This window comes from Tenacibaculum dicentrarchi (assembly GCF_964036635.1).
Taxonomy (GTDB): domain Bacteria; phylum Bacteroidota; class Bacteroidia; order Flavobacteriales; family Flavobacteriaceae; genus Polaribacter; species Polaribacter dicentrarchi.
In genome coordinates this window covers 1,169,557-1,284,899 of the sequence record NZ_OZ038524.1, presented here as the reverse complement: position 1 = coordinate 1,284,899, position 115,343 = coordinate 1,169,557, and the positions used below count along the sequence as shown (strand labels likewise).

At 31.3% G+C, this 115,343-nt stretch carries 98 protein-coding genes, 4 tRNA genes, 3 rRNA genes and 1 other RNA gene (1 of these 106 running past the window's edge); 60 read left to right on the top strand and 46 right to left on the bottom strand.

The window, feature by feature from the left end:
- On the bottom strand, positions 1 to 479 hold the start of the coding sequence (locus ABNT14_RS05695; protein ID WP_101903746.1) for a class I SAM-dependent methyltransferase. It extends 703 nt beyond the left edge of the window; only the first 479 of its 1,182 coding nucleotides appear in the window; the start codon lies at positions 477 to 479; its stop codon lies off the left edge, out of view.
- 132 nt (positions 480 to 611) lie between these two features.
- Here ABNT14_RS05695 and ABNT14_RS05690 point away from each other — a divergent pair, with 132 nt between their 5' ends.
- On the top strand, positions 612 to 1,502 hold the full coding sequence (locus tag ABNT14_RS05690) for an outer membrane beta-barrel protein (protein WP_101903745.1): 891 nt from the start codon (positions 612 to 614) through the stop codon (positions 1,500 to 1,502).
- Between the two features lie 243 nt (positions 1,503 to 1,745).
- Here ABNT14_RS05690 and prmC read toward each other — a convergent pair whose 3' ends face one another.
- A complete protein-coding gene (gene prmC, locus ABNT14_RS05685) occupies positions 1,746 to 2,648 on the bottom strand; it encodes a peptide chain release factor N(5)-glutamine methyltransferase (protein ID WP_101903744.1) in 903 nt (300 codons plus the stop codon).
- Positions 2,649 to 2,835: 187 nt separating this feature from the next.
- Here prmC and ABNT14_RS05680 point away from each other — a divergent pair, with 187 nt between their 5' ends.
- The 12 genes from ABNT14_RS05680 to ABNT14_RS05625 all read left to right on the top strand — a co-directional run bounded on the left by ABNT14_RS05680 (position 2,836) and on the right by ABNT14_RS05625 (position 15,469).
- Complete coding sequence (locus ABNT14_RS05680) at positions 2,836 to 3,309, top strand: LEA type 2 family protein (protein WP_101903743.1); 474 nt, start codon at positions 2,836 to 2,838, stop codon at positions 3,307 to 3,309.
- A 56-nt stretch (positions 3,310 to 3,365) separates the two neighbouring features.
- A complete protein-coding gene (ribD, locus tag ABNT14_RS05675) occupies positions 3,366 to 4,508 on the top strand; it encodes a bifunctional diaminohydroxyphosphoribosylaminopyrimidine deaminase/5-amino-6-(5-phosphoribosylamino)uracil reductase RibD (RefSeq protein WP_101903785.1) in 1,143 nt (380 codons plus the stop codon).
- Between the two features lie 24 nt (positions 4,509 to 4,532).
- Positions 4,533 to 5,159 (top strand): HAD-IA family hydrolase, encoded by a 627-nt coding sequence (locus tag ABNT14_RS05670; RefSeq protein ID WP_101903742.1) that lies wholly within the window; start codon positions 4,533 to 4,535, stop codon positions 5,157 to 5,159.
- A gap of 49 nt (positions 5,160 to 5,208) precedes the next feature.
- Positions 5,209 to 6,126, top strand: a complete 918-nt coding sequence (locus ABNT14_RS05665) for an EamA family transporter (protein ID WP_101903741.1) — start codon at positions 5,209 to 5,211, stop codon at positions 6,124 to 6,126.
- 52 nt (positions 6,127 to 6,178) lie between these two features.
- Entirely contained in the window at positions 6,179 to 6,829 is a 651-nt protein-coding gene (locus tag ABNT14_RS05660) for an IMPACT family protein (RefSeq protein WP_234985015.1), read from the top strand.
- A 36-nt stretch (positions 6,830 to 6,865) separates the two neighbouring features.
- Positions 6,866 to 7,411, top strand: coding sequence for a hypothetical protein (locus tag ABNT14_RS05655; RefSeq protein ID WP_101903740.1), 546 nt, complete (start codon positions 6,866 to 6,868; stop codon positions 7,409 to 7,411).
- A gap of 468 nt (positions 7,412 to 7,879) precedes the next feature.
- Positions 7,880 to 9,655 carry a 30S ribosomal protein S1 gene (gene rpsA, locus ABNT14_RS05650; protein WP_101903739.1) on the top strand — a complete coding sequence of 592 codons (1,776 nt, stop codon included), beginning with the start codon at positions 7,880 to 7,882 and terminating at the stop codon, positions 9,653 to 9,655.
- Between the two features lie 207 nt (positions 9,656 to 9,862).
- Positions 9,863 to 11,254, top strand: a complete 1,392-nt coding sequence (glmM, locus tag ABNT14_RS05645; protein ID WP_101903738.1) for a phosphoglucosamine mutase — start codon at positions 9,863 to 9,865, stop codon at positions 11,252 to 11,254.
- 53 nt (positions 11,255 to 11,307) lie between these two features.
- Entirely contained in the window at positions 11,308 to 12,186 is an 879-nt protein-coding gene (locus tag ABNT14_RS05640) for a hypothetical protein (protein ID WP_234985014.1), read from the top strand.
- 206 nt (positions 12,187 to 12,392) lie between these two features.
- Positions 12,393 to 13,859 carry an aminotransferase class V-fold PLP-dependent enzyme gene (locus ABNT14_RS05635; protein ID WP_101903737.1) on the top strand — a complete coding sequence of 489 codons (1,467 nt, stop codon included), beginning with the start codon at positions 12,393 to 12,395 and terminating at the stop codon, positions 13,857 to 13,859.
- Between the two features lie 42 nt (positions 13,860 to 13,901).
- Entirely contained in the window at positions 13,902 to 14,951 is a 1,050-nt protein-coding gene (locus ABNT14_RS05630) for a M14 family zinc carboxypeptidase (protein ID WP_101903736.1), read from the top strand.
- Between the two features lie 38 nt (positions 14,952 to 14,989).
- Positions 14,990 to 15,469 carry an Lrp/AsnC family transcriptional regulator gene (locus ABNT14_RS05625; RefSeq protein WP_058885032.1) on the top strand — a complete coding sequence of 160 codons (480 nt, stop codon included), beginning with the start codon at positions 14,990 to 14,992 and terminating at the stop codon, positions 15,467 to 15,469.
- A gap of 74 nt (positions 15,470 to 15,543) precedes the next feature.
- Here the strand turns inward: ABNT14_RS05625 and ABNT14_RS05620 are convergent, their stop codons facing one another.
- Positions 15,544 to 16,245, bottom strand: coding sequence for a pseudouridine synthase (locus ABNT14_RS05620; RefSeq protein WP_101903782.1), 702 nt, complete (start codon positions 16,243 to 16,245; stop codon positions 15,544 to 15,546).
- A 955-nt stretch (positions 16,246 to 17,200) separates the two neighbouring features.
- On the opposite strand from ABNT14_RS05620, the gene ABNT14_RS05615 reads away from it, so the two are divergent.
- The gene (locus ABNT14_RS05615; protein WP_058885030.1) at positions 17,201 to 17,812 is read left to right on the top strand and encodes a DEAD/DEAH box helicase; all 612 of its coding nucleotides are present in this window, start codon (positions 17,201 to 17,203) and stop codon (positions 17,810 to 17,812) included.
- 82 nt (positions 17,813 to 17,894) lie between these two features.
- On the opposite strand, the gene ABNT14_RS05610 is transcribed toward ABNT14_RS05615, so the two are convergent.
- Positions 17,895 to 18,824, bottom strand: coding sequence for an NAD-dependent epimerase/dehydratase family protein (locus ABNT14_RS05610; protein WP_101903735.1), 930 nt, complete (start codon positions 18,822 to 18,824; stop codon positions 17,895 to 17,897).
- 219 nt (positions 18,825 to 19,043) lie between these two features.
- Between ABNT14_RS05610 and ABNT14_RS05605 the strand changes: the two genes are divergently transcribed.
- Positions 19,044 to 19,505 carry an Lrp/AsnC family transcriptional regulator gene (locus tag ABNT14_RS05605; protein WP_101903734.1) on the top strand — a complete coding sequence of 154 codons (462 nt, stop codon included), beginning with the start codon at positions 19,044 to 19,046 and terminating at the stop codon, positions 19,503 to 19,505.
- A gap of 54 nt (positions 19,506 to 19,559) precedes the next feature.
- Here the strand turns inward: ABNT14_RS05605 and ABNT14_RS05600 are convergent, their stop codons facing one another.
- Positions 19,560 to 19,751 carry a cold-shock protein gene (locus ABNT14_RS05600; RefSeq protein WP_101903733.1) on the bottom strand — a complete coding sequence of 64 codons (192 nt, stop codon included), beginning with the start codon at positions 19,749 to 19,751 and terminating at the stop codon, positions 19,560 to 19,562.
- Between the two features lie 160 nt (positions 19,752 to 19,911).
- Here ABNT14_RS05600 and ABNT14_RS05595 point away from each other — a divergent pair, with 160 nt between their 5' ends.
- From ABNT14_RS05595 to ABNT14_RS05580, 4 genes are all read left to right on the top strand, one after another.
- The gene (locus ABNT14_RS05595; RefSeq protein ID WP_101903732.1) at positions 19,912 to 20,505 is read left to right on the top strand and encodes a TetR/AcrR family transcriptional regulator; all 594 of its coding nucleotides are present in this window, start codon (positions 19,912 to 19,914) and stop codon (positions 20,503 to 20,505) included.
- A gap of 71 nt (positions 20,506 to 20,576) precedes the next feature.
- Positions 20,577 to 21,209 carry an NAD(P)H-dependent oxidoreductase gene (locus ABNT14_RS05590; RefSeq protein WP_101903731.1) on the top strand — a complete coding sequence of 211 codons (633 nt, stop codon included), beginning with the start codon at positions 20,577 to 20,579 and terminating at the stop codon, positions 21,207 to 21,209.
- 39 nt (positions 21,210 to 21,248) lie between these two features.
- Positions 21,249 to 22,409 (top strand): iron-containing alcohol dehydrogenase, encoded by a 1,161-nt coding sequence (locus ABNT14_RS05585; RefSeq protein WP_101903730.1) that lies wholly within the window; start codon positions 21,249 to 21,251, stop codon positions 22,407 to 22,409.
- A gap of 82 nt (positions 22,410 to 22,491) precedes the next feature.
- The gene (locus ABNT14_RS05580) at positions 22,492 to 23,226 is read left to right on the top strand and encodes a type 1 glutamine amidotransferase domain-containing protein (RefSeq protein WP_234985017.1); all 735 of its coding nucleotides are present in this window, start codon (positions 22,492 to 22,494) and stop codon (positions 23,224 to 23,226) included.
- A gap of 115 nt (positions 23,227 to 23,341) precedes the next feature.
- On the opposite strand, the gene ABNT14_RS05575 is transcribed toward ABNT14_RS05580, so the two are convergent.
- From ABNT14_RS05575 to ABNT14_RS05560, 4 genes are all read right to left on the bottom strand, one after another.
- Positions 23,342 to 23,806: a cold-shock protein gene (locus ABNT14_RS05575; protein ID WP_101903729.1), complete on the bottom strand. Its 465-nt coding sequence runs from the start codon at positions 23,804 to 23,806 to the stop codon at positions 23,342 to 23,344.
- 143 nt (positions 23,807 to 23,949) lie between these two features.
- On the bottom strand, positions 23,950 to 25,272 hold the full coding sequence (locus tag ABNT14_RS05570) for a DEAD/DEAH box helicase (RefSeq protein WP_101903728.1): 1,323 nt from the start codon (positions 25,270 to 25,272) through the stop codon (positions 23,950 to 23,952).
- Positions 25,273 to 25,353: 81 nt separating this feature from the next.
- On the bottom strand, positions 25,354 to 25,905 hold the full coding sequence (locus tag ABNT14_RS05565; protein ID WP_101903727.1) for a 1-acyl-sn-glycerol-3-phosphate acyltransferase: 552 nt from the start codon (positions 25,903 to 25,905) through the stop codon (positions 25,354 to 25,356).
- 260 nt (positions 25,906 to 26,165) lie between these two features.
- A complete protein-coding gene (locus ABNT14_RS05560) occupies positions 26,166 to 26,855 on the bottom strand; it encodes a hypothetical protein (protein ID WP_101903726.1) in 690 nt (229 codons plus the stop codon).
- A gap of 469 nt (positions 26,856 to 27,324) precedes the next feature.
- On the opposite strand from ABNT14_RS05560, the gene ABNT14_RS05555 reads away from it, so the two are divergent.
- Complete coding sequence (locus ABNT14_RS05555) at positions 27,325 to 28,824, top strand: reverse transcriptase domain-containing protein (protein WP_101903725.1); 1,500 nt, start codon at positions 27,325 to 27,327, stop codon at positions 28,822 to 28,824.
- Between the two features lie 68 nt (positions 28,825 to 28,892).
- Here ABNT14_RS05555 and ABNT14_RS05550 read toward each other — a convergent pair whose 3' ends face one another.
- Both ABNT14_RS05550 and glyA read right to left on the bottom strand, forming a co-directional pair.
- On the bottom strand, positions 28,893 to 30,134 hold the full coding sequence (locus tag ABNT14_RS05550) for a cation:proton antiporter (RefSeq protein ID WP_101903724.1): 1,242 nt from the start codon (positions 30,132 to 30,134) through the stop codon (positions 28,893 to 28,895).
- Between the two features lie 130 nt (positions 30,135 to 30,264).
- Positions 30,265 to 31,539: a serine hydroxymethyltransferase gene (gene glyA, locus ABNT14_RS05545; RefSeq protein ID WP_101903723.1), complete on the bottom strand. Its 1,275-nt coding sequence runs from the start codon at positions 31,537 to 31,539 to the stop codon at positions 30,265 to 30,267.
- A 235-nt stretch (positions 31,540 to 31,774) separates the two neighbouring features.
- Here glyA and fahA point away from each other — a divergent pair, with 235 nt between their 5' ends.
- Complete coding sequence (gene fahA, locus ABNT14_RS05540) at positions 31,775 to 33,058, top strand: fumarylacetoacetase (protein WP_101903722.1); 1,284 nt, start codon at positions 31,775 to 31,777, stop codon at positions 33,056 to 33,058.
- Positions 33,059 to 33,169: 111 nt separating this feature from the next.
- Here fahA and ABNT14_RS05535 read toward each other — a convergent pair whose 3' ends face one another.
- Entirely contained in the window at positions 33,170 to 34,750 is a 1,581-nt protein-coding gene (locus ABNT14_RS05535) for a DEAD/DEAH box helicase (RefSeq protein ID WP_101903721.1), read from the bottom strand.
- A gap of 80 nt (positions 34,751 to 34,830) precedes the next feature.
- A complete protein-coding gene (gene ytxJ, locus ABNT14_RS05530) occupies positions 34,831 to 35,226 on the bottom strand; it encodes a bacillithiol system redox-active protein YtxJ (RefSeq protein WP_101903720.1) in 396 nt (131 codons plus the stop codon).
- A 243-nt stretch (positions 35,227 to 35,469) separates the two neighbouring features.
- On the opposite strand from ytxJ, the gene clpB reads away from it, so the two are divergent.
- Positions 35,470 to 38,088 carry an ATP-dependent chaperone ClpB gene (gene clpB / locus ABNT14_RS05525; protein ID WP_101903719.1) on the top strand — a complete coding sequence of 873 codons (2,619 nt, stop codon included), beginning with the start codon at positions 35,470 to 35,472 and terminating at the stop codon, positions 38,086 to 38,088.
- Between the two features lie 201 nt (positions 38,089 to 38,289).
- Here the strand turns inward: clpB and ABNT14_RS05520 are convergent, their stop codons facing one another.
- Positions 38,290 to 38,955 carry an OmpW/AlkL family protein gene (locus ABNT14_RS05520; protein WP_101903718.1) on the bottom strand — a complete coding sequence of 222 codons (666 nt, stop codon included), beginning with the start codon at positions 38,953 to 38,955 and terminating at the stop codon, positions 38,290 to 38,292.
- 179 nt (positions 38,956 to 39,134) lie between these two features.
- Here ABNT14_RS05520 and smpB point away from each other — a divergent pair, with 179 nt between their 5' ends.
- The 5 genes from smpB to ABNT14_RS05495 all read left to right on the top strand — a co-directional run bounded on the left by smpB (position 39,135) and on the right by ABNT14_RS05495 (position 42,867).
- On the top strand, positions 39,135 to 39,593 hold the full coding sequence (gene smpB, locus ABNT14_RS05515) for an SsrA-binding protein SmpB (RefSeq protein ID WP_180947692.1): 459 nt from the start codon (positions 39,135 to 39,137) through the stop codon (positions 39,591 to 39,593).
- A 19-nt stretch (positions 39,594 to 39,612) separates the two neighbouring features.
- Positions 39,613 to 40,509, top strand: a complete 897-nt coding sequence (locus ABNT14_RS05510; RefSeq protein WP_145993595.1) for a hypothetical protein — start codon at positions 39,613 to 39,615, stop codon at positions 40,507 to 40,509.
- 3 nt (positions 40,510 to 40,512) lie between these two features.
- On the top strand, positions 40,513 to 41,094 hold the full coding sequence (locus ABNT14_RS05505) for a Maf-like protein (RefSeq protein WP_101903716.1): 582 nt from the start codon (positions 40,513 to 40,515) through the stop codon (positions 41,092 to 41,094).
- Between the two features lie 70 nt (positions 41,095 to 41,164).
- A complete protein-coding gene (locus tag ABNT14_RS05500) occupies positions 41,165 to 42,115 on the top strand; it encodes a transketolase family protein (RefSeq protein WP_101903715.1) in 951 nt (316 codons plus the stop codon).
- A gap of 125 nt (positions 42,116 to 42,240) precedes the next feature.
- On the top strand, positions 42,241 to 42,867 hold the full coding sequence (locus ABNT14_RS05495; RefSeq protein ID WP_101903714.1) for a porin family protein: 627 nt from the start codon (positions 42,241 to 42,243) through the stop codon (positions 42,865 to 42,867).
- A gap of 69 nt (positions 42,868 to 42,936) precedes the next feature.
- Here the strand turns inward: ABNT14_RS05495 and ABNT14_RS05490 are convergent, their stop codons facing one another.
- Positions 42,937 to 43,800, bottom strand: a complete 864-nt coding sequence (locus tag ABNT14_RS05490; protein WP_101903713.1) for a peptidylprolyl isomerase — start codon at positions 43,798 to 43,800, stop codon at positions 42,937 to 42,939.
- A gap of 79 nt (positions 43,801 to 43,879) precedes the next feature.
- On the opposite strand from ABNT14_RS05490, the gene ABNT14_RS05485 reads away from it, so the two are divergent.
- Positions 43,880 to 44,296, top strand: a complete 417-nt coding sequence (locus ABNT14_RS05485) for an RNA-binding S4 domain-containing protein (RefSeq protein ID WP_101903712.1) — start codon at positions 43,880 to 43,882, stop codon at positions 44,294 to 44,296.
- A gap of 65 nt (positions 44,297 to 44,361) precedes the next feature.
- The gene (locus ABNT14_RS05480) at positions 44,362 to 44,865 is read left to right on the top strand and encodes a phosphoribosyltransferase domain-containing protein (protein ID WP_101903711.1); all 504 of its coding nucleotides are present in this window, start codon (positions 44,362 to 44,364) and stop codon (positions 44,863 to 44,865) included.
- A gap of 12 nt (positions 44,866 to 44,877) precedes the next feature.
- On the opposite strand, the gene ABNT14_RS05475 is transcribed toward ABNT14_RS05480, so the two are convergent.
- A complete protein-coding gene (locus ABNT14_RS05475; RefSeq protein ID WP_101903710.1) occupies positions 44,878 to 45,396 on the bottom strand; it encodes a shikimate kinase in 519 nt (172 codons plus the stop codon).
- Between the two features lie 121 nt (positions 45,397 to 45,517).
- On the opposite strand from ABNT14_RS05475, the gene ABNT14_RS05470 reads away from it, so the two are divergent.
- From ABNT14_RS05470 to ABNT14_RS05450, 5 genes are all read left to right on the top strand, one after another.
- A tRNA-Lys gene (locus tag ABNT14_RS05470) sits at positions 45,518 to 45,590 on the top strand.
- Between the two features lie 42 nt (positions 45,591 to 45,632).
- Positions 45,633 to 45,716: transfer RNA gene (locus ABNT14_RS05465), tRNA-Leu, on the top strand.
- A 136-nt stretch (positions 45,717 to 45,852) separates the two neighbouring features.
- On the top strand, positions 45,853 to 46,635 hold the full coding sequence (locus ABNT14_RS05460; protein ID WP_101903709.1) for a carboxypeptidase-like regulatory domain-containing protein: 783 nt from the start codon (positions 45,853 to 45,855) through the stop codon (positions 46,633 to 46,635).
- 147 nt (positions 46,636 to 46,782) lie between these two features.
- Positions 46,783 to 50,496, top strand: a complete 3,714-nt coding sequence (purL, locus tag ABNT14_RS05455; RefSeq protein WP_101903708.1) for a phosphoribosylformylglycinamidine synthase — start codon at positions 46,783 to 46,785, stop codon at positions 50,494 to 50,496.
- 1,633 nt (positions 50,497 to 52,129) lie between these two features.
- Positions 52,130 to 52,534 (top strand): helix-turn-helix domain-containing protein, encoded by a 405-nt coding sequence (locus ABNT14_RS05450; protein WP_101903707.1) that lies wholly within the window; start codon positions 52,130 to 52,132, stop codon positions 52,532 to 52,534.
- Positions 52,535 to 52,582: 48 nt separating this feature from the next.
- Here ABNT14_RS05450 and fabG read toward each other — a convergent pair whose 3' ends face one another.
- From fabG to ABNT14_RS05405, 9 genes are all read right to left on the bottom strand, one after another.
- On the bottom strand, positions 52,583 to 53,329 hold the full coding sequence (fabG, locus tag ABNT14_RS05445) for a 3-oxoacyl-[acyl-carrier-protein] reductase (RefSeq protein WP_101903706.1): 747 nt from the start codon (positions 53,327 to 53,329) through the stop codon (positions 52,583 to 52,585).
- Between the two features lie 455 nt (positions 53,330 to 53,784).
- Positions 53,785 to 54,231: a hypothetical protein gene (locus tag ABNT14_RS05440; protein ID WP_101903705.1), complete on the bottom strand. Its 447-nt coding sequence runs from the start codon at positions 54,229 to 54,231 to the stop codon at positions 53,785 to 53,787.
- A gap of 235 nt (positions 54,232 to 54,466) precedes the next feature.
- A complete protein-coding gene (locus ABNT14_RS05435; RefSeq protein WP_101903704.1) occupies positions 54,467 to 57,244 on the bottom strand; it encodes a bifunctional aconitate hydratase 2/2-methylisocitrate dehydratase in 2,778 nt (925 codons plus the stop codon).
- 339 nt (positions 57,245 to 57,583) lie between these two features.
- An RNA gene (gene rnpB, locus ABNT14_RS05430) (RNase P RNA component class A) lies at positions 57,584 to 57,894 on the bottom strand.
- Between the two features lie 462 nt (positions 57,895 to 58,356).
- Positions 58,357 to 59,490, bottom strand: a complete 1,134-nt coding sequence (gene dnaJ, locus ABNT14_RS05425; RefSeq protein ID WP_058884993.1) for a molecular chaperone DnaJ — start codon at positions 59,488 to 59,490, stop codon at positions 58,357 to 58,359.
- 95 nt (positions 59,491 to 59,585) lie between these two features.
- On the bottom strand, positions 59,586 to 60,197 hold the full coding sequence (locus ABNT14_RS05420) for a nucleotide exchange factor GrpE (RefSeq protein ID WP_058884992.1): 612 nt from the start codon (positions 60,195 to 60,197) through the stop codon (positions 59,586 to 59,588).
- A 110-nt stretch (positions 60,198 to 60,307) separates the two neighbouring features.
- Positions 60,308 to 61,621 carry a UDP-N-acetylglucosamine 1-carboxyvinyltransferase gene (gene murA, locus ABNT14_RS05415; protein ID WP_058884991.1) on the bottom strand — a complete coding sequence of 438 codons (1,314 nt, stop codon included), beginning with the start codon at positions 61,619 to 61,621 and terminating at the stop codon, positions 60,308 to 60,310.
- A gap of 1 nt (position 61,622) precedes the next feature.
- Positions 61,623 to 62,276 carry a DUF4290 domain-containing protein gene (locus ABNT14_RS05410; RefSeq protein WP_101903702.1) on the bottom strand — a complete coding sequence of 218 codons (654 nt, stop codon included), beginning with the start codon at positions 62,274 to 62,276 and terminating at the stop codon, positions 61,623 to 61,625.
- Positions 62,277 to 62,337: 61 nt separating this feature from the next.
- Positions 62,338 to 64,674: an ATP-dependent helicase gene (locus ABNT14_RS05405; protein ID WP_101903701.1), complete on the bottom strand. Its 2,337-nt coding sequence runs from the start codon at positions 64,672 to 64,674 to the stop codon at positions 62,338 to 62,340.
- Positions 64,675 to 64,841: 167 nt separating this feature from the next.
- Here ABNT14_RS05405 and ABNT14_RS05400 point away from each other — a divergent pair, with 167 nt between their 5' ends.
- On the top strand, positions 64,842 to 65,354 hold the full coding sequence (locus ABNT14_RS05400) for a hypothetical protein (RefSeq protein ID WP_101903700.1): 513 nt from the start codon (positions 64,842 to 64,844) through the stop codon (positions 65,352 to 65,354).
- Between the two features lie 680 nt (positions 65,355 to 66,034).
- Here the strand turns inward: ABNT14_RS05400 and rrf are convergent.
- The 6 genes from rrf to pbpC form a co-directional block, all read right to left on the bottom strand.
- Positions 66,035 to 66,143: ribosomal RNA gene (rrf, locus tag ABNT14_RS05395) — 5S ribosomal RNA — on the bottom strand.
- Between the two features lie 105 nt (positions 66,144 to 66,248).
- A 23S ribosomal RNA gene (locus ABNT14_RS05390) occupies positions 66,249 to 69,124 on the bottom strand.
- Positions 69,125 to 69,326: 202 nt separating this feature from the next.
- Positions 69,327 to 69,400 (bottom strand) — tRNA-Ala (locus ABNT14_RS05385).
- Between the two features lie 86 nt (positions 69,401 to 69,486).
- A tRNA-Ile gene (locus ABNT14_RS05380) sits at positions 69,487 to 69,560 on the bottom strand.
- Positions 69,561 to 69,641: 81 nt separating this feature from the next.
- Positions 69,642 to 71,159, bottom strand: a 16S ribosomal RNA gene (locus ABNT14_RS05375).
- Together the 16S, 23S and 5S rRNA genes with 2 tRNA genes alongside form the textbook arrangement of a ribosomal RNA operon.
- Before the next feature lie 612 nt (positions 71,160 to 71,771).
- Complete coding sequence (gene pbpC, locus ABNT14_RS05370; RefSeq protein ID WP_101902066.1) at positions 71,772 to 74,114, bottom strand: penicillin-binding protein 1C; 2,343 nt, start codon at positions 74,112 to 74,114, stop codon at positions 71,772 to 71,774.
- Between the two features lie 91 nt (positions 74,115 to 74,205).
- Here pbpC and ABNT14_RS05365 point away from each other — a divergent pair, with 91 nt between their 5' ends.
- A complete protein-coding gene (locus tag ABNT14_RS05365) occupies positions 74,206 to 75,153 on the top strand; it encodes a tRNA dihydrouridine synthase (protein WP_101902065.1) in 948 nt (315 codons plus the stop codon).
- 72 nt (positions 75,154 to 75,225) lie between these two features.
- On the opposite strand, the gene ABNT14_RS05360 is transcribed toward ABNT14_RS05365, so the two are convergent.
- The gene (locus ABNT14_RS05360; protein WP_101902064.1) at positions 75,226 to 76,539 is read right to left on the bottom strand and encodes a DEAD/DEAH box helicase; all 1,314 of its coding nucleotides are present in this window, start codon (positions 76,537 to 76,539) and stop codon (positions 75,226 to 75,228) included.
- Between the two features lie 199 nt (positions 76,540 to 76,738).
- Between ABNT14_RS05360 and ABNT14_RS05355 the strand changes: the two genes are divergently transcribed.
- Entirely contained in the window at positions 76,739 to 77,521 is a 783-nt protein-coding gene (locus tag ABNT14_RS05355; protein WP_101902063.1) for an alpha/beta fold hydrolase, read from the top strand.
- Between the two features lie 414 nt (positions 77,522 to 77,935).
- Here ABNT14_RS05355 and ABNT14_RS05350 read toward each other — a convergent pair whose 3' ends face one another.
- The 4 genes from ABNT14_RS05350 to ABNT14_RS05335 all read right to left on the bottom strand — a co-directional run bounded on the left by ABNT14_RS05350 (position 77,936) and on the right by ABNT14_RS05335 (position 82,214).
- Positions 77,936 to 78,370, bottom strand: coding sequence for a hypothetical protein (locus ABNT14_RS05350; RefSeq protein WP_058884983.1), 435 nt, complete (start codon positions 78,368 to 78,370; stop codon positions 77,936 to 77,938).
- A gap of 102 nt (positions 78,371 to 78,472) precedes the next feature.
- Positions 78,473 to 78,871 (bottom strand): GlcG/HbpS family heme-binding protein, encoded by a 399-nt coding sequence (locus ABNT14_RS05345; protein WP_101902062.1) that lies wholly within the window; start codon positions 78,869 to 78,871, stop codon positions 78,473 to 78,475.
- A 39-nt stretch (positions 78,872 to 78,910) separates the two neighbouring features.
- Positions 78,911 to 79,930: a PLP-dependent cysteine synthase family protein gene (locus tag ABNT14_RS05340; protein ID WP_101902061.1), complete on the bottom strand. Its 1,020-nt coding sequence runs from the start codon at positions 79,928 to 79,930 to the stop codon at positions 78,911 to 78,913.
- 97 nt (positions 79,931 to 80,027) lie between these two features.
- Positions 80,028 to 82,214 carry a S9 family peptidase gene (locus ABNT14_RS05335; protein WP_431607942.1) on the bottom strand — a complete coding sequence of 729 codons (2,187 nt, stop codon included), beginning with the start codon at positions 82,212 to 82,214 and terminating at the stop codon, positions 80,028 to 80,030.
- A gap of 125 nt (positions 82,215 to 82,339) precedes the next feature.
- On the opposite strand from ABNT14_RS05335, the gene ABNT14_RS05330 reads away from it, so the two are divergent.
- From ABNT14_RS05330 to ABNT14_RS05320, 3 genes are read left to right on the top strand one after another with little or no spacing between them, the layout of a single operon-like run.
- Positions 82,340 to 82,663, top strand: coding sequence for a YbaB/EbfC family nucleoid-associated protein (locus tag ABNT14_RS05330; protein ID WP_058884980.1), 324 nt, complete (start codon positions 82,340 to 82,342; stop codon positions 82,661 to 82,663).
- Positions 82,664 to 82,665: 2 nt separating this feature from the next.
- On the top strand, positions 82,666 to 82,959 hold the full coding sequence (locus tag ABNT14_RS05325; RefSeq protein WP_232114227.1) for a DUF2752 domain-containing protein: 294 nt from the start codon (positions 82,666 to 82,668) through the stop codon (positions 82,957 to 82,959).
- A gap of 12 nt (positions 82,960 to 82,971) precedes the next feature.
- Entirely contained in the window at positions 82,972 to 83,313 is a 342-nt protein-coding gene (locus ABNT14_RS05320) for a CCC motif membrane protein (RefSeq protein WP_234984975.1), read from the top strand.
- Positions 83,314 to 83,394: 81 nt separating this feature from the next.
- Here the strand turns inward: ABNT14_RS05320 and ABNT14_RS05315 are convergent, their stop codons facing one another.
- From ABNT14_RS05315 to ABNT14_RS05305, 3 genes are all read right to left on the bottom strand, one after another.
- Entirely contained in the window at positions 83,395 to 84,183 is a 789-nt protein-coding gene (locus tag ABNT14_RS05315) for an EF-hand domain-containing protein (protein ID WP_101902060.1), read from the bottom strand.
- Positions 84,184 to 84,198: 15 nt separating this feature from the next.
- Positions 84,199 to 84,585 (bottom strand): hypothetical protein, encoded by a 387-nt coding sequence (locus ABNT14_RS05310; RefSeq protein WP_101902059.1) that lies wholly within the window; start codon positions 84,583 to 84,585, stop codon positions 84,199 to 84,201.
- Positions 84,586 to 84,821: 236 nt separating this feature from the next.
- On the bottom strand, positions 84,822 to 85,016 hold the full coding sequence (locus ABNT14_RS05305) for a hypothetical protein (protein ID WP_101902058.1): 195 nt from the start codon (positions 85,014 to 85,016) through the stop codon (positions 84,822 to 84,824).
- A 186-nt stretch (positions 85,017 to 85,202) separates the two neighbouring features.
- Here ABNT14_RS05305 and ABNT14_RS05300 point away from each other — a divergent pair, with 186 nt between their 5' ends.
- A complete protein-coding gene (locus ABNT14_RS05300) occupies positions 85,203 to 88,184 on the top strand; it encodes a DEAD/DEAH box helicase (protein ID WP_101902057.1) in 2,982 nt (993 codons plus the stop codon).
- A gap of 445 nt (positions 88,185 to 88,629) precedes the next feature.
- Here ABNT14_RS05300 and rocD read toward each other — a convergent pair whose 3' ends face one another.
- Positions 88,630 to 89,871 (bottom strand): ornithine--oxo-acid transaminase, encoded by a 1,242-nt coding sequence (rocD, locus tag ABNT14_RS05295; protein ID WP_101902056.1) that lies wholly within the window; start codon positions 89,869 to 89,871, stop codon positions 88,630 to 88,632.
- Positions 89,872 to 90,165: 294 nt separating this feature from the next.
- Between rocD and ABNT14_RS05290 the strand changes: the two genes are divergently transcribed.
- The 8 genes from ABNT14_RS05290 (at position 90,166) to ABNT14_RS05255 (ending at position 96,900) form a co-directional block, all read left to right on the top strand.
- Positions 90,166 to 91,329: a mechanosensitive ion channel gene (locus ABNT14_RS05290; RefSeq protein WP_101902055.1), complete on the top strand. Its 1,164-nt coding sequence runs from the start codon at positions 90,166 to 90,168 to the stop codon at positions 91,327 to 91,329.
- Between the two features lie 232 nt (positions 91,330 to 91,561).
- The gene (locus ABNT14_RS05285) at positions 91,562 to 92,059 is read left to right on the top strand and encodes a lipocalin family protein (protein WP_200809366.1); all 498 of its coding nucleotides are present in this window, start codon (positions 91,562 to 91,564) and stop codon (positions 92,057 to 92,059) included.
- 50 nt (positions 92,060 to 92,109) lie between these two features.
- Positions 92,110 to 92,805 carry an OmpA family protein gene (locus tag ABNT14_RS05280; protein WP_101902054.1) on the top strand — a complete coding sequence of 232 codons (696 nt, stop codon included), beginning with the start codon at positions 92,110 to 92,112 and terminating at the stop codon, positions 92,803 to 92,805.
- Positions 92,806 to 92,907: 102 nt separating this feature from the next.
- Entirely contained in the window at positions 92,908 to 94,359 is a 1,452-nt protein-coding gene (gene rlmD / locus ABNT14_RS05275; RefSeq protein WP_101902053.1) for a 23S rRNA (uracil(1939)-C(5))-methyltransferase RlmD, read from the top strand.
- Positions 94,360 to 94,382: 23 nt separating this feature from the next.
- Positions 94,383 to 94,859: a DUF6452 family protein gene (locus ABNT14_RS05270; protein ID WP_101902052.1), complete on the top strand. Its 477-nt coding sequence runs from the start codon at positions 94,383 to 94,385 to the stop codon at positions 94,857 to 94,859.
- Positions 94,840 to 95,538 (top strand): DUF6048 family protein, encoded by a 699-nt coding sequence (locus ABNT14_RS05265; protein ID WP_101902051.1) that lies wholly within the window; start codon positions 94,840 to 94,842, stop codon positions 95,536 to 95,538. Before ABNT14_RS05270 ends, ABNT14_RS05265 begins: the two co-directional genes overlap by 20 nt.
- 62 nt (positions 95,539 to 95,600) lie before the next feature.
- Positions 95,601 to 96,548 carry an isopenicillin N synthase family dioxygenase gene (locus ABNT14_RS05260; RefSeq protein ID WP_101902050.1) on the top strand — a complete coding sequence of 316 codons (948 nt, stop codon included), beginning with the start codon at positions 95,601 to 95,603 and terminating at the stop codon, positions 96,546 to 96,548.
- 28 nt (positions 96,549 to 96,576) lie between these two features.
- Complete coding sequence (locus tag ABNT14_RS05255; protein WP_058884968.1) at positions 96,577 to 96,900, top strand: translation initiation factor; 324 nt, start codon at positions 96,577 to 96,579, stop codon at positions 96,898 to 96,900.
- A 380-nt stretch (positions 96,901 to 97,280) separates the two neighbouring features.
- Here the strand turns inward: ABNT14_RS05255 and ABNT14_RS05250 are convergent, their stop codons facing one another.
- Positions 97,281 to 98,318, bottom strand: coding sequence for a cytochrome-c peroxidase (locus tag ABNT14_RS05250; RefSeq protein ID WP_101902049.1), 1,038 nt, complete (start codon positions 98,316 to 98,318; stop codon positions 97,281 to 97,283).
- Between the two features lie 69 nt (positions 98,319 to 98,387).
- Here ABNT14_RS05250 and ABNT14_RS05245 point away from each other — a divergent pair, with 69 nt between their 5' ends.
- The 5 genes from ABNT14_RS05245 to ABNT14_RS05225 all read left to right on the top strand — a co-directional run bounded on the left by ABNT14_RS05245 (position 98,388) and on the right by ABNT14_RS05225 (position 102,074).
- The gene (locus tag ABNT14_RS05245) at positions 98,388 to 99,086 is read left to right on the top strand and encodes an HmuY family protein (protein ID WP_101902048.1); all 699 of its coding nucleotides are present in this window, start codon (positions 98,388 to 98,390) and stop codon (positions 99,084 to 99,086) included.
- 21 nt (positions 99,087 to 99,107) lie between these two features.
- Positions 99,108 to 99,818 carry a hypothetical protein gene (locus ABNT14_RS05240; RefSeq protein ID WP_101902047.1) on the top strand — a complete coding sequence of 237 codons (711 nt, stop codon included), beginning with the start codon at positions 99,108 to 99,110 and terminating at the stop codon, positions 99,816 to 99,818.
- A gap of 331 nt (positions 99,819 to 100,149) precedes the next feature.
- Complete coding sequence (locus ABNT14_RS05235; RefSeq protein WP_101902046.1) at positions 100,150 to 101,019, top strand: nucleoside phosphorylase; 870 nt, start codon at positions 100,150 to 100,152, stop codon at positions 101,017 to 101,019.
- Positions 101,020 to 101,880, top strand: a complete 861-nt coding sequence (locus tag ABNT14_RS05230) for a substrate-binding domain-containing protein (protein ID WP_101902045.1) — start codon at positions 101,020 to 101,022, stop codon at positions 101,878 to 101,880. It begins immediately after the preceding gene.
- 29 nt (positions 101,881 to 101,909) lie between these two features.
- Positions 101,910 to 102,074 carry a hypothetical protein gene (locus ABNT14_RS05225; RefSeq protein ID WP_158508511.1) on the top strand — a complete coding sequence of 55 codons (165 nt, stop codon included), beginning with the start codon at positions 101,910 to 101,912 and terminating at the stop codon, positions 102,072 to 102,074.
- Between the two features lie 51 nt (positions 102,075 to 102,125).
- Here ABNT14_RS05225 and ABNT14_RS05220 read toward each other — a convergent pair whose 3' ends face one another.
- On the bottom strand, positions 102,126 to 102,767 hold the full coding sequence (locus ABNT14_RS05220) for a protein-L-isoaspartate(D-aspartate) O-methyltransferase (RefSeq protein WP_058884962.1): 642 nt from the start codon (positions 102,765 to 102,767) through the stop codon (positions 102,126 to 102,128).
- 316 nt (positions 102,768 to 103,083) lie between these two features.
- On the opposite strand from ABNT14_RS05220, the gene ABNT14_RS05215 reads away from it, so the two are divergent.
- Genes ABNT14_RS05215 through ABNT14_RS05205 form a run of 3 tightly spaced genes read left to right on the top strand, consistent with a single transcriptional unit; the run spans position 103,084 to position 106,852 of the window.
- On the top strand, positions 103,084 to 104,049 hold the full coding sequence (locus ABNT14_RS05215; protein WP_101902044.1) for a Gfo/Idh/MocA family protein: 966 nt from the start codon (positions 103,084 to 103,086) through the stop codon (positions 104,047 to 104,049).
- A gap of 49 nt (positions 104,050 to 104,098) precedes the next feature.
- Positions 104,099 to 105,925, top strand: coding sequence for a fibronectin type III domain-containing protein (locus tag ABNT14_RS05210; RefSeq protein ID WP_101902043.1), 1,827 nt, complete (start codon positions 104,099 to 104,101; stop codon positions 105,923 to 105,925).
- 39 nt (positions 105,926 to 105,964) lie between these two features.
- Positions 105,965 to 106,852 carry a 3-hydroxyacyl-CoA dehydrogenase family protein gene (locus tag ABNT14_RS05205; RefSeq protein WP_101902042.1) on the top strand — a complete coding sequence of 296 codons (888 nt, stop codon included), beginning with the start codon at positions 105,965 to 105,967 and terminating at the stop codon, positions 106,850 to 106,852.
- Between the two features lie 93 nt (positions 106,853 to 106,945).
- Here ABNT14_RS05205 and bshA read toward each other — a convergent pair whose 3' ends face one another.
- The 4 genes from bshA to dnaB all read right to left on the bottom strand — a co-directional run bounded on the left by bshA (position 106,946) and on the right by dnaB (position 112,128).
- Positions 106,946 to 108,073 carry an N-acetyl-alpha-D-glucosaminyl L-malate synthase BshA gene (gene bshA, locus ABNT14_RS05200; protein ID WP_101902041.1) on the bottom strand — a complete coding sequence of 376 codons (1,128 nt, stop codon included), beginning with the start codon at positions 108,071 to 108,073 and terminating at the stop codon, positions 106,946 to 106,948.
- A 119-nt stretch (positions 108,074 to 108,192) separates the two neighbouring features.
- Positions 108,193 to 109,038 (bottom strand): transketolase, encoded by an 846-nt coding sequence (locus ABNT14_RS05195; protein WP_101902040.1) that lies wholly within the window; start codon positions 109,036 to 109,038, stop codon positions 108,193 to 108,195.
- A gap of 76 nt (positions 109,039 to 109,114) precedes the next feature.
- Positions 109,115 to 110,299: an asparagine synthetase B gene (locus ABNT14_RS05190; RefSeq protein WP_101902039.1), complete on the bottom strand. Its 1,185-nt coding sequence runs from the start codon at positions 110,297 to 110,299 to the stop codon at positions 109,115 to 109,117.
- Between the two features lie 302 nt (positions 110,300 to 110,601).
- Positions 110,602 to 112,128, bottom strand: coding sequence for a replicative DNA helicase (gene dnaB / locus ABNT14_RS05185; protein ID WP_101902038.1), 1,527 nt, complete (start codon positions 112,126 to 112,128; stop codon positions 110,602 to 110,604).
- 139 nt (positions 112,129 to 112,267) lie between these two features.
- Here dnaB and ABNT14_RS05180 point away from each other — a divergent pair, with 139 nt between their 5' ends.
- Genes ABNT14_RS05180 through pepT form a run of 3 tightly spaced genes read left to right on the top strand, consistent with a single transcriptional unit; the run spans position 112,268 to position 115,198 of the window.
- A complete protein-coding gene (locus ABNT14_RS05180) occupies positions 112,268 to 113,338 on the top strand; it encodes a DUF3810 domain-containing protein (RefSeq protein ID WP_101902037.1) in 1,071 nt (356 codons plus the stop codon).
- A 16-nt stretch (positions 113,339 to 113,354) separates the two neighbouring features.
- Positions 113,355 to 113,915: a hypothetical protein gene (locus ABNT14_RS05175; protein ID WP_145993558.1), complete on the top strand. Its 561-nt coding sequence runs from the start codon at positions 113,355 to 113,357 to the stop codon at positions 113,913 to 113,915.
- Positions 113,916 to 113,959: 44 nt separating this feature from the next.
- Complete coding sequence (pepT, locus tag ABNT14_RS05170; RefSeq protein WP_101902035.1) at positions 113,960 to 115,198, top strand: peptidase T; 1,239 nt, start codon at positions 113,960 to 113,962, stop codon at positions 115,196 to 115,198.
- Positions 115,199 to 115,343 lie beyond the last annotated feature (145 nt).

Here is a 115,343-nt window from a genome sequence, read left to right as displayed (position 1 = left end):
TAAATACAATCGAATTTTTGTGTAGTTTCTTTTAAATAATCCAGGCCATTTTTAGCAATTGTTTGAATATTTTCTACCTCTAATTTCTGATAATTATACGCAACTATTTTCGAAAGCTCTTCGTTAATTTCAGTATGAATAACTCGCTTAAAGTATTTCGAAAAATAAAAAGTATCAACACCAAATCCACCAGTTATATCAATAAAGTTTTTACCTGAAACTAAGGTAGCTTTATAATTAGCTGTTTTTTCAGAAGAAGTTTGCTCAATACTAATTTTAGAAGGATAATAAATCTGATTTGTTAAAAACCAACTCGAAAGCTTGTTTTTTGATTTTTGTTTACTAATTATCTGATTTGATAATTCTTGTATTGTTATATTTTTAAACGGACTACCTTTTAAAATCAGTTTTGTAATATCTGATTGTAAGTTTTCGTTTATAAATTGCTGTACATTTTCATGTAAAATGTTATTATTCAATAAACTTTTAGGTTTTAATTTTTGTTTAAAAGATGCTAAAATAAAAAAAATAAGTATCTTTTTAATAAATATTGTTATTTATCCTTTTTATTTTTTATAGTTTTACCCTAACTAAATAAAAAACAAAAACACATGAAAAAAATTTTAGCAGCAGCAATTATAATGTTCGCTTCACTTTCAGCAAGTGCACAAGTTTACGTTTCAGCAAGTAGTGGATACTCTTTTAAGGCAGTTGAATCAAAAATGGGAACTAAAACAACTCTTAGCGGTGTAGAGAATACTTACGGAAGTTATGGAGAGGGAACACATACCCAGCTTAGAGCAGGTTATTTCTTTAATGACAAATGGGGAATTGAAGCAGCAGCAGGTTATTTACATGGCGCAGATCAAACAGCAATGCTTGTTGAGGTACCAGGACAACCTTATGTTGATGTAAAAGCTAGAGGTAGAGCTTTCGGTTTGTCTTTATCAACAGTATATAACATTACAGAGCATTTTTACGGACGTGCAGGAGTGTTAACTAAAATTGGTGGAAAAACAGAAGTTGTAGGAAATATTAAAACAGATATTAAAACAGCCTTATTAAACCCATTAGCTCCAGCAGGAGCAACAATTCCTTTAGAGATTGATTTTACTAGAGATTTTAAGGGTAGGTTTCCTTTAGGATTTATTGGTGCAATTGGTTATAAACATGAAATTCTTAAAAATTTATCAGTTTTTGCAGAAGCGGAATACTTAGGGATAAGCGTTACTAGAAATACGTCTGAAATAGGTGATTTTTCAGCAACTTTAAATGGTAACAATGTTTCTAGAGAGGAACTATTAAAAAAATTTGGAACAGGTTTAGGAGCATTATCGCCTTTAATTAATGATAAAATTTCTTACGAAGATTCATTAACTTTAGTTGAAAATGCACAAGCACAACAAAATCCTTTAGCGACAAAGCAATTATCACAAACGGTTCCTTATTCTTCTTGGGGATTTAACTTTGGATTTACTTATACTTTTAATAAAAGAAAATAAATAAGAATTTCTTAATTTTTTAAGCATATTAAAAAATTAATTTAAAATTTAAAACGAGTATCCTTAAAAAGATACTCGTTTTTTTATGTGATATCAAAGCTAAAAGCTAAATCTTATGGCAAATCAGGATGCGAAGCTGAAATAAATTTAGCTTGACAGAATTCGAGACGGAGATTCAGTCGATTTCGATTCAGTCAGACAGTTTTATTTAATTTAATGTTTTTGACAGACTCGAATTAAAAATTAAAAAAGACTTGCTTTTATCATTCTGTCGTTTCCTACAAAATCTTTTTTAAGTTCGATATTATTAAAACCTTTTTCAGTTAACATCGCTACAGTTTCTTTGGCTAAATATTGATTAATTTCAAAAAATAACAATCCATTTTTAGTTAAATGTAGTTTTGCTAAATCGGCAATTTTATTGTAGAAGATAAGAGGATTATCATCTGAAACAAACAACGCCAAATGCGGTTCGTTTTCTAACACATTATTTTTGATTTCTGCCTTTTCCAATTCTCGAACATAAGGCGGATTCGAAACAATAATATTAAAACAGATATCGCTTGAATTAGAAGAAGAAATGAAATTTAAATTTTCAGCTTTTAAAATATCTTGGGCGATAAAATTAATATCAACAGTATTTTGTTTTGCGTTTTCTTTGGCAATTTTTAAAGCTTCTTTAGAAACATCGATTGCCGAAATATCAAAATCAGTTAAATGCTTTTTTAAACTGATAGGAATGCAACCCGTTCCTGTGCCAATTTCTAAAATACTGCGGGGTTTTAAAACCTCATCGTGTTGTGAGTTTTTAATATCAGAAATTTCTTCTAAAATCCATTCGACTAATTCTTCAGTTTCTGGTCGAGGAATTAACGTGTTTTCATTCACTAAAAAAGGAAATCCATAAAATTCGGTATTTCCTAAAATATATTGAATCGGTTCTTGTTTTTTTAACCGTTGAATTGCGTTGTTAAATAAAACTTGTTTTGAATCGATAATTTCAAAATCAGCTTTCATCAATACATCTATTCGTTGAAAATCTAAATATTCTTCTATCAAGTAAAAGAAAAAAGTATCAATTTCCGTTTGCGGATAAATTTCAGCTAATTGCGTTATAAAATCAATTTTTAAATCGTGTAATTTCATTAAATTATTTTAAAGGATAAAAAGAGTAAAGAATCTTATTAAAAATGAAGATGCTTGGTTAGTTGGTTAGAGATAAACAAAGAGTAAAAAAAACCTCATCTTTATCAGAAACAAAATAAATTCTGCTTCGCAGATTCAATTAAAGCAAAGAAACTTATTTTTGTGAAATAATAAAAAGAAAATCAAAATGAATAAATTTATATTTTTCACGAGTATTGTAATAAGTAGTTTCTGTATTACAAGTTGTGCTATAAAAAAAAAGCCGCTGTTTTTAAAAATTGATGATATTAAAGTTCTTTCAGTTGCTTCGGATACTATTCGATTAAAAGCCAATGCTTTTTTTAAGAATCCAAATGATATTGGCGGAAAATTATCCACAGATAAAATTAAAGTATTGATAAACGAAACGCAATTAGCACATGTTTCATCAGAAGAATTTAAAGTACCAGCACGTAAAGAATTTGCAATTCCTTTAAAAGTAGCAATTTCAACGAAAGAAGTATTCCAAAACAATAAAAACGGAATTTTAGGCGGTTTATTAAATTCGCTATTGAATAAAAATGTAAAAGTGCAGTTTAAAGGTAATTTATGTTACAAGGTTTTAGGTTTTTCTCACATATATACTATCGATAAAACCGAAGAAATTAAAATCAACTTTTAACTTTTAAAACTTTTTATTAAATTTTGATACAGCAACAAAATAAAAACATCACAGAAATCACCGAAAACGAAAAATATATAAAACGCTGTTTACAGCTCGCTAAAAATGGTATTGGAACTGCACGCCCAAATCCGTCAGTTGGGGCAGTTATCGTTTATAAAAACGCTATTATAGGCGAGGGGTTTACAAGCGCCTATGGCGGAAATCATGCAGAGGTAAATGCTATAAATTCGGTAAAAGATAAAACGCTTTTAAAAGATGCGACTATTTATGTAACCCTAGAACCTTGTGCGCATTTTGGAAAAACACCGCCTTGCGCCGATTTAATTGTAAAACATCAAATTGCTAAGGTTGTTATCGGTTGTGTTGATACAAACAGTTTGGTTGCAGGAAAAGGCATCGAACGTTTGCAAAACGCAGGAATTAACGTAACCGTTGGCGTTTTAGAAGATGCCTGTAAAAAACATCATAAACGATTTTTTACGGTTCAGAATAAAAAACGACCTTATATTGTTTTGAAATGGGCAAAAACTGCCGATGGTTTTATCGCTCCGCTAAAAAGAAATGCACAGAAACCTGTTTGGATTTCTAATAGCTACTCACAACAATTGGTGCATAAAATACGAAGCCAAGAACAAGCAATTTTAGTAGGAACAAATACGGTTATTGCCGATAATCCGTCTTTAGATGTTCGCCATTGGGCTGGGAATAATCCTGTGCGAATTGTATTGGATAAAAATTTACGAATCCCGTTAAACGTAACTGTTTTTGATAAAAAAATAAAGACGCTTGTTTTAGTAGATAAAGCAACAAAAATAAATAAAGTAAAAGAGCAAGTTGAGGTTTTAGAAAAAACAACCTCATCAAAAGTCTTGTTAAAAGATAAAGAAGATAAGATTAAAGAAAAAATAGCATACGAATACGAGCAGATTGATTTTTCATCCCGCGTAGCGGAACAAATTTGTGAAGTCTTACAAAGACATCAAATTCAATCGGTTTTAATTGAAGGAGGAGCGCAAACGCTACAAACTTTTATTGATGCCAATTTATGGGATGAAGCACAGGTTTTTGTAGGCGAAACATCGTTTAAAAATGGGGTGGAAGCGCCTAGGTTATCCGCAGAAAAAATACTGCTAAAAAAACAAAACATCGCAAGCGATGTTTTGACGATTTTTGAAAATACACAAAAAACGCAATAAATACATTACATTATCATATAAAAAATGAATACCATAAAAAATATAATTTTCGATTTTGGTGATATTTTCATCAACCTAGACAAACAAGCAACACACAAAGAAATGGCGAAACTTGGGGTTACAAGTTTTTCTGAAGATATGATGCAAACATATTACCGTTATGAAATGGGATTAATTTCTACGGATGAGTTTATTGCTTTTTATCAAACGAAATTTCCACAGATAAGCCCTGCAGATTTGGTAAACGCTTGGAATGCTATTTTGTTAGATTTCCCGATTCGCAGATTGGCATTTTTAAAAGAATTAGCGGCATCAAAAAAATACCGCTTGTTTTTGTTAAGCAACACCAACGATTTGCATATTTCATGGATTCAAAATAATTGGGGTGCGGAATTGTATCAAGAGTTTAAAAACTGCTTTGAACAATTTTATTTATCGCATGAAATAAATTTTAGAAAACCAAACGCTAATATTTACGAGTTTGTGTTAAATGAAAATAATTTAATAGCTTCAGAAACGCTTTTTGTAGATGATTTAAAAGAAAATACCGATTCGGCTAAAAAATTAGGCATTAACGTTTGGAATTTAACGCCAGGTAAAGAAGATGTAGTTTCGTTATTAAGTTATCCTTTTGATGCGCCGCTCAAATAAATTCAGCATGACGTTAATCAGATTCTAATATATATTATCTAATAAAAAAATGATCTACCTTATTATCAGTATTTTAATTGCAAGTTCGTTATTTGTAATTTTCAAATTATTTTCAACTTTTAAAATAAACACCGCACAGGCAATTGTTGTCAATTATTTAATCGCATTTTTATTTGGGTTTTATAATTCAGAAACCAGCACAACTCTTTTGCAAATACCTCAGCAATCATGGTTTATTGGTGCGTTTATTTTAGGAATATTATTTATCGCAATATTTAATGTAATGGGAATTACCGCCCAAAAAAACGGCTTAGCCGTTGCCTCAGTAGCAGGGAAGATGTCTGTAACAATTCCGATTATTTTTGGCGTTTTTTTATACGATGAAAGTATTGGTTTTATCAAAATAATAGGTGTTTTATTAGCTTTAACATCAGTATATTTAGCATCGGCAAAAAGCGATACCGCTTCGGTGAATTTAAAAGACTTAAAATATCCGATTTTGTTGTTTTTAGGTTCAGGATGTATTGACACCTTGCTAAAGTATATGGAAATTTCCTATGTTTCTAAAAGTGCTATCCCGATGTTTTTAGCCACTATTTTTGGCTGTGCATTTATCTTCGGATGTTTTTTTATGGCTTTACAAGTTTTAAAAGCTTCAATTTTAGATAAAAAAATAAAAAGCATCCAAAGAAAACAAGAAACAGAACAAAAAGGGAAACAAATTATTAAAAATATTATTGGCGGAATTGTTTTAGGGATTCCGAATTATTATTCGATGGCATTTTTAATAAAAGCCTTAAAAACAGAAGGTTTAGAAAGTTCAACATTATTTACCATAAACAATGTATCGGTCGTTATTTTAACAACTATTTTCGCATTGCTATTCTTTAAAGAAAAACTCGTTAAAAAGAATTGGATAGGTATCGGATTGGCAGTTATTAGTATTTTAGTAGTCGCATCGGCATAATCTACAGACATTACAATACAAACAAAAAGAGAGTAAAGCAGCAGAAAATAATATGAGTGATATAAATAACACAGACCAAAATAAAATTAAAGATACCTATAAAACAATTGATGTTTTATCCGAAGAAACTCTTTTTAAAGATAGAAATAGTAAATTCTTCGGATATGCTTTTCCTGTGTCATCCGAAGAACAGGTTAAAGAAGCCATAGAGGGATTGCGAAAAAAACATCATACAGCACGTCATTTTTGTTACGCTTGGCAATTTGGAATTGAAGCCGAAAAAATGCGTTTTAGAGCAAACGATGACGGCGAGCCAAGTAATTCGGCAGGAATGCCAATTTATGGGCAGATTCAAGCTTTCGATGTAACAAACATATTAATTGTATCGGTGCGTTATTTTGGCGGAACAAAGCTAGGCGTAGGCGGATTAATAAACGCATACAGAACCTCAGCAAAAATTGCTTTAGAAGCTTCTGATATCAAAGAAAAAACAATCGATATTGATTATCAATTGAATTTCGGTTACGATATGATGAATAAAGTGCAACGTGTTGTTAAAGAACGAAATTTAAACATCACAGCGCAAAAACTAGAAATGGATTGTGAATATATAATATCGGTTCGTAAAAAAGACGCACAAATAGTTTTTGATATTTTTGATAATCTGTTTAAGGTTAATATTAAAAGAATGGATGAAGATTAAAAACTATATTAATAATTTAATAAATAAAAAACATATATGAAATTAAGAAAATCTTTAAGTTGCTTAGGATTAACATTACTATTAACCAGTTGTGGCGCTAATAAAACTAAAATCCATCATCTAACTCAAGCAGAAATAAAAACATACAGGAACGCTCAAAATTACACGGTAAAACTTCCCGAATCTTGGAAAGCAGTTCCCGATCATGATTTTGTAACATATACACCTAAAAATCTAGGCGCTATCTTTTATAAAAATACCGTTCGAATATTTAATATTACGCCTAAAAAAATAGGAAGCGAAAAAATAACACTTCAAAAAGTTACAGAAGATTATATTAATCATCATTTTACGCAAAAAGAAGTATCGCTCCAAGAAGTAACCAAACATCAAACTAGGTTTGGTACAACCTACGTACAGCACTATAAACACGATTGGAATTCGGTAGATTACGACACAATAAGATTCTTTTTTGAAGTAAAAGGAAGTTATTATACGTTTACGTATTCTTCCGAAGAAAAATATCAACAAAAATACCAAGCAGATGCCGATTTAATTTTCAAATCATTATCGTTTAAATAATAAAATAAACAACGGTATTACATTACGAGATTACATAAAAATTACGAAATTCGTAACTCACCTCGGAATGGTGTTTAAAAAATGATAATTAAAAGGTACTTAAAATAAGAATATCACAATAAACAAAAAGAAATAAAAACGTTTATTAATAGTTTCTTTCGATTTTTATTACTATCAGTCTTTAAACTGATAACTGTGTCTGTAGTTAATTAATGTAGAGTAGAAGGTAGAATAATGTAGAAATGATAAAAAACGTAACTTTTAGCTTCGTTTTTATGATAAATTAGCAAAACATTAAAGACATTAGCCCTTAATTATAGGTTTTTAAAATAAAACATCGTAAATTTGCACGCCTTTTTACGAGAACAGATTTAACAAAGGTAGCAAACAAATTTATATTTTAATTCTCTTTTATATTGGTATCGCTAAGAATCTGATCAATAGAAAGATACAAAAACTAGTTCAGACATGTCTGAAGAAAAAAACACAGCTGCTGAGGCAGTAACAGTAAACCCAGCAGAATTTTTAGCAACATTTAACTGGCATAAATACGAAGAAGGTATTGATGAAGTTGATGAATCTAAATTAAAAGAATTCGAAAAAGCGTTAGAAGGAACAGTAGGTTTCGTAAACGAACGTGATGTTATCGAAGGAACCGTTACAAGAATTACTGATAGAGATGCAATTATCGATATCAACTCTAAGTCAGAGGGAGTAATTTCTTTAAACGAATTCCGTTACAATCCAGGTTTAAAACTTGGTGACTCTGTTGAGGTATTAGTTGACAAAAGAGAAGATGCTTCTGGTCAATTAGTATTATCTCACAAAAAAGCACGTGTTATTAAAGCATGGGAACGTGTTAATAATGCACATGAAACTGGTGAAATCGTTAACGGTTTTGTTAAGTGTAGAACTCGTGGAGGTATGATCGTTGATGTATTTGGTATTGAAGCATTCTTACCAGGTTCTCAAATTGATGTGAAGCCTATTAGAGATTACGATCAGTATGTAGAGAAAACTATGGAATTCAAAGTTGTGAAAATCAACCACGAATTTAAAAACGTAGTAGTATCGCATAAAGCATTAATTGAAGCTGATTTAGAAGATCAGAAGAAAGAAATCATCGGTCAATTAGAAAAAGGACAAGTATTAGAAGGTGTTGTTAAAAACATTACTTCTTATGGTGTATTTGTTGATTTAGGTGGTGTTGATGGTTTAGTTCATATTACTGATTTATCTTGGTCTCGTATTAACCACCCGAATGAGGTTGTTGAATTAGATCAGAAATTAAATGTTGTAATTTTAGACTTTGATGATAACAAATCTAGAATTCAATTAGGATTAAAACAATTATCTTCTCACCCTTGGGAAGCTTTAAATACTGATTTAAAAGTTGGTGATAAAGTTAAAGGAAAAGTTGTTGTTTTAGCTGATTATGGTGCTTTTGTTGAGGTTGAAGAAGGTGTTGAAGGTTTAATTCACGTTTCTGAAATGTCTTGGTCTACTCACTTACGTTCTGCGCAAGATTTCGTAAAAGTTGGTGATGAGGTTGAAGCTCAAATTTTAACTTTAGACCGTGAAGACCGTAAAATGTCTCTTGGTATGAAGCAATTACATCCAGACCCTTGGACTGACATTACTACTAAGTACCCTGTAAACTCTAAGCATACTGGTACGGTACGTAACTATACTAACTTTGGTGTGTTTGTTGAATTAGAAGAAGGAATTGACGGATTAGTTTATATCTCTGATTTATCTTGGACTAAGAAAATTAAGCACCCATCTGATTTTGTTACTGTTGGTGATAAATTAGATGTTCAAGTATTAGAATTAGATGTTGAAAACCGTAAGTTAAACTTAGGTCATAAGCAAACTCAAGATAATCCTTGGGATGCTCATGAAGCTACGTATTCTATAGGTTCTACTCACGAAGGTTCTATCAAGGAAAAGAATGATAAAGGTGCAACTGTAGTATTTGCAGATGGTATTGAAGCATTCGCTCCAACTCGTTTCTTAGAAAAAGAAGACGGTTCTAAATTAGAAAAAGGTGATGCTGTAAAGTTCATCGTTACTGAATTTAGTAAAGAATACAGAAGAATTGTTGTTTCTCATACTTCTCTTTTCAAAGAAGAAGAAAAGAAAAACATCAAGGCTGCTGCTAAAAAAGCTGCTGATGTAGAAAAAACTACTTTAGGAGATATTGGTGGATTAGCTGAATTAAAAAGAAAAATGGAAGGGAAATAATATTTCTTTATCATTATAAATTTTTAAATCTTAAAACCGTTACGCAAGTAGCGGTTTTTTTTGTGCTTATATTTTTAAAATAAAAAGCAGACTAGACACCAAGACCTCACAGGTTTTTAAAACCTGTGAGGTCTAAATCATAGAAGGGTAAAAACATATTAATTTATGAAATTACCATTATATTTGTAATGAAATTAAAAAAGTACTATGACACTTATAAAATCAATATCAGGAATTAGAGGAACAATAGGAGGAAAGCCTAGCGAAAACCTTACCCCATTAGATGCTGTTAAATTTGCAGCAGCTTACGGTGCTTTTATCATCAAAAGAAATCCGACAGCTAAAAAAATTAAAGTTGTTATTGGTAGAGATGCGCGTATCTCTGGTAAAATGATTAGCAACTTAGTAGCAAACACGTTAGTTGGACTAGGAATTAATGTAATTGATTTAGGTTTATCTACAACACCAACTGTTGAAATTGCTGTTCCTTTAGAAAAAGCACACGGAGGAATTATCTTAACAGCTTCTCATAATCCGAAGCAATGGAATGCCTTAAAACTATTAAATGAAAAAGGAGAGTTTTTAAACGGCGCAGATGGAGAAGAAATTTTAGCTTTAGCAGATAGTGAAGATTTTACGTTCGCTGAGGTTGATGAATTAGGTACTTACAAAAAGAATAAGCGTTATTTAAAGAAACACATTAAAGAAGTATTAAACTTAGATTTAGTCGATGTAAAAGCCATTAAAAAAGCAAAATTCAAAGTTGTTGTTGATGGTGTTAATTCTACTGGAGGAATTTTTATTCCTGCTTTATTAAAAGAATTAGGTGTTAAATGTATTGAGTTATATTGTGAGCCAAATGGTAAATTCCCTCATAACCCTGAACCTTTAAAAGAGAACTTAACAGATATATCTAAATTAGTAGTTAAAAAGAAAGCCGATTTAGGAATTGTTGTTGACCCTGATGTTGATCGTTTAGCTTTAATATCAGAAGATGGTTCTATGTTTGGTGAAGAATATACGTTAGTTGCTTGTGCAGATTACGTTTTAGGTAAATTAAAAGGAGGGAACACGGTTTCTAATTTATCATCATCAAGAGCATTGCGTGATGTTACTGAAAAACATGGCGGAACTTACACAGCATCTGCCGTAGGTGAAGTAAATGTAGTTCAAATGATGAAAGATACCGATACAGTAATCGGTGGTGAAGGAAATGGTGGAATTATTTATCCTGCTTCGCATTATGGTAGAGATTCTTTAGTTGGTGTTGCTTTGTTTTTATCGCATTTAGCGAAAAAGAAAATATCTTGTTCAGCATTAAGAGATTCGTATCCAAGTTATTTTATGAGTAAAAACAAAATACAATTAACGCCACAAATTGATGTTGATGAGGTTTTATCAAAAATGACTTTAAAGTATCAAAATGAAGATGTAAATACTATTGACGGTGTAAAAATTGATTTTGAAAACGAATGGGTACATTTACGTAAATCGAATACAGAACCAATTATCCGAATTTACACAGAAAGTAATAGCCAAGAAAATGCGGATGTACTTGCTGAAAGATTCATTACAGAAATTCAAGAAATTATCAAATAATTTTAAGAATTTAAGAAATAAGAAAACAACACATATAAATATAAATAATCAAGTTGAAATTAAGAACAATTAGTTTAAGTTTATTAATGATGGCGGTAACCGCATCATCAGTAATAGGACAGGAGCAAAGTAAGCAAGAAAATAGAGAAGATGATAATTTTATCATTCAAAAAAAGAAAGTAACCAATAAAGGAAAGTTTTTCGCTTATTGGGGATGGAACTGGGCAAGTTACACCGATTCTGATATTCATTTTAAAGGCGATAATTATGACTTCACCTTATCAAACGTAAAAGCACAGGATAGGCAAACAAAATTCTCTTTTAACAAGTATTTTAATCCTGGTAACGTTACAATTCCGCAAACAAATTATAGAATCGGGTATTTCTTTAAAGAGAATTACACGGTTTCTATCGGAGTGGATCACATGAAATATGTGATGATTGATGATCAAAGTGTGAAAATCAATGGAAATATTAATGATGGAAACGCAAAATATGACGAAACCTACAATAATGAAACTATTAATTTAGCAGAAGATTTTCTACGTTTCGAACATACAGACGGTTTGAATTACGTAAACGTAGAATTAAAACGTTTCGACGATGTAAGTCATTGGTTTGGCTTGAATCTTGAAAACTTACAGATTAACCTAACAGAAGGTGTTGGAATGGGAATTTTATATCCAAAGACAAATTCAAAATTATTAGGGAAAGATAGAAATGATTCTTTTCATTTAGCAGGATACGGAGCTTCTGTTGTAGCAGGTGTAAATATCTCCTTCTTAAAACACTTTTATGTGCAAGCAGATTTAAAAGGAGGACATATTTATATGCCTGATGTTAAAACAACTTCAAATTCTTCTGATAGTGCTTCGCAAAATTTCTTTTTTTTACAGAAAACTATTTTAATAGGAGGAAAGTTTAGATTGTAAAAATTTGTAATGTAAAAAATGTAAACCACTGCTAAAAACAGTGGTTTTTTCTTTTATAAAATATATTATTTTTAACAAAAGTTAGAAAAAAGTTAATTCTATATAATTTTTAGGTTCTTTTGATGTAAAAAATTAAATTTATATTTTATAGGACTTTTTTTCACATGATAATATGTAAAAAAACACTATCTAATTTATGTAAATTTATGAGTTTAGAAAACTACTTCAGGCAATTTAAAAATAATATTGTAGGAATTAATCAAACCTACGAATCGCCTTACGGAATACAAAAAATGATTTATGCCGATTGGACAGCCAGTGGGCGTTTATATTATCCGATAGAAAAACAACTTTTAAATACTTTTGGTCCTTTTGTTGCCAATACACACACTGAAACTTCAACAGCAGGGGCTGCAATGACTTTAGCCTATAACGAAGCTCGAAATATTATTAAAAAACATGTAAATGCCTCTGAGGATGATGTTTTAATTACCGAAGGTTCAGGAATGACAGGAGTTGTCAATAAATTTCAACGAATTTTAGGTTTAAAGGTTTCTGAAAACTTAAAGGAACATACGCAAATTCCTGACCAAAAACGCCCTATTGTTTTTGTAAGTCATATGGAGCATCATTCAAATCAAACTTCTTGGATAGAAACTATTGCTGAGGTAGTTGTTGTTCCTTGTAATGATCAGGGACTTATTTGTCTAGATATTTTTGAAGAAACAATTAAAAAATATGCCGACAGACCCATTAAAATAGCTTCCATTATTGCGGGGTCAAACGTAACAGGAATTAAAACCGAATATCATAAAGTAGCTTCTTTAATTCATAAATACGGCGGTTTATGTTTTGTTGATTTCGCTTGTTCTGCGCCTTATGTTGATATAGATATGCATCCGAAGAAAGAAGATGAGTATTTAGATGCTATTTTCTTTTCGCCTCATAAATTTTTAGGAGGTCCTGGAACTTCTGGCGTATTGATTTTTAATAAGAAATTGTATAAAAATATGATTCCTGATAATCCTGGTGGCGGAACGGTAAGTTACACAAATCCTTGGGGTGGACATGATTATTTTGATGATGTGGAAACTCGGGAAGATGGCGGAACTCCTGCTTTTTTACAAACCATTAAAATCGCGCTAGCTATAAAAGTAAAAGATAAAATGACTACGGATAAAATAAAACAGCGTGAAGACGCTATAAATCCTGTTATTTTTGAGTGTTTAGAGAGTTTAGAGGGGGTAAAAATATTAGCACCAAATCATAAAGACAGATTGAGTATTTTTTCTTTTTATTACGAAAAATACCATTTCAACTTGGTGGTAAAATTGTTAAATGACCGTTTTGGTATTCAAACAAGAGGAGGTTGCTCATGTGCAGGAACTTACGGGCATTTCTTATTAAATGTAAATCAAAATACGTCTAATAAAATTAAAGATCAAATTTTAGAAGGTTGTAATACTGATAAGCCTGGCTGGGTTCGTTTATCTATACATCCTACGGTTACTGATGATGAGGTGCAGTTTATCTGTGATTCATTAATCAGCTTGACCAATAATATTGAAGTATGGGCAAAAGAGTATCAGTATGATAGTCTTAAAAATGATTACACGCATATTTCTGCAAAATCAATAGAAAAAGAATTAATTGCTGATTGGTTTACTTTGTAGACTGTGACAATAATCTTGTAATAAAAAAACTGGAGCTTGAAAATGAATTTATTAAATACTGATTTTTTAGAAGAAAATTATTTAGCAACAATAAAACAACGTAAAATATCGGGCAGATACATTACTTTAAATGATATTGAGCCACTTTATGACGATTTAGACACTGCTATTGCATCGAAAAAAATAGGCGAATCGGAGCAAGGCAGGGCTATTTATCAATTAAAATTAGGTTCAGGAAAAATAAAAATACTTATTTGGAGTCAAATGCACGGAAATGAAAGTACTGGAACAAAAGCAGTGTTTGATTTCTTAAAGTATATAAAAGCCTATAAAAACACTGAAATTGTAAATTCAATTTTAAATAATTGCGATATTACAATTATTCCAATGCTAAATCCTGATGGGGCTGAGGCATATACGCGTGTAAATGCAAATGATGTAGATTTAAACAGGGATGCGGTAGCTTTAGAAGCCAAAGAAAGTAAATTGTTGCGTGAAATTTTAGATACTGTAAAGCCTCAATTTTGCTTTAACCTGCACGACCAACGAACCATTTTTGGTGTAGAAGGAACTAAAAACCCCGCAACAATTTCATTTTTAGCACCATCCGAAGAAATTACTCGTAAACTAACAAAAGGACGGGAGCAGACCATGAATGTAATTGTAGCAATGAATGCTTTATTGCAAAAATTAATCCCAAATCATATTGGGCGCTATACCGATGAATTTTATCCAACAGCGACGGGGGATAATTTTCAAAAATTAGGGCACAACACTATATTGATTGAAGCAGGGCATTATCCTGACGATTATGAGCGTGAAACGGTGCGTAAATACAATTTTTACGCGCTTTTACAGGGGATTTATCATGTAGCTACAGAAAAAAACTTTACATCACATTTAGATTACTTTTCTATTCCAAACAATATCAAGAACTTCTATGATGTTATTTATCGATCAGAAAAAAATAAAAAAGATGTGGCTTTTCAGTATGTAGAGAAAGTAGAAAACGGTAAATTTGCACTATCTTTAATGAAAGAAAAAGAAGGAGATTTATCTTCAAATATCGCACACAAAGAAGAATTACTTTAAAAAACTGTATTTTAGTGATACTATCAGAAAAAAAAAGAATGAAAAAGTTTGTACTAGATGAAATTGATCATCAAATTTTAGACATTTTAATCGAAAATGCCCGAACACCTTTTACCGACATTGCAAAGAAATTATTAGTATCGGCTGGTACTATTCATGTACGTGTTAAAAAAATGGAAGACGAAGGCATTATTCAAGGTTCAACATTATCCTTGAATTACGATAAAATGGGATACACCTTCATAGCACATGTTGGAGTATATTTAGAGAAGTCGTCTATGACGCAACACGTTTTAGAAAATTTACGCTTAATACCGAACGTAACAGTTGCTTATGTAACTGCGGGTAAATACAATATTTTTTGTAAGGTAAGAGCTAAAAGTACGAATGATGCTAAAGATATTATCTACAGAATAGATGATATTAATGGTGTTAATCGTACAGAAACAATGATTTCTCTAGAAGAAAGTATTAATGACAAAAAACGTTTAATGCACGCTATTTTTCAAGACATTTAAATTATAAACTTTATAATTTAAAACAAAAAATGGCTACATATAAATGTAGCCATTTTTTGTTTTTATTCTCAAAATTAATAACTTAAAGCCCATTCAAATCGTTTAAAAACAGTATTCCAATCATTTGGGAAACTTGCTTTTATTACTAGTTTTTCTTTTGAAAAAGGATGTGTAAATTCAAGAGAGTAGGCGTGTAAAAATAGATTTTCGCAATTAAAATTATCAATAAACATCGTATTATGGTTTTTGTCACCGTATTTAGGATCGCCAATAAGCGGATGGCTAATTTTATTTGTATGAATACGTAATTGATGTAATCTGCCCGTTGTAGGTTTCATTTCAATTAAGCTATATCGTGAGCTATCATAAGGCTTTACAGGGATATCAACAACAACTGTAGCAACGGTTGTTAAATGTGTTTCAGCTTCTTTATAAACATCAGAATCACGTCCTTTAACTGGTGAATCAATGATTTTTTGCTCAGGAGAATGTCCTCTAACAATTCCATAATATGTTTTCTGAATTTCGTTATTGGTAAATAATTCTTGAAACTTAGATACGTGTTTCGTTTCTTTTGCAAGTAATATAATCCCTGAAGTTTTTCTATCTAAACGATGTATTGGGTAAAATTTAGCTCCAAATTGATTAAATAACAATTGCAATAATGATTCTTCTTCAGAAACATTTCTAGAGTGGTAGGCGTGATGAACAACAACGTTGTTCGGTTTAGATACACAGATTATGTAGTCATCTTCAAAAAGAACAGTAAGGCTCATGGGTATAGTTGTTTTATTTATTACTTGAATTAAAAAAAGTAAAATAATCATTTAAATAAGAAAAGCAAGCGCAAAAAAATAAAAGCTTTTGTTTTAATGATAGACAGGACAGGTAATAAAATGGAAAAAAAAAAAGGCAAAACCCTGAAATAATACATAATACGATTTCGAATTTTCTAATTTCTAATCATCACTTATAAAAACGAACGAAGAAGAAAAGAACAACAACAAAACAGTCCAGTGCAATGCAATAATAATAAGGAAAGGGAAAAGATGAAGATATATAGAGATAGTAACTATTGTCAATAAAAACTCTTTTCTATTTAACATAATATTAATTATAGGACACCTATATCTATCTATCTATTATATAGATTAGGATGATAGTTTATAGTTTTTTTTAATTTTAATTTAATTAAAAATTTAATTAATTTAATAAAAAAAAAATTTGTTCTGGACCTGATATTGTTCTGGCTGGACCTGCTGATGATATATTTTTTTTCTCAAAAAAATATATCATCAACATCATAATAACCAAACATATATATAAATATATATAAATGTTTTATCCAGAACGAATTCAGTTTCAGTTTTCAGTTCTTCTGTTATCATCACTATTATCGCGCAAAAAAATATAATAATATAATATAAAAAATCAGGCTTATAAAAAAAACTCCTTTGCTCCTAGTTTTATTTTTATTACTTAACAGACCTCACACTGTGAGGTCTGTTACTGTTAGTTATTACTTACTTTTAACGTTTGTACGTTTGTTTATCAACTCAACTCAATTTGTCAATATTCTCTTTATCATCAATAATTAATAAATAAATCAGCACAGCTAGTCTTTGTTTATTTTTAAACAGCCCCTAAGGCGATTAAAAATTTTAATTTAATTGTATATTTGTGGCTTATTATTCCTTTTATTCACGTTAAAACAGTTATTTCATTAACCTTATGCCTTTTAAAAAATTAAATTCAGAAATTAAAGAAAAATTAGAATCACTAGAAATAACGACTCCTACACCTTTACAAAAAAAGAGTATTCCTGCTATTAAAAGCGGTGCAAATGTTTATTGTATAGGCGATCAAGGTAGCGGAAAAACAACAACACTTGTACTTACAACCTTACATAAATTAAAATTCACTGATATTGGCACTAGCCCTAGAGCCTTTGTTCTTGTTGAAGATAACGAAAGAGCTTTAGAAGTATATAACGCCTTTTTACCATACACTAGGTATAAATCAATACGTGTTTATGTTGCCGATGAAGCGCTTCATGTAGATACACAGAAATCAGAAATTTTTGAAGGTGTTGATATTCTTATCTCTACACCTAAAAGAATGAATAAATTATTTCTATTAAACGGAATAAGCCCGTCTCAATTAATGATTTTTAGTATTGATGATGCGCAATTCTTAAAAAACAACACTGCTTATGCGGCTTTAATGGCAATTACACAGAGTGTTAATAAATGTCAGTTTGTTTTATATGCCGATAAAATGACACCTACTATAAAGCGTTTTGAAGATTATTTTATGCAGTATGCGAAAGTAATTAAGGCTTAAAAAATCATTATATTGATATAAAAAAAGACTATTTACATTGCGTAGATAGTCTTTTTTGTCTAGGGAAATTAAAAAGAAAGTATTATTGCTTCTTTAACTGAGTAATCATCTCTTTAGTCATTTCTTTTAAAGAGTAGTTTGGTTTCCAACCCCAATCTTCTCTCGCAGCGTCATCATTAATAGATTTAGGCCAAGAATCGGCAATTGCTTGTCTGAAATCAGGTTTATAACTTACTTTAAAATTAGGATACCACTCTTTTATTGAATCTGAAATTTCTCCAGGAGTAAAACTTACTCCTGCTAAATTATACGATGTTCTTATTTTTACGGCTTCTTTTGGTGCTTCCATTAGCTCTAAAGTAGCTCTAATAGCATCATCAATATAAATCATCGGTAAACAAGCTTCTTCGTTTAAATAACAAGTAAAAGATTCGTTTTTGATGGCTTTATGATAAATATCAACAGCATAATCGGTAGTTCCACCACCAGGTAAAGATTGATACCCAATAACACCAGGATATCTTATAGAACGTACGTCTAAACCATATCTTAAAAAATAATACTGCGCCCAGTTTTCACCAGCTGCCTTACTGATTCCATAAACAGTTGTAGGATCTAAATACGCATCTTGTTTTGTGTCTATTTTTGGTGCGCTAAGTCCGTAAACAGCTATTGAACTAGGGAAAAATACTTTATCTAATTTATGTTTTACAGAAACCTCTAAAACACTAAAAAGCGATTTTAAGTTGATATCCCAAGTTTGAATAGGATTCTTTTCGCCGTTAGCAGATAATATTGCTGCTAAATGATATATTTGAGTAACCTTATGTTTTACTACAATGTTAGCTAAATCAATTTCGCTAGTAGCATCTAATATTTCAAAAATTCCGCTATAATTTGCTATTGTACGAATATCTGAAGCTATTACCGCCTCTTTACCGTACTTCTCTTTTAAAGACTTTGTTAATACCGTACCTAATTGCCCTCCTGCTCCTGTAACTAATATTTTCATCTTATTTATACGATTTTTAATCTTTTAATTTCCTACAAAAATACATTGATTAGCACTTTAAAAGTAATAAACACTTTATTTTGATAAAAAATAAGTAATTTTAACTTTTTAAAATGTAATAAACCAATTTTATCACTCTTCAAAAGAGCTTTATATCTTTTAAAAAGTGATTTTAACGGTAAACACAAACCTCATCAATCAAAATTAATTTAATAAAACATGATAAAACTAGATGCTATCGATTTAAAAATATTGCGAATTTTACAAGAAGACTGTAAGAAAACCGCCAAAGAAATTTCTGAAAAATTAAATTTAACCATCTCTCCTATTTATGAACGAATTAAGCGCTTAGAAAAAACAGGTGTAATTAAAAATTATGTTGCTATTTTAGATAAAAAACGCATACAAATGCCAGTAACGGCTATTTGTATGGTATCGCTCCGATGTCATGACGAAGGTTTTATTGATAAATTTGAAGCGCAAGTAAAAGAATTAAAAGAAGTTCAGAAATGTTATCACATGGCAGGAAAAGTAGATTTTTTTCTACAGATAAACCTAAATGACCTAGAAGATTACCACGATTTTGTTCGCTTAAAACTATCGAAAATTGACAATATTGGTGTTTTAGAAAGTTATTTTGTCCTTAAAGAAATAATGGATAAAACGGAATATCATTTATAAATAAAAAAAACCTCATCATAAAATGATGAGGTTTTTTAAAAATATATGGACTACTTAGATCACTTTTACATTTACTGCGTTAGGACCTTTTTTACCTTCTTCTAAGTCAAATTCAACTTGGTCACCTTCTCTAATCTCATCGATTAAACCTGAGATGTGTACAAAGTGGTCTTTTTCAACACCTTCTTCTGTAATAAACCCAAATCCTTTAGTATCGTTGAAAAATTTTACTATTCCTGTATTCATTGTAATGTAAATTATAATTGTTACTATTATTAGTAATACTGCAAATATAGTTCCATTAATCTAAATTTATCTAAGTTAACAACATTAAAAATAAAAACCAACAAAAAAGAATGAACATTCATTTTTATTAGATATCTTTGTATCAGAATTAAAATAAATTATGGCAAAACTTCAAAAAAGCATTGATAAACGAAATGCACTTGTAAAAGCAACTATCGAATTGGTTAATAATAATGGTTTTCATGCAACACCGATGAGTAAAATTGCAAAAATGGCAAAAGTATCGCCAGCAACCATTTATTTATATTTTGAAAGTAAGCAAGATTTAGTAAATCAAACCTATATCGAAGTAAAATCAAAATATACCGATTACGCCTTTGCTACTTATAATAACAATCTTTCTGTTTCTGTGGAAGAAGGCTTTAAAATAATTTGGAAACGTATTGCCGAATTTAAACTAAAAGAGTGTGAAAACGCCATGTTTTTAGCACAATGCGACAATACTCCCGTAATTGATGAAGCAAGTCGTCAAGAAGGAATCAAGCATTTACAACCACTACTCGACCTTTGGAATCGTGGTAAAAAAGAAGGCGTTATCAAGCCAATGTCCGATTATATATTATATGCCTATGCAATTAATCCACTCTCTTTTTTAATGATTTCTCAAAAACGAGGTGTTTTTACCTTGGATGAAACTCATATTGAAGAAGCGTATCAATCTGCTTGGAATAGTATCAAGGTTTGCAAAAGATAAATTAAATACACCCCTGTTCAGCACTTACAGTTTCCCTTCCCTCAAACCAACAACATAAAAAAGCAAGTATTATGGAATTATTAGACAAATTAAAATGGAGATATGCCGCTAAAGCAATGAACGGTAAAAAAGTATCCGAAGAAAAAGTAACACGTATTTTAGAAGCAGCACGTTTAGCACCAACCTCAAGCGGATTACAACCTTTCGAAATTTTCGTGATTAAAAATCAGGAAATAAAAGAACAAATTAAACCAATCGCTTGGAATCAATCGGTAATTACTGACTGCTCTCACCTACTTGTTTTCGCTGCTTGGGATACCTATACCGAAGATAGAATTAATCATATGTTCGATTTAACAAACGAAATCCGTGGTTTTAAAAACGAAGGCTGGGAAAATTACCGTCAGATGTTATTAAGCTCTTATCCGCAGAAAGATGCCGAAGAGAATTTTAATCACGCAGCAAAACAAGCCTATATTGCATTTTCTCAAGCAATTACAGCCGCCGCTTACGAAAAAGTTGATGCGACACCTATCGAAGGTTTTGACCCTGCCGCAGTTGATAAAATTTTAAACTTACGTGAAAAAGGATTACGTAGTGCTGTTTTATTGCCTATCGGATACAGAGCCGAAGACAAAGATTGGTTAGTAAACTTAGTAAAAGTTAGAAAACCGATGAATGAATTAGTAACCGTAATCGAGTAACGAGTAAAAATATAAAATATTTCCCTAAAAAATTAAAAGATGAATAATTTTCAATTTAAAAATCCGACCAAAATTATCTTTGGAAAAGATACTATAAAAGAAATCACAACACAAATTCCTAAAAACGCCAAAGTTTTATTGCTTTTCGGTGGCGGAAGTATCAAAAAAAATGGTATTTACAATCAAGTAAAAGAAGCCTTAAAAACTATTGAAGTTATTGAATTTGGCGGGATTCCTGCAAATCCAGAATATGCCGTTTTAATGAATGCTTTAAAAATAATTAAAGAGGAAAAAATCACGTATTTATTAGCTGTTGGTGGTGGTTCTGTTATTGATGGAACCAAGTTTTTATCAGCGGCTGCATTATACGATGGTGAAACTCCTTGGGATATTTTAACTAATAACATCAGAACTGAAAAAGGAATGCCTTTTGGAACAGTTTTAACAATGCCCGCAACAGGTTCTGAAATGAATTCGGGTGCTGTAATCACTCGAAGAGAAACTAAAGAGAAGCTTGCTATGGGCGGTTCTGGATTATTTCCTGAATTTTCAGTCTTAGACCCGCAAGTAATTACCTCTATCCCACACCGTCAGTTAGCCAATGGTTTAGCCGATTCTTTTACACACGTTTTAGAACAATATATGACCTATCCAGTAGGTGGATTATTGCAAGATCGTTTTGCAGAAAGTATTTTACAAACCATTATTGAAGTTGCACCAAAAGTTTTAAAAAACCCTGCGGATTACAAAGCCGCTGCAAATTATATGTGGAGTTGTACCATGGCGTTAAATGGGCTAATTCAACAAGGAGTTCCTGGTGATTGGGCAGTACATGGAATCGGACATGAATTAACGGCTTTATTTGGCATTGACCACGCGCGTACTTTAGCAATAATTGCACCAAGCCATTACGCCTTTAATTTTGAAGCTAAAAAAGAAAAATTAGCACAATATGCCGAACGTGTTTGGAATATTACCACAGGTTCTGCGGATGAAAAAGCACAAGCTGGTATTGATAAAACAGTGACTTTTTTCCATGAATTGGGAATTGACACCAAATTATCAGATTATACAAAAGATTACGAAGGAACTGCTGAAAAAATCGCAAAACGCTTTACTGAACGTGGTTGGTTAGGTTTGGGAGAACATCAATCTTTATCGCCTAAAAATGTTGAAGAAATTGTAAAAATGGCGTATTAATTTATTTTTTTGATAGATGAAAATGAAAATACTACAAAAAGCAGTTATTATATTTCCAATGATTTCTGCAATAATATTTGGAATGATTTTAATATCAAGCTGTAAAACAGCAAACAATAATAATTCTGAAGCTAAAAAAATGAACATTTTATTTGTTTTAACATCACATGATAAATTAGGAAATACGGATAAAAAAACAGGGTTTTGGGTAGAAGAATTTGCTTCTCCATATTACGCTTTGTTAGATAAGGGTGCTACAATTACCATTGCAACACCAAAAGGAGGCGTTGCCCCTATTGACCCAAGTAGCGATTCGCCTGACACTGCTACAAAAGCAACCGAGCGTTTTAATAAAGACGTTGCTGTAAAAACGAAAATTGCAAATACAGAAGTATTATCAAGTATCAATGCTGATGATTTTGATGCTGTTTTTTATCCAGGCGGACACGGTCCTTTATGGGATTTAGCAGAAGATGTTGCTTCGATAGCGTTAATTGAAGATTTCAACAATCAAAATAAACCGATTGCTTTTGTATGTCACGCTCCTGCGGCTTTAAAAGAAGTTAAAAACGTCGACGGCACTCCTTTGGTAAATGGTAAAAAAGTTACAGGATTCACCAATTCTGAAGAACAAGCTGTTGGGCTTACCGATATTGTTCCTTTTTTAGTGGAAGATATGCTAACTAAAAATGGAGGTATTTATTCTAAAAAAGACAATTGGAATGCTTACGCAATACAAGATGGTAATTTAATTACAGGACAAAATCCAGCATCTTCTGAATTAGTAGCTGATAAATTAATAAATAGCTTAAAATAATTTAAATTATTTTAAGCTAGTAAAATGTAAAAGCAAAAATCTAATTATAGAAAAAAAAGAGATTGACGATGGGTCAATCTCTTTTTTATTTATTTTATCTATAAAAATTATAAAATTATTTAACTAAAGTTACTTTTACTGCATTCATCCCTTTCATCCCTTTTTCAAGTTCAAAACTTACTTTGTCATTTTCAGAGATTTGGTCAATAATACCACTTACGTGTGTAAAATATTTTTCTTGATCAGCCGAATCGATAATAAAGCCGAATCCTTTAGATGAATCAAAAAATGATACTGTTCCTTTTCTTACAGGGTCAAACGCTTCTTTATCGCCTTCTAAAGTTTTAGGAACGCTTACTTGAATATCTTCAGCGTTAATAACAAGTTTCTGTTGTTCTGGGTCTGGAGGAGTAGATGATAAATTCCCATAAGCATCTGTATATGCAAATTCAATTCCTGTTTTACCATTTTCTCTAATATCAGCCTTACGAGCTTCCATTTTTTTTCTTTTATCTTCACGTTTTTTTAAACGCTTTTTCTCTTTTTCATTCTTGTTAAATGATTGCTGAGATTTTGCCATAATATTTACTACTATTAATTTTTAGAATAATGTTGTAATTTTTTTTAATAAAAAGATAAGTAAAAAATAAATAAAGTTTTAAAAAAAATTTACAATCGCCCCAATATAGCTAAAATAAGCTAAAATATCTTTATTTTTTTAATTTATTTTGATTTATTTGGTGTTTTATTCGATTCATTAAGATGATTTGCTAAAATTTTATCAACTAATTCCTCTTTTGTTAAATGATGAAATATTGTTTTTATTTTTGATTTAAAATCTTCAGAAACATTTCTATTGGGTTTTGTTTTAAAGATTTTTTTCGCCCATAGTAAGCTATTATTTTCTTCGATACTTTGTGCATTTGCTTTTTTAAACGGTTTAAAAACAATTTCTAATTCCTTTTCGAAATCTGCAATATCTTTCACCTCATCTTCTTGTAAAATGGTTAAAGAAAGCCCCTTTGCTCCTGCTCTTGCCGTTCTTCCGCTTCGGTGTACGTAAGCATCATATGTATCTGGTAAATGATAATTAACCACATAAGAAACATCTTTTACGTCAATACCACGAGCCGCTAAATCGGTAGCGACTAAAATATCAATATAACCTTCTCTGAATTGTCCCATAATTCGGTCACGAATCCCTTGGGTTAAGCTACCGTGAATTGCTCCTGATGAAAATTTATTAATCGCTAAGTTCTTCGCTAATTTATTAACCGCCGCTTTGGTTTTACAGAAGATAATACCACGCTGTCCTTCTTTTGAATTTAAAAAATGAAGTAACACTTCTAGTTTTTCAATAGGCTTCACCACTACATATTGATGCTCGATTCCTTGATGCCCAACCGTTGCCATATCTGCTTGGATATTTACAACATTTTTAGCCATATAATTTTGAACCAATTGTTTTATAACCCCCGACATGGTTGCGGTAAATAGAAAAGTTCTTCTATTTTTAGAATTTGGAATTTCTTTAATAATGCTATCAACCTCCTCTTTTAAAGCGGTTATCATTTCATCGGCTTCATCTAAAACAAAATGCTTTATTTCTTTGATATTGATAGCACCACGCTTCACTAAATCGACCAAACGCCCTGGAGTTGCCACTACAATATGTGTGGTTTCTTTTAAACGCTCCATTTGAGGTTTTATAGGAATCCCTCCGCATACAGAAGCGATACTTATTTCAGGCATATTCGTAGCAAAAGACACTAAATTTGCATGAATCTGCTGTCCTAATTCTCTTGTAGGAGCTAATATTAAGGTTTGTATGTTGGTCTTATCTGTATTAATACGTTGTAATAGAGGCAATCCGAAGGAAGCGGTTTTTCCTGTTCCTGTTTTTGCTAAAACAACAACATCTTCTTTTTGATTTAGAATAACAGGGATTGTTTTTTTCTGTACATCTGTTGGAACAGTAATTTTTAAAGCAACTAAACCCTGTTGTAATTCTTTGTTAATTCCTAAATCTGAAAATTGTTTTGGCATAAAAATATATTTTTAATGCAAAGATAATCACACTTTATAGGAAATACACTTCTTTTTATGGTAGTTTTATTTTATCAGAAATTATATAAAAGATTTATTATTGAATAATTCAGGGTTTTCACCTTTGATATTTTTATAAAATTGATAAAAATGCTCAAAATCTGCTTTTATATCGCCTGTTGTGTAAAAGGGTTTAGATAATTTTACTTCTTTGTTCTCAAAATCGAAACCAAGCATAACAATCGGCACGTTTGCCCCTTGTGCGATATAATAAAAACCTGTTTTCCATTTCTCTACAAATTGCCTTGTTCCTTCTGGCGATATTGCCAATCTGAACTCCTCTTTTGTATTAAAAACATCAATAATAGCATCTACCACGTTGGCGCTTTTGCTTCTATCGATAGGAACTCCACCAAGAGCTTTAAAAAACAAGCCAAAAGGCGGTTTAAATAATGATTTTTTACCTGCGAAATTAAGTTTTGTACGGGTAATGTTTTTTGAAAATAACCCAACCATAAAATCTTTCCAACTTGTATGAGGTGCGCCGATTAACACGTATTTTTTAAGTTCTTTGGGAAATTCACCGTTAAATTTCCAACCAAAAATTTTAGTAAATATAAATTTTGATATCATGTTTTGTAAAATATAATAGTATAGATGCCAAAAATAGGGTTTTATTTTTCAAAACAGATAGGTTATCATCGTTTTGCTTTTACATGGGGTTGTTTGATATCCGCGCGTAGTGTACAGATGCGATTTATCGCGTCTCCCACAAGCATTCCATAATCCTTGCTTCCTATAATAGCATGATTATAATTACACTACACCTAAAAATTAATCGAAATTAACCGCATAAAAAAAGACGCGATAAATCGCGTCTCTACCAGATTATTTTATTGAATATCGGTAAAACATTCTTTTGGTAAATATATATCGCTAAATTTCATTTGATTCGCATTAAACCATTTTACTTTATATAGAATTTCAGAAACTATTTTTCTTTTATCGCCATTTGGATAAAAATCATTAGTGTTTTCATTTTTTTTGATACCACATAAAATAAAATCGGGCGAAGAATCATTTGCTATATATTGAACTGTGTCTGTGTTTTTTTGAATTTTAAGAGGGTCGCTCTTTTTAAATATTTCAAACTTTTTTGTTCTAAAAAATACATTTTTACCATAACTATATTCAGGAATAACGTATTTTCTTATTTCTTCAATTAATAATTTACACTTAACATCTTTCAATACCATTTCACCTTTTTTTACACCTTCTAATTTAGCAATATAAATTTTATCATATTTTTCTAACATAGATTCATATAAAATAGCTTCTTTAAATTCTGTTTTATTATCATCAAAAAAAACGCAAGTATATTTTATTCTTTCGGCTATCTGTTCCCCTAATTCCTCAGAATGTGTTTTCTTTTTTTTATCTTCTATGTAAATTTCTTTAATAACTAAAAATGGCGGAACTAACTTTCCGTCTCCTTTTATTTTAAAACCATAAAGTAAAGGATGCGTTTTTAAAGTTACAATATCACCAATAACAAATTTATTCTCTTGTACTATTTCTTGCATTTTTTTTCGTCTAAGATAATAAAAAACATATATTTACAATCAAAGTAAGGAAGTTCTTTAGTTATTATTAATAAACATTTATTGAGCCATTGTAAATTTTTAATTTCAATTAATTCAGACCTTTTTTAAAGGGATAATACATACGTGAATTAGTTAAAGTGTTATCTAATCCAATTATCCAAGAATATATCGATATAATCTTAAATAATTTAATTAGATAACTAGTTAAACTAGTTGTTTTGACTTCATTGATTGGGTACAATTTTATGTAAAAGATAATGACCATATAGATATATTATAAGTTGGTTAATCAGCATTATTGCCTCAAACAAATTTACGTTCAAGTTCATCGGGAATCGTGAATACGGTTAATAGCTCAATCATTTTAAAATGATGTTACGTTTATTAAATTTAAATACCGAGCGAGAACTTCCCTTACTTTTACTTCATTTTAATGCTATATTTCTATATGGATAAGAAAAAACAAAAAGATTGGTTTAAAGACAGAGGATATCCGCATTTTTCGAATAAAACGCCATTATCTGTTAGAAAGAAAGTTAAAAGCTATGTTTCTAATCCTAAAAAAGTAGCAAAACATTCTTTTTTGCCTTTGATTTTTAAGGAAATTAAACAACGTAGATATAAAGAATCTAATTTTGGTGTTGAAAATAATAACGAAATCAGGCGTTCTCACAAGAAGTTAAAAGACGGTAAGATTATTTCTAATACAAAAATTAGAGAAATTTTATACGCAACTCATATAGACGCTCATGTGTATTCGTATTATACTCAAAAAATAATTACGCCAAAATATGAAGCTTATTTAAGTAAAAACGAATTGCTTTCTAAGGCAATAACCGCTTACCGACGAATTGAAACCGACGATAAATTAAAATTTAAAAACAACGTTCATTTTGCCAAAGATGTTTTTGATGAAATTAAAAAGCGTCAAAATTGTGTTGCCTTGGTTTTAGATATTGAAAACTTCTTCCCTTCTTTAAATCATAAAAAATTAAAATTAATTTGGGCAAAAATACTCGGTTATAAAACCTTACCAAAAAATCATTATAATCTTTTTAAAGCAACCACACGGTTTTCTTACGTGAAATTAAACGATTTAAAAACAAAGAATAATCATTTTGATGAAAAGGAATTAGCAAAACATCGCAAAAGCGGAAAAAACACTTTTTTTGAGAATATACACGGACTTTTAGATTCTGATATTATTATTCATAAAAATCAAAAGAAGAATAAAAATAATAATGAATCCATTGGTATTCCGCAGGGTTTGCCGATAAGTGCCTTACTTGCTAATATGTATATGTTGCCTTTTGATGAAGCTATCATAAATGAATTAACGCTTAAACACGGTGTTTTTTACAGAAGATATTCTGATGATATTGTTGTTTTATGTGATGAAAACCTCATCGATTTTGTTCAAAAATTTATTATTGATGAGGTTCAAAAAATTGATTTGACAATTTCAGCTGAAAAAACAGAAATGACTTTGTTTAAAACGCACAATAACAGGCTTCAATCTTTTAAAATAAATCAAGATAATTTAAAAGAAAATGTTCCGTTAAACTATTTAGGTTTTGAGTTTTATGGCTATCAAACTTTACTTAAATCGAAGAATTTAGCACAATTTTACCGAGAAATGAAACAAACCGTAAAAAGAAAACATAAAAGAGTAGAATATCTTAAAGAAAAATTATTGTTAGATGAAGCGCCTTTATTTAAGCGAAAATTATATCGATTGTATAGTTTTAAAGGTGTGAAGTCTAGAGAAATTGGATTAAAAAGAAAGCGAAAATTTAGAGGGAATTATTTACGCTACGCATATAGAGCTTCGGATGATTTAAATGCTCCTGAAATAAAACGGCAACTACGTAATCATTGGAGGATATTACAAAAAAGTATTCATAAATACGATTTTTCAAATATTGATTATAAAAAAACCTCAACTTGAGAGCTGAGGTTTTTTTTTGAGTTTTATTAGTTTATTAGATAATAATACGTTTTAAATTTGAAATTTATTTATTCCTTTAATCTTTTTACTAATTTATCCACAGTTAAACCTTGTGCTATTATCGAAAAAACCACTACAATATAGGTAATCACCAAAAACAAGTCTCTTTCCATACTTACTGATAATCCTAAAGCTAAAGCAATTGATATTCCGCCTCGCAAACCTCCCCATGTCATAATTACATCGGTATTTTTTACGAAATCTAGTTTCTTTTCAAATATTTTTATCGGCAAAAATAACGACGCATAACGGCATATTAAACAAATAGGAATTGCTAATAAACCAGCCAATACAAACTTACCTTCTATTACTAACACTAACATTTCCATTCCTATCAATACAAATAAAACGGCGTTTAATAAGATGTCTAATAACTCCCAGAATTTATCAACATATCTCTCGGTAGTTTCCGACATTGAGTGCGCTCTTACCGTATCATTTCCTACAATTAAACCTGCGGTAACCATCGCTAATGGTGCTGATAAATGGAAATGATGACACAAAACAGTTCCGCCCATTACCGTTGCTAAAGTGATGATAACTTCAATATCAAAATCATCAATCGATTTTAACAATCGATAGGTTATCCAACCTAAAACAAGCCCAATTCCGATTCCTCCTATTACTTCTTGCCCAAAAAGTTTTAATACATCTATTGCACTTACATTTGCTGTTCCTGATTCGGCAATTTTAAAAATTGTTAAAAAAATAACCACACCTACACCATCATTAAATAATGATTCTCCTACTATTTTTGTTTCTAATTTCTTCGGAACTCCTGCTTTTTTTAATATCCCTAATACAGCAATTGGGTCGGTTGGCGAAATTAATGCTCCGAATAACAAACAATTGATAAAACTAACATCTAAATTAATAAGTTGCAATGCAAAAAACATGGCAATTCCTACTAAAAATGTTGAGGTTAAAACGCCTAATGTTGAAAACAATAAAATGGGACTTCGTTGTATTTTTAATTGGTCAAAATTGGTGTGTAACGCTCCTGCGAAAAGTAAGAAACTTAGCATTTCATCTAAAAGCAACGTTTTAAAATCAATATTTGAAATGATAGATTTTTCAAAATTTAATAATGTTGGGTCAAAATTACTTAATAATAATACGCCTAAAGTAAAAATGATAGTTAAAATCATTAATCCAATCGTATTGGGTAGTTTTAAAAATCGGACATTGATATATCCGAATATTGCGGATAAAAAAATTAGTACGGTGGCTATTACATAAATATCATTCATATAGGTATTTTTTTAATGTTATATGTTATTTTATTAGTTATCTGAAATTCAGAAAAACAAAATTAATGTAAAAAAGCACCTCATTAAGGTGCTTTTTATTTTATAGAATAAAATTATTTAGTGTGAATAATTACATGATAAATAATCTTCGGTGCTGCATTAAATCTTGAACTTGCTCAGCTATTTCCGTTAACTTTTCATCATTTGTTGCGTTTTTAATCGCATCATCAATTAAATTAACAACGGTTTGCATATCTTCTTCTTGCAATCCGCGGGTTGTAATTGCTGGTGTTCCAATACGTATTCCTGAAGTTACAAAAGGAGATTCTGTATCAAAAGGAACCATGTTTTTATTTACCGTAATATCTGCTTTCCCTAAAGCAATTTCAGCATCTTTTCCTGTGATGTTTTTATTACGTAAATCAATCAACATCATGTGATTGTCTGTTCCTCCAGAAATAATATCATATCCTTTCGCTACAAAAGCTGCTGCCATAGCTTTGGCATTTTCTTTTACTTGTAGTTGATATTCTAAAAATTCATCGGTTAAAGCTTCACCAAAAGCAACTGCTTTAGCTGCAATAACGTGCTCTAAAGGTCCTCCTTGATTTCCAGGGAAAACTGCAGAATTTATCAATGTTGACATTTTCTTTAACTTCCCTGATTTTAATTTCAATCCAAAAGGATTTTCAAAATCTTTACCAATCATAATAATTCCTCCGCGTGGTCCACGTAAGGTTTTATGTGTCGTTGAGGTAACAATATGACAGTGAGGTAACGGGTCAGATAAAATTCCTTTAGCAATTAAACCTGCAGGATGAGAAATATCAGCCATTAAAACAGCACCAACACTGTCTGCAATCTCTCTAAATTTTGCAAAATCCATATCACGAGAATATGCCGAAGCTCCTGCGATAATTAATTTTGGCTTATGCTCTTTTGCTTGTGCTTCTAAATGCTTGTAATCAATTTTACCTGTTTCTTTATCGACACCATAAAAAACAGGGTTATATAATTTACCAGAAAAATTTACTGGAGAACCGTGTGTTAAATGCCCTCCGTGCGATAAATCAAAACCTAAAATAGTATCTCCAGGCTTTAAACATGCAGCAAAAACAGCAGTGTTTGCTTGCGACCCTGAATGTGGCTGTACATTTACATATTCAGCACCAAATAATTCTTTAGCTCTATCAATAGCTATTTGCTCTATAATATCAACCACTTCACACCCGCCGTAGTAACGTTTACCTGGGTATCCTTCTGCGTATTTATTAGTTAAAATAGAACCTTGCGCTTCCATTACTTGTTCACTTACAAAGTTTTCAGAAGCAATCAGCTCTAAACCATTTAGTTGACGTTCTTTCTCTTCTTGAATTAAATCGAATATTTGATGATCTTTTTGCATCTTATTTTTTGTGGTATAATTTGTTATATAATAATCCAAATGTAATAATTTTATTATGGAAAATTTAGGCAATTGTTATCTTTTTTAAACAAGCTTATACATAATAAATTAACTAATACTATATTAACATAGTTTATGTTATTTTAACTTTATTTTAAAGTTTTTACGAACTGAATATTGGTTTTAACTGAAAAAATATGTAGGTTTGATGTAAAATAAACAGAACTATAATCCAATGAAAATAACAGCAAATAATCCGAATAGAAAATCTTGGTTACCTGTTGAGCAGGATTCAGATTTCCCTATACAAAACATTCCCTTTGGAGTCTTTATAACTAAAGATGATATTGTTACTATTGGTACTCGAATTGGTAATTTTGCCATTGATCTAGGGGCATTGCATCAATTAGGATATTTTGAAAATATCCCTTTAACAGATGATATATTCTTACAAGACACCTTAAACGATTTTATTGCCGATGGACGTAAAACTTGGCGTTTGGTTCGTAATAAAATTGCAGATATTTTTGACTTAAATAATGATGATTTATTTAAAAATGAGGAACATAAAGAGAGTATTATTTTTAAAATAGAAGATGTTGAAATGCAACTTCCTGTATCTGTTGGTGATTATACCGATTTTTATGCAAGTAAAGAACACGCAACTAATGTAGGGTCTTTATTTCGTGATCCTGAAAATGCCTTATTACCAAACTGGTTGCATATTCCTATTGGCTACCACGGTAGAAGTTCATCTATTATTCCTTCAGGAACTCCTGTGCGTCGCCCTGTTGGGCAACAAAAACCTAGCGAAGGGAGTACAACACCAAATTTCGGGGCTTCAAAACTGTTAGATTTTGAATTAGAAATGGCTTTTATTACTACAGTGGCAAATGATTTAGGTGATAGAATCCCTATTCAAGATGCCGATGAATATATTTTCGGATTAGTTTTATTTAACGATTGGTCAGCACGTGATATTCAAGCTTGGGAATATGTTCCTTTAGGTCCATTTTTAGGAAAGAGCTTTGCCTCTACTATTTCTCCTTGGATTGTTACTTTAGATGCCTTAGCGCCTTTTAGAGTAGATAACCCAAAGAAGGTACATGAACCGTTACCGTATTTGAAAAAAGAAGGTAAAGATAGTTTTGATATCAATTTACAGATGGCTATTCAACCTGAAGGAAAAGAAGAAACCGTAGTTTGTAACTCCAATTTTAAATATATGTATTGGACTATGGCTCAGCAATTAGCACATCATACCATAAACGGCTGCCCTATAAACGCAGGAGATATGATGGGTTCAGGAACTATTTCAGGACCTACCAAAGATAGCTTTGGCTCTATGTTAGAGTTAACTTGGCGAGGGCAAAATCCATTAAAAATGAATGATGGCTCACATCGTAAATTTATAAACGATCACGATACTGTTATTATGCGTGGATATTCTAAAAACGATGAGGTTCGCATTGGTTTTGGAGAATGTATAGGTAAGGTTTTACCAGCTATTGAATTTTAGAGATTTATCAAAATTTAATTTTATTATTTATCACATAAAAAAGCCATTTCGTATTGAAATGGCTTTTTTATATTTACTTAAAACTTGAATCGTTTTCTCTATTTTCTACTATTATTCTTCGTCCTCGTCGTCTTCCTCTTCTTCTTCAATTGGTGGATGACCAAAAATATCTTCATAAACGGTATCAAAATTAGCACGTAAATACGCATTTAATTTCTTTCGATAATCATCTCTAAGCCAATCGATAAAATTATGGGTAGATTTACAAATACATTTAGAATATCGGTGGATTCTATCATCAATTTCACCCCCTAATTTTTTAGCTAAAATTAAGGCATCAAAAACATCTTCACTATTTTCGATGCAAATTTTCGCATGATGTTCTATTGATTTTTCCAACACTTTTTTAGACGATTGTCCTGCTTGAATTGTTTCAATATATACCTTTTTTACATCAAAATAGACATCTTCAGTTTTTGAAAATTCCTCTCTAATATTTGTTGGTAATTCGTATCGAAATTCACTTTCTATTTCTTCATCAGATAATAAATTATCTAAATAGAAATTAGGCGCTCTAAACATTTTGTGCCAATCTAAATCAGCTCCCCAAGGACCAAAACGATGAAAGTTGTTTCCTAAATCAATCACATTAAATGTAGATTTCCCTTTAAAAATACGAGAACCCCTACCAATCATCTGATAATACAATGTTAATGATTTTGTAGCCCTATTTAAAATAATAGATTTTACCGAAGGCTCATCGAAACCAGTGGTTAAAATACTTACCGAAGTAATAATAGCATTTGGTGTTTCGTGAAACCATTTTAAAATACTATCACGTTCTTTTTTGGTGTTCGTATTGTCTAGGTGTGCAATCGGGTATCCTGCTTTTTTAAAGGTATCATATACATGTAGCGAAGTGTTAATTCCGTTATTAAAAATCAACGTTTTTGTACCTTTTGCACGCTCTTCATAAGCCTGTAAAAGCTTTGATAGCATATCGGTATTCGTATATAAATCTTCCGATGATTTTACAGTATAATCTCCGTTTGCTCCTATTTCTAAAGATGTTAAACCAACATTATAAGAAAAAACATTTGCTCTTGCTAAATATTCATTTTGAATTAAAGTTCCAATACTTTCACCGGCAATTAAATCATCATAATTGTCTTTCATTGGTAATTTGATATTCGAACTCAAAGGTGTTGCGGTAACTCCTAAAACAAACGATTTATCAAAAAACTTAAATAATTTGGTAAATGAATTATAATGTGCTTCATCAATAATAACCAAGCCTACATCAGAAATATCTAACATTTCGTCATTTAAACGATTGTTTAACGTTTCTACCATTGCAACGAAACAATCGTATTTATTCTGGTCATCTAAATCGGCCTTACTGTCGATAATTTTATTTTCTACCCCAAACTCTCCAAGCATTTTTGCAGTTTGCTTGCATAATTCGATTCGGTGCGTCATTATCAGTACTTTTTTCTGATAATGTTTTATAAACTGACGGGTAATTTCTGAAAATATTACTGTTTTACCCCCACCTGTTGGCAGTTGATATAATAAATGAAAATTTTCAGGAGCAGTTTCAAAACATTTGAATATTTTAAAGAGTGCTTCTTTTTGATAATCGTATAAGTTTTTTCCTTTGGTCTCTTGTGTAGGTGTGTTTTCGTTGCTCAATTTTATGCTTTTTTATACTTTTTTCGAATAGGCAAAAATACGACGTATTTAAGTAAGTTTTGATAAAACCACTATATTTTTTAGAATTTTGTCAAATCGATTTGAGCAATTTCATAATGAGAAGCATGGGCTACGACTGCTTTTTTTTGAATAATTAAGAGTTGAGGTGATTGATGTTCTACCTGAAATTGAATGGCTATTTCGTTCGAAATTTCTCTATAAGAAATTAAATCAAGGTAATAGACTTTAAAATCTTTTAAAGATTCATCAAAACTCTTTTCAAAACGACTTTTTGCAACACTACTTATACTACATCTTGTGGAATGTTTAAAAATAGCAATCGGTTCTTTTTGTGATTGTTTTTTTATGTCTTCTAGTTGCGATAATGCTATTAACGGAATCCAATCAATAAATGTTTTATCCTCTGAATTATTCGTATCTTTAGTACTGCCAAAGATTGTGTTAAGTATTCCCATGTGGTTTTTTGTGTTTTAAGGTAAATATACGATATAAAATAATTAACAGCGTCAAACAGCATTAAAAAGATGCCAAAAAGTCATCTAAAGATGATTTTTAAAGGTTTTTGAATGACAAAATGTCTTTAAACTAATTTTATGCTTTTTAAAAAGATTAAAAATTCTACTTGGTACTACTTTTGATTTTAGTCACTTCAATAAATAAAAAATGAAAAAGTTAATTAATTAAAATAATTTTAAATTATGAACTTGAATAATTATACAACAAAATCACAAGAAACCATACAAAAAGCCCAGCAGATAGCGCAAGAGTATGGACATCAGCAATTAGAAAACGAACATATTTTTAAAGCCTTATTTTCTGTCGATGAAAACGTATTGCCTTTTATTCTGAAGAAATTAAATATTAATATTACTCTTTTAAAGCAAATTTTAGATAAACAATTAGAAGGATTTCCTAAAGTTTCTGGAGGAGAATTAATGTTGTCGAAACAAGCGAATAAAGCGTTAAATGAAGCGTCAATTATTGCTAAAAAAATGAACGATGAATACGTTTCTATTGAACATTTAATTTTAGCAATTTTCAAATCTAAAAGTCAAATAGCACAGGTTTTAAAAGACCAAGGCGTTACTGAAAAAAGCTTGACGGCTACTATTGATGAATTGCGAAAAGGTGAACGAGTTACTTCTCAAAGTGCCGAAGAAACCTATAATTCTTTAAATAAATATGCCAATAATTTAAATAAATTAGCACAAGACGGAAAATTAGACCCTGTAATTGGTCGTGATGAAGAAATCCGCAGATTATTGCAAATTTTATCTCGAAGAACAAAAAACAATCCAATTTTAGTGGGAGAACCTGGAACAGGAAAAACCGCTATCGCCGAAGGTTTAGCACACAGAATTATCCGTGGTGATGTTCCTGAAAATTTAAAAGATAAAGTGATTTATTCACTGGATATGGGAGCCTTAATTGCAGGTGCAAAATATAAAGGAGAATTTGAAGAACGTTTAAAATCTGTCGTAAAAGAAGTTACAGCATCCGAAGGAGATATTGTTTTGTTTATTGATGAAATACACACCTTAGTTGGTGCGGGTGGCGGTGATGGTGCCATGGATGCCGCAAATATTTTAAAACCTGCCCTAGCTCGTGGCGAATTACGAGCAATCGGAGCTACTACGTTAGATGAATATCAAAAGTATTTTGAAAAAGATAAAGCCTTAGAGCGTCGTTTTCAAAAAGTAATTGTTGATGAACCTGATACCGAAAGTGCTATTTCTATCCTTCGAGGGATTAAAGAAAAATACGAAGCACATCATAAAGTACGTATTAAAGATGAAGCGATTATAGGTTCAGTTGAATTATCGCAACGTTATATTACCAATCGATTTTTACCAGATAAAGCCATCGATTTAATGGACGAATCGGCGGCTAAATTGCGTATGGAAATGAATTCTAAACCTGAAAATTTAGATATCCTTGACCGTAAAATAATGCAATTAGAAATTGAAATTGAAGCAATTAAACGTGAAAATGATGTTGTTAAATTAAAATTTTTAAATGAAGATGTTGCTAATTTAAAAGAAGAACGCAATGAAATAAACGCAAAATGGCAATCAGAAAAAGCCGTGGTAGATACGGTTCAACAATTAAAAACGGATATCGAAAATTATAATTTAGAAGCTGATAAAGCCGAGCGAAATGGCGATTACGGTAAAGTTGCCGAATTACGCTACGGAAAAATTAAAGAAGCTCAAAAATCACTAGAAGAACAGCAAGCTATTTTAGAAAATCAACGTGAAAATTCTTTAATTAAAGAAGAAGTTACTTACGAAGATATTGCCGAAGTTGTGGCAAAATGGACAGGCGTTCCTGTTACTAAAATGATTCAGTCGGAACGTGAAAAATTATTAAAACTAGAAGATGAATTACACAAACGTGTTGTAGGACAGCAAGAAGCAATTACAGCAGTTTCTGATGCGGTTCGTCGTTCAAGAGCAGGTTTGCAAAACCCGAACAAACCCTTAGGAAGTTTTTTATTTTTAGGAACTACAGGAGTCGGAAAAACAGAATTAGCAAAAGCCTTAGCCGATTATTTGTTTGATGATGAAAATGCCATGACTCGTATTGATATGAGTGAATATCAGGAGCGTCATTCGGTGAGCCGATTAGTCGGAGCACCTCCAGGATACGTTGGTTATGACGAAGGTGGACAATTAACAGAGGCAGTTCGTAGAAAGCCTTATTCTGTCGTCCTGTTAGATGAAATTGAAAAAGCACATCCTGATACGTTTAATGTTTTATTACAAGTTTTAGATGAAGGACGTTTAACGGATAACAAAGGGCGTGTTGCCGATTTTAAAAACACTATCATTATTATGACCTCTAACATGGGAAGTCATTTAATTCAAGAGAAATTTGAAGGTTTCGATGCTTTAAAAGATGATGTTGATGTCGCTATGGATTCAGCTAAAACCGATGTTTTAGGATTATTAAAACAAACCGTCCGCCCTGAGTTTATCAATAGAATTGATGATATTATCTTGTTTACGCCTTTATCAGAAAAAGATATTAAACAGATTGTACGCATACAATTAAACGGTGTTAAAAAGATGATAGCCGAACAACATATTACTTTAGATGCCACTGATGATGCCGTTGCATATCTGGCTAAAAAAGGATATCAACCAGAATTTGGTGCAAGACCTGTAAAGCGTGTGATTCAAAAAGAAGTATTAAATCAATTATCGAAAGAAATATTATCAGGAAATATTACCACTGATAGTGTGATTCTATTAGATGCCTTTGATGATAATTTGGTTTTTAGAAATCAAACTGTTACACTAGAAACTACTATTTAAATTTATTAATTACTAGCTAAAATCTAACTAAAATCAAAAGAGCTACCTTTTTAGGGTAGCTCTTTTTTCGTTGTTTGTTTTTGTTCTTTTCTTTTTTTAGCAATAGGATAATACTGTAACTGTTTACTGTAATAACGGTATTAACAATTTTTTTCTTTTTCTTCGCTCTTTTTTTCTCGCTTTATTGTTGTTTGTTAAAGCTTAAAATCTCATACCAACACCAAAACCTACTAAAATAGGATTGATATCAACATCGGCAGTTACCGTAGCAATTCCTGCATTTACAGTAACATCAGTACTTAATCCGATGTATTTTGCATCAACATTTAAAAACCAAGTGTCGTTTAAATCATAATCGAAACCTAATTGAGCAGCGTATCCGAAGGCGTTATCGTAATCAACATCAATAACACCTCCTGGATTTGCATCGTAAAAAATAGTGTAATTTATCCCTGCTCCTACATACGGTCTGAATTTGTTCATTCCTGTAAAATGATACTGAACTGTTAAGGTTGGAGGCAATAACCAAACATCGCCTAAATTTACATTTCCTAAAGTTGTTGCTGTTGCTTTAACATCGTGCTGTGTTGTTCCTAAAATTAATTCTGCCGCAATATTTTCGGTGAAAAAATACGTAAAATCTAATTCTGGAATAAAACTTTGTGTAATATCAACATCGCCTCCAATAGTTTCTATCGTTGCCGATTCGTTTGGTAATACACTAACCCATCTGAAACGAGCTTGCCATTTTTTGTCCGTTTTTGTCGTGTTTTTTAAACCCTTCTTTGAACTTTCTTGAGCATTTGCATTATTTACATTGGTAAAAAATAACACGCCTAAAGCAATACTTAAAAAAACTTTTTTCATGATTAATTATTTTAAAAATATACTACAAAATTACCTTATCAAATAACTATAATAAATGACTAAAATCATAGTTTGTTAAAATTATTTTACACAATCCTCCTTGTTACTCTTACTTGCACTCCGCTAAAAAAAGCTTAAAAATTATATGGATTATATTATATCGTTATATTTGCAGTATTATGCAAAAAAAAATCAACATACAGAATAAAAAGGCTCGTTTTGAATACGAGATAATCGATAAATATACCGCAGGAATTCAGCTTACAGGTACTGAAATTAAATCTATACGACTTAGTAAGGCTCGAATAACAGAAAGTTTTTGTGAATTTAATGAACAAGGAGAGCTTTTTGTAGTTAATATGTATATCGAAGAATATTCCTTTGGAAATCATTTTAATCATAAAACAACAAGTGAACGTCGTTTATTATTGAATAAAAATGAACTCAAAAAATTAGCTCGTGAAGTCGAGGCAAAAGGAAATACCATTGTTCCGTTAAAATTATTTATCAATAATAATGGATGGGCAAAATTAGATATCGCTTTAGCTAGAGGAAAAAAGACGCATGATAAACGCCAGACCATGAAAGACCGTGACAATAAGAGAGACTTAGCACGTATTAAAAAAGATTTCAATTAAAATTTAACTAAGAAAACTAATGATGATAAATACGTTGCTTAAGGTAATTCGATGGAAATTACTTTTATACTTTGCATTTGTATTTTTCTTGTTTAAGTATTGTTTTTTATACGGTTATGGTTTTGAAACAATACTTTCTTTTTTTGATGCAGGTATTTTAACAAGCGCACTATTATTACTAATAGCCTCTAGCTATTTAGTTATTTTTTACAATGAAAAACAAATTGGTAAAGCAAATAATATTTTTTTACCATATTCAAAAATATATGCTGTCAGTTTTGGTCTTTTAGGTTTTTTTCTAAGTACATTATTATGTTTTAAAATTGAAAAACCTAGTTATAGCTTTTTATTTTTAATTTTCTTTTCAATAATTATTAGCTATTCTAAAAAAATTATTGAAAAAACATTTATGAGTAATATATTAAGACCTTTTTTACGGTCTTTTTTTATGTTATTTGTTTGTTGGTTTGATATGCCTATAAACACTACCTCAGCAACTCAATTTGAGTTAATTTTTAACTTACAAATTATTCTTTCAATATATATTATTGCTTTTTTTTTAACAAATATTGTTAGAGGAATTATTATAGATATCATTAACTATGATAATAAAAGCAAAAATGAAACTTTACCTTTTTTATTAGGGCGAAATAGGGCTAAAAAAACAGCTTTAATCATAACTGTTTTTATTTGTTTTAACTTCTTGTTAATCCCTTTCTTATATGTTGAAAATACTTATATACGCTTATTAATACTTTCTCTAACGGTTTTTTATAGTTTGTTTTTTTATTACTACTTACTACGAGCATCAACTACATCTAATTACATTTTTTTATTAAAAACACTAAATATTGGTTTTGTGCTTACATTTTTAAGCATCCCTATTTTATCTTACTACCTTAAATCTTATTTATAAAACATGTTAGCCAGTAAACTATCAAAATACACGGTAATTTTAGCTTCAAAATCACCTAGAAGACAACAATTAATTAAAGACCTAAACATTCCTTTTATCATTAAAACAAAAGAAGTTGAAGAAGTTTATCCGAAGCATTTAAAAGGCACAGAAATTGCTGATTTTTTAGCTGATTTAAAAGCAGAACCTTTTAAAGATGAACTAACTCAAACCGATCTTTTAATAACTTCGGATACCATTGTTTGGCACAATAATAAAGCGTTGGGCAAGCCAAAAGATTATAATGATGCTTTTAAAATGCTTAAAAACCTATCTGATAATACACATCAAGTGATTACTTCTATCTGTATTTCAAATAAAAACTTCAAGAAAATTTTTAACGACACCACTAATGTCACCTTTAAAAAATTATCTGATGATGAGGTTCATTACTATATAGAAAATTTCCAACCTTTTGATAAAGCGGGTGCTTACGGCATTCAAGAATGGATTGGTAAAGTTGCAATTACAAAAATTGAAGGCAGTTATTTTAACGTAATGGGCTTTCCTATTCATAAACTTTACAAAGAATTAATAAATTTATAGTTCTATTGTAGTTCTATTTTTTTTTAAAAGATTATTTTTGGCAAGTATTTACAACAACACAACTCAACTGATGAAAAAATATACTTATACTGAAAAAAAAGATACCCGATCTGGGTTTGGTGATGGTTTAACAGAATTAGGAAAAACAAATCCTAATGTAGTTGCCTTATGTGCCGATTTAACAGGGTCTTTAAAAATGGGCGATTTTAAAAATAATCATCCAGAGCGTTTCTTTCAAATAGGGATTGCTGAAGCCAATATGATTGGTATTGCAGCTGGTTTAACAATTGGTGGTAAAATTCCATTTACAGGAACATTTGCAAACTTTTCAACAGGGCGTGTTTATGACCAAATTCGTCAATCTGTAGCCTATTCTGATAAAAACGTTAAAATTTGTGCTTCACACGCTGGTTTAACCTTAGGTGAAGACGGTGCTACGCATCAAATTTTAGAAGATATCGGGTTAATGAAAATGTTACCTGGTATGACAGTAATTAATACCTGTGATTATAGCCAAACAAAAGCAGCTACCTTAGCAATTGCAGAACACCAAGGACCTGTATATTTACGTTTCGGTCGTCCAAAAGTGCCTGTTTTTATGACTGATGAGCCTTTTATCATTGGTAAAGGAATTCAAATGACCCAAGGAACTGATGTAACTATTGTTGCCACTGGGCATTTAGTTTGGGAAGCTTTACAGGCTGCCGAGCAATTAGAAGCAAAAGGAATTTCTGCAGAAGTAATAAACATTCACACAATTAAACCGTTGGATGAAGAAATTATTTTAAAATCTGTAGCAAAAACAGGATGTATTGTAACTGCTGAAGAGCATAATAAATTTGGAGGTTTAGGTGAAAGCGTTGCACGTTGTTTAGCAACCAACACACCTACTCCACAAGAATTTGTAGCGGTTAATGATAGTTTTGGTGAATCGGCAACTCCTGATGAATTGATGGAAAAATACGGTTTAAACGATAAAGCAATCATTCAAGCAGTTGAAAAAGTGATTTCGAGAAAATAATATTTTTTCACACATTTTATAATACATGAAAAGCATCATTTTTTATAAATGATGCTTTTTTTATCTTTATTTATTATCAAGAAAACAGAAAATTAATTAATAATAACTACTTAAAATTAAAAACAATGAAAAAAATTATCTTAGGAGCACTTCTTTTTATAGGAGCTACACAAATGCAAGGTCAAACAAAATTCGGTATAAAAGGAGGAATTAATTACAATTCAGATTCTTTTTCAGATGTTAAAAACGATGTTCTTTCGGGCGGTGAAAGTAAAACAGGTTTTCATGCAGGGGTCTTTTTAAGAGGTAAAATCCCTATTATCGGTTTATTTATTCAGCCAGAATTAGTGTATACTCAGTTAAATAGCGATGTTGTTTTTACACCAAGTATTACATCTTCCCCTATAAAAACATCGTATTCTTTTAGAAAAATTGATGTTCCTGTATTAATTGGTAAAAAAATAGGTGGTGTAGGACGTGTTTTTGCAGGGCCTGCTTTTCAATATGTTATTGAAGGAGATTTTGACACCGATAAAATTAAAGATGTAAAAGCTGATGGTTTTTCAGTAGGAATGCAATTAGGTGCAGGTGTTGATTTAGGGAAGTTCGGTATTGATGTTCGTTGGGAAAGAGCTTTTTCAGATACCCAAAGTGAATTAATTAATAAAACAGCTGCGAGTCCAAGTAATACAAAAATTGAATTTGATACCCGTGTAAATCAAATTATTGTAGGTGTTTCTTATATGTTTTAAATAAAATTTAAAGCAAAAAAAATCCTGAACAAATTGTTCAGGATTTTTTTATTTTTTTTAAAAAAAATATTATCTAATAAATCTATTTAAAAAATCAGGTACAGAAGGTCTTGTTGCATCGCTAAAATTACTCAGCGGATCACCACCTTGCTTATTAACCTCCTCTTTAGTTAATTTCCCATCTCCGTCATCATCATTGTCTAAATAATTAGGAACTCTATCGTTATCAGAATCATCATTCCAAGGTTTCCCATCACCGTTTACATCTTCTTTAATAGAAGGCACATTATCTAAATCATGGTCTGTATCTTCTACAATATCATGTAATTTAACCATATAAAGTAAATTTTTATTAGCTAAAGCCCCTGCATTTCTATAAGATAATCCTGAAGGAACTAAGAAAAAACCTTCACCAGCACCCTCGTATAAATTAGGAGCGTTGTCTTGTTTTTTTAAGACGCCTCCTTTAAAATGCGTGAAACCATACAACCAGCCTCTAACAGCAATTTGTTGTGCATTAAACCAAGTTGGTGTTTCTAAATCTTGTTCTTTTACTAATTTATCTGAGACAACTAATGAACTTAATCTATACGTTGTTAAAACAGAATCAACAACAGTAGTATTTTTCTTGGTTGATATTCCTTGTTTTTTTACGAAATGATAATAGGTATAATCTAAATCGTATTCATTTACCGTTTCGGTTTTTAATCGACTATCGGTAAATAAGGCTGTTTTTCCTTTAATTAAAGGCTTTATAGAGTCAACATCATCTTTATAATAATGCGTTTTTAAGAATTCAACAAGGATGTCGCTATCTTTTACTGCTTGCGCCTCATGGTCAAAACGAACAATAGTTCTTCCATTATCTGATCCGCAGGAATACAGAAAAATACTAGTTACTGCGAAATAAAAAAGGTGTTTAAATTTTATCATTTAATTCTGAAATTTTAACTTGCAATTTACCATTTTTATACCTTTGTAAAAAACTAAAAGATAAATTTTAACTTTTATTATGAGAATTGATAAATACTTGTGGTGTATCCGCTTTTTTAAAACCCGAAGTATCGCTACTGATACCTGTAAAAAAGGACACGTTAAAATTAATGGTGTTAAATTAAAACCATCAAAAGAAATCTTCGGGAATGAAGAAATAAGCATTCGAAAGAATCAAATAAATTATAAGATAAAAGTCTTAGACATACCTGATAGTCGTGTTGGCGCTAAGTTGGTTGATTTATACCGAAAAGATTTAACCCCAAAAGAAGAGTTTGATAGAACTGCTTTATTGAAATATTCAAAAGATTATTATCGAAAAAAAGGCGCAGGAAGACCTACCAAAAAAGACAGAAGAGATATTGATGATTATGGTAATTCTGAAATTAATACCGACAATAGTTTTGAAGAGGATTCTGATCAAAATGACAATTAATCAGGTTAAAATTACCGTAATTTGTAATATCTTTATCTTTTCTTTTTAAATTTTTAAATAAAAAAATGAACGTATCAGACTCTATTATATTAAACAACCTACAAGTTGAACAAAAAATCCGTCGTATTGCCTTTCAAATTTACGAAAGTAATAGCGATGAAAAAGAAATTATCATTGCAGGAATTGCTAATAATGGCTATTTATTTGCTGAAAAAATACACAAAGTATTATCGGAAATATCGCCTTTAAAAATCGAATTATGCAAGGTTTTTATCGATAAAAAAAATCCTATAAAACCAATAACCACCTCTTTATCGGTTGAACAATACGAAAATAAATCATTGGTTTTAATTGATGATGTTTTAAATTCTGGAACTACCTTAATTTATGCGGTAAAGCATTTTTTAGACGTTCCATTAAAGCGTTTTAAAACCGCTGTTTTGGTGAACAGAAACCACAAGAAATATCCTGTAAAAGCCGATTTTAAAGGGATTTCTCTTTCAACCTCAACCAAAGAACACGTTGTTGTTGAATTTAAAAACAACCAAACACTAGTTTATTTAACCTAGAATTTAAGTTTATTAATCTACTAAAAGCGCTAATTCAGTAACAATTTCCGTTACTTTTTTAGCGTCAACAGTTAGCAAATGCTTTGCTTGATGATAAAAATAACTTCGTTCAAATAAATGTTTGGCAATAAACTCGTGTAAATCTTCTTCTTTTAGTCGTGCTACTAAGGGTCTTTGATTTTTTTCATTAGTCAATCGCTGTACGATTGTAGCAATACTTGTTTTTAAATAAACGGATGTTGCGTTTTTATCAGCAATCAGAATATCCATATTACTCGCATAACAAGGCGTGCCACCTCCTAACGACACAACAAAATCTTGTTTTAAGGCTAAAATTTCTTTTAAATAGAAGTGTTCTTGTTTTCGAAAGTAAATTTCTCCTTTCGTTTCAAAAATTTCAGACACAGTCATTTTTTCTTTATCCTCTATATAATCATCTAGGTCAATAAAAGGACTATTCTTTTTTTTAGCCAATAATCGACCAATTGTCGATTTTCCACTTCCCATATACCCTATTAATACTGTTTTCATAATTCTAATAATTAAGCGATTACAAATATCTTTAAAAAAATATTAAAAAAAAGAACATTTTTTTTTAATATTCAATATAACCGTTGTATATTTGCAACCGCTTAGACAAATAAGCAAAAATGACCTGGTAGCTCAGTTGGTAGAGCATCTCCCTTTTAAGGAGAGGGTCCTGGGTTCGAGCCCCAGCCCGGTCACAAAAAGCTAAGCATTACGCTTAGCTTTTTTTATTTTAGCACGCACGTATGGCGGAATTGGTAGACGCGCAGGCTTGAGGGGCTTGTATTCGTAAGGATGTGCAAGTTCGACTCTTGTTACGTGCACTTTTTAAACTGCTTCAGATTTGAAGCAGTTTTTTTTATAAATAAGAGATAAAACCTCCTCCTAAATTATTCTTCCAATTTTTCAATTTCACAGTTTCTTAACTAATTTCATAGCAATAATCCTTATTATTGCAGCATGCAAAAAACATACTTATTTCTTACCTTACTTATATGTATCTCCTTTTCAGGGTATTCTCAGCAATTAAAAGGACAGGTTATTGATGCGAAAACCAAAAAACCGTTAAGCGCTGCGCATATTTTAAATTTAAACTCGGTTGTTGGTACTATTACCAACGAAAAAGGACTTTTTGAAGTAACATCAAAAGCAAATGATACTGTTTTAGTGTCTTTTATCGGCTTCTCTTCTATCAAATTAAAAGTAACTAACGATTTGCTAAAAGGAAACGAAGTGGTTATTTCATTACAAGAAAAACCCGAAGAGATTAAAGAAGTTGTTATTAAATCAACAGCATTAATTGGCGTTTTAGAAATAGATGTAAAACAAGTTCCTAAAGATAAATTTACACGAATCCATATCAATGGACTGCCGCAAACCTATGAAATAGGTAAACCTCAAAAAATAACATCGCCGATTTCAAAATTATTAAACCCTGTTGATTTAATCTATAACCTCTTCGGAAGAAAACCTAAGCAACTTAAAAAATTACAAAAACTAAAGAAAAAAGACGATTTACGTAAAATGCTTGCAGGTAAATTTGATAGAGAAGTAATGATGGAATATTTAGAGATGGATAAACAAGAGTTAAATAAACTGCTAACAGACTGTGATTATTCAGCCTATTTTATCAAAAAAGCAAGTGACTTACAAATAATTGAAGCCGTTTTAAATTGCTACGAAAATTACAAAGTACGTAAAAAAGGTAAAATTGAAATAAATAGAGTTCCTGATAGAAATTAAATAAAAAACAGCAAAATTTGTTGTTTTTTTTATGCGTTTACTGAATTTTATCTGTTTTTTATCTGTTTATTTAATTTGAAAATAAGTAAATTTGTCAATTAAAATTGATAAAAAAACAACACAAACACAACTTAATACAGCAAAATAATGATTCATTTCTTTGGAAACGTTAGCAGTAAAATATTTACTGTTCAAACAACAAAAGAATTATCTACAGAAACTATTTCAAAACTTACCTGGTTATTTGGAGAACAACCTAAAATAAATGAGACATCTTTAGAGCTCTTTTTTGTTGGTCCAAGAGCTGCAATGATTACTCCTTGGAGTACCAATGCCGTAGAAATAACTCAAAATATGGGTATTTCTGATATTATCAGAATAGAAGAATTTGACGTTGTTTCAGCCGATTATTCAGATTTCGACCCAATGATTTCTCAAAAATACGATGGTTTAAAACAAGATAGTTTTACAATCGATATTCAACCAGAACCAATTTTAGACATTGAAGACATTGCCACTTATAATGAAAAAGAAGGTTTGGCTTTAAGCGATGAAGAAGTTGAATATTTAGAAGGAGTAGCAACAAAAATAGGACGAAAATTAACAGATTCTGAAGTTTTTGGTTTTAGCCAAGTAAATTCAGAACATTGTCGTCATAAAATATTTAACGGAACTTTTGTTATTGATGGTGAAGAGATGCCAACATCTTTATTCAAATTGATAAAAGAAACATCTAAACAATTTCCTAACGATATTGTTTCAGCATATAAAGATAATGTTGCTTTTATAAAAGGTCCTAAAGTTGAACAATTTGCACCAAAATCGGCTGATAAGCCTGATTTTTATGAAACTAAAGAGTTTGAATCTGTAATTTCATTAAAAGCAGAAACTCACAACTTCCCTACTACTGTAGAGCCTTTTAACGGAGCTGCAACAGGTTCAGGAGGAGAAATTAGAGATAGACTTGCTGGAGGAAAAGGTTCTTTACCTTTAGCAGGAACAGCGGTTTATATGACTTCTTACTCTCGTTTAGAAGCTTCTATCGATTCAGTTAAAAATACAAGATTCTGGGAAAATAAATTTGAAGCTAGAGATTGGTTATACCAAACTCCGATGGATATTTTAATAAAAGCATCTAACGGAGCATCTGATTTTGGAAACAAATTTGGTCAGCCGTTAATTACAGGTTCTGTATTAACTTTTGAACACGAAGAAAACACTGCTTCAAGTGATGCTAAACCTAGAAAATTAGGTTTTGATAAAGTAATAATGCAAGCTGGTGGTATTGGATACGGTAAAGCTGAACAAGCATTAAAAGAGACACCTAAAGAAGGAGATAAAATTGTAATTCTTGGTGGTGAAAACTATAGAATTGGTATGGGTGGTGCTGCAGTTTCATCTGCAGATACTGGTGAATTTGCTTCAGGAATTGAATTAAACGCCGTACAGCGTTCGAATCCTGAAATGCAAAAACGTGCCGCTAACGCCGTTCGTGGAATGGTAGAAAGCGATGAGAACTTTATCGTTTCGATTCATGACCATGGTGCTGGTGGACATTTAAACTGTTTATCTGAATTAGTGGAAGATACTGGAGGTAAAATCAATTTAGATAACTTACCTGTTGGAGACCCTACTTTATCAGCAAAAGAAATTATCGGAAACGAGTCTCAAGAAAGAATGGGATTAGTTATCGCTGAAAAACATATTGATACTTTACAAAAAATTGCTGAACGTGAGCGTTCTCCAATATATACTGTTGGTGATGTTACTGGTGATAATCGTTTTACTTTTGAATCTGAAACTAAAGGTGATAAACCTATGGATTTAGCTTTAGAAGATATGTTTGGTAGTTCTCCTAAAACTGTTTTAACTGATAAAACTATTGTAAGAAATTACAAAAATTCAAGATATAAAACGAAGAATTTAAACATCTATTTAAATCAAGTTTTACAATTAGAAGCAGTTGCTTGTAAAGATTGGTTAACCAATAAAGTTGATAGATGTGTTGGTGGTAAAGTAGCAAAACAACAATGTGTTGGTCCTTTACAAATTCCTTTAAATAATGTTGGTGTTATGGCACTAGATTATAACGGAAAAGAAGGAATTGCAACTACTATAGGACACTCGCCTATTTCTGCATTAATTAACCCTGCAGCAGGTAGTAGAAATTCAATTGCAGAATCATTAACAAATATTATTTGGGCACCTTTAAAAGATAATTTAGCTTCGGTTTCTTTATCAGCAAATTGGATGTGGCCTTGTAAAAATGAAGGTGAAGATGCTCGTTTATATAAAGCGGTAAAAGCTATTTCTGAGTTATCTATTGATTTAGGTATCAACGTGCCAACAGGAAAGGATTCTTTATCAATGAAACAGAAATACAAGGAAGATGAAGTGATTTCCCCAGGTACTGTAATAATCTCTGCAACAGCAAATTGCAACAACCTATCTAAAGTAGTAGAACCTGTTTTACAAAAAAATGGAGAAAGCATTTATTATATCAATATTTCGCAAGATTCTTTCAAATTAGGTGGTAGTTCTTTCAATCAAGTGTTAAATACTATTGGAAATGAAGCTCCAGATATTACAAATGCAGCCTTCTTAAAAGATGCTTTTAATACGATTCAAAATTTAATTAAAGCTGATAAAATTTCTGCTGGACACGATGTTGCTTCTGGTGGATTATTAACTACTTTATTAGAAATGTGTTTTGCTGATGTTAATTTAGGAGCTGATTTCGATATCTCTTCTTTAAACGAAGAAGATTCATTAAAAGTTTTATTTGCTGAAAATGCAGGAATTGTTTTTCAAGCTGATGCTTCAGTAGAAACTATTTTATCAGAAAATAATATTGAGTTCTTCACTATTGGAACAGCAAATGATTCAGGTAAAGTTACCATTAAAAATAATGAAGATAATTTCTCTTTTGATGTTTCTGAAGTTAGAGATACTTGGTATAAAACTTCTTATTTATTAGACGACAAGCAAACTGCAAATGGTTTAGCTAAAAATAGGTTTGACAACTATAAAAATCAACCTTTAAAATACACTTTCCCTACTAATTTTACAGGAAAAATTGCAGATGTTTTAGGTTCTTCGGATAAAAAAGACAGACCAAAAGCAGCTATTATTCGTGAAAAGGGTTCAAACTCTGAACGTGAAATGGCAAATGCAATGTATTTAGCTGGTTTCGATGTTAAAGATGTTCACATGACAGATTTAATTTCTGGTCGTGAAACTTTAGAAGATATTCAATTTATTGGAGCTGTTGGTGGTTTTTCTAATTCTGATGTTTTAGGTTCTGCAAAAGGTTGGGCTGGAGCATTTTTATATAATGAAAAAGCAAATACCGCTTTAAAGAATTTCTTTAAACGTGAAGACACTTTATCTGTAGGAATTTGTAATGGTGCTCAATTATGGATGGAATTAGATTTAATCAATCCTGATCATAAAGTACATGGTCGATTAGTTCATAACGATTCTAAGAAACATGAAAGCTCATTTACTTCTGTTAAAATTCAAGAGAATAATTCGGTAATGTTATCTTCTTTAGCAGGAACTGAATTAGGTGTTTGGATTTCTCATGGTGAAGGTAAATTTAACTTACCAGAAGCAGAAACGAATTATAGTATCGTAGCTAAATATGGATATGAAGGTTATCCTAATAATCCTAATGGTTCAGATTATAACACAGCAATGTTATGTGATGCTACAGGTCGTCATTTAGTAACAATGCCACATATTGAACGTTCAACTTTCCAATGGAACTGGGCAAACTACCCTGCCGGAAGAAAAGACGAAGTTTCACCTTGGTTAGAAGCATTTGTAAATGCTAAAACTTGGATTGAAAATAAGAAATAAATCAAACATTTTTTTTAGTACCTACCTTATATAAAATAATCATAATTTTTTATTTTGTTAAGCCTGAACAAATTGTTCAGGCTTTTTTTATTTTACGATTCCTTTTCATTTTAAGAGATTAAATTAAAACTAAATTATCGTCATGCTGAATTTAATTTCAGCATCGTATCAACCAGGAGTAATTACGGCAAATTAGGATATAAAATATAAACCTAAAACAAACTCCTTTTGTCCGATTTAATTTCTTACCTTATTTTAGCCTACTATTTCTATATTATTTTTTTTGAAGCAATTTCCCGCTTTTCGCACTCGCTCTTTTTTGAAAAAAATCAAAAAAGGAGCTCAAACAATTACTTCAATCGGGGCTAGAAATTTGTGCTAAATTCAATCTTTCGATTATTTCACAGATAAAATTACGGATTTTTTAGTATCCATTTATTTTAAGGTCAAAGTTAACACCAACATAAAAAGTTCAAATTATCGATACATTTTAATTCCTTTAACAATTCGATTCCTTACCATTCTGTTATGTATGTTACAAAGTTTTTTTTTAACAGATAAACATCATACTGAATTACTTTATTTGCATCAACAGATACAATAAAGATGTGAATCTGAAATCTGAAATAAAATTCAGTTGACCGATAAATAATATTTTTTATTTTACCTGTTGTTTTTTTCAGGTGAAATTTAAAACAGGTAAATATAAAGTAAATAAAAAAACAGACAAAACAGACAAACTTCAATTTTTAATTTTTAAAAGTATGTATGAAAGTAAAGGTATATTACTATTATTTGTCCTGTAAAACTTTAACAACAAGAACATATTGATGTTTTAATAATTTACAATACTAAACAACAAAACAAACAACTTAACTTAATTTAACTTATGTAAACTGTTTTCCGGTGTCTAATAGGATATGAAAAATACAATTGTAAATCAATTGAATTACTCGTGACGCAAGCTAAATAAACACAATTGTAAATTATTATTAGCTACAATACATGCTCTTCTTTTACCACACGCACGTAAAAACTCTGACTCTTGTGATCTTCTTCACAGTTTACAATATTACATAGCTGTTCATCACTCTATATAGTTACAATAGTAATCGGTCATCTTTTGATTTGTAACCTAAAACTTTTATTTACATATGTAATATATGGATTTTGTAGATAAATTTAAAAATCTAAAACTTTTAAGATAATAATACTTTACTCGCTATTTAATATTATATTAATAAACAATTTACTGTTCCTCTCTCCTATTCGATTCGATTATATAAATAAGAAAATATAAAACTGTTAAAAAAAAAACAATTATTGTCTCCTGAATTTATTTCAGAATTTTCAGAATTCAGAATCGCTAAAGAGAAGAAAAGAACTACGGAAAATCAATTCGATTTTTCAACTACTATAAAATATAATTTTTAAATGAATAAAAATGAAATTTAAACAGGTCTTACTACACGTATTATAAAAAACTGATTGTGTTATAATATTTATAATTACAAATAAAAAACTCTTCATTTTTTAGTATTTAATAAAATATATTTTGTTAAATACTTTGTTTGTGAGTTACAAATGTGTATTTTTGACTTAGTGAACACAAATACACAAATGTAATTTAGTTATGGACATACTTATCAGATTAAAAAAAATACTTTCGTATTACAATTTAACATCGTCAACTTTTGCAGATACTATAGAGGTTCAACGCTCTAGTATATCTCATCTTCTATCTGGTAGAAATAAACCTAGTTTAGATTTTGTTATGAAAACGGTTAATAAATTTCCTGAAGTAGACTTATATTGGTTTTTATATGGCGAAGGTGAATTTCCTAAAAAAGAAAAAATTGTTGTTGTACCAGAAATTGAAGAAGATAAAGAGGAAACAAAGCCTACTCTACTCTCTCAAGATAAAAATTTAATAGAAAAAGTTGATTTAGAAATGAAGACACCTAATATCGGCGATAAAAAATTAGTTAAAATTATACTGCTGTATAACGATGGTAGTTTTAATGAATTTAATCAATAAAAAAAAAAGCGTAGCAATTTGCTACGCTTTTTTTATTGATTAAATATTTTATGTTAACATTCCTCCGTCAACCGATAATGTTTGTCCTGTAATATACGCACTCATATCCGAAGCTAAAAATACACAAGCGTTTGCAATATCTTTTGGAGTACCTCCTCTTTTTAAAGGAATATCATTACGCCAAGCATCTACCACTTTTTCATCTAATTTTGCTGTCATTTCAGTTTCAATAAAACCAGGAGCAACTACGTTACTTCTAATATTTCTTGAACCTAACTCTAAAGCTACCGATTTAGAAAAACCTAAAATTCCTGCTTTTGAAGCTGCATAATTTGCCTGACCCGCATTTCCTTTTAATCCAACTACTGAACTCATATTAATAATTGAGCCCGCTCGTTGTTTCATCATTGGTCTAATAACAGCTTTTGTTAAATTAAAAACAGATTTTAAATTAACTTCAATAACCTTATCAAAATCAGTTTCTGAAATACGCATTAATAAATTGTCTTTAGTAATACCCGCATTATTTACAAGTACGTCAATTGTTTTAAATTCCTCTAAAACATTTTTTGCTAATTCTTGAGCTGCATCAAAATCAGCTGCGTTAGATTGGTATCCTTTTGCTTTTATACCTAAATTTGTTAATTCATTTTCCAAAGCAGTTGCTGCTTCAACCGATGAACTATAAGTAAACGCAATATTACATCCTTGGTTTGCAAATTCTAATGCTATTCCTCTACCGATTCCTCTAGTAGCTCCTGTAATAATTGCTGTCTTATCTTTTAAAAGTTTCATGTTTCATTATTTTTAATGAAGTCAAATATATAAATAAAACTTATCAAAATACTCTTTTAATTTAACTTCTAAAACTTGTTTCTAATTGTAAATTACCATTTAGTGTATTTTAGTTATAGGCTAAAAAAACTGTTAATAATAATTTTATTCCAAAAATAATCTTAGTTATAGGCTAGAAAATTTGTAGAATACAATCTACACAAATATAATTTTTTTTATTCTTATAATCTCCTTCTGTTTTTAATGAATTTTAAAATTTTAAATTTCATTAAAAAACGGTTTTATCTTTTATCGCTTCGCTGTAAAATAGAATCCGTCAAACTGAATTTATTTCAGTTTCACATCCTGATTTGCCGTATCTGTATTTATTCACTTTATGCGATGCTGAAATAAATTCAGAATAACGAGAGTTTGGTTTTAATTTTTAAATTCTTAAAAGACTATCTTTATTTTTTTTAAATTTCCATTGAATATTGACCTTGTAAATCTTTATCAGAAACATCAACCTTACCTTCTTTTTTAAATAGTTCAAAAATATTATGTTTTTCTCTCTGAAACTCTTTTAATATATCCCGTTTAAGTTTTATTCTTGAGATGTGTGAAAATTTTTTTTCTAATTCAATTTTTGATATTTTAGTTTCAAATTCAATCCTTTTTTGTTTTACATAATATTTTGGAAATCCAAATTGTATAAAACAAATTCCTTTAGCATCAGCATAATTGAACTGATACTCTGCTTCCATTTCTCCAAAAATTAAAACTCCTGATTTACCAAGACTTATAATATCTGTTTGTTCAATATTTTTTCCTTGGAATGCTGTTAATTTTATTTTACCAATATTTCCTTTAAGCCATTTAAATTTTGATGGAAACTCACCTTTTTCATTAATACCAATTTCCATATCTACAATTCGATTAAACTTAATTGAAGAATATTGACTCTGAGTGAAACTAAACAAATACTCGAAAATATATTTACTATTTCTGAAATCGGTAGATATAATTTTTTGAATCTTTTTATCTTCTAATTAGCTTTAAACATCTATTAATTTAGAAAAACAAAAAAACCAATGAAGCGAACTTCATTGGTTTTGATAACTATTATATTAAAATGATTTTTATTAAATCATCCTATAATTATTTCACTAATAATTTATGAGAAGGCTTAAACATTGTTAAGTTGATACCTTTTACCGCTTCAACGTATTCTTCAATCGAAGGAGTTCTTCCTAATATTGTAGATAAAACGACAACTGGTGTTGATGAAAGTAACGATTCTCCTTTTTTCTCTTTAGAATCTTTAACAACTCTTCCTTGAAAAAGACGTGTAGATGTTGCCATTACAGTATCACCAACCGATGCTTTTTCTTGATTCCCCATACAAAGGTTACAACCAGGACGCTCTAAATATAACATGTTTTCGTATTTTGTACGTGCCGATCCTTTAGGGGCATTATCGTCAAATTCGAAACCAGAATATTTTTGTAAAACCTCCCAATCACCTTCTGTTTTTAACTCATCTACAATATTATAGGTAGGTGGTGCAACAACTAAAGGAGCTTTAAATTCAACCTTCCCCTTTTGCTCTTCAATGTTTTTAAGCATTTGAGCCAAAATTTTCATATCGCCTTTATGAACCATACACGACCCAATAAATCCTAAATCTACTTTTTTATCTCCTCCATAAAAAGAAAGCGGTCTAATAGTATCATGCGTATAACGTTTAGAAACATCGTCATTATATACATCAGGATCTGCAATCATTGGCTCATTGATAAGATCTAAATCTACTTCAAATTCTGCGAAATAATTTGCATTTGCATCAGGAGTTAATGCTGGCTTATCACCAGATTTAATTTCTAAAATTCTTTTATCAGCAATATCAATCAATCCTTGAAGAACCTGTTTTTGGTTGTCCATTTTCTTGTCAATCATAATCTGAATTCTACCTTTCGCAATCTCTAAAGATTCGATTAAAGTAGTATCTTCAGAAATACAAATAGAAGCTTTTGCTTTCATTTCTGCAGTCCAATCTGTAAAAGTAAATGCTTGATCGGCAGTAAGTGTTCCTATATGAACTTCAATAATTTTTCCTTGAAAAACATTTTCACCATCAAATTTATCAAGCATTTGAGATTGAGTTGCATGAACAACATCACGAAAATCCATATAGCTTTTCATCTCTCCTTTAAAGGTAACTTTTACCGATTGCGGAATTGGCATAGACGCCTCACCTGTAGCAAGAGCCAGGGCAACGGTTCCTGAATCTGCACCAAAAGCAACACCTTTTGACATTCTTGTATGAGAATCTCCACCGATAATTATTGCCCAATCATCCACAGTAAGGTCGTTTAAAACTTTGTGAATTACATCGGTCATTGGTTTATACTTATTCTCAGGATCTCTTGCAGTTATCAAACCAAAATCATTCATAAACTTCATCAGTCTAGGAATATTTGCTTTTGATTTTTCGTCCCAAACTGAAGCGGTATGACAACCCGATTGGTATCCACCATCAACAATAGGAGAAATTACAGTTGCTGCCATCATCTCTAATTCTTGAGAAGTCATTAGTCCAGTAGTATCTTGTGAACCTACAATATTTACTTCTACACGAACATCAGAACCTGCATGTAAAACTTTACCTGGAGTTGTACCAACAGCATTTTTATTAAATATTTTCTCTACAGCTGTAAGTCCTTGTCCTTCAATTGAAATTTCTTTTGATGAAGCAAATACAGGAATAATATCAGTACCTAATGCTTTTGAAGCAAAGGCTTGTAATTTTTTACCAAATACAACAGCGTAAGACCCTCCAGCTTTTATAAACTCGGCTTTTTGAGGAGTTAATGAAGCGGAAATGTCCATTAATTCTTTATCGCCATTATATAATTTTTTTTCTTTAGTATTTACAGTAAGTACAGTACCTGTAGCTACAGAGTATGCTTCTTTTAAAATAGGTTCTCCATCTTCATCTCTAACAGTATTACCTGCTTCATCTTTTTGTTTAACCCAGTTTTTAAGATCAATACCAATACCTCCAGTTACTCCAACAGTTGTTAAAAAAATTGGAGAAATTCCGTTTGTACCAGCAATAATTGGCGCTATATTTATAAAAGGAACATAAGGACTCGATTTTATACCTGTCCATAAAGCCACATTATTTACACCAGACATTCTAGATGAACCAACTCCCATTGTACCTTTATCGGCAATTAACATCACTCTTTTATCAGGGTGTTGTTTCTGTAAAGCAATCAGTTCTTGTTGTTTCTCTTTATTATGTTCAAACAAACATTGACCATGTAATTCTCTATCAGAACGAGAATGTGCATCACCTCCTGGCGAAAGTAAATCAGTAGAAATATCTCCGATACCTGCTACAAAAGTAACTATTTTAATTTCCTCTTCAATTTCAGGAAGCTTTGTAAAAAACTCAGCTTTAGCATAACTTTCTATAATCTCTTTTGCGAAATTATTTCCGTTTTTGAAAGCATCTTCTAAACGTTCAGTATCTGCTTCGTAAAGAAAAACTTGCGTTTTTAAAACTTCACTTGCTTGTTTTGCTAAAGAAGTATCATTTCCTAAAGCAATATCTAACAATACTTTTATTGAAGGACCTCCCTTCATGTGTGATAATTGTTCGAATGCAAAAGAAGGTGTAATTTCTTTAAGTGTAGTTTCACCTAAAATAATTTCTTTTAAAAATGATGCTTTTACAGTTGCTGCTGCTGTTGTTCCTGGTAATACATTATAGATAAAAAAGTTTAGAGAATCTTCTCTGTATTCATTTTTTACATCTTTAATTTGTGTAATGATTTCGCTTAGTAATTCAGCACCATCAATTGGTTTAGGATGAAGTTCTTGAGTTTTACGAACTTCAATTTCCTTTATATAATCTTTATAAATACTCATAAAAGATTTGTTTTTAATGTTAATGGATTACTGCTAAATCATCTAATTGTTTTATACTTTTTCAGATTTACAATAAATTCCTTTGACCATATCAATGTCAAAGCCCATATATTTCAGTTAATTTTTGCTACACAAAAGTACTATTTTTAACTCAATTTTAAAAGATAAACAATAAAATGACTTAAATACTAAGTTTAAAATAATTTTTTATTTAAAAAAACAATAAATCATAAATACAAGTAACCTAAAATGTTAATTTATTATCAAATTAGCAATTTAACCTAATTGAAAATCCCTTAAAACAACCATTGTTTTAAGGGATTTTTAGTATTAAAAGTTAAAAAAAGCAGACCGTTAAGCTGGATTCTGTTCCTTATAAAATAAGGCTCTTATCATTTATCTAGTTTTACAATTACTCGTAAAATCAATCTGCCTACCCCTTAGAATCGCGCGAGTAGCGCTCGAGCTCTAATGTACATGACATTGCACCGTATAGAGTTTACCTGGTTTCACTACAGCATTACCTGTACATACTTTCTGCTGCACTTGTCCTCGACTTTCATCGGACGGTTACTATCCGCTATACTACTCTGTGGTGTCCAGACTTTCCTACTTATACTAAATATAAGTCGATAAGATTGGTCTGCTTAAATTTTTTATAAAATTCACTTCTTTCATAAAAAAACCCACTCAATAAATTGAGTGGGAAAATTGCTATGAAAAAGAAAAAGTGTCTATAACGTCTTATAGACACTGCAAATATATAACTCTTTTTAAGAACTCACAACATTTTTTACCAAAAAGAAGTATTATTTTAATTATCATGTGTTTTTTTAATCGTAAACACTTAAATATTTCTTGTAAAGAACTAACATTAAACAAGGTAACTAAGACTAATACTATCTATTAAATTATGTAAAAAATATTAAATTTAGTAAAAAAGCCTAGCCCCGATTGAAGCATTTGTTTGAGCTCTTTTTTATTTTTTCTTTTAAAAATAAAAAAAGCGAGTGCGGAAAGCGGGAAATTGCTTCAAATTATTTTAAAAAAATCAGAAATAAAAAAGCCCACTCAAAAAATGAATGGGCTTTTATAATTAAAAAACTGTTTGTCTATGAAAACATATCTTTTACTTTCTCAAAAAATGATTTATCAGATTTTTGAGGGTTTGGGCTAAAGTTATCATCACTTTGCATTTGCTCAAAAAACTTACGCTGCTCTTTGGTTAACTCTTGCGGAGTCCAAACATTAATATGAATTAAGAAATCACCCGTTCCGTAATGCTCTATACTAGGTAATCCTTTTCCTTTTAATCTTAAAATTTTACCAGACTGCGTTCCTGCTTCAATTTTTATTTTTACTTTTCCTGTTACGGTTTCTACTTCTTTCGAAACACCTAAAACTGCTTCAGAAAAATTAACATATAAATCGTGGTGAATATTACTTCCCTCTCTTTTTAAATTCTCATGAGGTATTTCTTCTATCAATACTAATAAATCACCAGAAATAGAATTTTTACCTGGCGCTTCATTTCCTTTTCCACCAACTTTTAATTGTACTCCTTCAGTAACTCCTTCAGGGATATTAATTGAAACAGTTTCTTCTTTAACAATTAAACCTTGTGCATCTGATCCGCTAGGTTTGGTATCTAGCATTTCACCTGCTCCCTGACATGAACTACAGGTAACAGCTTGTTGCATTCTACCTAAAATAGTATTGGTAACACGCATTTGTTGACCGCTACCATTACATGTTGTACAAGTTTTATAAGTAACTCCTTCGGCTTGAACTTTTCTTCGAACTTTTACTTTCTTTTCTACTCCTGTAGCAATTTCTTCTAAAGTAAGTTTTACACGAATACGCATGTTAGATCCTTTTACTCTAGCTTGTCGCTGACGACCTCCGCCGCCAAAACCGCCAAAGCCACCGCCTCCGCCGCCAAAAATATCACCAAACTGACTGAATATGTCATCCATATTCATTCCGCCGCCGCCAAAACCACCACCGCCACCTTGTGGTCCGTCGAATGCTGCATGACCATATTGGTCATAACGGGCTTTTTTATTATCATCACTAAGAATTTCATATGCTTCTGCACATGACTTGAATTTCTCTTCGGCACTTTTATCATCCGGATTTTTATCTGGATGATATTTTATAGCCATTTTACGGTATCCTTTTTTTATTTCAGCTTGTGTTGCTGATTTTGAAACCCCTAATATTTCGTAATAATCTTGTTTTGCCATTTCTAGTCTATTCTGTCATTTTCAATAATTTGAAGCTTTTTATAGCTTCTCCTACACCAAGCAATTCCCTTGAAATGCTACTTATGACGTAGTATTTATGCCTGTCCTACTACAACTTTTGGATGACGGATAATTTTATCACCTAACTTATATCCTTTTTCTACACAATCAATAACTTTTCCTTTTAATTTGTCAGAAGGTGCAGGTATTTGTGTAATTGCTTGATGTACATCAGCATCAAAATCATCACCAGATTTTACCTCTACAGCTGTTAATCCTTTTTGCTCTAAAGTAGCTACAAATTTTTGCTGAATTAATGACATTCCTTTATTTAAACTAGCAATTTCTTTGCTTGCTGCTTTGTCTAATTTTTTAACTTCTTTCTTGTTAGTTTCAGCATGTGCTAAAGCTCTTTCGAAATCATCTAAAATTGGCAGTAAAGCTGTCATTACTTGTTGCCCTGCTGTTTTAAAAAGCTCTACACGTTCTTTAGAAGTACGTTTTTTATAGTTTTCAAATTCAGCAAATAAACGTAAATATTTATTTTTTTCTTCCGCTAATAACTCTTCAGGAGTTGGTACTATTTCATCTTCTTCTTTAGCCTCCACCTCTTTCTCTTCTTGAGATTCTTCTTGGTTGGTTTCTAATTCAGTATTGTCGATAGCGTCTTTTAATTCGTCTTCTTTAGTATATTGATCTTTACTCATTGTAAATAGTTTCTTTAATTTCTTCAGCATACTTTAATCAATAATATTGCCAATAAAAAAATCGTGCCATCTTGACACGATTTTTTTATTTTTATTAGTTTATTTTTTTATTAGTCTTCTATTCTTTCAATTTTTGCACCAATTGATTTTAATCGAGCTTCAATATTTTCATATCCTCTATCAATTTGTTCAATATTATTAATAATACTGGTTCCTTTTGCTGATAAAGCGGCAATTAATAATGAAATTCCTGCACGAATATCAGGCGATGTCATTTTAGTAGCTTTCAAACTTGATTGAAAATTATGTCCTATAACGGTTGCTCTGTGCGGATCGCATAAAATTACTTTTGCGCCCATATCAATTAATTTATCGACAAAAAACAAACGACTTTCAAACATTTTTTGATGAATTAATACCGTTCCTTTTGCTTGAGTAGCTAATACCAAAACAATACTTAATAAATCTGGTGTAAAACCTGGCCAAGGAGCATCGGCTACTGTTAAAATTGAACCGTCAATATAGTTTTGAATTTCGTAACTATCTTGTGCTGGGATAAAAATATCATCGCCTTTTTTATCTAATTGAATTCCTAATTTACGAAACACATTAGGAATTTGTCCTAAGTTTTCCCAGCTAACATCTTTAATAGTCAATTCAGAACGTGTCATTGCAGCAACGCCAATCCAACTACCAATTTCAATCATATCAGGTAATACCCTGTGTTCGCAACCACCTAAAGATTTTACCCCTTCAATCGTTAATAAATTAGAACCAACGCCTGTTATTTTCGCCCCCATTGAGTTCAACATCTTAGATAATTGCTGAATATAAGGTTCGCAAGCAGCGTTGTATATTTTAGTTATTCCTTTTGCTAAAACAGCAGCCATTATAATATTAGCCGTTCCTGTTACAGATGCTTCATCTAATAACATATCAGCACCAACCAATCCATTTTCAGCTTCTACTCCATAAAAATACTCTTCTTTATTATAACGGAATTTTGCACCTAAATTAATAAACCCTTCAAAATGAGTGTCTAAACGACGGCGACCAATTTTATCACCTCCCGGACGTGGAATATATCCTTTTCCAAAACGTGCTAATAAAGGTCCAACAATCATAATAGAACCTCTTAATGAGCTTCCGTCTTTTTTAAATTTAGCAGATTCTAAATAGCTTAAATTAATATTATCAGCTTGAAAACTATACGAATTTGAACTTATTTTTTCAATTTTAACACCTAATTCACCTAAGATGAAAATTAATTTATTAACATCAATAATATCAGGAATATTATTGATAATTACTTTTTCGGCAGTCAGTAAAACGGCACATATAATTTGTAGCGCTTCATTTTTTGCTCCTTGCGGGGTAATTACTCCATTAAGTTTGTGACCACCTTCTATTTTAAATGATGCCATATTATTTTTTTCTATATTTATTATTCGTCGTGTAATTTGATTTTGTCTTAGAAGCGCCTTTATTAGACTGTCCTTGACTACTTCGTTTTCTTAGCAAATTTTTACTTTCTGATAAAACTTCATTTGAATCCCTTAAATCAATATTTTTTTCAGATAAATTATATAAATGTTTAAAGATAATAGCATCATCAACCGTATCTTTATTCCAATTTAAATAACATTTTTTCATATGATTGGCAATCGTAAAAACTAAAGCCTCTCTTTTTTCACCTTCTTCCCAAGTTAAAGCCATGTTAATCATCGTTTGAATATTATTTCCATAATAACGATATTTTGAAGCCGATTTAGGATATGCCATTTTTTCGGGTTTTTCTGTCAATTCTTCTTTCGAAGGAATTTCATAAGGCGATTCTGCATCTAATTTAAAATCGGCAATAATATGTAACTGATCCCAAAGTTTGTGTTTAAAATCGGGTACATCACGTAAATGAGGTTGTAAATTCCCCATTACATCGACAATAGCTTTAGCCATTACATTGCGTTCTTCTTTAGTTTCTAAAGTGATGCAATGATTTACTAATTTTTGTATATGTCTTCCATATTCTGGAATTATTAAGTGATCTCTTTCTGAATTGTATTCTAAATCAAACGTCATTTCTCTGTATATTTACTCTAAATTATGTATGCAAAATAGGTAATTAATCTCAATTAATTGGCTACCCTATTACCTTTAGTTTTGCAAACTGTAATAATAATTTCTTTTTCCCTACGGTACCAAATTTAATTTCAGCTTTCTTATTTGGTCCTTTTCCTTCCAAAGCAATAACTTCACCTGTTCCAAAACGATTGTGCTCTACAAAATTACCAATATTTATTTCTCCCGAAAATAAATTAATAATTGAAGTACTTGTATCTACCTTCATTTTCAACTTACTTTTTGAAGGAATCAGATTTGGTTTTTTTTTCTTAGAAACAAACTCTTTTCGTTGTTTTTGCATCGGTTTTTCAAACCTAACTTTTCTACTAGAAAAATCATCGGCATCAAAAATATCAGAATCCATAAATCTATTACCAAAACCTGTGGGAATTTTAGGCGATAAATATTCTACAAATTCAGGTGCTATTTCCTCTAAAAAACGACTAGGATCTCCATCAGTTAATTTCCCCCATCTATAACGAGTTTTTGCATATGTTAAATAAGCGACTTTTTCAGCTCTTGTTAAAGCTACATAAAACAAACGACGTTCTTCTTCTAATTCGCTACGAGTATTTATACTCATTCCCGAAGGAAATAAACCTTCTTCTAAACCAACAATATACACATACGGATATTCTAAACCTTTTGATAAATGAATTGTCATTAATGACACCATTGGTGTATCATCACTTTCACTATCAAAATCAGTAGCTAAAGCTACATCTTCTAAAAATATGGGTAAAGAAGCATCGTCACCCATTTCAATTTTATCAGTAATAAAATCTTTAATTCCGTTTAATAATTCTTGAATATTTTCAACTTTATTAGCCCCTTCTTGCGTACCATCTTTTTGCAAATCTTGAACTAATTCAATTCTTTTTACTACTAAATCAGCAATTTCAAAAGCATTCATTTTTTGTGCATCTATTTGAAAACGCTGAATCATTTTGGTAAAATTGGCTAATTTATTTTTAGTTCCTGCATTTATTTTTAAATCGATTGTATTTATATTTACTAAAATATCAAAAATTGATTTATTATAATGATTAGCAGCCACAGCTAATTTATCCATCGTTGTAGCTCCAATTCCTCTTGCAGGATAATTAATAATTCGCTTTAAAGCCTCTTCATCATTCGGGTTTATTAAAATACGTAAGTAAGACAATAAATCTTTAATTTCTTTTCGCTGATAAAAAGAGATTCCCCCGTAAATTTTATATTTAATATCTTTTTTACGCAAGGCATCTTCCATGGCTCTTGACTGCGCATTGGTTCTGTATAAAATAGCAAAAGAATCATTAGTTAATTGATGCTCTTCTTTATTCTCTAAAATAGATTTTGCCACAAAACGCCCTTCTTCACCATCCGAAATAGTACGCATTATTTTTATACTTTCACCAGGGTCATTTGCCGTCCAAACTTCCTTATCTAATTTGGTTTTATTTTTATCGATAACACTATTTGCAGCCTCTACAATATTACTTGTAGAACGGTAATTTTGTTCTAGTTTAAAGGTTTTAACCTCAGGATAATCCTTTTGAAAATTCAAAATATTATTAATATTTGCCCCACGAAAGCTATAAATACTTTGCGAATCGTCACCTACCACACAAATATTTTCAAACCGATCAGCCAATGCTTTTACGATTAAATATTGCGAATGATTCGTATCCTGATATTCATCAACCATTATATATTTAAAACGGCTTTGATATTTTGCTAAAACTTCAGGAAAACGAGTTAATAACTCATTTGTTCTTAACAATAAATCATCAAAATCCATTGCTCCAGCTTTGAAGCATCTATCAACATAAGCCTTATAAATATCACCAACTCGAGGTCTTCGAGCCTCTAAATCTGCTTGTTGTAGTTCAGGATTTAAAAAATAAGCACGAACCGTTATCAAGCTATTTTTAAAAGAAGAAATTCTACTTAAAATTTGCTTTGGTTTATACTGCTCTTTATCAAGTTGCATTTCTTTGATAATTGTTGATAATAAACGAACAGAATCTTGCGTATCATAAATAGTAAAATTAGAAGGATACCCTAAACGATCTGATTCCGAACGTAAAATTCTAGAAAAAACAGAATGAAAAGTTCCCATCCATAAATTTTTAGTTTCACTAACACCAACAACCCCGCCAATACGTTCTTTCATTTCACGCGCTGCCTTATTGGTAAAAGTAAGCGATAAAATATTAAAAGAATCGACTCCTTGCTCCATTAAATGCGCAATACGGTAGGTTAAAACCCTGGTTTTACCAGATCCTGCTCCTGCTATAATTATCATTGGCCCATCTTTTTGTAAAACGGCTGCTCTTTGTGGTTCGTTAAGTTGCTGTAAATAAGTATTCAATAGAAAAATTTTGTAAGGATTTTGAAATCGGAAATTTAACCATTCTTTTAGGTTTTATAAAGAATCTATTCCTTTTTTATTGTTAATAATGTAAAAATATAAAAATTGTATTTAAAATTATTTAATTTTGAATTGAGAATTTTAATTATGACTTGTATATTCGCAAAATGGAAGATAAAATTATTCAAGGATTAGCATATGCACTACCTGCTTTAGTAACAGGAGGCGTGGCTTATTTCATATTAGGTGCTTTTATGCAACAAGATCAAAACAAGCAAAAATTTGATGCACTAGTTACTAAAAGAAAAGAAAGTTTACCTATAAAACTTCAATCTTACGAGCGTTTATTATTGTTTTGCGAACGTATAAATCCTTCAAAATTACTAATACGGGTAGCCCCTATTGGCGACAGCACAAATAGTTATCTACAATTATTAATCGCTAATATAGAACAGGAATATGAACACAATATGGTGCAGCAACTATATGTTTCAGACGATAGTTGGAAAGCAGTTTTAACCGCAAAATTAGCTATAATTTCCAATCTTAGAAACAGTTCAGAAACTGCAGAAACTGCAAAAGATTTACGAGAAAGTGTTTTAATTTATTATTCTCAAAATGAAAACCCAACACAAACCTCTATTACATATTTAAAACAAGAAGTAAAACGTTTAATATAATTTTTTATGTTTTTTTATGTTACTTTAAAAAAACTAGTTTGATTTATTAAAAATTCGAGCTAGTTTTTTATATTTAAAAAATATCTTAATTTTTTAAATTTTAATTAAAATCCAATATTACTTTATTTTTTGAACAAATATTTTGATATGAATACAAAGTATATAAAATTAGAGTAAATCCTTTAAATATATATTTAAATAACCTTTTTAAATTTCGAGTTATTTTAACAAAAAATATAAAATAAAACTATTTGCTGTTATAATAATTTTTTGAAGCAATTTCCCGCTTTCCGCACTCGCTTTTTTTTGAAGAAAAATCAAAAAAAGAGCTCAAATAAAGCTTCAATCGGGGCTAGGCATTTTTGCTAATTTTCATAAATCGATATATCAATTATAATTCCACCAATCTCTAGCCTGTTAGTCCGAGTACGAGTAATTTTTGAAGGAAAAAATTAAACAAACGTCATGCTGAATTTAGTTAGCCCAGCATCCCATCAAAAAGGGAACTGTGATAAAACAAAAAAGACCTCACAGGTTTTGAAACCTGTGAGGTCTAACTCACTACTATTTAATAAGAATTTTATTAATTGGGTAAATAAACTAATCTTTATATTTTTTTTAGAAAAACAAAAAAATAAGACACAAAAAAAACCTCAATCTTTATAGATTGAGGTTTCAAAGAAAGGCAACGACCTACTCTCCCACCATTGGCAGTACCATCGGCGCAAATGGGCTTAACTTCTCTGTTCGGGATGGAAAGAGGTGAGCCCCATTGCGATAATCACCTTAAATCGTTTCAGTATATTTCAACTGTATAAGTTAACATATTGGTAAAAATTATATCATAAATTATCAAAAGAGTTTCGCTTGCGCTCGTAAGGGCGCAAGACTTTCTACATAAGCCTATGGGTTATTAGTAATACTCGGCTATGACATTACTGCCTTTACACCTGTATCCTATCAACGTGGTAATCTTCCACGACCCTTTAAAGAAATCTCATCTTGTGGTGGGTTTCGCGCTTATATGCTTTCAGCGCTTATCCCTTCCCAACGTAGCTACTCTGCAATGCTCCTGGCGGAACAACAGATACACCAGAGGTTAGTTCAACTCGGTCCTCTCGTACTAAAGTCAAATCCACTCAAATTTCTAACGCCCACAGCAGATAGAGACCGAACTGTCTCACGACGTTCTGAACCCAGCTCGCGTGCCACTTTAATGGGCGAACAGCCCAACCCTTGGGACCTTCTCCAGCCCCAGGATGTGACGAGCCGACATCGAGGTGCCAAACCCCCCCGTCGATGTGAGCTCTTGGGGGAGATCAGCCTGTTATCCCCGGAGTACCTTTTATCCTTTGAGCGATGGCCCTTCCATGCGGAACCACCGGATCACTATGCTCTACTTTCGTACCTGATCGACCTGTATGTCTCTCAGTCAAGCTCCCTTATGCCATTGCACTCTACGCACGGTTACCAAACGTGCTGAGGGAACCTTTAGAAGCCTCCGTTACTCTTTTGGAGGCGACCACCCCAGTCAAACTACCCACCACGCACTGTTCTCATTGCTGAGTTAGATTCTAGATAAGCAAAGGGTGGTATTTCAAGGACAACTCCACAACGCCTAGCGACGCCGCTTCATAGTCTCCCACCTATCCTACACATTACTTATCCAAAACCAATACGAAGCTATAGTAAAGGTTCACGGGGTCTTTTCGTCCCGCTGCGGGTAATCGGCATCTTCACCGATACTACAATTTCACCGAGCTCATGGCTGAGACAGTGTCCAGATCGTTGCACCATTCGTGCAGGTCGGAACTTACCCGACAAGGAATTTCGCTACCTTAGGACCGTTATAGTTACGGCCGCCGTTTACTGGGGCTTCATTTCATTGCTTCGCCGAAGCTAACAACTCCACTTAACCTTCCAGCACCGGGCAGGTGTCAGGCCTTATACATCATCTTTCAATTTAGCAAAGCCCTGTGTTTTTGATAAACAGTCGCCTGGACCTTTTCACTGCGGCCCATCCGAAGATGGGCGACCCTTCTCCCGAAGTTACGGGTCGATTTTGCCTAGTTCCTTAGCCATGAATCACTCGAGCACCTTAGAATTCTCATCCCAACTACCTGTGTCGGTTTACGGTACGGGTTCTCATAATCTGAAGCTTAGAGGTTTTTCTTGGAAGCCTTTAGGCACACTATCAACGCATCCGAAGATTTGTTGTACTATCACATTTCACCTAGATCAGCGGATTTGCCTACTGTTCTAATAGCTACATGCTTCAACGAACTATTCCGTCAGTTCGCGGTGCTTTCATTACTCCGTCACCCCATCGCAATTATAAGAAGTACAGGAATATTAACCTGTTATCCATCGACTACTCCCTTCGGATTCGCCTTAGGACCCGACTAACCCTCAGCTGATTAGCATCGCTGAGGAAACCTTAGTCTTTCGGTGAGGGGGTTTCTCGCCCCCTTTATCGTTACTTATGCCTACATTTTCTTTTCTATCCGCTCCAGCATTCCTTACAGAACACCTTCGGCGCAAATAGAATGCTCCCCTACCACTTATACAAAGTATAAATCCATAGCTTCGGTAATATGTTTATGCCCGATTATTATCCATGCAAAACCGCTCGACTAGTGAGCTGTTACGCACTCTTTAAATGAATGGCTGCTTCCAAGCCAACATCCTAGCTGTCTAAGCAGTTTCACCTCGTTAGTTCAACTTAACATATATTTGGGGACCTTAGCTGATGGTCTGGGTTCTTTCCCTCTCGGACATGGACCTTAGCACCCATGCCCTCACTGCTGAGTAACATTTTATAGCATTCGGAGTTTGTCAGGAATTGGTAGGCGGTGAAGCCCCCGCATCCAATCAGTAGCTCTACCTCTATAAAACTTTCGCTCAACGCTGCACCTAAATGCATTTCGGGGAGTACGAGCTATTTCCGAGTTTGATTGGCCTTTCACCCCTACCCACAGGTCATCCAAAGACTTTTCAACGTCAACTGGTTCGGTCCTCCACTGTATGTTACTACAGCTTCAACCTGCCCATGGGTAGATCACTCGGTTTCGCGTCTACTACTACTAACTATGGTCGCCCTATTCAGACTCGCTTTCGCTTCGGCTCCGGACCTTAAATCCTTAACCTTGCTAGTAACAGTAACTCGTAGGCTCATTATGCAAAAGGCACGCCGTCACACAGTTAATGTGCTCCGACCGCTTGTAGGCGTACGGTTTCAGGTTCTATTTCACTCCCTTACTTAGGGTTCTTTTCACCTTTCCCTCACGGTACTAGTTCACTATCGGTCTTTCAGGAGTATTTAGCCTTACCGGATGGTCCCGGTGGATTCATACAGGATTACTCGTGTCCCGCACTACTCAGGGTACTGCTATATTATCTTCGATTACCTATACGAGACTATCACTCTCTTTGGTTTGTCTTTCCAGACAATTCTAGTTCTCTTAGATGCTAATGTCGCAGCCCTACAACCCCAACACTGCCGTAACAGTATTGGTTTGGGCTAATCCGCGTTCGCTCGCCACTACTAACGGAATCACTATTGTTTTCTCTTCCTCCGGTTACTTAGATGTTTCAGTTCACCGGGTTTGCCCCCTTGCGGGTAACATGTCTTCAACATGCTGGGTTGCCCCATTCGGAAATCTACGGATTATAAGGTATGTGCCCCTCCCCGTAGCTTATCGCAGCTTATCGCGTCCTTCATCGCCTCTGAAAGCCTAGGCATCCGCCATACGCCCTTATTTAGCTTATTGTACTTTTTGCTCTAAACATTACTGTTTAGAACGAGCTCTTTATAATTATTATTTTTATAAAAATATTGTGTTAATCTTGCGATTAACTCTCTATCTTGATTTCTTTACGATATCATTTTACCAATATGTCAATGAACTTTAATAATTACGAATGATGAATTACAAATTTATAATTCATAATTTTCAATTCGTAATTGAATTGTGGAGAATATCGGAGTCGAACCGATGACCTCTTGCGTGCAAGGCAAGCGCTCTAGCCAACTGAGCTAATCCCCCATTTGAAATTCAGAATTATGAATTCAGAATTACGAATTTAGAATCCTCTAGTTTCCAGAATTTCCTTTCTAACAACTTACTCTTTGTAGTCTCGGGCAGACTCGAACTGCCGACCTCTACATTATCAGTGTAGCGCTCTAACCAGCTGAGCTACGAGACTATAATAGCTTATTATTAGTGTGTTTTAAAATTAACAGCAAAGAGTAAAATTTCCCTTTTGTAACTCACCATCTTTCTCTAGAAAGGAGGTGTTCCAGCCGCACCTTCCGGTACGGCTACCTTGTTACGACTTAGCCCTAGTTACCAGTTTTACCCTAGGTCGCTCCTCGCGGTAACGAACTTCAGGCACCCCCAGCTTCCATGGCTTGACGGGCGGTGTGTACAAGGCCCGGGAACGTATTCACCGGATCATGGCTGATATCCGATTACTAGCGATTCCAGCTTCACGGAGTCGAGTTGCAGACTCCGATCCGAACTGTGATATGGTTTATAGATTCGCTCCTATTCGCATAGTGGCTGCTCATTGTCCATACCATTGTAGCACGTGTGTAGCCCAGGACGTAAGGGCCGTGATGATTTGACGTCATCCCCACCTTCCTCACGGTTTGCACCGGCAGTCTCTCTAGAGTCCTCAGCTTAACCTGTTAGCAACTAAAAATAGGGGTTGCGCTCGTTATAGGACTTAACCTGACACCTCACGGCACGAGCTGACGACAACCATGCAGCACCTTGTGATCTGTCCGAAGAAAACTCTATCTCTAAAGCTGTCAGACCACATTTAAGCCCTGGTAAGGTTCCTCGCGTATCATCGAATTAAACCACATGCTCCACCGCTTGTGCGGGCCCCCGTCAATTCCTTTGAGTTTCAGTCTTGCGACCGTACTCCCCAGGTGGGATACTTATCACTTTCGCTTAGTCACTGAACCGAAGTCCAACAACTAGTATCCATCGTTTACGGCGTGGACTACCAGGGTATCTAATCCTGTTCGCTCCCCACGCTTTCGTCCCTCAGCGTCAGTATATACGTAGTAGACTGCCTTCGCAATCGGTATTCTAAGTAATATCTATGCATTTCACCGCTACACTACTTATTCTATCTACTTCCATATAACTCAAGTCAATCAGTATCAAAGGCAGTTCCATCGTTGAGCGATGGGATTTCACCTCTGACTTAATTGACCGCCTGCGGACCCTTTAAACCCAATGATTCCGGATAACGCTCGGACCCTCCGTATTACCGCGGCTGCTGGCACGGAGTTAGCCGGTCCTTATTCTTACAGTACCGTCAAGGATCTACACGTAGATCGGTTTCTTCCTGTATAAAAGCAGTTTACAACCCATAGGGCAGTCATCCTGCACGCGGCATGGCTGGTTCAGAGTTGCCTCCATTGACCAATATTCCTCACTGCTGCCTCCCGTAGGAGTCTGGTCCGTGTCTCAGTACCAGTGTGGGGGATAATCCTCTCAGACCCCCTACCTATCGTTGCCATGGTAAGCCGTTACCTTACCATCTAGCTAATAGGACGCATAGTCATCTTGTACCCATAAATGTTTAATAGTGTTCCGATGCCGAAGCACTACATTATGGAGTATTAATCTTCATTTCTAAAGGCTATCCTCCTGTACAAGGCAGATTCTATACGCGTTACGCACCCGTTCGCCGGTCGTCATCTATGCAAGCATAATGTTACCCCTCGACTTGCATGTGTTAAGCCTGCCGCTAGCGTTCATCCTGAGCCAGGATCAAACTCTTCATTGTATATTTTAAATAATATTAATGAATAAGTTTCAAAAGAATTTAACTTCGTTAGAAGTTGTGGTTATTCTACTCTTATTTACGCTGTCAATTTCAATATTTTCAATGAACCTAGTTCTCTTTAAAAAAACCAGAGATAAGAATAATCTTATCATTTTTTGTAGAAACGTTAGAATCGAACTAACTGACGTACTATTTTGTCATTTCCAAATTTCTTTAATCGTTACGCTTTCTGAAAGCGGTTGCAAATATACATTCTTTTATTTGTTTTAAACAAGTTAAAATTAACTTATTTTTAAAAAAATGTTTTCATGAACTTTATAACAGTATAAATATAGCTATTATGGACTACAAATATATGACTCTTTTTTGATTTTTTAAGCTTTTTTATCCTTTTATTTTAAATAAAAAACAAAATAAACTGATTATCAGTTAGTTTTATTTTTTAGAGACTCTATTACTTTAAAAATAAACTCTAAAAATCATTGAAAAACTAAATTACTAGCCCCGATTGAAGCTTTGTTTGAGCTCTTTTTTATTTTTTCTTTTCAAAAAATAAAAAAAGCGAGTGCGGAAAGCGGGAAATTGCTTCTAATAAAAAATATTTACATAATTTTATAAAATTTCCAAGAAGCATATTTGTTCATTTCCAAAATTATCTACCACCATAATTTTATGATTTCCTTTTTGAGGCGTTATTGCCTGTTCATGATACTGGGTTGTACTCGAAATAAAAACATTATTTAAATACCAATACAAAATAGCACTACTATTAGTATGTGTTACTTTTAAAATAATAGGGTTTAATTTATTATTATCGCCTTTTGTTAAAGATATTTTAGAATATTTTTTTGTTGGAAATACAAAATCCATTGTATTCTTTTGTAACTTATCACAATCACTTCTGTAAGTTGGTAAAATAGTATAATCGGCATTTTTTTGCTTATAATAATGTGCCATTAAAGGAGGTAAAATAAACCAAGTTTTGTTTTTTATATTAGTTATAGACTCGCAATTAGATGTTACTTGAAAATTTTCAGACGCATCAACAGTTATTTGCTTGTGATATGGGCATGGCTTTGCTCTTACGCCATTTTTAGGAATCCGTTTTATAACTGACTTACAAATTGGTAACGCTAAATAACCACTTTTCACACAAATTTCTTCTTCAATTAAGGCTTCGAAAGGTTCTAAAAACCAAGTTGATTTTGGCAACACATCAAAAACATTAAATAATAAAGGAGCTGCACTTCCTACACCTGTTAAATCGGGTCTTCCTTCTCCGTCAGAATTTCCAACCCAAACTCCAACAACATATTTAGGAGTTACACCAATTGCCCAAGCATCTTTATTACCAAAACTAGTACCTGTTTTCCAACCTATTTTTTGAGAAGAATCAAAATATTTCCAAGATTGTTCTGTAAAAGGTCTGTTAACTTCTGTCAATGTATTTAAAGTTGTAAAAGCAACACCCGCATCAATATGTGTATCATTTTCTTGAATATTTCCAAAAGTTATTTTTTCAGCTTTCAAATAACTAGGTTCAATAAATTCATTTGAATAATAATTATGATTTGTAGTTTCAAAATGATTTACAACACCTGCATAACCTGCAAATGTTTTACACAAATCCCACAAACTCGCTTCTGCTCCTCCCAAAATTAATGATAATCCATAATAATCTGCCGATTTATTAATATCATATATGTTATAAGCTTTTAAATCTTCATTGAATTTCTCTAATCCATAGGTTTGCAACATACGAACCGAAGGGATATTTAAAGAACGAGTTAAAGCCTGATTAGCAGGTACTGCACCATCAAAATTTAAATCGAAATTTTTCGGGGTGTAACCTGCAATTTCAGTAGGTATATCTGCTACTAATTGACTCGGTAATATTGCACCAGATTGTAACATTTGTGCATATAAAAAAGGTTTTAAAGTACTCCCCGTACTTCGTGCTGAAACAACATTATTTACATCTTTTTGATGTTCTTTATCTGTTGGAGAATTACCTACATAACTTATTACTTTTCGTGTAGCAACATCTAAAACTAACACAGACATATTATATACTTCATTTTGTTTTTGATGCAAATAATGTTGTTTTATTAAATTATTTACTTGTTTTTGTATATGAATATCTAGTGAACTTTGAATATATTCTCCTTGATTATTTTTAGCAACTTCTTGTACAAAATGTGGTGCTATACTTGGTAATGGATATGGTTTTTCAGGTAAAAATTCCTCTAAAGCTAATTGATATGTTACTTTATCTATAATTTTTTGTTGATATAATTTTTTAAGTAATCTATTTCTTTTTAATTTTAATTTTTGTTGATTTTTCCCTGGATAAATTAAAGAAGGTGCATTTGGTAACACTGCCAAAGTTGCTGTTTCTGCCCAAGAAAGCTGATAGGGTTTTAATCCGAAGTAACGCCAAGAAGCCATTTCTAACCCCACTACATTCCCTCCAAAAGGAGCGTTTGAAGCATATAATTTTAAAATATCTTTTTTTGATAACCGAAACTCTAATCGAGTTGCTAATACTAATTCTTTTATTTTTTCTAGATAAGACCTATGTTTATTTTCTCTAGATAATCGAATTACTTGTTGTGTAAGTGTACTTCCACCTCTAATTACTCGTTTTGCTTTTATATTTTCAATAAATGCTTTTCCTATTGATATTGGATTAAATCCAAAATGTTGATAAAAATGAGCATCTTCAAATTGTAAAATACAGGCTTCAAACTTTTTAGGAACAGAATCTAATTCAGGAAATCGCCATTGTCCATCTTTTGCAATAACAGCACCTAAAAGTTGATTATTCTTAGCTGTAACAACTGTTGATGTTGGGCTTAAAAATAATTTATGAGGTAAACATAAGTAATAGATACTAATAAATAATATAGTAATAATTATTTTTAATCTGTACTTTTTTAATACGTTAAAAAACATTTTTATGTAGATGTAATGTATTTCAAAAGTATAAAGTTTTACGTTAAAATATCAACAATAAGTAAGTTATATTTGCAACTTATTAAATATTATGAGTTTTACATTACTTTCATCACCTTTACAAGGTTTTACTGATTTTAGATTTAGAAATGCACAACATAAATATTTTGGTGGTATTGATACTTATTATGCACCATATATTAGATTAAATGGTAAAATGGTTGTGAAATCGAGCTATAAGCGTGATTTATTACCTGAAAACAATAACACGTTAACTGTTATTCCTCAAGTTATTACTAATGACCCTGATGAATTCTTATTCGTTGCTAAATATGTACAAAGTTTAGGTTATAATGAGTTAAACTGGAACTTAGGTTGTCCATATCCGATGGTTACAAAATCAGGAATGGGTTCTGGATTAATTTGTAATCCTGCTAGAATTGATGAAGTTTTACACAAAGCACACAACGAAACTGATATTTTAGTTTCAATGAAAATGCGAATGGGTTATGAAAATAGTGAGGAAATTTTAAACTCCTTCCCTATTTTAGATAAATATCCTTTAAAAAATGTAGCTATTCACGCACGTATCGGAAAACAATTATACAAAGGTGGTGTTGATTTAGATGCTTTTCAAAAATGTATTGATGTTGCGAAACATCAATTATATTATAACGGAGATATTACATCGGTAGCAGGTTTTAAAGCAATGCAAGAACGTTTTCCTAGTATTAGTCACTTTATGATTGGTCGTGGTTTAATTGCTGACCCATTTTTACCACAGATGATTAAAGACAATACCACGGAATACCCTAAAGATAGATGGCAACGTTTTGAAGATTTTCATAATGAAATTTATCAACAATACGATGAATTTTTATCAGGACCAACACCTATAAAAATGAAAATGTTAGGTTTTTGGGAATATTTCTCTCAATCATTCTCTAATCCACAGAAAACTTACAAAAAAATTAAAAAAGCTGGAAATCCTAAAAAATATCAAGCAGCTGTAAAAGAAATTTTAGCTACTGAAAAATAATTATATAACAAAAAGAGCTTTACATATAATATGTAAAGCTCTTTTTTATTGTTAATAAATACGGATATAATATTATGCTAAAGTAATACGTACTTTTTTATTTTTTAAACGCGTATTATTTAATTGTTCAATTAATTTTTTCGCTTCACTTACAGGAACTGCTATAAAAGCACAATCTTGCTTTAACTCTATAACGCCTAATTGCTCTTTGGTTAAATTTCCTTTTTTAAAGAATAATCCTGCAATATCACCTTTTGATATTTTATCTTTTCTTCCTCCTGAAATAAATAATGTTTCCCAATACTGAGGTTTTATTTTTTGTTTCTGAGTTATACTTTCATTAGGTATATTTTTTAAAAATTCAGGTAAACTTTCTTTCTGCCATTTTAAAATATACGCTGTTCCTTTTGCATTTACTCGTGCTGTTCTTCCGTTTCTATGTGTAAACTCTTCTATTCTTTCTGGTAATTCGTAATGAATAATATATTTCATTTCAGGAATATCAATACCTCTTGCAGCTAAATCGGTTGCAATTAAAACTTGACTTGTACCATTTCTAAATTTTATTAACGAACGTTCACGGTCTCTTTGCTCCATTCCTCCAGAAAAACAACTGTGTGCAATTTTATTTTTCTTTAAAAATTCACTTACGTGATTAATACTATCTTTTAAATTACAAAAAATAATTCCTTGCTGATTTCCTACATGTTGTAACAAATCAAGTAACGTTTGATTTTTGTTTTTTATAGGAGAAACAACCGTTTTTAAAGTTAATTGTCTTGATTTTTTTCCTGTCAAGTAATTTAATACTGTCGGTTTATTTAAACCTACAAACTTAGGAATTTCAGTTTCTTGCGTTGCAGAGGTTAAAATACGTTTTTTCAGATTTGGTAATTGATTAATAATACCTCTCATTTCGTATTCAAAACCAACTTCTAATGATTTATCAAACTCATCTAAAATTAAGGTTTTAATACTATCTTTAGAAAAACGCTCATTTGCAAAATGGTCTAAAATTCTACCAGGTGTACCGATTAAAATACTCGGAATATGTTTTAACTCTATTTTATCTTTCGCCATTGAACGACCTCCATAAACAGCATTTACTTTAAATCCTGTTCCCATTTCACGAATTACCTGTTCTATTTGAATAGCTAATTCTCTTGATGGTACTAAAATTAGTACTTGAATATCTTTATTTTCTGGGTCAATTAACTTTAAGGCTGGTAATAAAAAACCTAACGTTTTACCCGTTCCTGTTGGCGATAATATAACCGTATTTGCAGTTGTTTCTACTACTGAAATAGCTTTTTTTTGCATTTCGTTTAACTCATAGATATTTAGTTTTGCTAAAATATCTTCCTGTGTTTTTACTGTCATTGCCATAATATTTATATCTATGAAGTTTTTTATAAGTTGCAAAGATAAGTAGTGTATTTTTATTTATCTTAAAAACGCTCGTTATTAGTTGCTAGTAATATAAAAATATGCCTATTTTTATATGTTTAAATAAATTCAATAAAAATTTTAGCTAGTAAAGTTATTAAATTAAATTATTTTAGCCTGAATTTTAAATTTTATTAATTTGTTAAACTACTATTCTTACGAACACCCTGTATCTAACCAATGGGTAACATTTGTACACGGAGCAGGTGGAAGCAGCGCTATTTGGTACAAACAAGTTCGAGAATTTAAAAAACATTTTAATGTTTTAATTTTAGATTTACGTGGTCATGGCGATAGCAAATCAATACTAAAAACACCTTTTCAGAAAAAATATACTTTTGATGCTATTACTGATGATATTTTAGAGGTCATCAATCATTTAAAAATTACAAAATCGCATTTTGTAGGCATTTCACTAGGGACTATTTTAATAAGAAACCTTGCCGAAAAAAAACCCGATTTGGTAAAAAGCATGATTATGGGTGGTGCGATTATCAAGCTAAACTTACGCTCTCGTTTTTTAATTTTTGCAGGAAACTTATGCAAATCTATTGTTCCTTATATGTTGTTATATAAGCTTTTTGCCTTTGTAATCATGCCAAATAAAAATCATAAAAAATCACGATTACTTTTTGTGAATGAAGCTAAAAAATTATATCAAAAAGAATTTTTACGATGGTTTAAACTAACTTCTGAAATAAATCCGTTATTGCGTTTATTTAGAATGAATGACCTTAAAATCCCTACCCTTTATATTATGGGCGAAGAAGATTATTTATTCTTACCGAGTATTAAAAATATAGTCGAAAAACACCTAAAAGCATCTTTAGTAATTGTTGAAAAATGCGGACACGTTGTAAATGTTGAAAAAGCAACTATTTTTAACAATAAAACGATTCAGTATATTAATTCAATAACATAAATAAAAATAATTTGAAGCAGTTTCCCGCTTTCCGCACTCGCTTTTTTTATTTTTTTTAAAAGAAAAAAACAAAAAAGAGCTCAAACAATTGCTTCAATCGGGGCTAGGGTTTTTAGTTTCAAACAAATAAGACTACTTAAAAGGTAATTTTAGTTAGCACCTAATTTAAAAATTAAATAAACTATCAGTTCGAGTGTTTTTTCCCTTTAAAAAATGTATCGAGAACTTTTTTATCATCAAAATAAATCAACAGAAAACAATTCAAATTCTCGATACAATTTCAATTCTCGATACAATTTCAATTCCTTTTAGTCATTAAAATCACTCGAATTGACAAGAATCAGCATAAAAAAAGCCTAAACAAGTAATTGCTTAGGCTTTTATCAGTACTATTTAAAAATAGTAATAACCATATTACATACTAAATAATTTGTTTACCTCATCTAAGGTTAACAATTTAGATTCAGTTAAAACATCTGGTTCTCTACTTACGTATTGTTGAATTTTCATTTTAACAATTCCTTGCTCTCTTACATATTTAAAGTAAACAGCCTCTCCATTTGCTTTAATTTGATATCTACTACCAGTAGATTCTTCAAAACCTCTAGCAATAATTTGATGTAATTTAGCAGCGTCGTTATCGACATTTTTAAATGAAAACGAAATGTATTCATTTACCGTATTGTTAATGTTTTTATAAAACAAATTATACGCCTCATTACCTACTTTTTCTAGGTAAACAAATTCTACCTGCCCAACAACATCTATTTTTGTTTTTTCAACAAATTCAATTTGAGCAAACGATATTGCTGAAAAAAACAATGCTGCTACTACTACTAATTTTTTCATAAATCTTAAAAATTTTATGTTACTATATTTTACTTAGTCATTAAAATAACGTTTTTTTTGAAAAAAAGTATGATTTTATCTAAAAAAACATTTTACTACTTTTTAAATAGCCCTTGCTCCTGCTTCAGCTACTCTATGGTCATTTTCTACGGAACTACCACTCACTCCAATAGCTCCAATTATTGTTCCGTTTTCATCTTTTACTGGCACACCTCCTGGAAAAGTAATTAATCCGTTATTCGAATGCTCAATATTATATAAGGGTTGTCCTGGTTGAGATAATTCACCAATAATTCCTGTATTCATATCGAAAAAACGAGCAGTTTTTGCTTTTTTAATCGAAATATCTAAAGAACCTAACCATGCACCATCCATACGAGCAAAAGCAACTAAGTTTGCACCTGCATCAACAACTGCAATATTCATTTTTGTGTCAATTTCTATTGATTTTGCTTTTGCTGCTACAATAATTTTTTCCGCTTGTTGTAATGTGATGTTCATACTGTTTTATTTTTAATTAATAATTGATTTTAATTATTTTTAAACCTCAACGAAAGAATTCGACTCTAAAAAACACTGTTCTTTCATCCAAGTATCAGAATATATTTTATTCATATAACGAGATCCGTGGTCGGGTAAAAGTAATACAACTACACTATCTTTATCAAAATATCCTTTTTCATTATATTGTTTGGTTGCCTGTAAAACAGCGCCAGAAGTATATCCGCAGAATAAGCCTTCTGTTTTCACTAATTTTCTTGCAGTAAGCGCAGCATCTTTGTCGGATACTTTTTCATAAATATCAATCACATCAAAATCTGTGGCTGTTGGAATTAAATTCTTTCCTAAACCTTCAATTTTATAAGGCGATATTTCATTTTCATCAAACTTACCTGTTTCATGATATTTTTTTAAAACAGAACCGATGGCATCGACTCCTAAAACTTTTATTTTCGGATTTTTCTCTTTCAAATACTTTCCTGTACCCGAAATTGTTCCGCCTGTTCCACTTGCAATAACTACGTGTGTTACTTTTCCTTTTGTTTGTTTCCAAATTTCAGGACCTGTCGTTTTATAATGTGCTTCTATATTCAGTTCATTAAAATACTGATTGATATAAATAGATCCTGGATTTTCTTTATGTAATCTTTTTGCTACTTCGTAATACGAACGAGCATCATCCGCAGGAACATTTGCAGGACAAACATGTACCTGAGCTCCCATTGATTTTAACATATCAATTTTATCTTGTGATGATTTATCGCTTACCGCTAAAATACATTTATATCCTTTAATAACACTAATCATCGCTAATGAAAAACCTGTGTTTCCTGAAGTTGTTTCAACAATGGTATCTCCTTTTTTTAAGATACCTTTTTTCTCGGCGCTTTCAATAATATGCAACGCAATTCTATCTTTTGCCGAATGCCCCGGATTAAAAGCCTCTACTTTGGCGTAATACGTTCCTAAAAAATTTTTTGTTATTTTGGCTAACCTTACCATAGGGGTTTGCCCTATTAAATCTAAAATTGAGTTGGTAATTCCTTTGTTTCTATTCATTGTTCTCTTAATAAGAAAGCGTCATTGTACAAAATAAAAATTGACTTCTTACAACTCTTACAATGACGCTTGTACTAAATTAGCTACAAAAGTATCATTATTTTTCTAACTTATCCTCTAACATTAAAAAGAAGCTATATTCTTCTGCTATTTCTTTTAAAGCATCAAACCTACCAGAAGCACCTCCATGACCTGCATCCATATTAGTATGTAAAAATAACATGTTGTCGTTTGTTTTTACATCTCTAAGCTTTGCAATCCATTTTGCTGGTTCCCAGTATTGTACTTGACTATCGTGCAGTCCTGTAGTAATTAACATATTTGGATATGCCTTCGGAGCTACTTGGTCATAAGGAGAATACGATTTCATATAGTCATAATATTCTTTATCGTTCGGATTTCCCCATTCGTCATATTCACCAGTTGTTAATGGAATGGTATCGTCTAACATGGTAGAAATTACATCTACAAAAGGAACAGCAGCTATAATTCCGTTATATAATTCAGGATTCATATTGATAATTGCTCCCATTAATAAACCACCCGCAGAACCACCCATGGCATATAAATGCTTTGGCGATGTATAATTATTATCTATTAAATACTTAGAACAATCTACAAAATCGTTAAACGTATTTTGCTTGGTTAGCATTTTACCATCTTCATACCAAGCGCGTCCTAAATACTCACTTCCTCGAATATGTGCCAAGGCATATACAAAGCCTCTGTCTAACAAACTTAAACGTGTTGTTGAAAATCCGTCAGAAATTGTATGCCCGTAAGAACCGTAAGCATATTGTAAAATAGGTGTATCTTTGGTAAGCTTGGTATCTTTATGATGTACAATTGACAAGGCTACTTTTTTACCATCACGAGCCGTTACCCAAATACGCTGACTTACATAATTATTTTTATCAAACTTCCCACCTAGAACCTCTTGTTCTTTTTTAATTTCTTTTGATTGATCTTTCATATTAAAATCAATCACAGAACTTGGCGTAGTCATTGAATTATATGAATAACGAATTACATCAGTATCAAAATCAGGGTTTCCGTATACTCCTGCCGAATATGTTTCTTCGTTAAAAGGCAAATAATAATCTTCGGTATTATCCCATCGTTTAATACGAATTTTATTTAAACCGTTGGTTCTTTCTTCTAAAACTAAATAGTCTTTAAAAATTGAAAAATCTTCAAATAACGTATCTTCTCTATGCGGAATTACATCCACCCAATTTTCTTTGGTTGTTTTATCCTCAGGCGTTTTCATCAACTTAAAATTCGTTGCACCATCTTTATTTGTTTTGATATAAAAATGATCTTGGTAATGTGCAATATCGTATTCTAAATCACGCTCACGAGGTTGAATCATTCTAAAAGTTCCGTTAGGATTATCGGCCTCTAAAACCTGATATTCATTAGAAACCGTACTATAAGAACCCATTACTAGGTATTTTTTCGATTTTGTTTTGGTGATAAAAGCACCGAAAGTTTCATCTTTTTCTTCAAAAATTAATACATCATCAGCCGTATCAGTTCCTAAAATATGTTTGTAAATTTGTGAACTACGTAAGGTTTCAGGGTCTTTTTTAGTGTAAAATAACGTCTTATTATCGTTTGCCCAAACAGCCCCACCTGTAGTATTTTCTATTTTATCAGGATAAATTTCACCTGTTTCTAAATTTTTTATTTTGATACTATATTGACGACGGCTTACCGTATCGGTGGCAAAGGTTGTTAATTTATTGTCAGGAGAAATACTTAAACCTCCTAATTGAAAATAATCATATCCTTTCGCTTCATTATTTACGTTGAACATTATTTGTTCATCAGACTCTAAAGTTTCCTTTTTACGACTGTAAATAGGATATTGCTGTCCTTTTTCGTAGCGTGTAATATAAAAATAACCATTACTTTTATAAGGTACAGATTGGTCATCTTCCTTTATACGCCCTTTCATTTCCTCAAATAAATCTGCTTGAAAATCCTTGGTGTGCTTTGTTTTTTGCTCATAAAAGGTATTTTCATCAGTTAAATAATCGTACACTTTTTGAGTTTGTGCGTCTTTAACTTCTGCATTTTTTTGCGCATCTGTTAAACGCATCCAAAAATAATCGTCGACACGTATATCTCCGTGCTTTTCTAAGGTTTTTGGTTGCTTATCGGCAATTGGAGCAGTACTATTTTCTTGATTATTTTTTATATTATTTTTATTCATGTCTTTGGTTTTGCAACCAACAAAAATAAGGCTAAAAGCAATGATATACGATATGTTTTTTTTCATTTTAGTTAAAATTAGTTAAATTATTGTCTTATTATTTTCCTTTTTTCTTTGGATAAATTAAATTATTAATTTGCTGGTGAAAGTACTATTTTTGCTATTACTATAAAACATAAAATAGAAAACAAATGTTTGGAGATATTTCAGGAATGATGAGTAAAATTAAAGATGCTCAAAAAAATGTAGAAGCTACAAAAAAGAGGTTAAACACCGTTTTAATCGACGAAGCAACCGATAGCGGAAGTTTAAAAATTACAGTAACAGCTAATAATGAAATTAAAGCAATTTCAATTCACGAATCTTTATTAGAAGATAAGGAAGAATTAGAAGATTATTTAATTTTAACTTTAAATAAGGCATTAAAAAGAGCAGGACAAATTAACGAACACGAATTAGCTGTTGCCGCTAAAGACGGTATGCCAAACATTCCAGGAATGGATATGTTTAAATAAAAATGTTTTTACAATTAGAAAACTATATGTTGCCTTGCCTAAACAAAAAATTCTTCGGAATTGATTGTTTAGGCTGTGGTATTCAGCGGGCTTTAAGCTTTATTATACAAGGCGAATTTACCGCTGCCTTTAAAATATACCCTGCTATTTACACCCTTTTATTACTAGCCTTAGTACTTGTTATCAACTTCTTTTTTGATGTTAAAAATACTCAAAAAACAATTCGTATTTTAGCTGTAATAAATGTGCTTATTATAGCAATCAGTTATGTTATGAAAATGAATCAACTACTTTAAAAAATAAAAATTATGGAAACTATAGATCAAGAAAAATTACCAAACGCAACCGTTGCTTTAGTCTTAGGGATTTTATCAATTTTAACCTGTTGTTTTTACGGAGTTATAGGGTTACCCTTAGGTATCACTGCCGTTATTTTAGGAAATAAAGCCGTAAAATTAGATACTGAAAACCCAGAACAATATACTGGTGTTAAAAATGCAAGCGCAGGTAAAATACTAGGAATTATTGGTATCATACTTAATGTTCTTTATATTCTTTGTATTCTATATGTATTTTCAATAATCGGATGGGATGCTATAGGAAATGAAGAATTAATGCTAGAAAGATTAAACGAATTACAAAATCAATAAATATTATTATTTTTGATAAAAAGCAACCTTTAATAGGTTGCTTTTTTTATGCTTAAATTTTTAAATAATCCTGTAAGTAGTTTATTTCGATTGATATTGAATACCATTATTTTTAGGATTATTCAAATCAATCCAAAAAATGGCGGTTGGTTCATTTGCTTCCATTTGTCCGTTATTATTTTTATCAGCTTTTGCAAATACGTACATAAAATCATTTGCTGAATCATACTCCGAATTCATTACCGAATAATTTTCAGGAATTAAAGCACGCTTACCAATACCATGAATATCAAAATAATAAAATCTCCTTAAATCTTTTACCGTTATAAATCCATCATTATTAGAATCTTGGTCATAAACAGACACCATATAATATTTTCTATTTATTGGTTTATAATTTAACGTATCTTTTGAAAAAGCAGGATAATAAAGTGTTTTTATTAAAACAGGTTTCTCAAAAAACTTATTTTGCTTTTTTGTATTGTTATTATAGTGCGATATATTAATAAAATTATACCCATAAACAGCTTTAAAACCAGGCATAAAATTATGATTCCAATTATTTCCGATACCTTTGTTAGCATAATTTGTATGATAATAATTAGATCCTGTAAATGATTTATTCGTTTTCTTATTGTAATTAACCTTATAAATAGGCGTTAATCTATGTTTCGGATTATTTGTTAATAAAATATTTCTAGGTCTTGATTCGAAGTTTAGAGAATCAATATTTAATCCAATAATTTTTTTACCTGTTTTATCTTCTGATATTTCTCTTACTTGAAAACCTTTCTTCTCAATCGAATTATTATTACAACTTACAATCGCAAGAACTAAAAATAATATAGATACAATTTTAATGCTATTCATTTTTGATAGATAAATTTAATACGGTTTTAAATTGCTTGTTTTCATTTCTAACACCATTAATAAGCTATTAAAAACAATAAAAAGCAATGGCGAAATAGAAAAATTATGTTCATCGATGCCCAATACTATTAATGTCATCATAGTAAAAGGCACTAAAGGAATCAATACAAATGTAAAAATTTTAATATAAAGCACTCCCTTTGCAAGTTTTACAACATTTAATCTAAAAAAAATTATAGGATGCTTTTTCATGATATAGATGTTTTTAAAAATGAACAGTAGTATCATTATATTAATTCCTTGTAAAATTAGGTATTCTGGTAAAAAAGGAATAATAACTAGCCATTTTTTATACACAAAAAAGGTTATTAGTAATACCGATAAAAATATTCGAATTGCCATCGATTTACTATTATTTACAATTACATATCGTAAGATTCCACTTCGCTTTTCCTGTGTAATTCTTTGAATTATATCTTCTGGAAATACAATAAAAGGATTTAAAACACTTAATATTATAAAAAGAATAGACGATACTACTTGAAATTGTATTCCATTTAGTAAATAATTAAAATAAGTGGTTTCATTTTGAGCACTACCGACTCCATAAAATAATATATTTAAAACAGCTACTCCAATTAAACAGGCATAAACAACAATATTAAAGCGACTATTTTTTTTACTATCTGCTGATGTTCAATATTCTCTTCGTTTTTTACTGAAAATTTAAAGGTATTAATTTCAGCATGAGAAATACTCACTTTTTTAAAAACGACGACCATTATAAAAATTATAAAAGAAGAAAAAACAACATACATAATATACAATCCCATAAGCTATTTTTTTTATTAGTGTAATATAAATAAAATTTACTTTTGTATGCTACAATCTTTAAGACCATTTAGAAACGTGAGGCATCACATCATCTTTATCTTGTTTTTTGATACTAAAAAAATAACGTAATTTTGCCCACTATTTTATCACAGAATTCACAAACGCTGTACTTCTTTCAAAAAAGCATGAAAAACGAAAAAACTTGGTTACAATATTACAAAAACAGTTTATCTGATAGCGAAAACTTAGCCATTGATATTGATAAAATCAAAAACTTATTTCAACAAGAAACAACTGATTTAAGTAATGCTATTATCAATTCAAAACAAGCCAATGAATTGTTGGATATTGAAGAACGTCGAATTAATCGAATAAAAGGTGTAAGTAAAAAAGACGACCCAAAATGGTATAAAGTAGAAGAAACAAAAATAGTTTTATCTCCTTTTCATTTAACATATCAAACCAATGATGATTTAAAACACAAACCACGAGATATTTATCCATTTTGGATAATTGCAATGGTTAATCGTTCGGGAGAATTAAAAGCTCCTAAAGAATTATTCCCTTTAATTGTACGTAATTATTTAACACCAATTGCTGACATTAAAAATGATTTTATTTTTTCTGAAATTGATATCGTTTTAGATGCTAAAGATATGGAAGCACCTCAAACTTATTATGAAGATGAAACAGTATCTTGGGCTGAATATTGGGCATATATAAATGATGTATTTTCACAAATTACCACAAATAGTTTACAAAACTATCAAGTTGAAAAATATACGACACAATATCAATTGACTTATTTTGCTCTTAGTTCAAAAATTTCTACAGCAAAAAGCATTCTTTTTTTGTATGAAAACTTATTAAAAAACACTGAAGAAATTCCTATTTTATCAAAAATAATAAATCCATTTATCAAGGATAAAAAAACACCTGTAACAGATGCTGATTTTTTAAATTACAATCAATTGCATTTGGGGCAAATGTCTAATAAATTTCCGTTATCTATAAGTCAACGCAAAACATTATTATCCTATTTAACTTCCGAAGAAAATGCCATTACTGCCGTAAATGGTCCTCCAGGAACGGGTAAAACAACACTTTTACAAAGTTTGGTCGCTACTGAATTTGTAAAATCGGCAATTGAAGGAAAAGATGCGCCCGTAATTTTAGCATGTTCTAACAATAATCAAGCGGTTACCAATATTATTGATAGTTTTATCAACTCTAAAAGTTCGTTAGAAGAATTATCTGCTCGTTGGATACCTAATTTTAACGGATACGCAACTTATTTACCTTCAAATTCTAAAAATGAAAAAGCTTTGAAAGATATTAATTTTTTAAAGGGAAATATGTTTGGTAATGAGGGAACTTTATGTGATTTAGAAAATGAAAAATACTTAAATGAAGCTGAATATTATTTTTTAACTAATTATTGTCATTATTTTAATGCCGAAACAAATTCATTAGAAGATGTTTGCGATTATCTGCAAGACGAAATAATTACCATTGAAAATACTTTAATTGAAGGCACCAATTTTTCAAGCGATTATATAAATAGCATCAATTATATTAATAATATTCTTTTAAATAAAGATGATTATATAAAAAAAGATATTTTTAAAATAGGAAAATTAAAAGAATGGCGTACTATAATAACTCGTTTAAAATCTACTATAAAACAAAATGATTTTCATCAAAAAATAACTCAATATTTTAAAATTGATACTGATATTTCTGAAAACAATTCAGAAGTTATTTTTAAAATATCAGAAAAAAATATTGAAAATTATGATAACGCTATTTCGTTTATAAAAGAATGTATTGCTAATTTAAACATGGCTTTACAATCAAATTTACAGTTAAAGAACTGGAAAACAGAAAATAAAATTAAAGGATTTCCATATATCTCAGAAGTTCAAATGTGGAATAATGAATATGAGAAAATAAATTCAAACAATCATACTCCACGATTTTTTTATGATGAAATAGATATCGAACTACGTCATAAATCTTTTTTATTTGCTGTTCATTATTGGGAAGCTCGTTGGTTAATTGCTACAAAATATGCACTGAACAATGACACTGAAAAAGGTACTGGCGAAAATTCAATTAAAAATAAATGGAAACGAAGAGCTATGCTAACGCCTTGTTTTGTTGCTACTTTTTACACTGCACCAAGTCATTTTTTATACAGTCAATTTTTGGGTGAAAATGAAAATGGAAAACCTGATTTCGACTATTTACCTTTATACAATTTTTTAGACCTTTTAATTGTTGATGAAGCTGGACAAGTAACTCCTGAAGTTAGTATTCCAATGTTTTCTTTAACTAAAAAAGCCTTTGTTATTGGTGATTTAAAACAAATTGAACCTATTTGGTCTATTCCTAATAAAATTGATATCGGAAATTTAACTACACTTAATATGCTTCAAAATGAAGAAGATGAAGCATATTTAAAAAACATCGGATTTTTAGCTTCTAACGGAAGTATTATGAAAATGGCACAAAATGCTTGTGAATTTGAAACTCCTTTATCCGAAGAAAAAGTACAAGGATTAGTTTTATTAGAACACCGAAGATGTAACGATGAAATTATTAATTTCTGTAATGAACTTGCCTACAACGGTATTTTAAAACCAATGAAAGGAAAAGCTAAAGAGAATCAAATTTTCCCGTCAATGATGGCGTATCATGTGGCAGGAATTAGCGAACGTAAATTTAATAGTCGCTGTAATATTAGCGAGGTAAAAGCAATTATTACTTGGTTACAACAAAATAAAGAAAAAATTCAAGAGGCTTATAATGTTGAAAACATTGAAAATATTTTAGGAATTATTACGCCTTTTGCTAGTCAAAAAGGAGAATTATCACAAGCTTTAACCCAAGCAGGTTTTAAAGTAAACAATATCAAATTAGGAACGGTTCACGCCTTACAAGGTGCTGAGCGTAATATTATTTTATTCAGTTCCGTGTATTCTAACGAAGATGAAGGAACTTTATTTTTTGAAAAAGATAACAAACCTAATATTTTAAATGTTGCGGTTTCTAGAGCAAAAGACAGTTTTATTTTATTTGGCGATACTCGAATTTTTGATGAAACAAAAAACACACCATCTGGAATTTTAAAAAAGCATTTAAATATTTATGAAATGGAGAAGTAATATATAATTGTCAGAAGTAAAACTGTCAGTTCGAGTAATTTTTTTCCTTCAAAAAAATTGTATCGAGAACTTATTTAATAGTAAATTCAAATTTATCAATATAAAATAATTCAAATTCTCGATACAATTTTAATTCCTTTTAGTCATTAAAATCACTCGAATTGACAAATAACTGCGGCAAATCAGAATATAAAATTTAAACAGGCACTACAAAAAGATTTATTTGAAGCAATTTCCCGCTTTCCGCACTCGCTTTTTTTTGAAGAAAAATCAAAAAAAGAGCTCAAACAGATGCTTCAATCGGGGCTAGGCATTTGTACTCTATTTTTTATTCTTTCAATATTGAATAATTATTTCATCCGAAGAAAAAAAACACAAAAAATTACGCACAAAAAAAAGGAACGATTAAAAACCGTTCCTTTTATATATTAAAAATTTCAGAAGCTTATTTTTTAAACTCAGAAATAGTTTTCTTAATAATAGCGATACAATCCATTAATTGCTCTTCAGTCATCACTAAAGGTGGTGCAAAACGGATAATATTTCCGTGTGTTGGTTTAGCTAATAATCCGTTATCACGTAAGCTCATACAAATATCCCAAGCAGTAGTACTTTCTTCAGTATCGTTAATTAAAACAGCATTTAATAAACCTTTACCTCTTACAGATAAAACTAAATCAGTTTCATTAGCAAACTCAGCTAATTCAGCTCTAAATATTTTACCTAAACGCTCAGCATTTTCAGCTAATTTTTCATCTTGTACAACTTCTAAAGCAGCAGTAGCAACTGCAGCAGCAATAGGGTTACCACCAAAAGTAGAACCATGGTTTCCAGGTTTAATAACATTCATAATGTTATTATCAGCTAATACAGCAGAAACAGGGTATGCTCCACCAGAAATAGCTTTTCCTAAAATTAAAATATCAGGTTTAACATTTTCATGATCTACTGCTAACATTTTACCAGTACGAGCAATTCCTGTTTGAACCTCATCAGCAATAAATAACACATTATGTTTAGCACATAATTCTCTAGCAGCAGCTAAATAACCTTCAGAAGGTACGTAAACTCCCGCTTCACCTTGAATAGGTTCAACTAAGAAACCTGCAATAGTTGCATCACTTTCTAAAGTTTCTTCTAAAGCTTTTAAGTTATTATATTCTATTTTAATAAATCCATTTGTAAATGGACCAAAGTTCTTACGAGCTATTGGGTCATTAGAAAAAGAAATAATAGTAGTAGTACGCCCATGAAAATTGTTTTCACAAACAACTATTTTTGCATCATTTTCGTTAATACCTTTAACTTCATAAGCCCATTTTCTACATAATTTTAAAGCAGTTTCAACCGCTTCAGCACCAGTATTCATTGGTAATAATTTATCAAAACCAAAAAGCTCAGTAGCAAATTTCTCATATTTACCTAACATATCGTTATGAAAAGCACGAGAAGTTAATGTTAATGTCTTTGCTTGGTTTACCATTGCATCAACAATTCTTGGGTGACAATGTCCTTGGTTTACTGCCGAATAAGCAGATAAAAAGTCATAATATTTTTTTCCTTCAACATCCCATACGTGTACACCTTCACCTTTACTTAATACCACTGGTAACGGGTGATAATTGTGTGCTCCGTGTTTGTCTTCTAATTCAATCGCTTGTTGCGAAGTTAATTGGTCTAAAGCCATTTCAAAATAATTTTTAATTAATAAAAAACTATTCCTGTTCACCTTTATCCTTTCGAAAAAAATCGAAAATTCAGCGTGGGAAAGAAATCATCCCTAAAAAGTGTTGCAATTTACTAAATATTAAACTTTTTTAAAGTTTAAATCTTACATTTTTCAAAAAAATAAAACATGTCTTTTTTATGTTTTAACGCTTGTTAAAAATTATCTCTAATTTATTAAAACTATTTAACGAATTATAAAAGTGACTAAACATAAAAACAAGGGTCATAGCAATAACTAAAAACCAAATAAATTATGAATCAGATTTTAAACACTTACAATCAAATTACAGGCAGTTTTGGGAAACCTATTAGTGCCTTACTAATTATTATACTAGGATGGCTTATTGCTAAGGTAGTTAAAACACTAATTGATAAAATAAGCGACCGTAGTGGCTTAAATAACACTCTAAGTAATAGTAAAGTACGTTTTGGTGACTTAATTTCAAAATTGGCATACTATTTAATAATGATATTTGTTTTTATGTTAGCTCTGGACAAGCTAGGAATGACAAGTGTTTTAGAACCAATTAAAGAATTATTAAACGGATTTACTCAATTTATTCCTAATATTGTAGGGGCAGGGCTTGTCGGCTATATTGGTTATATGCTAGCTACTATAGTTTCTGAATTAGTAAGTTTATCAGGAGGAACAATTCAAAAATTTGCACCAAAATTAAACCTCCCTGAAAATATTAATATTGTTACTATCCTTAAAAAAGTTGTATTTATTTTTATATTCATTCCACTTTTAATTGCTGCTTTAAATATTTTAAATATTGATTCTATTTCTCAACCAGCAACTAACATGCTAGAAATTTTCTTTGCCGCAATTCCTAAAATATTGGTCGCTACATTAATATTAATTATTTTTATTATAGGTGGTAAATTTTTAAGTAATTTACTTAAAGATTTATTAGATAGTTTAAACTTAAACGAAATATTAAAAAGCGCTAATTTAGACTCTTTTACTGGTAAAGCAAATGTTGAAAAATTAATTTCAAATATTGTATATGCTTTTATCGTATTATTTGGTATAATGACTGCTATTGATAAATTAGAATTCAGTAAGCTTTCTGAAATTATGAATACAGTATTAAACCTTGCAGGAAATATTTTATTTGGATTGGTTATTTTAGCAATAGGAAACTGGATTGCAACTATCGCTTCTAAAAACTTTATGAAAAGTGATGACAATAAATTTGTAGGAAGTATTGTTAAAGTTGCTATCTTAGCAGTTTTCTTAGCAATCGGATTAGGTAAAATGGGTATTGCTGATGACATCATCAATTTAGCTTTCGGAATAACACTTGGCGCAGTAGCATTAACAGTAGTACTTTCTTTTGGATTAGGTGGTCGTGAGGCTGGTGGTAAACAAATGGAAAAAATACTAAATAAATTTAACAACACTATGAAGTAATAATGATGTTGCTAAAAAAGAATAAGCTTTAAAAACAGTCGTTTACTGTTGTAAAAACACCTCTATAGAGGTGTTTTTTTTGCTCTAAAAAAAAATAAATTTTTAATTGTTTTTCAACTATTTTTAGAAGACCTTTAAACTATGAAAACAGCTTCGTTATACTAAAAAATACACACTGTTTTTTCATCAAAAAAACAAAACACATATACTTAAAACCCTTATCTATAAAATTATGAAAAACATAAAAAAAAACTTATTTTCTTTGCTTATTTTAGCTGCAATATCAACAACTATTAGCTGTAAAACTACCACTTCGGCAGTAAACACAAAGCTAGACAAGAAAACTGAAAAAATGCTAAAAGGAAATTGGACTATTAGCACTGTAAACTATACAGGTGCTAATTTATTTAAAGTAACCTCGTTTAATATTGCCGATTCTAACTGTTTTGTAGGAAGTAATTGGAGTTTTATTTCTAACAATAATAAAGGGCAAATGAGACTTAATAACCCGAGTACTTCTTGTCTTGATTTTAATTCGCCAACTACTTGGTACATTAACAAAGATGGAAATTTTGTATTAAAAATAATCAACAGACATAAAGCGAAAAACGTAAATAATGGCTTTGTTTTAAATATCAATAACTTAACACAAACAAGTTTTGATTTAGTTGATAAAATTAACGTTGCAGGCACAATTAAAAACATCACTTACTCTTTTCAAAGAAAATAATACAACACTCATTTAGCAATAAAAATCACATACTTTTAAAAAAATACATCATGAAAAAAACAATTATTTATAGCTTTTCGGTTTTAGTTCTAACAAGTAGTTTACTTACTTCTTGTGGCGCTGTTAAAAATGCTAATAACACCCAAAAAGGAGTCGTAATTGGTACCACTGCAGGCGCAATTTTAGGCGCCGTTCTTGGTAATAATTTAGGAAATGGTAAAAACTCAGAACTAGGCGCTGTTTTAGGGGGCGTTATTGGTGGTGTTGCCGGTGGAACTATCGGTCATAAAATGGACAAACAAGCCCGTGAAATTAAAGAAGTTTTACCGGGAGCTGAAGTAGAAAGAGTTGGTGAAGGAATTATGCTTACTTTAGGTGAAAATGCCGTTCGCTTTAACACCAATAAATCGAGCTTAACAACAGCTGCTAAAGACAATTTAGACAAATTAGTTCCTGTTTTTGAAAGCTATAACAATACCGATATTGTAATTTATGGCTATACCGATAGTACTGGTAGGGCTGAATACAACCTAACTCTTTCTGGTAAAAGAGCCGATGCGGTAAGAAATTACTTAGCAAGTAAAGGACTTGCAACAAGCCGATTCAAAACCAAAGGTTTAGGTATTAACGACCCAATTGCCTCTAACCAAACAAAAGAAGGAAGAAGTAAAAATAGACGTGTTGAATTTGCTATTGTAGCTAACCAACAAATGATTAAAGAAGCAAAACAAGAAGTAAAACAATAAAATATTGGTTATTTTATATAAAAGGCTACTCAAATGAGTAGCCTTTTTTGTGCTATCAATCCATAACTTTTCATAATTTTGCAAACTTATACATAACAGAAGATGCCACGTAGAGAACGAAATAAATTTGTAAGAAAGAATCAAGTTTTAGAATTAAGAATTGAAGATTATGCTTTTGGAGGAAAAGGAATCGCAAGAATAAAATCCGAAGAAGGTAGTTTTGTTGTTTTTGTACCTAATACCTTACCGGGTCAGTTGGTAAAAGCACAAATTAGCAAATCGAGTAAAAAATATGCCGAAGCAAAATTAATCGATGTTTTAGAAGCGTCAAAAGATGAAGTTGCCCTACCTTTTCAAGACATCCCTGGAGCACCTTATATTCAATTACCAATTGAATTACAACATCAATATAAAAAAGAAAGTACCTTATCGTTATTTAAAAGAATTGGTAAAGTTGAAAATGTTGACGATTTATTTGATGAATTTATCAGCTCTCCAAACGTATTTCACTATAGAAATAAAATGGAATACGGTTTTTCAGCAATTGGATACGACAGAGTTAACAAAACCGATGCCGATTTTTTTACCCTAGGATTTAAACGTCGTGGAACTTGGTGGATGGGCGATAACCTAAACAAAGATTCTGGTTTATTTGATGCTCAAGTTGAAGACAACCTAAAAGTAATTCGTGAATATTGCGAAAAAACAGGTTTAGCACCTTGGCACGGACCAAAAAGAGAAGGTTTCTTCCGATATTTCGTAGTGCGTAAATCATATAAAACCAACGAATTATTATTTAATTTAGTAACTACTTCTGCTGATTTACCAAAATTTGATATGCCCGCTTTTGTGAGCTTATTAAAAGATATTTTTGGCGATCGTTTAGCAGGATTACTACATACAATTAACGATGAAGTTGGCGATAGAACCATTGCAACATCAGGAAGTATTGAGCTTGTTACTGGTAAAGATAAAATTGTAGAAGAATTATTAGGTTTAAATTTTGAAATCAGCATGAAAAGCTTTTTTCAAACAAATCCTAAATCGGCAGAAAAATTATACACCAAAGTAGTTGATTATGCTCTAGAAAATAAAGAAGCTATTGACAACACCGTTGTAATGGATTTATTCTGTGGAACAGGAACTATCGGACAGATTTTAGCCTCAAGAAGTGAAAATGCCAAAATAGTTGGAGTTGATATTGTAGCATCAGCAATTGAAGATGCTAAAGAAAATGCGAAACGAAACAATATTGAAGGCTTACAATTTTATGCTGCCGATGTTGGTAAATTTTTATATGAACATCCGCAGTATCAAAATAAAATTAAAACCATTATTTTAGATCCTGCTCGTGCTGGTATTGCTCCGAAAACATTGCGTAAAATTATCCGCTTAAATGCCGACAGAATGGTTTATGTTTCTTGTAACCCTGCAACACAAGCTCGTGATACTGAAGAATTAATGAACGCTGGTTATAAACTAAAAAAGATTAGTTTAGTCGATCAGTTTCCACACACAGCACATATAGAAACTGTTGTTTTATTCGAAAAATAATCCCTTACCTTATTAATTATTAAATGAAAAAATATATCCTTCTTTTGTGTAGTTGTTTTATAGGAATTTCAGCTTGTGAAAAAGATGATTTCTGTATTCAAAACCCTGTAACACCTAACTTAGTGTTGCGTTTTTATGATAAAAAAAATACTTCTAAAAAAAAGAAGGTTACCCGTTTTTCTATTATAGCACAAGGTAAAGACAGTCTTTTTGTAAACCAAGAAGCTGATTCAATAAATATCCCATTAAACAGTTTGGCTACCCAAACTGTTTATACCTTAAAAATGAATGCTACCGATAATTTAGCTATCAATAACAAAATAGCAACATTAACTATAAATTATAAGCCCGAAGAAGTTTATGTTTCTCGTTCGTGTGGCTATAAAGTTATCTTTAATGATGTAAATTTAAAGCATACAGGTTGGATTGATAACATATCAACTTCTGAAATTACGACTATTGAAAATCAAACAAAAGCACATGTACAAGTATATTATTAGTAGCTATTTATTATTTGTTTCTGTAAATGGTTTTTCTCAGAAAACAGCATCATCTGAAATAAAAAAAGACACGCTAACCTATAAAACACGTACAGGTTTGCGTTTAGGTGTTGATATTAGCAAACCCGCATTAGCAATTGTTGACAAAAGTTACAGTGGTTTAGAATTTGTAGGTGATTATCGTGTTTCTAAAAATTGGTATGTAGCCGCCGAAGCAGGCTACGAAGAAGAAATTAGCTTTGAAGATTTCACCTGTTCAACCGCCAAAGGAAATTTTATTCGACTTGGCGCTAACTACAATGCCTATAAAAATTGGCTAGACATGAATAACGAAATTTATGTTGGTTTTAGGTATGCTGCCGCGCTTTTTGATCAAACTTTAAATAGCTATAAAACAAATGTTGGCACGCCTTATTTTCCTTCAAACACTATAAAAAAACCGATTACCGAAACAGGGCTTACCGCACATTGGACTGAAATTCAACTAGGTATTAAAGTCGAAACCTTTAAAAACCTATTTTTAAGTGCAGGGGTTTCTTATAAGGTAATGCTTCATTTAAACGATCAAAAAAACTTTAAAACATTATATGCCCCAGGCTTCAATCGTGTTTTTGAAAGCCATACTGGTTTTGGTTTTAATTACAGTATTTCCTACTTTATTCCTTTTGTTAATAACTAATTTAAGCTACTAAGCCTTATTTTTACTACCTTTACACCTTGTAATCATTAAACTTATTAACAATGAATAAAATTCCAAGCGTAAATTTAGCAGATTTTTTATCTGAAGATAAAAATAGAAAACAAAAATTTATCAATGAAATTGGTGACGCTTATCAAAACATCGGTTTTGTAGCTTTAAAAGGTCATTTTTTAGATGATGAGTTAGTTGATAATTTATATACTGAAATTAAAAACTTTTTCGATTTACCTACCCATATAAAAAAGAAATATGAAATTCCTGGTATTGGCGGACAAAGAGGCTATATTTCTTTTGGAAAAGAAAGTGCTAAAGGAAAAAAAGAAGGCGATTTAAAAGAATTCTGGCATTTTGGGCAGTATGTAGATGCGGCTTCTAAATACGCTAAAGAATATCCTGAAAATGTAACTGTTGAAGAACTTGCTAAATTTAATGAAATAGGTAAAAAAACCTATCAAATGCTAGAGAAAACAGCCAAATATGTACTGCGTTCATTAGCGTTACATTTAGATTTAGAGGAAACTTACTTTGATAATTTCATTAAAGATGGAAACAGTATTTTGCGTCCTATCCACTACCCGCCTATTCAAAGCGAACCTAAAGGTGCTGAAAGAGCAGCTGCTCATGGCGATATTAATTTAATTACCTTATTAATGGGTGCGCAAGGAAAAGGATTGCAAGTTCAAAACAATAATGGTGAGTGGCTTGATGCTGTTGCACAACCTGATGAATTGATGATTAATGTGGGTGATATGTTGTCGCGCCATAGTAATAATAAATTAAAATCAACCATACACAGAGTAACCAATCCGCCGAAAGAATTATGGGGAACATCGCGTTATTCAATTCCATTTTTTATGCACCCTGTTTCTGATATGAAATTAGATGTTTTAGAAAATTGTATTGACGAGCAAAACCCAAAACAATTTGAAGATATTACTGCTGGTGAATTTTTAGACGAACGCCTACGTGAATTAGGCTTAAAAAAATAAGCTTAAAAAAAAACAATATAAAACAAGCATGGATTTTAAAGATCAATTAAAAAACTTATTTCCCGATCATCAAGAAAGCGAAGTAAAGGTTGAAAAAAAGTCAGAAATTTGGCTACAAGACGACCCGATACTTTGTAAATATGAAAAACGCAAAGGAAAACCTACTACTATTTTAGATGGCTATACCGGCGCTACCGAAGATTTTAAAAAATTAGCTAAAGAAATTAAAACCAAACTTAGTGTTGGTGGTAGTTTTAAGGATGATAAAATAATTATCCAAGGTGATTATCGCGATAAAATCATGCAAATTTTAAAAGATAAAGGCTTTAACGTTAAACGTGTTGGAGGTTAATCTAAATCATAAAAAAAAGTGTTAGAATTTACAAATTCTAACACTTTTTTTATTTAAGAGCCTAGCCTCCAAAAAAATTTGTAACATCAAAATAATATGGCAAGGGTTTAAAACCCTTGTTTTAAAAATAAAAATGCGTCAAACTGAATTTAGTTCAGGTTCACATCCTAATTTGCCGTCGTTTTTTGCCACTATATTTTTTCAGATGAAATTGAAACAGATTCTAAGTATCTTTTAAGTTTAAAACTTTCTTTATAGCAAAAACCCCTAGCCCCGATTGAAGCATTTGTTTGAGCTCCTTTTTTGATTTTTTTCAAAAAAGAGCGAGTGCGGAAAGCGGGAAATTGCTTCAAATAAATATCAAAGAAAACAAATACTTTTTATAAATTTTCTTTATCTGAAGTAAGAGTTTCTAAAAATGCTTTTATACTCTTAATATCAGACTCTTCTAAATCTTTGTCTAACTGAACTTTTCCCATTATTCTGATGGCATCTTCTAACTCGGCAACACTTCCGTCATGAAAATAAGGCGCTGTTTTTGCTACATTTCGTAACGATGGCACTTTAAAAGCATACAAATCAACCGCTTTTTGAGTTATTGAAAACACGCCTTTATCAATCACTTTACTTTTAGTATGCTCCCAATAAGGTCTTATATCGCTACCAAAATTTCTAATTTTTCCGCCACCAACTCCCGGGCCGTCATGGCAATTAATACAACCTCGAGACATAAAAATAAACAAGCCTTTTTTCTCTTGCTGATTTAACGCCTGCTGATTTCCTTTTAAATATTCGTCAAATTTCGAAGGTAATAATAGTGTTCGCTCAAAAGCACCAATGGCTTTTGTTAAATTATCAAAACTGATTGGATTTGCTTGATTTGGATAAGCTTTTTTAAATAAATCTTGGTATTTTTCAATTTCACTAATTTTATCAACAACAGCTTGTTCACTTTCCATTGCCATTTCTACCGGGTTTAAAATAGGCATTCCTGCCTGTTCTTCTACCGTTTTTGCTCGTCCGTCCCAAAATTGTGCAATATGCAAGCTCGAATTAAATACCGTTGGCGAATTTCGAGTTCCTGTTTTACCATCAACTCCTTTTGATACTGCTTGGGTATCGGCACCAAAATTATCTAAATCATGACACGATGCACAGCTAATTGTATTATCTTTTGACAACCTTTTTTCTTCAAATAATAATTTCCCTAAAAATACTTTATCGTTGGTAAGCTCATTAAAAGAAACATAATCGTTTGCTGGCAATGGCGAAAAAATTTTAGCTGCTTCCGATAATAAATTTTTATAATCGTCTTTTTCAGATATTTCAACCACTTCTTTATTTTTACTACACGAATAAAAAATAGCAAAGCCAACTATCAATATTATTCTTAAGTTAAAAAAATGTTTGTTTTTCATTATTTTTATTTGATTTTAGTTTAAATTAAATACATTTGCAAATATATAATTAATCTAAATAAAGATAGAATGAAATTTAAATATCTTTTAGTGCCAATTTTAGCTAGTATGCTAAATATTTCATGTAATAGTGATGATCAAAAACCAACTGAAAAAGAAGAGAATTCATTTTTAGACCCTCGAATTGCAGAATTTACAACTATTGAAAAAAAAGGGAATACGGTATATGTTAAAAATATGTTTACCTCTGCTGAAAATGAAAACAAAGACCTTGTATATACCAAGTTTGATCTTGAAAAGGCAAAATATGTAACTGATGACTCTTGGGATATTGCATTTTCAAGTAGAATTATCATTATAAATGGTGGCGAATGGACCCAAGGGTATACCTCGGGAGGTGTACATGAACCAATGCGAACAAAAAATGCCTCCGCAGCTATTATTAAAGATGATTATGAAAATATATCTGTAGTTCCTAACGATGCTATTTTTAAGCAAGATGGGATTGGGAAAACGGCTATTGATGATTTCGGAAAAGGAATGTTTGACCCTTACGAAATGCACGCCGATCACACACTTCGAGTAAAAAAGAACCGTACTTTATTGGTAAAAACTAAAAATGGACACTACGCCAAAATAGCTATTGAAGATATTTATAAAAACGGCGACACCTCTGGTACAATGAATGAGGTTCTTGGGCATAAATACCCGTATTACACCTTCAAATATTTTTTAAACCCTGTTGTAGGAAACAAAAAACTTAATTAAAATAATCATAAATAACTAGTCATGAAAAAAACAGGGATTCTGTTAACAAAAGCAATTTTAGTACTTCTTTTTACCACCTTTACAGCATGTTCAGACAGTGGAGATGATTTACCAGTAGTAAAAACAAATACCAAAACTATTGAATTTACAACAAGTGCAATTGGTAACCAAATAGAAACAGCTAAACAAACAGGTGAATTTCAGAAATTTAGCTTTAAAGAAGGAGTTTTAGAACCAACTAGTGACGATTGGGATTTTGCCGTAAGAGGACGCGTTTTTCTAGTAAATGGACTTTCAAAATACGAAGGTGGCGAAAAAATAGGATTAGAAAATGAACCTAAAAGAACTAAAGACGTAGCCGTTTCAGTACAAGAAGATGAGTATCAAACTCGTACTTCTGCTCTTGGATTACCTGACCATATTTACAAACAAGACGCTTTAAATAGAGGTTACGAAAATTATATAGCAGCTATAAATTGGTTACCTCGAAACTTTTCTGGTGATTCTCGTAAAACATGGTACTACCGTTCTTCACAAAATCGTGACCTTTTATTATTAAAACCAATCGTTTTTATTTTTAAAACTCATGACGGACATTTTGCTAAAATGGCAATAAAATCAATCAAAAGAACAAATACTGATTTTGATAAAAAAGAAGATATTGATTACGTAATTCAATATTATTACAATCCTGAAAAAGGAAACCCTAATTTAGATGAAAAAATACAATAATTTTTAATTTTAGTTTCTCATAATTTTTCTAAATGTTTAAAGTAGAACTGTGTAATAGCAGTTCTACTTTTTTTTGGAGCTATTTCCCGCTTTCCGCACTCGCTTTTTTTATTTTTTCGAAAAGAAAAATAAAAAAGAGCTCAAACAAATGCTTCAATCGGGGCTAAAAAACCTCACTTATTGAAAAAAGACAAAAAACAGTACTTTTTTTTAAAAAACTAACAATCTAAATAAATACTTTAGTAAAATACCTGCTATTTTTTATATATTACACCCCCTTAAAAAAAGCGATTTATATATAGAATAAATACGCAATTAAAAATTACATTAAATGAACATTCAAAATTCTGAACTTATTTTAAATCCTGACGGTAGCATTTATCATCTAAATTTAAAACCAGAACATATAGCTACTGACATTATTTTTGTAGGAGATCAATACCGTGTAAACAAAGTTACAGAACACTTTGATTCTATTGAGTTTACCACACAAAAAAGAGAATTTAAAACCACCACAGGAACTTACAAAGGCAAGCGACTTACCGTAATTTCAACAGGTATTGGTCCTGATAATATTGACATCGTTTTAAACGAATTAGACGCCTTAGTTAATATTGATTTGAAAACACGAAAAATAAAAGAGCAGCATACGGCGTTAAATATTACCCGTATCGGAACTTCAGGTTCTTTACAGAAAAGTGTTCCTGTTGATAGTTTTTTACTAAGCACTCACGCTCTAGATTTAAACGGAATGCTACATTCATATCAAGTAACTGAAATTTCTCACCCAGAAATGGAAGATGCTTTTATAAAACACACCGATTGGAGCGCTAAAAAACCATCGCCTTTAATTATTGCTAACAGTGCATTTCTAGAAGATAAATTAACCTCAGCAAAAATTTATAAAGGAATTACTGCTACCGCAGGAGGTTTTTACGGACCTCAAGGACGTGTATTGCGTTTAGCTTTACAAGACGCTAGCTTAAATAATAAAATAGATAGTTTTGAGTACCAACAAAATAAAATCACTAATTTAGAGATGGAAACTTCTGCTATTTATGGTCTATCAAAATTATTAGGACACAATGCGGCATCAATGAATGCGATAATTGCCAACAGAGCAAATGGTACTTTTAGTGAAAACCCTAATAAAGTAGTTGCCAATTTAATTATATATACATTAAATAAATTAGTTTCGTAAATGACAACCTTAAAAGTTGGTGGTGTACCAGAACACTTTAATTATCCGTGGTATGTTGCTTTAAAAAACAAAGAATTTACCAAGCAAAATATCAATTTGCGTTGGCAAGATTTCCCTGGTGGAACAGGTGCTATGTGTAAAGCATTACGATCTGGAGACGTAGATATCGCTATTGTTTTAACCGAAGGAATTATTAAAGATATTAATAATGGAAATCCGTCTAAAATAACGCAAACCTTCGTGAAAAGCCCTTTAATATGGGGAATTCATGTTGCTGCAAATTCACGCTTTAAAAAAATTGAAGACCTCGAAAATGCCACGGTTGCTATTAGTCGTTTTGGTTCAGGGTCACATTTAATGGCCATTGTAAATGCGCATAATAACGGCTGGGATATTGACCAATTAAAATTTAAAGTTGTTGGTAGTTTACAAGGCGGAATTGACGCCTTAACAAACGGCGATGCTGATTATTTTATGTGGGAGCATTTTACCACAAAACCGTTGGTTGACAATGCTACTTTTAGACGCTTAGGAGATTGCCCAACTCCTTGGCCTTGCTTTGTTATTGCCGTTAGAAACGAAGTGTTAGAAAATAATTTTGAAGAAGTAAAAAAAATATTAGCTATTATTAATCAATATACAGGTGATTTTAAAGACACCCCTGATATCGATAAAATACTAGCCCATAGATATGAGCAACAACTAGACGACATTCAAAAGTGGCTTTCAATAACCCAATGGAATGATGGCGAAGCAGTAACTGAAAAATTAATAAGCAGCATACAAAATAAAATGCAAGATTTTAACGTTATTGATACTAAGAGAGATTCAGGTGAGTTAATCAGAAATATGTATCTTTGATTTTTTTAAAGATTTTTAAACCAAACAAAATGAAAAAATTAGTAGTTATTGCCATTTGTACGCTTAGTCTTATCGGTTTTACTTCATGCGGAAGCACAAGCCCTTGTGGTTTGGCCAAAACTGAGCAAACAAAACAAAATCAACAGCAATTAGAAATAATTGTTGCCGATAACGCAACTGAACTTACCGCATAAATATTTGATGTATCAAGTATCATAAAAATCCGCTTTTTTAAGGCGGATTTTTTAGTTTTTCTTTTGTAACATTGGTACAAATTTAAAATCCCCTAATTCATGTTTTTCAAATTCTTTTGCTGATTTTCTAATAAACAAAGTCATTACTTGCTCTTTATCGCCTACAGGAATTAACAATCTTCCTCCTACTTTTAATTGACTCAACAAGGGTTTTGGCACAAAAGGCGCTCCTGCGGTTACAATAATTTTATCGAAAGGTGCTTCTTCAGATAAACCAATATAACCATCTCCAAAAATAAAACGCTTTGGACGGTAGCCTATTTTAGGTAAAAAAAGTGATGTTTTTTTAAACAATTCATGCTGACGCTCAACAGAATATACTTTTGCTTTTAATTCTAACAACATAGCTGTTTGATACCCTGAGCCTGTTCCTATTTCAAGTATTTTATCGCCAGTTTCAACAGCTAAAACCTGCGACTGAAACGCTACCGTATATGGATGTGAAATTGTTTGTTCGGCAGCAATAGGAAATGCTTTGTCTTGATAGGCATGCGCCTCAAAACTGCTATCAATAAATAAGTGTCTGGGAATTTTACGCACCGCATTTAGCACCTTTTGATCGGTAATTCCTTTTGATGCTAAAACAACTGCTAGCTTATTTCTTAAGCCTTGATGCTTAGTGGTGTCTTTCATTACTTGTAATAATATTTAATTTTGATACTATAACAAAAATATCACCATCGATAACACGCTAATTATCAACAAAATTTAAGCATGAAAAATGTATGATACTATACGATAGTACTTGATATGAATTGTCTGTAATAATTTAATTTCAACATTTCAAAAGTAGTAATAAATATGTATAAAATTGTATCTTTGTTTGTATTGCTTTTTTGGGCACATCCGAAGCAATTTTTAAATTAAAAACACGGTTATTTAAAGAGGTTTTTTTATTGAAATTTCAAAAATAATCACATAAAAATAATTACACAAAATTAAACACATTATGTTAAAAGCTGGAGTTTTAGGTGCAGGTCATTTAGGTAAAATTCACTTGCGTTTGTTGCAAGAATCTGAAAAATATGAATTAGTAGGATTTTACGATCCTTTTACTGAAAATGCTAAAAAAGTAGCTCAAGAATTTGGCTACAAACTTTTTAATTCTATTGAAGAATTAATAGATGCCGTAGATGTTATCGATATCGTTACCCCAACATTATCTCATTTTGACTGCGCTCAAAAGGCTATAGAAAAAGGAAAGCATATTTTTATTGAAAAACCAATTACAAGCACCGTACAAGAAGCCGAAGCCATTCGAACATTAGCAAGTCAATATCATATTAAAGGACAGGTTGGGCATGTAGAGCGTTTTAACCCTGCTTTTACTGCAGTAAAAAACATGATAAACACACCAATGTTTATTGAAACTCATCGATTAGCCGAATTTAATCCTCGAGGAACTGACGTGCCTGTAGTATTAGATTTAATGATTCATGATATTGATATTATTTTATCTGTAGTACAATCAAAAGTGAAAAGTGTACATGCTAGTGGTATTGCCGTAATTTCTGATACCCCTGATATTGCCAATGCACGTATTGAATTTGAAAATGGTTGTGTTGCTAATTTAACTGCAAGCAGAATTTCAATGAAAAACATGCGTAAAAGTAGGTTTTTTCAAAAAGATGCCTATATTTCTGTTGACTTTTTAGAGAAAAAATCCGAAGTGGTAAAAATGAAAGAAGTTCCTGAAAACCCTGATGAATTTGCTATGATTTTACAAAATGCCGAAGGTGTTAAAAAGCAAATTTATTTTGACAATCCTAACGTTATTAAAAACAATGCCATTTTAGATGAATTAGAATCATTTGCAAATGCTATTAATAATGAAACAACTCCTATTGTTTCTTTACGCCAAGGAACCGAAGCATTACGCGTAGCTCACATGATTATTAACTGCTTTAAAAAATAAAACACAAACCTTCTTTTTGGCGTTATTTTAAATAATTTTAATTATATCAATGAAAAAAAAATTAACCTTCACACCAAGTTTATCAATACAATCTTTTATTTTATTCTTTTTTATAGCTTTAAGCTCCTTAACTTCTTGTTCGGAAGAAGAGCAAGAAGACCGCTCAATATTTATCAATAGTATTGATGCTGAAAATATTCAATTTAACAGCACAACGCTTAAATGGTATTCAAGTATTTCAGGAGAAAAAACGACAGCAGTTTTTGATATTTATTTAAATGATAAATTAATTAAAAAAGGGTATGAAAAGAACTCTTTTGAATTATCTAACTTAACGCCAAACACTCAATATTCGGGTAAAATTATCGGAAGAACTAATTTCGATACCAACGTTGAAAAAATATTTTCTTTTACAACCGCCGATTATCCTGATCCTTTATCTTTTAATGTTTTAGCCACCAAAATAACTTCTGAAAGTGCGGTTATTACCTGGAAAACACCTAAAACATTAGATCAAGCAACTTTAACCTATAGCATTTATGTTAATGGTGAAGTTAAAAAAGAGAATATTGCCGAAAATACCGCTGGAAACTTCTATAAAATAACCGATTTAGCTCCTTATAAAGAATATATTATACGAGTTATTGCTACAACTGATAAAAATAAACAAACATTTAAAGAAATTAGCTTTAATGCTTTGGCAACCAGTTTTCAAGAACTTACATTAACTTCTAAAAATATTACACAAACAGCAGCGAATATTGATTGGAATGTTTCAACGGTCAATTATTTAGATGCTAATATTATTACTTATGATATTTATTTAAACGGAACCTTAGTTATTGAAAACACTACTGAAACAACACATCTTTTACAAAACTTAACACCGAATAAATATTATACCGCTAAAGTAATTGCCAAGCTAAAAAATGGCGATTCAATACCTAAAAAGATTGAATTTAAAACCTTAGGAACACCTCCTTCTGATTTTACAGTGTCATTAAAAGGAGAAGCTCAACCGAATTGGACGGAAATTCAATGGACAATACCAACCGTTGCTGATGATGTTTCGTTTAAATATAACCTTTATTTAAATGATGAAATTATTGAACATGATATTTTATCATTCATTGATAACCGTACACTTCCTGACTTAAAAGAAGCTAGTCAATATACGCTTAAATTAGTTGCAATTGCCGATAACGGAACAGAAACTTTTTCGAATACTATTACATTTAAAACCATAACTTACCCTAAAATAAATGGTGATTTAATACTTAATTTTAGTAATAATTTAGGAACTTCGGCCATTGCTTATTGGACACCTGTTAGCTATACTCATAATAATGAAAACAAAAAAGTTTATTATAATATATCAATAAAAGAATTAAATAATTATGATGACTCTACTACTGAATTAAGCCGTTACTTAAACAATTTAAAGCCCAACACAAGCTATACAGTTCGTATAAAAGCAACTGTTAGTGATAGCGGTTTTAATAATTACATCGCTTCAAAAACAATAGAAAAAATAATTACAACAGCCCAAGATTATCCATTACACCCAACTATAAAAATTACAGAGGCTATTTTATATGCTAAAAACAGCACCTATTTCCCTGGTCAAATTAGGGTTAAATTTTCAGAAAAAATCAGTGATATTGATGTGAAAACTTTTTTTGCTTCTACCATGTTTATGAATAATTTTCAAACCTACTCTTCTTCTATTTTAAGTAATAAATTATCTAACAGTAAATATGATTATATCGTAAATAATTTTGGAGGTAATGTTATTGTAAACCAAGGTTATGTTGTATTTAATGATGCTGGAAAAACATACCGAATTCCATATAGTTTTCATATAGATAGTAATTAAATTCATTATATATAACACATTAAAAAAATCATTAAGAATATGAAAAACATCGCTGTAATAGGAGCTGGAACTATGGGAAATGGTATTGCACATACCTTTGCTCAATTCGGATATACTGTTCAACTTATTGATATTTCTCAAACTGCTTTAAATAAAGGTATTGCTACGATTACCAAAAATTTAGACCGAATGCTTGGTAAAGAGAAAATATCCGAAGAAGATAAAAAAAATACCTTACAAAATATTTCAACACATACTTCTATCAAAAAAGGCGTTCAAAATGCCGATTTAGTGGTAGAAGCTGCTACCGAAAACCTAGCGTTGAAATTAAAAATATTTAAAGAATTAGACGAAGTTTGCCCTGAAAAAACCATTTTAGCAAGCAATACTTCTTCTATTTCTATTACACAAATTGCAGCGGTTACCAACAGACCCGAAAAAGTAATTGGTATGCACTTTATGAACCCTGTGCCGATTATGAAATTGGTAGAAATTATCAGCGGTTACAATACTGCTGATGATGTATTGAATTTCACTGTTGATTTATCTAAAAAAATAGGAAAAACACCTGTTAAAGTAAACGATTACCCAGGTTTTGTAGCAAATCGTATTTTAATGCCAATGCTTAACGAAGCTATTGAAACCTTGTACAATGGTGTTGCTGGTGTTGCTGAAATTGATACGGTAATGAAGCTCGGAATGGCACACCCCATGGGGCCGCTACAACTAGCTGATTTTATTGGTTTAGATGTTTGTTTATCTATATTAAACGTATTGTATGACGGCTTTAAAAAGCCTAAATATGCGCCCTGCCCTTTATTAGTGAATATGGTTAATGCAGGAAAATTAGGTGTAAAATCGGGTGAAGGTTTTTATGATTATTCAGAAAATAGAAAGGCAGAAAAAGTTGCTAAAATGTTTTTATAATTTTTTTATTTTTATTGATTCATATAAAAAACCAGCAACTTTTTCAATAGAAAAAGTTGCTGGTTTTTTTTAGCTTAACACCTCTTTCACAGATTATTTCTTAGAACATTTTTTATAAATATCTTCATACATTGGTAATATCTTTTCTAACGAAAATACTTTAATATGTTGTTTTGCGTTTTCTTTAAATTCTGCTAAAATAGCTTCATTTTTTAAAATTTTAATCGCATTTGTTGCCATGTCATTTACATCGCCTAAATTACTTAAATACCCTGTTTTACCATGGATATTCACCTCAGGTAAACCACCGCAATTTGTTGAAATAACCGCCGTGCTAGCTGCCATTGCTTCTAAGGCTGCCAAACCAAAGCTTTCAGTTTGCGAAGGCAATAAAAAAACATCAGAATAACATAATATTTTAGCTACTTCATTACTATTTCCTAAAAACAAGACTTTGTCTTCAATATTTAATTTTTTCGCTAAATTTTCTGCTTTTAAACGCTCAGGACCATCACCCACCATCAATAATTTTGAAGGAACTTCTTTTTGAATTTTATTGAAAATTTCAATAACATCTTGGGTTCGTTTTACAGGACGGAAATTACTAACATGAGTTACTATTTTTTCTTCAGATGTTGCTAAAGCGATACGCTTACAATCTCCTTGATGTGCTGTATTATATTTTTCACCATCTATAAAGTTATAAACTACTTTAATATCTTTTTCAATATTAAATAAACGCAGCGTATCTTCTTTTAAACTGTTCGAAACCGTAGTTACCTCATCCGATTGATTTATACTAAACTCAACCGCTGTTTTATAGGTTGGATGGCTTCCAACTAGCGTAATATCGGTACCGTGAAGCGTGGTTACTACTTTTATATTAATATTCTTTTCTTCCAGCATTTTCTTCGCCATATACGCCGCATAAGCATGCGGAATAGCATAATGTACATGTAAAACTTCTAGTTGATGTTTTTCAACAACCTCCACCATTTTACTTGACAATGCCAACTCATAAGGTTGGTATTGAAATAAAGGATACTCTTCTAAAACAACTTCATGAAAATGCAATCGATGTGAAAAAAAATCTAATCGAACAGGCTGATTATAGGTTATAAAATGAACCTCATGTCCTTTATCGGCAAGTGCCATTCCTAATTCTGTCGCTACGACGCCACTTCCTCCAAAAGTTGGATAACAAACAATTCCTATTCTCATAATTAAATTTGATGATTATAACAGTAAATTTACGGTATTTCTTATATTTTTCTGTGAATAAAAGCATAAAAAAATCCCGCTTTAAAGCGAGATTTTAATTTTTTATCTAAAAGAATAATTTAGTAATCTCCTAATGTTTCAGGATTTTGAGCTAATGATTCTGCTAACTGCTCATCATTTGGTGCTTTACCATGCCAAGCGTGTGTATTCATCATAAAATCGATTCCGTTCCCCATTTCGGTATATAATAATACACAAACTGGTTTTCCTTTACCAGTGCGAGATTTTGCTTCAGCCATTCCTTTTAAAATAGCTTCTACATCATTTCCTTTTTTAATTTTTAATACATCCCAACCAAAAGCTTCAAATTTAGCTTGTAAGCTCCCCATTGCTAATACTTGGTCTGTTGTTCCGTCAATTTGCTTTTCGTTTACATCGATTGTAGCAATTAAATTATCAACTTTTTTAGCTGATGCATACATTGCTGCTTCCCAGTTCTGACCTTCTTGTAACTCACCATCACCATGTAATGTATATACAATTTTATCATCTTGGTTTAACTTTTTAGCCTCTGCTGCTCCAATAGCAACGCTCATTCCTTGCCCTAAAGAACCCGAAGCAATACGGATACCTGGTAAATGGTCGTGAGTTGTTGGATGCCCTTGTAAACGGGTGTTTAATTTTCTAAAAGTAGCTAATTCTGCTACTGGAAAAAATCCACTATGTGCTAAAACACTATAAAAAACTGGCGATATATGTCCGTTTGATAAAAAGAATAAATCTTCGTTATTCCCATCCATTTTAAAATCAGTAGAGTATTCCATGATTTCTTGATACAAACAGGTAATAAATTCTGCACATCCTAAAGAACCTCCTGGGTGTCCTGAATTTACTGCGTGTACCATTCGAACGATATCTCTACGAACTTGTTGTGTAAAATCTTGTAGTTGTTGTGTTGTTGGCATTGTTGTGTTGTTTTGATGTGTCTTGTTATATCTAGGCAAAAGTAACGGTTTATAAAACAATTGCCTATTACTTTTTTTAAGTTTTTTGCTTTTTCTTTTTTGCCGCAGGAAATAGCACATTATTTAAAATTAAACGATATCCTGGCGATGTTGGATGTAGCTCTAATTCGGTTTTCGGGTCGCCAATTCTATGCTGATAATCTTCTGGGTCATGCCCTCCGTAAAAGGAAAACATCCCTTTTCCTTTTGTTCCATGGATATATTTTGCTTCTCCATTTGTTGGGTTTCCTCCTAAAACTAGCACGGTAGATTTAATAGTATTACCATCAAACGAAGTAGTTTGCCCCATAAAACCTTTGACTAATTGCGTATGATTCTGGGTAAGCATGGTAGGAACTTGATCCCATTTTGCCGAAAACTCTTTCAAGGTAAAATAATCTACTTCTTTTTTTATTTTACGCTTACGAGTCATATCAATAGAAGAAAATTCGTAGGTTGTAGGATTGCGAATTAATTCAAAATCTTTAAAGGCAAAGGTCTTATTAAAATTTATTTTTGATTGATAATTTACTTCCGAAGCATCTGAGTCAAACATTCCTTCACAAATATCTACGCCATCGGCGGATAAAGCAATATCAAAACTATCGGTTGCTGAGCACATGGCAAACATAAAACCACCACCAATTACGTAATCACGTATTTTTTTAGCAACAGCACTTTTTTCTTCGGATACTTTTGCATACCCTAATTTTGTTGCCAATGCTTCTGCATCTTTTTTCTGCTGAATATACCAAGGCGCAGTTCTAAAAGCTCCATAAAAACGACCGTATTGCCCTGTAAAATCTTCGTGATGCAAGTGCAACCACTCGTATAATAACAATTTATCATTTAAAATTTCTTGATCATAAATGATATCAAAAGGAATTTCGGCATAGGTTAACACCATGGTTACCGCATCATCCCAAGGCATTTTTCCTTTTGGAGAATACACCGCTATTTTAGGAGCTTTTTCAAGTGTAACTGCCTCTTGATTTTTAGAAGGAGATGAAATTTTTTCTAAAATTATTTGAGCTTTAGCATCTGAAATTACCTGATACGAAACCCCTCTAATTTTACATTCTTTTTCTAGCGAATTATTATTTTCTAGTAAAAAAGCACCACCATCATAGTTTAACAACCACTTTGATTTTAAGCCATTTTCTAAAGCATAATAAACAATTCCGTAGGATTTTAAATGATTTTTTTGATTTTCATGACTCATCGGAACATAAATGAACGATGCCCAAAGTGAGTTTGAAATCAATAAAAATAGTATTATGTGTAGTGTTTTTTTCATCTTCTTTTTATATCAAAAACTAAAATACACAATTACAAAGTCGTAATTGTGTATTTTATATATTTTTATAAAAAATTATTAGTTCGAATTATTTTTTCTTCAACATAAAGAAAAATAAGAAATCGAATCCGTCAAACTGAATTTATTTCAGTTTCACATCGTGATTTTCCAAAGTTCTTCGCTTTATGCGATGCTGAAATAAATTCAGCATGACGCTAGAAACTCCACTAAAACGGGACATCGTCATCACTCGGACCAAAAGCATCTTCAGGTGAAGCAAACCCATTCGAAGCGACTTCATTATTAAAACTAGTAACACCTCCTCCGTTCATACTCGATTCAAATTCACTACTATTTCCTTCATCTAAATCAGAAAATAAGGCTAAATGTCCTGTAAATTTTAAACGAATATTATCCATTCCACCATTACGATGCTTTGCTACAATAAATTCTCCCTGCCCTTCACATGGCGAGTGGTCGTCATCATCCCATTCGGTCATTCCGTAATATTCAGGACGAAAAATAAACGAAACAATATCGGCATCTTGCTCAATTGCTCCAGATTCACGTAAATCAGAAAGTAATGGTCTTTTTGAACCTCCACGAGTTTCCACAGCACGTGATAATTGCGATAATGCAATTACAGGAATACTCAATTCCTTTGCTAATGCCTTTAAATTTCGAGAAATAGTTGATATTTCTTGTTCACGATTTCCTGACGAACCTCCTGCAGTCATTAATTGTAAGTAATCAATCACAATTATTTTTACATCGTTCTGCGATACTAAACGTCGTGCCTTTGCACGTAAATCAAAAATAGAAAGTGCTGGTGTATCATCAATAAAAATAGGAGCATCAGAAAGTTTTTTAACCTTTACATTTAACTGTTCCCATTCATGGGGTTCTAAATTTCCTTTACGTAATTTTTCAGATGTTAAACCTGTTTCAGAAGAAATCATACGGGTAATTAATTGTACCGATGACATTTCTAATGAAAAAATAGCAACCGCATTATTAAACTGAATAGCCATATTTTTAGCCATCGAAATTACAAATGCTGTTTTTCCCATACCAGGACGGGCTGCAATAATAATTAAGTCGGAAGGTTGCCAACCCGATGTTAAAGCATCTAGTTTTGTAAAACCTGTTTGCAAACCACTCATTCCGCCTTTTCCTGAAATTTCTTGAATCCTGTTAATAGATTGCTGTACTAATGAATCGGCTTTTTCTGCTCCTTTTTTAAGATTTCCTTGAGTTACTTCAAATAATTTTCCTTCGGCTTCGTCTAATAAATCAAAAACATCAACAGTTTCATTATAAGAATTTTCAATTATTTCCGAAGAAATGGTAATCAATCTACGTTGAATGTATTTTTCTAAAATAATACGAGAGTGAAACTCAATATGTGCCGAAGAGGCTACTTTTTGAGTTAAACCGATTAAGAAAAAATCACCTCCAGCTACGGCTAATTTTCCAGTCTTTTTTAATTGATTCGATACTGAAAGCAAATCAATTGGTTCAGAATTTTGAAAAAGTGTGTAAATTGCCTGATATACTTCTTGATGTCTTTTATCATAAAAAGATTCAGGGGTAAGAATATCAATTACCTCATCAATTCCTTTTTTATCAATCATCATAGCCCCCAAAACTGCCTCCTCTAGCTCTAAGGCTTGTGGCGGTAATTTTCCTTTTTCAAGATTAACAGTTCTACTGTTATTCGTTTTTCTTCCTCTGTCAGATTGAGTTCGTTCCATGGTGCAAAGATAATTTTTTCAACTGATATTTTTAGTAGCTGTCTTTAACTTTATTTATCAAAAATTAACATACAAAAAATAGTCATTATTTTACTTAAAACCTAGTGTTTTTACCAGTAACTTTCTTATTTTTGAGGGTATGAAACAGGCTAAAATAAAAATAATTATAGCGCTCACCCTGCCTATTCAACTATTTCTTATACATTTTTTAAGCAAAAAACCACACTGGATAGAAGAGTATTATAGTAGCAGGGTTTATCCTTCTATTTCTAAAACACTACGGCTGATTTTAGGTTGGATTCCTTTTTCTGTAGGCGATATATTGGGTTTAATTTTATTATTTCTAATGATAAAAGCCTGTTACTCTTTGATTAAAAATAACTTTAAAAATAGTATTTCAAAATTTTTACAGTTTACAGGTATTTTATCGCTGCTTTATTTTTGTTTTTATGCCTTTTGGGGATTGAATTATTTTAGAGAACCTTTGGCTGAAAATTTAGGATTAAAACAAGCAAATTATAGCACGGAACAACTTATTGAAACTACGCAAAAAATTATTTTTGAATTAAATAAAACACATCTAGACATTACTCATAATGATACTATTAAAGTAACTGTTCCTCACACTCGAAAACAAATATATGCCTTAGCCACTAACGGATACAAGCAGTTAGAAAAGCAATATCCGCAGTTAAAATATCAATTTCCATCAATAAAAAGCTCGGTAGTTAGCTTATTTCAATCTTATAACGGAACTGGCGGCTATATTAACCCGATTACTGGCGAAGCACAAATAAATGACCTGCTTCCTAAAACAGGTTATCCTGCAACAACTTGCCATGAAATGGCGCATCAAATTGGTTGGGCAGCTGAAAATGATGCCAATTTTGTAGGCTTTTTGGCGGCTATTTCAAATGAAGATATATATTTTAAATATTCTGGATACAGAATGGCGTACACCTATTGTATTAACCAGGTTTATAAAAGAGATAAAAACAGCGCTAAAAAGCTAAAAAACACCGTAAATAAAGGGATTTATAAAGATTATAACGACAGTTACTTACATTGGCAGCAATTTAAAAACCCTATTGAACCGTATTTTAAAAAAGGATACAACGCTTATTTAAAGGCAAACAACCAAGTAAATGGTATAAAATCGTACAGTTATGTAGTAGATTTGCTCATTGCTTATTTTACTCAAAAAAACTAAAATTAATTACTTATTTATGAACTATTTTTTATCAATTTTAACCTTCTTATTAATCACATCTTGTAATTCATCTTCCGATTTAAAAAAAGATTTCACTTGTAAAAATGATGCTTTTTATCAGGAAAACACTCTTAAAGAACAGCAAGATTTTCGAAAATACTTTACAACTTATTTTCCTGAAAATTGGAAAGTAAATTTATATTACGACACTAAAAAAACATCTATTTATGCCGCAGATACCACTGTTAATTTAACAAAAACAACGCTTATTGATGTAACATTGGTACACAATACTGTTTATATTGATAAAACTTTTGCCCAAAAAATTACAGCAGATAACAAAAAAATGGGCTTAACAGAACTTAAAACAAAGCACTTACAATTATTTAAGAAACCTTCTTATTATAGTTATGCCCAAGGAAAAAAAGGCAAATATTCCTATCATATTTTAAATACCTTTACAAAAATAAACACCGATAATTTTTTACACGTTAAAACGGAAGTTTATGGCGATTATTTGGTTACAGAACGCTTCTGCAAAGCCATCGAATTAATCGAAAAAATAAACCTAAATTAATATTTTTAGAACATTTAATAGAAAATAACATAAATAAAAACACAATGAACAAACAACATATTATCAATCGTTTTATCAAATACGTAACTATTGATACCGAAAGTAACCCTAACAACCCTGCGTTCCCAAGTTCTGAAAACCAATGGGATTTAGCAAAAGTTCTTGAAAAAGAGCTAAAAGAAATGGGAATGGAAGACGTTGAATTAGACGAAAACTGTTACCTAATGGCTACTTTACCTAGTAATTTAGACTACGAAGTGCCAACCATCGGTTTTGTTGCACATATTGATACCAGCCCTGATTTTACAGGTAAAAATGTAAAGCCTCAAATTCATGAAAATTACGACGGAAAAGATATTCTTTTAAATAAAGAAGAAAACATTGTGTTGTCTGCTGATTATTTTGAAGATTTATTACAATATAAAGGACAAACAATTATTACTACAGATGGTACTACACTTTTAGGTGCCGACGATAAAGCAGGTGTTACCGAAATTGTTTCGGCAATGGAATACTTAATCCAAAATCCTGAAATTAAACATGGTAAAATTAGAGTTTGTTTTCCTCCTGATGAAGAAGTTGGTAAAGGAGCACATATGTTTGACGTAGAAAAGTTTGGGGCTAAGTGGGCATATACCATGGACGGAAGTCAAATTGGAGAGCTTGAATATGAAAACTTTAATGCTGCAGGTGCTAAGATTACTGTAAATGGTAAAATTGTACACCCTGGTTATGCCAAAGGAAAATTAATTAATTCAATGACTATTGCTAGCGAATTAATTAATAAGTTACCTAAAAATGAAGTTCCTGAAAAAACAACAGGGTATGAAGGATTTTTTCACTTACACCACATAGAAGGTAAGGTTGAAAAAACTGTTTTACAGTATATTATTAGAGACCATGATATGGAATTATTTCTAGGTCGTAAGCAAGATATGTTAAATTTAGTATCAGAAATGAACGCTGAATTAGGGCAAGATTTAATTGATATTGAAATTAAAGATCAATATTATAATATGAAGGAAAAAGTAACTCCTGTTATGCATATTGTTGATATTGCCGAAGAAGTTATGAACGATTTAGGTATTAAACCATTAATTAAAGCAATTAGAGGTGGTACTGATGGGTCTCAATTATCTTACAAAGGCTTACCATGCCCTAATATTTTTGCAGGTGGGCATAATTTTCACGGGCGTTATGAATACGTACCTGTTGAAAGTATTTTAAAAGCAACCGAAGTAATTGTTGGTATTGCTCAAAAAGTAGCAGTTAAATTCAAATAAAGAACACCCAAAATATACTTTTAAAAACGCTAGTAATATTGCTAGCGTTTTTTTTATGCTTTTAATTAAAAATTATAAACGTTATACTAAATTGAATTCAGCATCGCATCAATAGGATAATTACGGCAAATCAAAATGCAAAATT

What these genes read in the sequence shown, in the direction of transcription:
- ABNT14_RS05175 (WP_145993558.1), top strand. Translation starts at nt 113,355, where the DNA reads ATGAACTATTTTTTATCAATTTTAACCTTCTTATTAATCACATCTTGT.
- ABNT14_RS05625 (WP_058885032.1), top strand. Translation starts at nt 14,990, where the DNA reads ATGAAAAAGTTTGTACTAGATGAAATTGATCATCAAATTTTAGACATT.
- clpB (WP_101903719.1), top strand. Translation starts at nt 35,470, where the DNA reads ATGAACTTGAATAATTATACAACAAAATCACAAGAAACCATACAAAAA.
- ABNT14_RS05520 (WP_101903718.1), bottom strand. Translation starts at nt 38,955, where the DNA reads ATGAAAAAAGTTTTTTTAAGTATTGCTTTAGGCGTGTTATTTTTTACC.
- ABNT14_RS05265 (WP_101902051.1), top strand. Translation starts at nt 94,840, where the DNA reads ATGTACAAGTATATTATTAGTAGCTATTTATTATTTGTTTCTGTAAAT.
- ABNT14_RS05365 (WP_101902065.1), top strand. Translation starts at nt 74,206, where the DNA reads ATGAGTTTTACATTACTTTCATCACCTTTACAAGGTTTTACTGATTTT.
- ABNT14_RS05630 (WP_101903736.1), top strand. Translation starts at nt 13,902, where the DNA reads ATGAATTTATTAAATACTGATTTTTTAGAAGAAAATTATTTAGCAACA.
- ABNT14_RS05205 (WP_101902042.1), top strand. Translation starts at nt 105,965, where the DNA reads ATGAAAAACATCGCTGTAATAGGAGCTGGAACTATGGGAAATGGTATT.
- ABNT14_RS05460 (WP_101903709.1), top strand. Translation starts at nt 45,853, where the DNA reads ATGCAAAAAACATACTTATTTCTTACCTTACTTATATGTATCTCCTTT.
- rlmD (WP_101902053.1), top strand. Translation starts at nt 92,908, where the DNA reads ATGCCACGTAGAGAACGAAATAAATTTGTAAGAAAGAATCAAGTTTTA.
- dnaB (WP_101902038.1), bottom strand. Translation starts at nt 112,128, where the DNA reads ATGGAACGAACTCAATCTGACAGAGGAAGAAAAACGAATAACAGTAGA.
- ABNT14_RS05575 (WP_101903729.1), bottom strand. Translation starts at nt 23,806, where the DNA reads ATGGCAAAATCTCAGCAATCATTTAACAAGAATGAAAAAGAGAAAAAG.
- ABNT14_RS05505 (WP_101903716.1), top strand. Translation starts at nt 40,513, where the DNA reads ATGTTAGCCAGTAAACTATCAAAATACACGGTAATTTTAGCTTCAAAA.
- ABNT14_RS05345 (WP_101902062.1), bottom strand. Translation starts at nt 78,871, where the DNA reads ATGAACATCACATTACAACAAGCGGAAAAAATTATTGTAGCAGCAAAA.
- ABNT14_RS05680 (WP_101903743.1), top strand. Translation starts at nt 2,836, where the DNA reads ATGAATAAATTTATATTTTTCACGAGTATTGTAATAAGTAGTTTCTGT.
- ABNT14_RS05560 (WP_101903726.1), bottom strand. Translation starts at nt 26,855, where the DNA reads ATGCAAGAAATAGTACAAGAGAATAAATTTGTTATTGGTGATATTGTA.
- ABNT14_RS05485 (WP_101903712.1), top strand. Translation starts at nt 43,880, where the DNA reads ATGAGAATTGATAAATACTTGTGGTGTATCCGCTTTTTTAAAACCCGA.
- ABNT14_RS05225 (WP_158508511.1), top strand. Translation starts at nt 101,910, where the DNA reads ATGAAAAAATTAGTAGTTATTGCCATTTGTACGCTTAGTCTTATCGGT.
- ABNT14_RS05220 (WP_058884962.1), bottom strand. Translation starts at nt 102,767, where the DNA reads ATGAAAGACACCACTAAGCATCAAGGCTTAAGAAATAAGCTAGCAGTT.
- ABNT14_RS05550 (WP_101903724.1), bottom strand. Translation starts at nt 30,134, where the DNA reads ATGAATGATATTTATGTAATAGCCACCGTACTAATTTTTTTATCCGCA.
- ABNT14_RS05440 (WP_101903705.1), bottom strand. Translation starts at nt 54,231, where the DNA reads ATGGAAATTGGTATTAATGAAAAAGGTGAGTTTCCATCAAAATTTAAA.
- ABNT14_RS05595 (WP_101903732.1), top strand. Translation starts at nt 19,912, where the DNA reads ATGGCAAAACTTCAAAAAAGCATTGATAAACGAAATGCACTTGTAAAA.
- ABNT14_RS05420 (WP_058884992.1), bottom strand. Translation starts at nt 60,197, where the DNA reads ATGAGTAAAGATCAATATACTAAAGAAGACGAATTAAAAGACGCTATC.
- smpB (WP_180947692.1), top strand. Translation starts at nt 39,135, where the DNA reads ATGCAAAAAAAAATCAACATACAGAATAAAAAGGCTCGTTTTGAATAC.
- ABNT14_RS05585 (WP_101903730.1), top strand. Translation starts at nt 21,249, where the DNA reads ATGAATAATTTTCAATTTAAAAATCCGACCAAAATTATCTTTGGAAAA.
- ABNT14_RS05250 (WP_101902049.1), bottom strand. Translation starts at nt 98,318, where the DNA reads ATGAAAAACAAACATTTTTTTAACTTAAGAATAATATTGATAGTTGGC.
- ABNT14_RS05320 (WP_234984975.1), top strand. Translation starts at nt 82,972, where the DNA reads ATGGAAACTATAGATCAAGAAAAATTACCAAACGCAACCGTTGCTTTA.
- ABNT14_RS05190 (WP_101902039.1), bottom strand. Translation starts at nt 110,299, where the DNA reads ATGAGTCATGAAAATCAAAAAAATCATTTAAAATCCTACGGAATTGTT.
- ABNT14_RS05480 (WP_101903711.1), top strand. Translation starts at nt 44,362, where the DNA reads ATGAACGTATCAGACTCTATTATATTAAACAACCTACAAGTTGAACAA.
- ABNT14_RS05555 (WP_101903725.1), top strand. Translation starts at nt 27,325, where the DNA reads ATGGATAAGAAAAAACAAAAAGATTGGTTTAAAGACAGAGGATATCCG.
- ABNT14_RS05620 (WP_101903782.1), bottom strand. Translation starts at nt 16,245, where the DNA reads ATGAGCCTTACTGTTCTTTTTGAAGATGACTACATAATCTGTGTATCT.
- ABNT14_RS05510 (WP_145993595.1), top strand. Translation starts at nt 39,613, where the DNA reads ATGATGATAAATACGTTGCTTAAGGTAATTCGATGGAAATTACTTTTA.
- fahA (WP_101903722.1), top strand. Translation starts at nt 31,775, where the DNA reads ATGAAAATAACAGCAAATAATCCGAATAGAAAATCTTGGTTACCTGTT.
- ABNT14_RS05570 (WP_101903728.1), bottom strand. Translation starts at nt 25,272, where the DNA reads ATGCCAAAACAATTTTCAGATTTAGGAATTAACAAAGAATTACAACAG.
- ABNT14_RS05500 (WP_101903715.1), top strand. Translation starts at nt 41,165, where the DNA reads ATGAAAAAATATACTTATACTGAAAAAAAAGATACCCGATCTGGGTTT.
- murA (WP_058884991.1), bottom strand. Translation starts at nt 61,621, where the DNA reads ATGGCATCATTTAAAATAGAAGGTGGTCACAAACTTAATGGAGTAATT.
- ABNT14_RS05665 (WP_101903741.1), top strand. Translation starts at nt 5,209, where the DNA reads ATGATCTACCTTATTATCAGTATTTTAATTGCAAGTTCGTTATTTGTA.
- ABNT14_RS05690 (WP_101903745.1), top strand. Translation starts at nt 612, where the DNA reads ATGAAAAAAATTTTAGCAGCAGCAATTATAATGTTCGCTTCACTTTCA.
- ABNT14_RS05310 (WP_101902059.1), bottom strand. Translation starts at nt 84,585, where the DNA reads ATGGCAATTCGAATATTTTTATCGGTATTACTAATAACCTTTTTTGTG.
- ABNT14_RS05670 (WP_101903742.1), top strand. Translation starts at nt 4,533, where the DNA reads ATGAATACCATAAAAAATATAATTTTCGATTTTGGTGATATTTTCATC.
- ABNT14_RS05210 (WP_101902043.1), top strand. Translation starts at nt 104,099, where the DNA reads ATGAAAAAAAAATTAACCTTCACACCAAGTTTATCAATACAATCTTTT.
- ABNT14_RS05350 (WP_058884983.1), bottom strand. Translation starts at nt 78,370, where the DNA reads ATGAAAAAATTAGTAGTAGTAGCAGCATTGTTTTTTTCAGCAATATCG.
- ytxJ (WP_101903720.1), bottom strand. Translation starts at nt 35,226, where the DNA reads ATGGGAATACTTAACACAATCTTTGGCAGTACTAAAGATACGAATAAT.
- glmM (WP_101903738.1), top strand. Translation starts at nt 9,863, where the DNA reads ATGACACTTATAAAATCAATATCAGGAATTAGAGGAACAATAGGAGGA.
- ABNT14_RS05610 (WP_101903735.1), bottom strand. Translation starts at nt 18,824, where the DNA reads ATGAAAATATTAGTTACAGGAGCAGGAGGGCAATTAGGTACGGTATTA.
- ABNT14_RS05280 (WP_101902054.1), top strand. Translation starts at nt 92,110, where the DNA reads ATGAAAAAAACAATTATTTATAGCTTTTCGGTTTTAGTTCTAACAAGT.
- ABNT14_RS05270 (WP_101902052.1), top strand. Translation starts at nt 94,383, where the DNA reads ATGAAAAAATATATCCTTCTTTTGTGTAGTTGTTTTATAGGAATTTCA.
- ABNT14_RS05490 (WP_101903713.1), bottom strand. Translation starts at nt 43,800, where the DNA reads ATGATAAAATTTAAACACCTTTTTTATTTCGCAGTAACTAGTATTTTT.
- ABNT14_RS05285 (WP_200809366.1), top strand. Translation starts at nt 91,562, where the DNA reads ATGAAAAACATAAAAAAAAACTTATTTTCTTTGCTTATTTTAGCTGCA.
- ABNT14_RS05565 (WP_101903727.1), bottom strand. Translation starts at nt 25,905, where the DNA reads ATGATATCAAAATTTATATTTACTAAAATTTTTGGTTGGAAATTTAAC.
- ABNT14_RS05600 (WP_101903733.1), bottom strand. Translation starts at nt 19,751, where the DNA reads ATGAATACAGGAATAGTAAAATTTTTCAACGATACTAAAGGATTTGGG.
- rpsA (WP_101903739.1), top strand. Translation starts at nt 7,880, where the DNA reads ATGTCTGAAGAAAAAAACACAGCTGCTGAGGCAGTAACAGTAAACCCA.
- ABNT14_RS05325 (WP_232114227.1), top strand. Translation starts at nt 82,666, where the DNA reads ATGTTTTTACAATTAGAAAACTATATGTTGCCTTGCCTAAACAAAAAA.
- ABNT14_RS05655 (WP_101903740.1), top strand. Translation starts at nt 6,866, where the DNA reads ATGAAATTAAGAAAATCTTTAAGTTGCTTAGGATTAACATTACTATTA.
- ABNT14_RS05290 (WP_101902055.1), top strand. Translation starts at nt 90,166, where the DNA reads ATGAATCAGATTTTAAACACTTACAATCAAATTACAGGCAGTTTTGGG.
- ABNT14_RS05360 (WP_101902064.1), bottom strand. Translation starts at nt 76,539, where the DNA reads ATGGCAATGACAGTAAAAACACAGGAAGATATTTTAGCAAAACTAAAT.
- ABNT14_RS05235 (WP_101902046.1), top strand. Translation starts at nt 100,150, where the DNA reads ATGAACATTCAAAATTCTGAACTTATTTTAAATCCTGACGGTAGCATT.
- pepT (WP_101902035.1), top strand. Translation starts at nt 113,960, where the DNA reads ATGAACAAACAACATATTATCAATCGTTTTATCAAATACGTAACTATT.
- ABNT14_RS05615 (WP_058885030.1), top strand. Translation starts at nt 17,201, where the DNA reads ATGCCTTTTAAAAAATTAAATTCAGAAATTAAAGAAAAATTAGAATCA.
- ABNT14_RS05410 (WP_101903702.1), bottom strand. Translation starts at nt 62,276, where the DNA reads ATGACGTTTGATTTAGAATACAATTCAGAAAGAGATCACTTAATAATT.
- ABNT14_RS05240 (WP_101902047.1), top strand. Translation starts at nt 99,108, where the DNA reads ATGAAAAAAACAGGGATTCTGTTAACAAAAGCAATTTTAGTACTTCTT.
- pbpC (WP_101902066.1), bottom strand. Translation starts at nt 74,114, where the DNA reads ATGTTTTTTAACGTATTAAAAAAGTACAGATTAAAAATAATTATTACT.
- ABNT14_RS05590 (WP_101903731.1), top strand. Translation starts at nt 20,577, where the DNA reads ATGGAATTATTAGACAAATTAAAATGGAGATATGCCGCTAAAGCAATG.
- prmC (WP_101903744.1), bottom strand. Translation starts at nt 2,648, where the DNA reads ATGAAATTACACGATTTAAAAATTGATTTTATAACGCAATTAGCTGAA.
- ABNT14_RS05635 (WP_101903737.1), top strand. Translation starts at nt 12,393, where the DNA reads ATGAGTTTAGAAAACTACTTCAGGCAATTTAAAAATAATATTGTAGGA.
- rocD (WP_101902056.1), bottom strand. Translation starts at nt 89,871, where the DNA reads ATGGCTTTAGACCAATTAACTTCGCAACAAGCGATTGAATTAGAAGAC.
- ABNT14_RS05230 (WP_101902045.1), top strand. Translation starts at nt 101,020, where the DNA reads ATGACAACCTTAAAAGTTGGTGGTGTACCAGAACACTTTAATTATCCG.
- ABNT14_RS05255 (WP_058884968.1), top strand. Translation starts at nt 96,577, where the DNA reads ATGGATTTTAAAGATCAATTAAAAAACTTATTTCCCGATCATCAAGAA.
- ABNT14_RS05215 (WP_101902044.1), top strand. Translation starts at nt 103,084, where the DNA reads ATGTTAAAAGCTGGAGTTTTAGGTGCAGGTCATTTAGGTAAAATTCAC.
- ABNT14_RS05660 (WP_234985015.1), top strand. Translation starts at nt 6,179, where the DNA reads ATGAGTGATATAAATAACACAGACCAAAATAAAATTAAAGATACCTAT.
- ABNT14_RS05450 (WP_101903707.1), top strand. Translation starts at nt 52,130, where the DNA reads ATGGACATACTTATCAGATTAAAAAAAATACTTTCGTATTACAATTTA.
- ABNT14_RS05435 (WP_101903704.1), bottom strand. Translation starts at nt 57,244, where the DNA reads ATGAGTATTTATAAAGATTATATAAAGGAAATTGAAGTTCGTAAAACT.
- ABNT14_RS05475 (WP_101903710.1), bottom strand. Translation starts at nt 45,396, where the DNA reads ATGAAAACAGTATTAATAGGGTATATGGGAAGTGGAAAATCGACAATT.
- ABNT14_RS05330 (WP_058884980.1), top strand. Translation starts at nt 82,340, where the DNA reads ATGTTTGGAGATATTTCAGGAATGATGAGTAAAATTAAAGATGCTCAA.
- ABNT14_RS05315 (WP_101902060.1), bottom strand. Translation starts at nt 84,183, where the DNA reads ATGAATAGCATTAAAATTGTATCTATATTATTTTTAGTTCTTGCGATT.
- ABNT14_RS05300 (WP_101902057.1), top strand. Translation starts at nt 85,203, where the DNA reads ATGAAAAACGAAAAAACTTGGTTACAATATTACAAAAACAGTTTATCT.
- purL (WP_101903708.1), top strand. Translation starts at nt 46,783, where the DNA reads ATGATTCATTTCTTTGGAAACGTTAGCAGTAAAATATTTACTGTTCAA.
- ABNT14_RS05580 (WP_234985017.1), top strand. Translation starts at nt 22,492, where the DNA reads ATGATTTTAATATCAAGCTGTAAAACAGCAAACAATAATAATTCTGAA.
- dnaJ (WP_058884993.1), bottom strand. Translation starts at nt 59,490, where the DNA reads ATGGCAAAACAAGATTATTACGAAATATTAGGGGTTTCAAAATCAGCA.
- ABNT14_RS05180 (WP_101902037.1), top strand. Translation starts at nt 112,268, where the DNA reads ATGAAACAGGCTAAAATAAAAATAATTATAGCGCTCACCCTGCCTATT.
- ABNT14_RS05260 (WP_101902050.1), top strand. Translation starts at nt 95,601, where the DNA reads ATGAATAAAATTCCAAGCGTAAATTTAGCAGATTTTTTATCTGAAGAT.
- ABNT14_RS05400 (WP_101903700.1), top strand. Translation starts at nt 64,842, where the DNA reads ATGGAAGATAAAATTATTCAAGGATTAGCATATGCACTACCTGCTTTA.
- ABNT14_RS05195 (WP_101902040.1), bottom strand. Translation starts at nt 109,038, where the DNA reads ATGCCAACAACACAACAACTACAAGATTTTACACAACAAGTTCGTAGA.
- ABNT14_RS05305 (WP_101902058.1), bottom strand. Translation starts at nt 85,016, where the DNA reads ATGGGATTGTATATTATGTATGTTGTTTTTTCTTCTTTTATAATTTTT.
- glyA (WP_101903723.1), bottom strand. Translation starts at nt 31,539, where the DNA reads ATGCAAAAAGATCATCAAATATTCGATTTAATTCAAGAAGAGAAAGAA.
- fabG (WP_101903706.1), bottom strand. Translation starts at nt 53,329, where the DNA reads ATGAAACTTTTAAAAGATAAGACAGCAATTATTACAGGAGCTACTAGA.
- bshA (WP_101902041.1), bottom strand. Translation starts at nt 108,073, where the DNA reads ATGAGAATAGGAATTGTTTGTTATCCAACTTTTGGAGGAAGTGGCGTC.
- ABNT14_RS05245 (WP_101902048.1), top strand. Translation starts at nt 98,388, where the DNA reads ATGAAATTTAAATATCTTTTAGTGCCAATTTTAGCTAGTATGCTAAAT.
- ABNT14_RS05605 (WP_101903734.1), top strand. Translation starts at nt 19,044, where the DNA reads ATGATAAAACTAGATGCTATCGATTTAAAAATATTGCGAATTTTACAA.
- ABNT14_RS05495 (WP_101903714.1), top strand. Translation starts at nt 42,241, where the DNA reads ATGAAAAAAATTATCTTAGGAGCACTTCTTTTTATAGGAGCTACACAA.
- ABNT14_RS05340 (WP_101902061.1), bottom strand. Translation starts at nt 79,930, where the DNA reads ATGAATAGAAACAAAGGAATTACCAACTCAATTTTAGATTTAATAGGG.
- ABNT14_RS05335 (WP_431607942.1), bottom strand. Translation starts at nt 82,214, where the DNA reads ATGAAAAAAAACATATCGTATATCATTGCTTTTAGCCTTATTTTTGTT.